The 111,154-nt window shown below is 69.7% G+C and carries 114 protein-coding genes and 1 tRNA gene; 67 read left to right on the top strand and 48 right to left on the bottom strand.

The annotated features are described in order from the left end of the window. Window positions 1–28: 28 nt before the first annotated feature. Window positions 29–538, top strand: coding sequence for a hypothetical protein (locus ABD331_RS43855; protein WP_344488894.1), 510 nt, complete (start codon window positions 29–31; stop codon window positions 536–538). Here ABD331_RS43855 and ABD331_RS43850 read toward each other — a convergent pair. From ABD331_RS43850 to ABD331_RS43840, 3 genes are all read right to left on the bottom strand, one after another. Beyond that, complete coding sequence (locus tag ABD331_RS43850; protein WP_344488891.1) at window positions 507–3,908, bottom strand: ATP-binding protein; 3,402 nt, start codon at window positions 3,906–3,908, stop codon at window positions 507–509. The genes ABD331_RS43855 and ABD331_RS43850 overlap by 32 nt on opposite strands. Window positions 3,909–3,986: 78 nt before the next feature. Then, window positions 3,987–5,111: a lysylphosphatidylglycerol synthase domain-containing protein gene (locus ABD331_RS43845; protein WP_344488888.1), complete on the bottom strand. Its 1,125-nt coding sequence runs from the start codon at window positions 5,109–5,111 to the stop codon at window positions 3,987–3,989. Next, window positions 5,099–5,917, bottom strand: coding sequence for a PIG-L deacetylase family protein (locus tag ABD331_RS43840; RefSeq protein ID WP_344488885.1), 819 nt, complete (start codon window positions 5,915–5,917; stop codon window positions 5,099–5,101). Before ABD331_RS43840 ends, ABD331_RS43845 begins: the two co-directional genes overlap by 13 nt. 38 nt (window positions 5,918–5,955) lie before the next feature. On the opposite strand from ABD331_RS43840, the gene ABD331_RS43835 reads away from it, so the two are divergent. Continuing rightward, window positions 5,956–7,065, top strand: a complete 1,110-nt coding sequence (locus ABD331_RS43835) for a glycosyltransferase (RefSeq protein WP_344488882.1) — start codon at window positions 5,956–5,958, stop codon at window positions 7,063–7,065. 187 nt (window positions 7,066–7,252) lie between these two features. Here the strand turns inward: ABD331_RS43835 and ABD331_RS43830 are convergent, their stop codons facing one another. Next, entirely contained in the window at window positions 7,253–7,627 is a 375-nt protein-coding gene (locus ABD331_RS43830) for a hypothetical protein (RefSeq protein WP_344488879.1), read from the bottom strand. Window positions 7,628–7,716: 89 nt separating this feature from the next. Then, the gene (locus ABD331_RS43825) at window positions 7,717–8,280 is read right to left on the bottom strand and encodes a TetR-like C-terminal domain-containing protein (RefSeq protein WP_344488876.1); all 564 of its coding nucleotides are present in this window, start codon (window positions 8,278–8,280) and stop codon (window positions 7,717–7,719) included. Window positions 8,281–8,330: 50 nt separating this feature from the next. Here ABD331_RS43825 and ABD331_RS43820 point away from each other — a divergent pair, with 50 nt between their 5' ends. Beyond that, the gene (locus ABD331_RS43820) at window positions 8,331–9,422 is read left to right on the top strand and encodes an FAD-dependent oxidoreductase (RefSeq protein WP_344488873.1); all 1,092 of its coding nucleotides are present in this window, start codon (window positions 8,331–8,333) and stop codon (window positions 9,420–9,422) included. Between the two features lie 62 nt (window positions 9,423–9,484). Beyond that, window positions 9,485–10,597 (top strand): aromatic ring-hydroxylating oxygenase subunit alpha, encoded by a 1,113-nt coding sequence (locus ABD331_RS43815; RefSeq protein WP_344488870.1) that lies wholly within the window; start codon window positions 9,485–9,487, stop codon window positions 10,595–10,597. Here the strand turns inward: ABD331_RS43815 and ABD331_RS43810 are convergent. Next, window positions 10,567–11,118, bottom strand: a complete 552-nt coding sequence (locus tag ABD331_RS43810) for a DUF1707 SHOCT-like domain-containing protein (RefSeq protein WP_344488867.1) — start codon at window positions 11,116–11,118, stop codon at window positions 10,567–10,569. The genes ABD331_RS43815 and ABD331_RS43810 overlap by 31 nt on opposite strands. A 180-nt stretch (window positions 11,119–11,298) precedes the next feature. Here ABD331_RS43810 and ABD331_RS43805 point away from each other — a divergent pair, with 180 nt between their 5' ends. The 8 genes from ABD331_RS43805 (at window position 11,299) to ABD331_RS43770 (ending at window position 17,915) form a co-directional block, all read left to right on the top strand. Continuing rightward, window positions 11,299–12,219 (top strand): anti-sigma factor RsbA family regulatory protein, encoded by a 921-nt coding sequence (locus tag ABD331_RS43805; RefSeq protein ID WP_344488864.1) that lies wholly within the window; start codon window positions 11,299–11,301, stop codon window positions 12,217–12,219. Between the two features lie 266 nt (window positions 12,220–12,485). After that, entirely contained in the window at window positions 12,486–13,106 is a 621-nt protein-coding gene (locus tag ABD331_RS43800) for a DUF998 domain-containing protein (protein WP_344488861.1), read from the top strand. Window positions 13,107–13,169: 63 nt separating this feature from the next. Then, the gene (locus ABD331_RS43795; protein ID WP_344488859.1) at window positions 13,170–13,631 is read left to right on the top strand and encodes a universal stress protein; all 462 of its coding nucleotides are present in this window, start codon (window positions 13,170–13,172) and stop codon (window positions 13,629–13,631) included. Between the two features lie 73 nt (window positions 13,632–13,704). Continuing rightward, window positions 13,705–15,012: an APC family permease gene (locus ABD331_RS43790; protein WP_344488857.1), complete on the top strand. Its 1,308-nt coding sequence runs from the start codon at window positions 13,705–13,707 to the stop codon at window positions 15,010–15,012. Between the two features lie 38 nt (window positions 15,013–15,050). Then, complete coding sequence (locus tag ABD331_RS43785; RefSeq protein ID WP_344488854.1) at window positions 15,051–16,028, top strand: phosphotriesterase family protein; 978 nt, start codon at window positions 15,051–15,053, stop codon at window positions 16,026–16,028. Between the two features lie 41 nt (window positions 16,029–16,069). Next, on the top strand, window positions 16,070–16,456 hold the full coding sequence (locus tag ABD331_RS43780; protein WP_344488851.1) for an STAS domain-containing protein: 387 nt from the start codon (window positions 16,070–16,072) through the stop codon (window positions 16,454–16,456). A 10-nt stretch (window positions 16,457–16,466) separates the two neighbouring features. After that, complete coding sequence (locus tag ABD331_RS43775) at window positions 16,467–17,360, top strand: sigma-70 family RNA polymerase sigma factor (protein ID WP_344488848.1); 894 nt, start codon at window positions 16,467–16,469, stop codon at window positions 17,358–17,360. 159 nt (window positions 17,361–17,519) lie between these two features. After that, window positions 17,520–17,915 carry a hypothetical protein gene (locus tag ABD331_RS43770; protein ID WP_344488845.1) on the top strand — a complete coding sequence of 132 codons (396 nt, stop codon included), beginning with the start codon at window positions 17,520–17,522 and terminating at the stop codon, window positions 17,913–17,915. A 204-nt stretch (window positions 17,916–18,119) separates the two neighbouring features. On the opposite strand, the gene ilvD is transcribed toward ABD331_RS43770, so the two are convergent. After that, window positions 18,120–19,769, bottom strand: a complete 1,650-nt coding sequence (ilvD, locus tag ABD331_RS43765) for a dihydroxy-acid dehydratase (protein ID WP_344488842.1) — start codon at window positions 19,767–19,769, stop codon at window positions 18,120–18,122. Window positions 19,770–19,844: 75 nt separating this feature from the next. Continuing rightward, entirely contained in the window at window positions 19,845–21,065 is a 1,221-nt protein-coding gene (locus ABD331_RS43760; protein ID WP_344488839.1) for a saccharopine dehydrogenase family protein, read from the bottom strand. Between the two features lie 102 nt (window positions 21,066–21,167). Between ABD331_RS43760 and ABD331_RS43755 the strand changes: the two genes are divergently transcribed. The 3 genes from ABD331_RS43755 (at window position 21,168) to ABD331_RS43745 (ending at window position 23,971) form a co-directional block, all read left to right on the top strand. Then, window positions 21,168–21,866: a TetR/AcrR family transcriptional regulator gene (locus ABD331_RS43755; protein WP_344488836.1), complete on the top strand. Its 699-nt coding sequence runs from the start codon at window positions 21,168–21,170 to the stop codon at window positions 21,864–21,866. Between the two features lie 10 nt (window positions 21,867–21,876). Next, a complete protein-coding gene (locus ABD331_RS43750; RefSeq protein ID WP_344488833.1) occupies window positions 21,877–22,623 on the top strand; it encodes a DNA-formamidopyrimidine glycosylase family protein in 747 nt (248 codons plus the stop codon). A 274-nt stretch (window positions 22,624–22,897) separates the two neighbouring features. Then, the gene (locus ABD331_RS43745) at window positions 22,898–23,971 is read left to right on the top strand and encodes a spore photoproduct lyase family protein (RefSeq protein WP_344488830.1); all 1,074 of its coding nucleotides are present in this window, start codon (window positions 22,898–22,900) and stop codon (window positions 23,969–23,971) included. Window positions 23,972–24,382: 411 nt separating this feature from the next. Here the strand turns inward: ABD331_RS43745 and ABD331_RS43740 are convergent, their stop codons facing one another. The 3 genes from ABD331_RS43740 to ABD331_RS43730 all read right to left on the bottom strand — a co-directional run bounded on the left by ABD331_RS43740 (window position 24,383) and on the right by ABD331_RS43730 (window position 26,279). Beyond that, window positions 24,383–24,493 (bottom strand): VOC family protein, encoded by a 111-nt coding sequence (locus tag ABD331_RS43740; RefSeq protein ID WP_344488827.1) that lies wholly within the window; start codon window positions 24,491–24,493, stop codon window positions 24,383–24,385. Window positions 24,494–24,503: 10 nt separating this feature from the next. Beyond that, window positions 24,504–25,703 (bottom strand): hypothetical protein, encoded by a 1,200-nt coding sequence (locus ABD331_RS43735; protein WP_344488824.1) that lies wholly within the window; start codon window positions 25,701–25,703, stop codon window positions 24,504–24,506. A 66-nt stretch (window positions 25,704–25,769) separates the two neighbouring features. Continuing rightward, the gene (locus ABD331_RS43730; RefSeq protein WP_344488821.1) at window positions 25,770–26,279 is read right to left on the bottom strand and encodes a winged helix-turn-helix transcriptional regulator; all 510 of its coding nucleotides are present in this window, start codon (window positions 26,277–26,279) and stop codon (window positions 25,770–25,772) included. Between the two features lie 79 nt (window positions 26,280–26,358). Here ABD331_RS43730 and ABD331_RS43725 point away from each other — a divergent pair, with 79 nt between their 5' ends. Next, window positions 26,359–26,793, top strand: coding sequence for a tautomerase family protein (locus tag ABD331_RS43725; protein ID WP_344488818.1), 435 nt, complete (start codon window positions 26,359–26,361; stop codon window positions 26,791–26,793). Between the two features lie 100 nt (window positions 26,794–26,893). On the opposite strand, the gene ABD331_RS43720 is transcribed toward ABD331_RS43725, so the two are convergent. The 6 genes from ABD331_RS43720 to ABD331_RS43695 all read right to left on the bottom strand — a co-directional run bounded on the left by ABD331_RS43720 (window position 26,894) and on the right by ABD331_RS43695 (window position 30,256). After that, the gene (locus ABD331_RS43720) at window positions 26,894–28,051 is read right to left on the bottom strand and encodes a protein-L-isoaspartate O-methyltransferase family protein (protein ID WP_344488815.1); all 1,158 of its coding nucleotides are present in this window, start codon (window positions 28,049–28,051) and stop codon (window positions 26,894–26,896) included. Then, complete coding sequence (locus tag ABD331_RS43715; RefSeq protein ID WP_344488812.1) at window positions 28,051–28,179, bottom strand: hypothetical protein; 129 nt, start codon at window positions 28,177–28,179, stop codon at window positions 28,051–28,053. Before ABD331_RS43715 ends, ABD331_RS43720 begins: the two co-directional genes overlap by 1 nt. A 130-nt stretch (window positions 28,180–28,309) precedes the next feature. Next, window positions 28,310–28,819: an NUDIX hydrolase gene (locus tag ABD331_RS43710; RefSeq protein ID WP_344488809.1), complete on the bottom strand. Its 510-nt coding sequence runs from the start codon at window positions 28,817–28,819 to the stop codon at window positions 28,310–28,312. Window positions 28,820–28,889: 70 nt separating this feature from the next. Continuing rightward, window positions 28,890–29,465 carry an NUDIX hydrolase gene (locus ABD331_RS43705; RefSeq protein WP_344488806.1) on the bottom strand — a complete coding sequence of 192 codons (576 nt, stop codon included), beginning with the start codon at window positions 29,463–29,465 and terminating at the stop codon, window positions 28,890–28,892. Window positions 29,466–29,737: 272 nt separating this feature from the next. Beyond that, window positions 29,738–30,031 (bottom strand): hypothetical protein, encoded by a 294-nt coding sequence (locus ABD331_RS43700; protein WP_344488803.1) that lies wholly within the window; start codon window positions 30,029–30,031, stop codon window positions 29,738–29,740. 3 nt (window positions 30,032–30,034) lie between these two features. Continuing rightward, window positions 30,035–30,256, bottom strand: coding sequence for a hypothetical protein (locus ABD331_RS43695; RefSeq protein WP_344488800.1), 222 nt, complete (start codon window positions 30,254–30,256; stop codon window positions 30,035–30,037). Window positions 30,257–30,437: 181 nt separating this feature from the next. On the opposite strand from ABD331_RS43695, the gene ABD331_RS43690 reads away from it, so the two are divergent. From ABD331_RS43690 to ABD331_RS43680, 3 genes are read left to right on the top strand one after another with little or no spacing between them, the layout of a single operon-like run. Beyond that, complete coding sequence (locus ABD331_RS43690; RefSeq protein WP_344488797.1) at window positions 30,438–30,596, top strand: hypothetical protein; 159 nt, start codon at window positions 30,438–30,440, stop codon at window positions 30,594–30,596. 11 nt (window positions 30,597–30,607) lie between these two features. Further along, complete coding sequence (locus ABD331_RS43685; RefSeq protein ID WP_344488794.1) at window positions 30,608–31,090, top strand: DUF6879 family protein; 483 nt, start codon at window positions 30,608–30,610, stop codon at window positions 31,088–31,090. Further along, complete coding sequence (locus ABD331_RS43680) at window positions 31,014–31,910, top strand: helix-turn-helix domain-containing protein (protein ID WP_344488791.1); 897 nt, start codon at window positions 31,014–31,016, stop codon at window positions 31,908–31,910. Before ABD331_RS43685 ends, ABD331_RS43680 begins: the two co-directional genes overlap by 77 nt. A 62-nt stretch (window positions 31,911–31,972) precedes the next feature. Here ABD331_RS43680 and ABD331_RS43675 read toward each other — a convergent pair whose 3' ends face one another. From ABD331_RS43675 to ABD331_RS43665, 3 genes are all read right to left on the bottom strand, one after another. After that, complete coding sequence (locus ABD331_RS43675; protein ID WP_344488788.1) at window positions 31,973–34,498, bottom strand: Tex family protein; 2,526 nt, start codon at window positions 34,496–34,498, stop codon at window positions 31,973–31,975. Between the two features lie 27 nt (window positions 34,499–34,525). Continuing rightward, window positions 34,526–35,692, bottom strand: a complete 1,167-nt coding sequence (locus ABD331_RS43670; RefSeq protein ID WP_344488785.1) for an amidohydrolase — start codon at window positions 35,690–35,692, stop codon at window positions 34,526–34,528. 88 nt (window positions 35,693–35,780) lie between these two features. Further along, window positions 35,781–36,191 (bottom strand): organic hydroperoxide resistance protein, encoded by a 411-nt coding sequence (locus ABD331_RS43665; protein ID WP_344488782.1) that lies wholly within the window; start codon window positions 36,189–36,191, stop codon window positions 35,781–35,783. 72 nt (window positions 36,192–36,263) lie between these two features. Here ABD331_RS43665 and ABD331_RS43660 point away from each other — a divergent pair, with 72 nt between their 5' ends. Further along, complete coding sequence (locus ABD331_RS43660) at window positions 36,264–36,821, top strand: TetR/AcrR family transcriptional regulator (protein ID WP_344488779.1); 558 nt, start codon at window positions 36,264–36,266, stop codon at window positions 36,819–36,821. Here ABD331_RS43660 and ABD331_RS43655 read toward each other — a convergent pair whose 3' ends face one another. Continuing rightward, window positions 36,822–37,256 (bottom strand): RpiB/LacA/LacB family sugar-phosphate isomerase, encoded by a 435-nt coding sequence (locus ABD331_RS43655; RefSeq protein WP_344488776.1) that lies wholly within the window; start codon window positions 37,254–37,256, stop codon window positions 36,822–36,824. A gap of 92 nt (window positions 37,257–37,348) precedes the next feature. On the opposite strand from ABD331_RS43655, the gene ABD331_RS43650 reads away from it, so the two are divergent. Genes ABD331_RS43650 through ABD331_RS43620 form a run of 7 tightly spaced genes read left to right on the top strand, consistent with a single transcriptional unit; the run spans window position 37,349 to window position 45,154 of the window. Further along, window positions 37,349–38,404, top strand: coding sequence for an S-methyl thiohydantoin desulfurase family protein (locus tag ABD331_RS43650; RefSeq protein ID WP_344488773.1), 1,056 nt, complete (start codon window positions 37,349–37,351; stop codon window positions 38,402–38,404). Beyond that, complete coding sequence (locus ABD331_RS43645; RefSeq protein WP_344488770.1) at window positions 38,397–39,980, top strand: hydantoinase/oxoprolinase N-terminal domain-containing protein; 1,584 nt, start codon at window positions 38,397–38,399, stop codon at window positions 39,978–39,980. The genes ABD331_RS43650 and ABD331_RS43645 overlap by 8 nt, the downstream gene beginning before the upstream one ends. 23 nt (window positions 39,981–40,003) lie before the next feature. Further along, window positions 40,004–41,620 (top strand): ABC transporter substrate-binding protein, encoded by a 1,617-nt coding sequence (locus tag ABD331_RS43640; RefSeq protein ID WP_344488767.1) that lies wholly within the window; start codon window positions 40,004–40,006, stop codon window positions 41,618–41,620. A 3-nt stretch (window positions 41,621–41,623) separates the two neighbouring features. Beyond that, complete coding sequence (locus ABD331_RS43635) at window positions 41,624–42,640, top strand: ABC transporter permease (protein ID WP_344488764.1); 1,017 nt, start codon at window positions 41,624–41,626, stop codon at window positions 42,638–42,640. Further along, on the top strand, window positions 42,637–43,536 hold the full coding sequence (locus tag ABD331_RS43630; protein ID WP_344488761.1) for an ABC transporter permease: 900 nt from the start codon (window positions 42,637–42,639) through the stop codon (window positions 43,534–43,536). The genes ABD331_RS43635 and ABD331_RS43630 overlap by 4 nt, the downstream gene beginning before the upstream one ends. A gap of 26 nt (window positions 43,537–43,562) precedes the next feature. Further along, window positions 43,563–44,285, top strand: coding sequence for an ATP-binding cassette domain-containing protein (locus ABD331_RS43625; RefSeq protein ID WP_344488758.1), 723 nt, complete (start codon window positions 43,563–43,565; stop codon window positions 44,283–44,285). Continuing rightward, complete coding sequence (locus ABD331_RS43620; RefSeq protein ID WP_344488756.1) at window positions 44,282–45,154, top strand: ABC transporter ATP-binding protein; 873 nt, start codon at window positions 44,282–44,284, stop codon at window positions 45,152–45,154. The genes ABD331_RS43625 and ABD331_RS43620 overlap by 4 nt, the downstream gene beginning before the upstream one ends. A gap of 8 nt (window positions 45,155–45,162) precedes the next feature. Here the strand turns inward: ABD331_RS43620 and ABD331_RS43615 are convergent, their stop codons facing one another. Then, on the bottom strand, window positions 45,163–45,642 hold the full coding sequence (locus ABD331_RS43615) for a MarR family winged helix-turn-helix transcriptional regulator (RefSeq protein ID WP_344488753.1): 480 nt from the start codon (window positions 45,640–45,642) through the stop codon (window positions 45,163–45,165). A 73-nt stretch (window positions 45,643–45,715) separates the two neighbouring features. Between ABD331_RS43615 and ABD331_RS43610 the strand changes: the two genes are divergently transcribed. After that, window positions 45,716–47,110, top strand: a complete 1,395-nt coding sequence (locus ABD331_RS43610; RefSeq protein WP_344488750.1) for an MFS transporter — start codon at window positions 45,716–45,718, stop codon at window positions 47,108–47,110. Here ABD331_RS43610 and ABD331_RS43605 read toward each other — a convergent pair. Then, the gene (locus ABD331_RS43605) at window positions 47,088–47,444 is read right to left on the bottom strand and encodes a DUF742 domain-containing protein (RefSeq protein ID WP_043630385.1); all 357 of its coding nucleotides are present in this window, start codon (window positions 47,442–47,444) and stop codon (window positions 47,088–47,090) included. The genes ABD331_RS43610 and ABD331_RS43605 overlap by 23 nt on opposite strands. After that, window positions 47,437–49,338: a sensor histidine kinase gene (locus tag ABD331_RS43600; protein WP_344488738.1), complete on the bottom strand. Its 1,902-nt coding sequence runs from the start codon at window positions 49,336–49,338 to the stop codon at window positions 47,437–47,439. The genes ABD331_RS43605 and ABD331_RS43600 overlap by 8 nt, the downstream gene beginning before the upstream one ends. A 174-nt stretch (window positions 49,339–49,512) precedes the next feature. On the opposite strand from ABD331_RS43600, the gene ABD331_RS43595 reads away from it, so the two are divergent. Continuing rightward, a complete protein-coding gene (locus ABD331_RS43595; RefSeq protein ID WP_344488735.1) occupies window positions 49,513–51,072 on the top strand; it encodes an ABC transporter substrate-binding protein in 1,560 nt (519 codons plus the stop codon). On the opposite strand, the gene ABD331_RS43590 is transcribed toward ABD331_RS43595, so the two are convergent. Further along, window positions 51,048–51,212: a hypothetical protein gene (locus tag ABD331_RS43590; RefSeq protein WP_344488732.1), complete on the bottom strand. Its 165-nt coding sequence runs from the start codon at window positions 51,210–51,212 to the stop codon at window positions 51,048–51,050. The genes ABD331_RS43595 and ABD331_RS43590 overlap by 25 nt on opposite strands. A 21-nt stretch (window positions 51,213–51,233) precedes the next feature. Here ABD331_RS43590 and ABD331_RS43585 point away from each other — a divergent pair, with 21 nt between their 5' ends. The 4 genes from ABD331_RS43585 (at window position 51,234) to ABD331_RS43570 (ending at window position 54,493) form a co-directional block, all read left to right on the top strand. After that, window positions 51,234–51,860: a hypothetical protein gene (locus tag ABD331_RS43585; protein WP_344489008.1), complete on the top strand. Its 627-nt coding sequence runs from the start codon at window positions 51,234–51,236 to the stop codon at window positions 51,858–51,860. Between the two features lie 29 nt (window positions 51,861–51,889). Next, complete coding sequence (locus ABD331_RS43580) at window positions 51,890–52,858, top strand: inositol-3-phosphate synthase (protein ID WP_344488729.1); 969 nt, start codon at window positions 51,890–51,892, stop codon at window positions 52,856–52,858. 512 nt (window positions 52,859–53,370) lie between these two features. Beyond that, a complete protein-coding gene (locus tag ABD331_RS43575; protein ID WP_344488726.1) occupies window positions 53,371–54,168 on the top strand; it encodes an exodeoxyribonuclease III in 798 nt (265 codons plus the stop codon). Between the two features lie 91 nt (window positions 54,169–54,259). Continuing rightward, window positions 54,260–54,493, top strand: coding sequence for a hypothetical protein (locus ABD331_RS43570; RefSeq protein WP_344488723.1), 234 nt, complete (start codon window positions 54,260–54,262; stop codon window positions 54,491–54,493). 319 nt (window positions 54,494–54,812) lie between these two features. Here the strand turns inward: ABD331_RS43570 and ABD331_RS43565 are convergent, their stop codons facing one another. Then, window positions 54,813–55,769 carry a cobalamin biosynthesis protein gene (locus tag ABD331_RS43565; RefSeq protein WP_344488720.1) on the bottom strand — a complete coding sequence of 319 codons (957 nt, stop codon included), beginning with the start codon at window positions 55,767–55,769 and terminating at the stop codon, window positions 54,813–54,815. Beyond that, window positions 55,753–56,682 (bottom strand): phosphotransferase, encoded by a 930-nt coding sequence (locus ABD331_RS43560; RefSeq protein ID WP_344488717.1) that lies wholly within the window; start codon window positions 56,680–56,682, stop codon window positions 55,753–55,755. Before ABD331_RS43560 ends, ABD331_RS43565 begins: the two co-directional genes overlap by 17 nt. 90 nt (window positions 56,683–56,772) lie before the next feature. On the opposite strand from ABD331_RS43560, the gene ABD331_RS43555 reads away from it, so the two are divergent. Together ABD331_RS43555 and ABD331_RS43550 are read left to right on the top strand one after the other, a co-directional pair. Then, on the top strand, window positions 56,773–57,507 hold the full coding sequence (locus ABD331_RS43555; protein WP_344488714.1) for a ZIP family metal transporter: 735 nt from the start codon (window positions 56,773–56,775) through the stop codon (window positions 57,505–57,507). Window positions 57,508–57,561: 54 nt separating this feature from the next. Beyond that, a tRNA-Arg gene (locus tag ABD331_RS43550) sits at window positions 57,562–57,635 on the top strand. Window positions 57,636–57,842: 207 nt separating this feature from the next. Here ABD331_RS43550 and ABD331_RS43545 read toward each other — a convergent pair. Further along, on the bottom strand, window positions 57,843–59,408 hold the full coding sequence (locus tag ABD331_RS43545; RefSeq protein ID WP_344488711.1) for a tyrosine-type recombinase/integrase: 1,566 nt from the start codon (window positions 59,406–59,408) through the stop codon (window positions 57,843–57,845). Between the two features lie 1,061 nt (window positions 59,409–60,469). Between ABD331_RS43545 and ABD331_RS43540 the strand changes: the two genes are divergently transcribed. Together ABD331_RS43540 and ABD331_RS43535 are read left to right on the top strand one after the other, a co-directional pair. Beyond that, window positions 60,470–61,147 (top strand): phospholipase D-like domain-containing protein, encoded by a 678-nt coding sequence (locus ABD331_RS43540; RefSeq protein WP_344488708.1) that lies wholly within the window; start codon window positions 60,470–60,472, stop codon window positions 61,145–61,147. Continuing rightward, window positions 61,045–61,659: a hypothetical protein gene (locus ABD331_RS43535; RefSeq protein WP_344488705.1), complete on the top strand. Its 615-nt coding sequence runs from the start codon at window positions 61,045–61,047 to the stop codon at window positions 61,657–61,659. Before ABD331_RS43540 ends, ABD331_RS43535 begins: the two co-directional genes overlap by 103 nt. Window positions 61,660–61,836: 177 nt before the next feature. Here ABD331_RS43535 and ABD331_RS43530 read toward each other — a convergent pair whose 3' ends face one another. Further along, window positions 61,837–62,316: a hypothetical protein gene (locus ABD331_RS43530; RefSeq protein ID WP_344488703.1), complete on the bottom strand. Its 480-nt coding sequence runs from the start codon at window positions 62,314–62,316 to the stop codon at window positions 61,837–61,839. 24 nt (window positions 62,317–62,340) lie between these two features. Further along, window positions 62,341–63,765 (bottom strand): NsdA family TPR-like regulatory protein, encoded by a 1,425-nt coding sequence (locus tag ABD331_RS43525; RefSeq protein WP_344488701.1) that lies wholly within the window; start codon window positions 63,763–63,765, stop codon window positions 62,341–62,343. Between the two features lie 360 nt (window positions 63,766–64,125). Between ABD331_RS43525 and ABD331_RS43520 the strand changes: the two genes are divergently transcribed. The 16 genes from ABD331_RS43520 to ABD331_RS43445 all read left to right on the top strand — a co-directional run bounded on the left by ABD331_RS43520 (window position 64,126) and on the right by ABD331_RS43445 (window position 75,757). After that, window positions 64,126–64,398 (top strand): hypothetical protein, encoded by a 273-nt coding sequence (locus ABD331_RS43520; RefSeq protein ID WP_344488699.1) that lies wholly within the window; start codon window positions 64,126–64,128, stop codon window positions 64,396–64,398. Between the two features lie 102 nt (window positions 64,399–64,500). After that, window positions 64,501–64,917 (top strand): hypothetical protein, encoded by a 417-nt coding sequence (locus ABD331_RS43515; protein WP_344488696.1) that lies wholly within the window; start codon window positions 64,501–64,503, stop codon window positions 64,915–64,917. Window positions 64,918–65,294: 377 nt separating this feature from the next. After that, window positions 65,295–65,642 carry a hypothetical protein gene (locus ABD331_RS43510; RefSeq protein WP_344488693.1) on the top strand — a complete coding sequence of 116 codons (348 nt, stop codon included), beginning with the start codon at window positions 65,295–65,297 and terminating at the stop codon, window positions 65,640–65,642. Window positions 65,643–65,765: 123 nt separating this feature from the next. Beyond that, window positions 65,766–66,218 carry a 6-pyruvoyl trahydropterin synthase family protein gene (locus ABD331_RS43505; RefSeq protein ID WP_344488690.1) on the top strand — a complete coding sequence of 151 codons (453 nt, stop codon included), beginning with the start codon at window positions 65,766–65,768 and terminating at the stop codon, window positions 66,216–66,218. After that, window positions 66,185–66,937, top strand: a complete 753-nt coding sequence (locus ABD331_RS43500; protein WP_344488687.1) for a 7-carboxy-7-deazaguanine synthase QueE — start codon at window positions 66,185–66,187, stop codon at window positions 66,935–66,937. The genes ABD331_RS43505 and ABD331_RS43500 overlap by 34 nt, the downstream gene beginning before the upstream one ends. 90 nt (window positions 66,938–67,027) lie before the next feature. Then, window positions 67,028–67,660: a GTP cyclohydrolase I gene (folE, locus tag ABD331_RS43495; protein WP_344488684.1), complete on the top strand. Its 633-nt coding sequence runs from the start codon at window positions 67,028–67,030 to the stop codon at window positions 67,658–67,660. Next, the gene (locus tag ABD331_RS43490) at window positions 67,660–68,178 is read left to right on the top strand and encodes a phosphoribosyltransferase (protein ID WP_344488681.1); all 519 of its coding nucleotides are present in this window, start codon (window positions 67,660–67,662) and stop codon (window positions 68,176–68,178) included. Before folE ends, ABD331_RS43490 begins: the two co-directional genes overlap by 1 nt. A 67-nt stretch (window positions 68,179–68,245) precedes the next feature. Continuing rightward, complete coding sequence (locus tag ABD331_RS43485; RefSeq protein ID WP_344488679.1) at window positions 68,246–68,989, top strand: class I SAM-dependent methyltransferase; 744 nt, start codon at window positions 68,246–68,248, stop codon at window positions 68,987–68,989. A 56-nt stretch (window positions 68,990–69,045) separates the two neighbouring features. Then, window positions 69,046–69,702: a dTMP kinase gene (locus tag ABD331_RS43480; protein ID WP_344488676.1), complete on the top strand. Its 657-nt coding sequence runs from the start codon at window positions 69,046–69,048 to the stop codon at window positions 69,700–69,702. After that, window positions 69,692–70,729, top strand: a complete 1,038-nt coding sequence (locus ABD331_RS43475) for a radical SAM protein (RefSeq protein WP_344488673.1) — start codon at window positions 69,692–69,694, stop codon at window positions 70,727–70,729. Before ABD331_RS43480 ends, ABD331_RS43475 begins: the two co-directional genes overlap by 11 nt. After that, window positions 70,726–71,835 carry a DegT/DnrJ/EryC1/StrS family aminotransferase gene (locus ABD331_RS43470; protein ID WP_344488670.1) on the top strand — a complete coding sequence of 370 codons (1,110 nt, stop codon included), beginning with the start codon at window positions 70,726–70,728 and terminating at the stop codon, window positions 71,833–71,835. Before ABD331_RS43475 ends, ABD331_RS43470 begins: the two co-directional genes overlap by 4 nt. 73 nt (window positions 71,836–71,908) lie before the next feature. Beyond that, the gene (locus ABD331_RS43465) at window positions 71,909–72,679 is read left to right on the top strand and encodes a dTMP kinase (RefSeq protein ID WP_344488667.1); all 771 of its coding nucleotides are present in this window, start codon (window positions 71,909–71,911) and stop codon (window positions 72,677–72,679) included. Further along, a complete protein-coding gene (locus tag ABD331_RS43460; protein WP_344488664.1) occupies window positions 72,676–73,344 on the top strand; it encodes an HAD family hydrolase in 669 nt (222 codons plus the stop codon). The genes ABD331_RS43465 and ABD331_RS43460 overlap by 4 nt, the downstream gene beginning before the upstream one ends. Next, window positions 73,341–74,309 (top strand): phosphoribosylaminoimidazolesuccinocarboxamide synthase, encoded by a 969-nt coding sequence (locus ABD331_RS43455; protein WP_344488660.1) that lies wholly within the window; start codon window positions 73,341–73,343, stop codon window positions 74,307–74,309. Before ABD331_RS43460 ends, ABD331_RS43455 begins: the two co-directional genes overlap by 4 nt. Window positions 74,310–74,346: 37 nt before the next feature. Next, on the top strand, window positions 74,347–75,060 hold the full coding sequence (locus ABD331_RS43450) for a 3'-5' exonuclease (RefSeq protein ID WP_344488657.1): 714 nt from the start codon (window positions 74,347–74,349) through the stop codon (window positions 75,058–75,060). A gap of 55 nt (window positions 75,061–75,115) precedes the next feature. Further along, the gene (locus ABD331_RS43445) at window positions 75,116–75,757 is read left to right on the top strand and encodes a mycothiol-dependent nitroreductase Rv2466c family protein (protein WP_344488654.1); all 642 of its coding nucleotides are present in this window, start codon (window positions 75,116–75,118) and stop codon (window positions 75,755–75,757) included. A 120-nt stretch (window positions 75,758–75,877) separates the two neighbouring features. Here the strand turns inward: ABD331_RS43445 and ABD331_RS43440 are convergent, their stop codons facing one another. The 3 genes from ABD331_RS43440 to ABD331_RS43430 form a co-directional block, all read right to left on the bottom strand. After that, a complete protein-coding gene (locus ABD331_RS43440) occupies window positions 75,878–76,438 on the bottom strand; it encodes an NUDIX hydrolase (RefSeq protein ID WP_344488651.1) in 561 nt (186 codons plus the stop codon). Window positions 76,439–77,614: 1,176 nt separating this feature from the next. Further along, on the bottom strand, window positions 77,615–79,447 hold the full coding sequence (locus tag ABD331_RS43435) for a S9 family peptidase (RefSeq protein ID WP_344488648.1): 1,833 nt from the start codon (window positions 79,445–79,447) through the stop codon (window positions 77,615–77,617). A gap of 17 nt (window positions 79,448–79,464) precedes the next feature. Beyond that, a complete protein-coding gene (locus ABD331_RS43430; RefSeq protein WP_344488645.1) occupies window positions 79,465–80,466 on the bottom strand; it encodes a helix-turn-helix transcriptional regulator in 1,002 nt (333 codons plus the stop codon). A 261-nt stretch (window positions 80,467–80,727) separates the two neighbouring features. On the opposite strand from ABD331_RS43430, the gene ABD331_RS43425 reads away from it, so the two are divergent. After that, entirely contained in the window at window positions 80,728–82,500 is a 1,773-nt protein-coding gene (locus ABD331_RS43425; RefSeq protein WP_344488642.1) for an AfsR/SARP family transcriptional regulator, read from the top strand. A gap of 56 nt (window positions 82,501–82,556) precedes the next feature. Here the strand turns inward: ABD331_RS43425 and ABD331_RS43420 are convergent, their stop codons facing one another. Continuing rightward, on the bottom strand, window positions 82,557–82,949 hold the full coding sequence (locus ABD331_RS43420; RefSeq protein WP_344488639.1) for a hypothetical protein: 393 nt from the start codon (window positions 82,947–82,949) through the stop codon (window positions 82,557–82,559). Window positions 82,950–83,234: 285 nt separating this feature from the next. On the opposite strand from ABD331_RS43420, the gene ABD331_RS43415 reads away from it, so the two are divergent. After that, entirely contained in the window at window positions 83,235–84,095 is an 861-nt protein-coding gene (locus ABD331_RS43415; protein ID WP_344488636.1) for an ATP-binding protein, read from the top strand. Window positions 84,096–85,440: 1,345 nt separating this feature from the next. On the opposite strand, the gene ABD331_RS43410 is transcribed toward ABD331_RS43415, so the two are convergent. Further along, a complete protein-coding gene (locus ABD331_RS43410; RefSeq protein ID WP_344488633.1) occupies window positions 85,441–86,151 on the bottom strand; it encodes a hypothetical protein in 711 nt (236 codons plus the stop codon). Between the two features lie 416 nt (window positions 86,152–86,567). Here ABD331_RS43410 and ABD331_RS43405 point away from each other — a divergent pair, with 416 nt between their 5' ends. The 6 genes from ABD331_RS43405 to ABD331_RS43380 all read left to right on the top strand — a co-directional run bounded on the left by ABD331_RS43405 (window position 86,568) and on the right by ABD331_RS43380 (window position 91,477). After that, window positions 86,568–87,821, top strand: coding sequence for a hypothetical protein (locus ABD331_RS43405; RefSeq protein WP_344488630.1), 1,254 nt, complete (start codon window positions 86,568–86,570; stop codon window positions 87,819–87,821). A 295-nt stretch (window positions 87,822–88,116) separates the two neighbouring features. After that, window positions 88,117–89,121, top strand: coding sequence for a DUF932 domain-containing protein (locus ABD331_RS43400; protein WP_344488627.1), 1,005 nt, complete (start codon window positions 88,117–88,119; stop codon window positions 89,119–89,121). 232 nt (window positions 89,122–89,353) lie between these two features. Beyond that, window positions 89,354–89,812 carry a hypothetical protein gene (locus ABD331_RS43395; protein ID WP_344488624.1) on the top strand — a complete coding sequence of 153 codons (459 nt, stop codon included), beginning with the start codon at window positions 89,354–89,356 and terminating at the stop codon, window positions 89,810–89,812. Window positions 89,813–89,988: 176 nt separating this feature from the next. Beyond that, complete coding sequence (locus ABD331_RS43390; protein ID WP_344488621.1) at window positions 89,989–90,546, top strand: hypothetical protein; 558 nt, start codon at window positions 89,989–89,991, stop codon at window positions 90,544–90,546. 65 nt (window positions 90,547–90,611) lie between these two features. Continuing rightward, window positions 90,612–91,058 carry a hypothetical protein gene (locus ABD331_RS43385; RefSeq protein ID WP_344488618.1) on the top strand — a complete coding sequence of 149 codons (447 nt, stop codon included), beginning with the start codon at window positions 90,612–90,614 and terminating at the stop codon, window positions 91,056–91,058. After that, window positions 91,055–91,477, top strand: a complete 423-nt coding sequence (locus tag ABD331_RS43380; protein WP_344488615.1) for a hypothetical protein — start codon at window positions 91,055–91,057, stop codon at window positions 91,475–91,477. The genes ABD331_RS43385 and ABD331_RS43380 overlap by 4 nt, the downstream gene beginning before the upstream one ends. A gap of 174 nt (window positions 91,478–91,651) precedes the next feature. Here ABD331_RS43380 and ABD331_RS43375 read toward each other — a convergent pair whose 3' ends face one another. The 7 genes from ABD331_RS43375 to ABD331_RS43345 all read right to left on the bottom strand — a co-directional run bounded on the left by ABD331_RS43375 (window position 91,652) and on the right by ABD331_RS43345 (window position 99,225). Continuing rightward, the gene (locus tag ABD331_RS43375; RefSeq protein WP_344488613.1) at window positions 91,652–92,488 is read right to left on the bottom strand and encodes a restriction system modified-DNA reader domain-containing protein; all 837 of its coding nucleotides are present in this window, start codon (window positions 92,486–92,488) and stop codon (window positions 91,652–91,654) included. A 613-nt stretch (window positions 92,489–93,101) separates the two neighbouring features. After that, window positions 93,102–93,236 (bottom strand): hypothetical protein, encoded by a 135-nt coding sequence (locus tag ABD331_RS43370; protein ID WP_344488609.1) that lies wholly within the window; start codon window positions 93,234–93,236, stop codon window positions 93,102–93,104. 44 nt (window positions 93,237–93,280) lie between these two features. Then, window positions 93,281–93,766: a hypothetical protein gene (locus ABD331_RS43365; RefSeq protein ID WP_344488606.1), complete on the bottom strand. Its 486-nt coding sequence runs from the start codon at window positions 93,764–93,766 to the stop codon at window positions 93,281–93,283. Between the two features lie 207 nt (window positions 93,767–93,973). Continuing rightward, on the bottom strand, window positions 93,974–94,219 hold the full coding sequence (locus tag ABD331_RS43360) for a hypothetical protein (RefSeq protein ID WP_344488603.1): 246 nt from the start codon (window positions 94,217–94,219) through the stop codon (window positions 93,974–93,976). Between the two features lie 189 nt (window positions 94,220–94,408). Further along, window positions 94,409–95,617 carry a C40 family peptidase gene (locus tag ABD331_RS43355; protein ID WP_344488600.1) on the bottom strand — a complete coding sequence of 403 codons (1,209 nt, stop codon included), beginning with the start codon at window positions 95,615–95,617 and terminating at the stop codon, window positions 94,409–94,411. After that, window positions 95,614–96,567: a replication-relaxation family protein gene (locus ABD331_RS43350; protein ID WP_344488597.1), complete on the bottom strand. Its 954-nt coding sequence runs from the start codon at window positions 96,565–96,567 to the stop codon at window positions 95,614–95,616. The genes ABD331_RS43355 and ABD331_RS43350 overlap by 4 nt, the downstream gene beginning before the upstream one ends. 81 nt (window positions 96,568–96,648) lie before the next feature. Beyond that, entirely contained in the window at window positions 96,649–99,225 is a 2,577-nt protein-coding gene (locus ABD331_RS43345) for a type IV secretory system conjugative DNA transfer family protein (protein WP_344488594.1), read from the bottom strand. 243 nt (window positions 99,226–99,468) lie between these two features. On the opposite strand from ABD331_RS43345, the gene ABD331_RS43340 reads away from it, so the two are divergent. Beyond that, the gene (locus ABD331_RS43340; protein ID WP_344489005.1) at window positions 99,469–100,680 is read left to right on the top strand and encodes an IS110 family RNA-guided transposase; all 1,212 of its coding nucleotides are present in this window, start codon (window positions 99,469–99,471) and stop codon (window positions 100,678–100,680) included. Window positions 100,681–100,685: 5 nt separating this feature from the next. On the opposite strand, the gene ABD331_RS43335 is transcribed toward ABD331_RS43340, so the two are convergent. The 5 genes from ABD331_RS43335 to ABD331_RS43315 form a co-directional block, all read right to left on the bottom strand. Next, window positions 100,686–102,548, bottom strand: coding sequence for a VirB4 family type IV secretion system protein (locus tag ABD331_RS43335; protein ID WP_344488591.1), 1,863 nt, complete (start codon window positions 102,546–102,548; stop codon window positions 100,686–100,688). Then, entirely contained in the window at window positions 102,545–103,501 is a 957-nt protein-coding gene (locus ABD331_RS43330) for a PrgI family protein (protein WP_344488588.1), read from the bottom strand. Before ABD331_RS43330 ends, ABD331_RS43335 begins: the two co-directional genes overlap by 4 nt. Then, window positions 103,498–104,868, bottom strand: a complete 1,371-nt coding sequence (locus ABD331_RS43325; protein ID WP_344488585.1) for a TrbL/VirB6 family protein — start codon at window positions 104,866–104,868, stop codon at window positions 103,498–103,500. Before ABD331_RS43325 ends, ABD331_RS43330 begins: the two co-directional genes overlap by 4 nt. 383 nt (window positions 104,869–105,251) lie before the next feature. Beyond that, window positions 105,252–105,665, bottom strand: coding sequence for a pilin (locus tag ABD331_RS43320; protein ID WP_344488582.1), 414 nt, complete (start codon window positions 105,663–105,665; stop codon window positions 105,252–105,254). Between the two features lie 302 nt (window positions 105,666–105,967). Beyond that, on the bottom strand, window positions 105,968–106,780 hold the full coding sequence (locus ABD331_RS43315; protein ID WP_344488579.1) for a hypothetical protein: 813 nt from the start codon (window positions 106,778–106,780) through the stop codon (window positions 105,968–105,970). Here ABD331_RS43315 and ABD331_RS43310 point away from each other — a divergent pair. Next, a complete protein-coding gene (locus tag ABD331_RS43310) occupies window positions 106,773–106,898 on the top strand; it encodes a hypothetical protein (RefSeq protein ID WP_344488577.1) in 126 nt (41 codons plus the stop codon). The genes ABD331_RS43315 and ABD331_RS43310 overlap by 8 nt on opposite strands. A gap of 357 nt (window positions 106,899–107,255) precedes the next feature. On the opposite strand, the gene ABD331_RS43305 is transcribed toward ABD331_RS43310, so the two are convergent. Next, the gene (locus ABD331_RS43305) at window positions 107,256–107,669 is read right to left on the bottom strand and encodes a hypothetical protein (protein WP_344488576.1); all 414 of its coding nucleotides are present in this window, start codon (window positions 107,667–107,669) and stop codon (window positions 107,256–107,258) included. Window positions 107,670–108,393: 724 nt separating this feature from the next. Between ABD331_RS43305 and ABD331_RS43300 the strand changes: the two genes are divergently transcribed. From ABD331_RS43300 to ABD331_RS43285, 4 genes are all read left to right on the top strand, one after another. Continuing rightward, a complete protein-coding gene (locus ABD331_RS43300) occupies window positions 108,394–109,077 on the top strand; it encodes a hypothetical protein (protein ID WP_344488574.1) in 684 nt (227 codons plus the stop codon). Beyond that, window positions 109,077–110,018 (top strand): TRM11 family SAM-dependent methyltransferase, encoded by a 942-nt coding sequence (locus ABD331_RS43295; RefSeq protein WP_344488572.1) that lies wholly within the window; start codon window positions 109,077–109,079, stop codon window positions 110,016–110,018. Before ABD331_RS43300 ends, ABD331_RS43295 begins: the two co-directional genes overlap by 1 nt. Then, window positions 110,015–110,341, top strand: coding sequence for a helix-turn-helix domain-containing protein (locus ABD331_RS43290; protein ID WP_344488570.1), 327 nt, complete (start codon window positions 110,015–110,017; stop codon window positions 110,339–110,341). Before ABD331_RS43295 ends, ABD331_RS43290 begins: the two co-directional genes overlap by 4 nt. A 408-nt stretch (window positions 110,342–110,749) precedes the next feature. Beyond that, window positions 110,750–111,043, top strand: coding sequence for a hypothetical protein (locus tag ABD331_RS43285; RefSeq protein WP_344488567.1), 294 nt, complete (start codon window positions 110,750–110,752; stop codon window positions 111,041–111,043). Window positions 111,044–111,154 lie beyond the last annotated feature (111 nt).

Raw genomic sequence — 111,154 nt, 5'->3', positions numbered from 1 at the left:
CTAGGGGTGAGCCAAAGGGGTGTTGAAGATGCCGACGAAGAGCGCAGCCGTCCTGACCAGCGGGACCGCGAACGCCGCCAGACTGTTCGTGGCGGCCCTGGCTTTCACCAGCGCGTACGTCGGCTTCTCCGCCTACAGTAACGCCAGCTCGGCCACGCAGCCCGCAGCCCAGGTCATCCTGTCGGCCCGCGAGCTGCCCGTCACCGCCCCCGCCGAGGAGATCGCCACGGCGGGCAAGGTGACGGTGGCCGTACTGACCGACGGCGGCCCCGGCTGCACCAAGTCCTACGTCGCCCGCAGCCGCGTGGTCAGCCCCGACCCGTCGGGAGCCGCCTTCTACCGCTGGAGACTGCTCCGCTGGAGCCCGTCGGCCAAGGTGTGGCGCACCTACCTGGCCGAGCACGACGGCTTCGCCGCCCCCGAGCGGACGGTCGAGTGGCGCCCCCAGGTCACCGGCAACCCGGGATGGTACCGGGTCGAGCTGGAGGTCGAGGGCGCCGAGACCGTCAGGAGCGACCGTTTCCAAGCGAGCTGCTGACCGACTGGCGCGCCGCCTCCACCCAGCGCGGCACGCCCACCCGCTCGGCCACCACCAGGGCCTTCTCGTAGTGCTCGCGCGCCGCCTCCGGCTGCCCGAGGCGGATGGCCAGGTCGCCGAGCGTCAGCGCCACCGGCCACAACGCCACCACGCCGGTGCCCGCGCCCGCCACCCGGTCGGAGAACGGCTTGAGCTTGTCGTAGCAGTCGACCATCCGCTCCCGGTCGTCGAGCAGCATCCCGGCCAGCGCCCGCCAGGTCATCGCCAGCTCGTACAGGAAGTCGGGCCGTACCGGCGGCCTGGTCGCGGCCACCGCCTTGGCGTCCTTCTGGTGCCCGGCCGAGGCCAGGGCCAGCGCGTACGCGTCGAGCGTCCACTTGGCGCCCCGTGAGTGCGCGTCGGCCAGCAGGTCGACCATCTCGGCGGCCCGCCCCGCCACCAGGTGCAGGCAGAACCTGGTGATCAGCGGCAGGTCCTGGCGGCCCTCCAGCATGCCCACCCGCGCGGTCATCCTGGCCGCGTCGGCGTAGGCCCGCTCGGCGCCCTCGTAGTCGCCGGCGATCATCAGCCGCTGGCCGGAGTACCAGACGACGACCGCGGCGGGCGCGGAAAGGTCGTACTGCTTGGCCAGGCGGTCGGCCGCCGCCGCGTGCTCGTCGGCCGCGCTGAACTCGCCGCGCGCCGCCGCGCACTCCATCAGCACCAGGTGCGCCAGCGCCTGCGTGGCCATCTGCCCGGAGAGCTGGGCGACCTCCAGCAGCTCCCTGCCGATGCTCTCGCGGGTGTCGACGGCCGGGATGTCGTACGACTGCCGCAGCCGCCCGCTCAGCGCCGCCGCGATCAGCGTGGGGTCACCGCTCTGCCTGGCCAGCTCCAGCGCCTCCAGCGACGCCTGCCTGCCCCGCTCGGGCGAGGAGGAGCCCTCCAGCTCCAGCGCCAGCGTGGTGAGCAGACTGGCCCGCAGCCGCTGCTCGCCCGCCGGCAGCTCCATGAGCGCCTTCTCGGTGACGTCCACGATCTCCCACGCGGTGCGGGTGAAGTCGCGCGCCATGCCCTTGTGCGGCACGGCCAGCGACGCCGCCACCTTCGCGGTGATCTCCAGGTCGCCCAGCGGCAGCGCGGCGTCCATGGCCTGGCGCCGCAGCAGCCGGGCCGCGTGCATGTCGCCGCACAGGGCCAGCGCCCTGATCTGGCGCAGCATGAGCCGCAGCCGCTCCTTGGCCCGCTCGGGCCGCTGCTCGCCGCTCTGGTCGTCGCCGCGCGAGCGGTCGAACGCGGCGATGGCCTGCTCCCACAGCGTGGCCGCCTCGCGGTGCGCGAAGCGCCGCTCGGCCTGCTCGGCCGCCAGGCCCGCGTAGTGCACCGCCTTCTCGGCGGCGTCGGCCAGGTAGTAGTGGTGGGCCAGCGCCGCCACGTCGGACGGCGCGCGCTGCTCGATGACCGAGGCGACGGCGGCGTGCAGCCGGGTGCGGCGCAGCCGGGAGGCGTCGGAGTAGATGGTGTCGCGCACCAGGTCGTGGTCGAAGCGCAGCATCCCGGGGCCGGGCTCGGTGACCAGGCCCGCCAGCAGCGCCGCCTCGACGGCCTCGATCACCGACTCCTCGTCGACGGCCACCGCGACCAGCACGTCGAGGTCGACGTCGCGGCCGATCACCGCGGCCTGCAACAGGATCTGCTGCGCGCCGGCGGGCAGCCGCGAGATGCGCCGCCGCAGCACGTCGCGCACCCCTGAAGGCACCTGGGAGAGCACCTCCGTGGCGCTGGCCCGGTCGGCCGCGCCCTCGGCGTCGAGCAGGCGCACGGTCTCGCGGACGAAGAACGGGTTGCCGCCGGTGCGCTCGACGATCGACTCGACCGCGTCGTCGTCGATGTCGCGTACGCAGGTGGCCTTGACCAGCTCGGCCACGGCCTTCGGGTCGAGCCCGGACAGCCCCACCCGCACAGGCCCCAGCCTGGCCAGGGAGGCCAGCACGTCGGACTGGCGGTCGTCCAGCTCGCTCTCCCTGCACGTGACCACGAGCAGCACCCGGCTGGTCGCCAGCAGGCTGGGCAGGGCGCGCAGCAGGGCGAGCGTCTGGTCGTCGGCCCAGTGGAGGTCTTCCAGGGTCAGCAGGACGGGGCCGCGCCTGGCCACGCCCGCCAGGTAGCCGCCGACGGCGCGGTGCAGCCGGAAGCCGCCGGACGCCTCGTCCTCGTCGGGGTCGGGGGCGGCGTCGTCCAGCAGCGGCGCGAGGAGCTGGGCGTACTCGCCGGCGCCCGTCATGCCGATGAGCGTGCGCAGGATCTCCACCCAGGCCCAGCCGGGCGGGGTGGCGCTGGAGTCGGGGCAGGCGCCTGAGGCGGTGGTCCAGCCGTCGGAGCCCAGCCTGCTCTCCAGTTGGCGCAGCAGCGTGGTCTTGCCCGCGCCGGCGACGCCGGTCACGATCGCGACCTGGAACCGGCCGGTGCGCGACGCGGACGTGGTGAGCCTGGTCAGCTCGGCGTCGCGGCCGACGAACGGCTCGGGCTCCAGCGGCGGCGGCTCGATGGGCGCGGCGGGACGCGGCGGCCAGGTGTCGCTGACCGGCGCGGGGGAGCGCTGCGCCCGCGCGGGCGGGGGCGCCAGCTCCAGCTCGGGCGCCTGGGCCAGGATGTCGGACTCCAGCTTGCGCAGCGCGGGGCCGGGGTCGATGCCGAGCTCGTCGGCCAGGATGTTCCTGGCGCGGCGCAGCGCGGCCAGCGCGTCGCCCTGCCGGCCGCAGCGGTAGAGGCCGAGCGCCAGCAGCCGCCAGCCCTCCTCGCGCAGCGGGTGCTCGGTGGTGAGCGCCTCCAGGTCGGGCACGGTCTCGGCGTGCAGGCCGAGCCGCAGCCCCGTGTCGGCGTGCCGCTCGCGGGACACCAGGCGCAGCTCGGTCAGCCGGTTGACCTCGGCCTCGGCCCACGCCTGGTCGGCGAAGTCGGAGTAGGGGGTGCCGCGCCACAGCCCGAGCGCCTTCTCCAGGCGGTCGCGGGCGGACTGCGGGTCGCCCTCCTCCAGGTGCTCGCCCGCCGCGCGGACGAGCTGCTCGAAGCGCAGCGCGTCGACCTGGTCGGGGGCCACGCGCAGGGCGTAGCCGGACGCGACCGTCACCAGCAGCCGGTTGGGCCCGCCGCGCGGGCGGCCCGGCTCCAGCACCCGGCGCAGCCGCGAGATGTAGACCTGGAGCCCCGACTGCGCGCCCTTGGCCGCGTCGTCGTCCCACAGATCGTAAAGAAGCGTGTCAACCGGAACGACCTGACCCCTGGCCACGAGAAGTCGGGCGAGGACGGCCCGCTGCCGCAACCCGCCGAGGTCGAGTTCGTCGTCGTGTTCGTACGCCTCGACTGGCCCCAGAACTCGGAACGCCACCATGTCAGCCGCCACGCTATGCGGGCCTGCGAATCACGCACAAGGCCCGTGGTCGATTAGCACGCGATGGGTTTGGGATTGTCACTGGGTGGCCTTCGAGATCGCGGACGGGGGCTCCGCGCCGGCGTTCCGGCCGTTGCGCCTGCGCAGCAGCGCCCATGCGCCCAGTGCCAGGCCGCCGAACGGGATCTCGATAGTGTAAGTCCAGAAGCCGAAGAGCAGTGCGGTCGCGGTGGCCGGAGCGACGGGCACGCCGAAGGCGGAGGTCAGCAGGAGCACCACGCCGCCCTCCATGATCCCCGCCCCGCTGGGCGTGATCAGGGCGCTGGTGAGCACCCGCGACAGGGCGAAGACGGCGATCGACTGGGCCAGGCCGGGCCACGCGCCGGTGACCTGCATGCAGACGGCCATGATCGCCCACTGGAAGCCGAGGAAGAAGATCATGCCGAGCGACAGCCCTGGCCAGCGGGTGCGCACCACGTCCGCGGTGTCGGCGCGCAGGCGGTGGAAGGCCTCGGAGGCGTGGAACTTCAGCCGCAGCAGCCGCGACACCCCGTCGATGCCCCTGCCGAGCCAGACGGCCGCGCGCTCCCAGTAGAGCGCGACCGCGACGACCACGCAGAGCACGATGATCGAGATCGCGCCCGTCCAGCCCGCCTTGGCGACGGTCGGGTTGGGCGCCTGCCCCGCCACCAGCAGCGCGATGATCCCGACGGCGGGCAGGACGAACCTGAACAAGGTGTTCCACACGCCGCTGACCAGCGTCATGACGACGAAGGCCCGGTTGGTGAAGCCCCACCCCTTGGTCATCGCCCACGACAGCGCCACGCCGACCGCGCCGCCGAACGGGAGCAGGTTGCTGACCGCGCTGCCCGCCGCGTTGAGCGTCAGGCCCTGGAGGTTGTTCAGGCCGGGCAGGGAGTTGGTCAGCACGAACGTGTAGGCCAGCAGGCTGAGCAGCCACAGCGCGGCCATCAGCGCGATCTCGCCCGCGTCGAGCGCGCCGAACACCCGGCCGATCTCGGCCCAGGAGACCGGCTTGCCGGTGAGCGCCTGCACGATCTGGGGGAGGTAGAGCACGAGCAGCACGGCCAGGCCGAGCGACAGCACGGACAGGGCGATCTGTAGCCACTTGTTCTTCATCGGGAACCAGTCTGCCGGTTCGCGGCGGGCGGCCTCGTCGTTCTGGAGTACTAGTTGGGCCACCGGTCGAAGGGATGAGCGAGCCGGGCGCCGGGGGGCAGGTCGCGGCGGACGTACCACTCGGTGCCGAAGACGAAGCGGTAGAGCGGGCGCGGGACCTTGAGCATCACGGCGAGCGTGCGGTCGCTGTCGCCGCCGCTGGCCTGCGAGGCGTGCGCGGCCATGGAGGCCCGCTTCTGCCTCGTGTATTTCCGTACGTTGACGCGGTGGGTGATGGCCTCGCCGGGGGAGTACGCGCTCTCGAACGTCCGCACGTCGAACTCCGGCGGGAACTTGTAGAACCGGCCCGCCACCCGCAGCAGCCACAGCAGCGGGTCACGGTTGACCGTCGCCTCCAGGACGATCTCCGTGCCCGCGATGCCGGCCGCCCGCTTGCCGACCCGGTGCACCTGCACGTGGTCGGGATGCCCGTAGCCGCCCGCCGGGTCGTAGATGGCCAGCAGGTCGGCCTGCTCCTCCTGGAGGATCGCGGCCAGCGCCTTGGCCGCCTCCTCGGTGTCGGCGTCGATGAAGGCGTTGTCGGGGCGCTCCTCGGCGCTGCCGCCCTTGGGGCTCAGCCCCGAGTCGCCGTAGCCCAGGCACTCGACGCGGGCGCAGCCAAGCAGCGCGGCCGACTCGTACAGCTCCTTGAGCCTGGTCTCGCCCAGCGCCTCGCCCGGCTCCATCTCGGCCAGCCCGCGCTCGCCCGCCGTGGCCACCACGAGCACCACCCGGTGGCCCTCGGCCGCGAGCATCGCCATGGTGCCGGCCGTCAGCAGGGCCTCGTCGTCGGGGTGGGCGTGGAAGAACACAGCGGTACGTGGAGGCACACGCCCAGATTAGTCTGGGAGGGGTGCGGATCTTTCACGTGAGTGACTGTTACCTGCCGCGACTCGGAGGGATCGAGGTTCAGGTCGCCGATCTCGTGCGGACCCAGCGGGAGGCGGGACACGAGGTGTCGGTGGCCACCGCGACCAGGGGCGAGCCGCTGCCCGGGGTGCACAGGATCGTCGCGAAGATGCCGTTCGACCTGCCCGTGCACCCGTTCGGGGTGGGGCATCTCACACGCCGCATCACCTCGGCGCGTCCCGACGTGGTGCACGTGCACACGGGCGCGGTCTCGCCGTTCGCGTGGATGGGGGTGCGGGCCGCGGTCCGCACCGGGGTGCCGTGCGTGGTGACCGTCCACAGCATGTGGGATCCGGTGACGCGGGGGATCTACCGGCTGCTGCGCCTGGCGTACGGGTGGGAGCGCTGGCGGCTGGTGGCCACCACGGTCAGCAACGCCGCGGCGGCTCCGATCAGGGCGGTGGCGGGGCCGCGGGTGCCGGTGCGGGTGGTCTCCAACGGGCTCGACCTGTCGGGCTGGGCGCCGCCTCCCGGGCACGTGCCCGCCCCGCGCGAGGAGGTGCACATCGTGGCGGTGGGCCGGCTGGCGCCGCGCAAGCAGCCCGTGCGCCTGCTGAAGCTGCTTCAGGCGGCCCGTGCGCGGGTGCCCGCCTCGATCCCCATGCGGGCCACGATCGTCGGCGACGGGCCCGCTCGGGGCCAGATGGCGCGCTTCCTGGCCAGGCACGGCATGAGCGGCTGGGTCTCACTGCCGGGCCGGCACACCCGTGAGCAGATCGCCAAGGTGCTGGAGTCGGCCGACGTGTTCGTGGCGCCGGCGCCGCGCGAGTCGTTCGGCATCGCGGCGCTGGAGGCGCGGGCCGCGGGGCTGCCAGTGGTGGCCAGGGCGCAGAGCGGGGTGGCCGACTTCGTCAAGGACGGCGTCGAGGGGCTGCTCGGCCGCACCCTCGGCGACCTGGCGGCGGCGGTGGCGCGGCTGTGCGCCGACGCGTCGCTGCGGGAGTCGATCGCCGCGCACAACCGGGCGACGCTGCCCGCCGCCGGGTCGTGGCCCACGGTGCTGGAAGGGTTCGAGCGGGCGTACGAGCAGGCGTGTGGCATGAAAGCGGAAGGCCACCGCGACGATTGAACTGAATCGCACGCGGTGGCCGTGGGCCCCTGGGGCCCGAGGCGGGTGAGTGACGCTCCCCCGAGCGCGACCCGCCCCCGTGGCGGATGAGTGGCGCGCCCCCCAAGCGCGGCCGTCTCACCCGTCACGTCGCGACCGCCGCTCCGCGCTGCCCCCCACAGGCGGTGGCGCGACGGCCGCGAGCCGATCAGCCGCAGGCCGCGACGGCCTTGGCCTGGATCTCGGGCAGCTTGCCCATCGCCTCGGTGGCGCCGGCCATGTCGTCGACCTTGATGCTGGCGAAGACGTCCGCCATGTCGTTCACCGCGCCCGCGAGGTCGCCGTCGTACTTGCTGGCGAGGGTCTTGAGCTTCTCGGAGGCGTCCTGGCTCGCCTTCTCGATGGCCTTGGGGTCGGTGGCGGCGCTGCTCAGGGAGCTGCTGTACTCGTTGGTGATCTTGGTGATCTCCTGGCTGACCTGAGTGCAGTCAACAGCCTGGCCGATCGCACCACAGGCGGTGGTGAAAGCGGCGATCGACAGCGTCGCGACCGCAACGGCGAGGCGACGACGAGGGGGAGTCATGTTCCGTGCCCTTCGTAGGTTTAGCGAACGAAGGGAACATTATGGGCCCGAACTTGACCGCCGCTTGCACCCCACTAACACCACGAGCATCAAGCGGACGTAAAGCCGTGCAGCAGGACCTGCACGATCTCCTCGGGGTCGGGCAGCGGAAGATCCAGGAGCCCCCGGTAGGAGACGAAGCCGGTGAACAGGTCGGTGAGCATCCACAGGTCGGCGTTCGGCGGCAGCTCGCCGCGCTCGATCGCGCGTTCGTAGACCACCCACGACCGCTCCATCCTGTTGCGCATGGAGGTGCGGATGAGCTCGGCCACCGCCGGGTCGCGGCCCGCCTCGCCGTACACCTGCTTGGCCATGCGGGCGACGCCCGGCTGGTGCCACAGGCCGAGCGTGTCGGTGATCACCACGCGCAGGTCGCCCTCGAGTGAGCCGGTGTCGGGGATGGAGACGTGCGCGTTCATCAGGCCGGTGAGCGTTTCGAGCAGCATGTCGCGCTTGGAGGCGTAGCGGCGGAACACGCTCGCCCTGCCCACGCCTGCCGCCGCGGCCACGTCGTCCATGGTGAAGTCGAGACCGTGGGAGAGCACCAGCCCGGCCGCGGCCTGCCTGATGCGGTGATCGACCGTGGGGTCGGGCTTGCGGCCGCGCACAGACATTGTGATACTCCTAGTATCTGATATCCAGGGTCTCAGTAATGGGAGACGTAATGAGGGTAATCGTCATCGGCGCGGGCGTCGCGGGGCTCGCCCTGGCGCGCGGCCTGCTGAACGCCGGGCACGACGCCGAGGTGTACGAGGAGGCCCCCGAGCTGCGCACGGCCGGCGGCTCCGTCTCTCTGTGGCCCGGCAGCACCGCCATCCTGGAGGAGCTGAAGGCCGACCTCACGGGCGTCGGCCGGCGGCTGGAGACCCTGGAGTCGTGGGCCGCCGACGGGCGGCGGCTGCTCACCGTCGATCTCACCGTGCCCGAGCGCCGCTACGGCCACCCCGTCGTGCACGTGGCCCGCAGCGAGCTGGTCGAGCTGCTCGCCGACGGCGTGCCGGTGACGTACGGGGCGCGCGCCGAGCACGTGGCGCCCGAACGGGCCGAGGTGCGGCTGTCGGACGGCCGCACCGTGCGCGGCGACGTGCTGGTGGGCGCCGACGGCCGCCGCTCGGTGGTGCGCGAGGCCCTGATCGGGGACGACCGGGCGAAGCTGAGCGGCTGGGTGACCTGGCAGGGGTTCACCACCGTGCCGACCGCGCTGACCGAGGGCCACCGGGCGGTGATGATGGCGGGCAGGCAGGGCCTGTGCGGGCTGATCCCCGCCGGACGGGGGCGGCTGCTGTGGTGGTTCGACGTGCGCTCCGCCCCCGGGCGCCCCTTCTGGGCCGGCGACCCGCACGTGGTGGAGCGGCTGCGGGAGCGGTTCAGGGGCTGGGCTGACCCGGTGCCCGGCATCCTCGGCACGATGACGGATCCCGACTTCTTCCCGCACCACAAGCAGCCGATCCCCGGCGTGTGGGGCAGGGGCCCCGTCACGCTGGCCGGCGACGCCGCGCACACCATGCCGCCCACCATGGCCCAGGGCGCCAACCAGGCGCTGGAGGACGCCTGGCTGCTGGCCCGCTCGCTGGGGGACCTGCGCGCGTACGAGCGGGCCAGGTCGAAGGTGGTGCGCAGGCCCGCCAGGATGGCGGGCACCGAGCTGACCGACAGGCAGGGGCCGATCGTGCGGCTGATCCCCGACCGGCTCGCGACGAGGGTCTACACCGCGATGCTGCGCCACTACAGCAACTACCTCTTGACAGCCTTCTGAGGCCGTCTGACGATGTCGCATATAGAGCAACTCGCTGCGTAATACGCAACAAGGGGTGTCGGTTGACCACCACGTCGAGCTTGATCTCCACGCTTCCCGGCCGCGCCTACACCGACCCCGAGATCTTCGCCGACGAGCAGGCCAAGATCTTCGAGAACCTCTGGTTCTGCGCCGTGCGATCGGGCGACCTGCCGGCGCCGGGCGCGTTCAGGACCGTCCAGGTCGGCCGCGAGAGCGTGATCGTGGTGCGCGGGCGCGACGGCCTGCTGCGCGCCTTCCTCAACGTCTGCCGGCACCGCGGCGCGCGCCTGTGCCTGGAGGAGGCGGGCGAGGTCAGGCGGACGATCAGGTGCGCCTACCACGCCTGGTCCTACGACCTCGACGGCCGGCTGGCCGCCGCGCCGAACCTGGCCAAGATGCCCGACATCGACCGCGTCGAGTACGGCCTGGTGCCCGTCCACCTGCGCGAATGGCTCGGGTACGCCTGGGTCTGCCTGGCCGCGGAGCCGCCCTCGTTCGAGCGGAGTGTGACGTCCGCGGCCACCGAGCGGCTCGGCGACCCCGCCGCCATCGAGCACTACCAGGTGGACCGGCTCGCGCTCGGCCGCCGCATCGTCTACGACGTCAAGGCCAACTGGAAGCTCCTGGTCGAGAACTTCATGGAGTGCTACCACTGCGCCACCATCCACCCGGAGCTGACCGCCGTGCTGCCCGAGTTCGTCGGCGGCTACGCGGCGCAGTACTACGTGGGCCACGGCGCGGAGTTCGCCGAGCGGGCCGAGGGGTTCACCGTGGACGGCAGCGCCGGGTTCGGCAGGCTGCCCGAGGTGTCCGAGGAGCAGGACCGCCGCTACTACGCGATCACCGTCAAGCCCCAGGTGTTCGTGAACCTGGTGCCCGACCACGTGATCCTGCACCGGATGTTCCCCATGGCCGCCGACCGCACCGTGGTCGAGTGCGACTGGCTCTACCACCCCGACGTCGTCGCCTCCGGGGCCGACCTGACGCTGTCGGTCGAGCTGTTCCACCGGGTCAACGAGCAGGACTTCGACGCCTGCGAGCGCACGCAGCCCGGCATGTCGTCACGGGCGTACCGGGAGGGCGGGGTGCTCGTGCCGAGCGAGCACCACATCGCCCTGTTCCATCAGTGGGTGAACCAGCGCTTGCGCGGATAGCGCACGGTCAGGCCGCCGTACTTGGCCCTGCCGGTGATCACCACGCAGAGCACGCCGGGGCGGGGCCTGCTCGGCACCTTGGTCGACGGATGGCCCCAGTCGGCCTGGAAGCCGTCCACGTTCGCCACGGCGCCCTCGGGCAGGATGATCTTGGCGGAGCCGTACGTGAGGTCCAGCTCGACGTCCACGACCTGGTGGGGGATGACGGCCTCGGTGAAGTCCAGCTCCACGCTGCCGTACTTGGAGGCCACGCGTAACCGGCGCGGGACCGCCCAGTCGCCCGAGCGCTTGACGTTGCCGTTCTTGGACCCCAGCTCGACCACGCCGTCGGCCTGCGGCTGGACTGCCGGCAGATCGGTGATCAGTTCGAGCAGGTCACCGTAGGTCTTCGCGGACAGTGCCGCCCCGAGCCGCTCCTCAAGCTCGGACCGGTTCAGCCGGCCCTCCGAGAACGCCTGCTGGAGCTGCTGGGTGGTACGCTCCCGGTCCTCGTCGGAGACCCGCATCTGCATTTCCGACATGTCCCGAGCATAGGCGCGCGGGGGTCAGAACGGGAGGCGTCGCCCGGATGGGGTGCGGAGGTCGAGGGGGGACGGACGGCGCTCGGGACGGGGGCGGCGGATGAGCTGGACTCTCTTCACAACCCAATAGGTACCCAACGGATTGCCGTGAACTCATCAACGTTAGGTAGCGTAGTGCTGATGTGGGCGGAACCGTTCGTACATCCGGCGCTCTTCTACCGGGGCGGCGGCGAGTACGTGTCTGCGACGACGGCCTTCATCCGCGAGGGGCTCGCGGCCGGAGAGCCCGTCGCGGTGGCCGTGCCTCCTTGGAATCTGGCCCTGATCGAGGCGGAGCTCGGCGCGCAGTCGGGCGACGTGCTCCTGCTCGACATGACCGAGGCGGGGCGCAACCCGGGGCGGATCATCCCCGGCGTGCTGCGCGCCTTCGCCGACCGGCATCCCGACCGGCACGTCCGGATCATCGGCGAGCCCATCTGGGCCGGTCGCACCGCCACCGAGTACCCGGCCTGCGCCCAGCACGAGGCGCTGATCAACCTGGCGTTCACCGGGCGCAGGGTGACGATCCTGTGCCCGTACGACCTGGCGGGGCTGCCCGGCGAGGTCATCCGCGAGGCCGCCCGCACCCACCCCGTGCTGCGTGACGCGACGAGCGAGTGGGCCAGCGACGACTACGCGCCCGAGCTGGTCGTCGAGGGGCACAACCGGCCGCTCGGCGAGCCGTCGAAGTTCGCCTCGCTGAGCTTCGACCACACGAACCTGTCGGCCGTGCGGACGCTGGCCGCCCGGGAGGCCGCCGCACTGGGCTTCCACGGCGACCGGCTGGACGACATCAGGCTCGCGGTGGCCGAGCTGGGCGCCAACAGCCTCGACCACGGCGGCGGCTCCGGCGTGCTACGGGTGTGGGCCGAGGACGACCGGCTGGTGTGCGAGGTCAGCGACGCGGGGCACATCACCGACCCGCTGGTGGGCCGCAGGCCGGTCGATCCGCGTGAGGCGGGCTCTCGCGGCCTGCTCATCGTCAACCTCCTCAGCGACCTGGTGCGCGTGCACACCCGCGCGGGCGCCACCGCGATCCGCGCCTACTTCGTGCTTCCCTGACGCCCGACCTCGGTCATGTCGGCGTAGGCCAGGGCCCGGTTGTGCTCGGCGTTCGCATTGCGCAGCGTGTCGGCGCGCCCCACGTCGAATCCCCCTCAGGGCAACCCTCATCACCCTGAGGGGGTTGTCCCTACTGAGGGTCGAGGAAGGGCAGGTCAACGGCCTCGCCTAGGGGCCGCTCAGACCAAGGTCTTAAGGGGGACTTCAGGGCCGCTTCGGGTCCATCTCCGATGTTCGCAAAGCCCGCGTTCCACGAGCTTAAGGGCATGAAGGGATTGCTTGTCACTGGTTTCGCGGCCATCGGCACGGGGAGCGGCGCGATGCTCACCCTGCACGCCGGATCCGACCTGGATCCGTTCCACAGCGTGATCAGCGAGTACGTGTGGCAGTCGGCCGGATGGCTGCTGCCCGCCTCGCTGATCCTCTTCGCCGCGGGCGCCGCGCTGATCGCCGAGGCGACCCGGCGCGCCGGCCTGAGCCGCTGGATCGTCGCGCTGCTGGTGGTGTGGGGGGCGAGCATGTTCCTGATCGGGGCCTTCCCGACCGACAGGCCCGGCGTGGCGCTGTCGCTGTCGGGCGGTATCCACCGCTACGCCGCCTTCGCCGCGTTCCTGGTGATGCCGGCCGCCGGGTTGCTGCTGGTCAGGGCGAAGATCCGATACGCCGGGGCGACGCGGCTGCTCAGCATGCTGGCCATCGGCGCGCTGGTGCTGGTCGTGATCCCGTACGTGGTGCGCATGTTCGGCATCCCGCTGAGCAACGACGACATCCCGGCCGGGCTGGTCCAGCGGATCGTGGTCGTGACCGAGCTGGGCGTGCTGACTCTGGCGGGGCTGTCGCTGCTCAGGCCGTCCGCCCGGCGCGCGGTGTCGGCGGTCATGGCGTGAGGCTTGAATCGCGTCACCTTGGAAAGAGGAGGATCCCGATCCTCGTTTTCAGGAGTGGCTGAGATGACGATTTTGATCGCTTACGACGGGTCCGACGACTCCAAGGCCGCCATCGCCTTCGCGGGCCAGCTTTTCCGCGGGCAGCACGCGGTGGTGCTGACGGTGTGGGAGCGGCTGGCGATGACCTCCGCCAGGGCGTCCGCCGGGCTCATGGTGGCCGTGGACCAGTCGGGCGTGGAGGACGAGGCCATCGGCGAGGCGATGAGCGAGCTGGCCCGGCACGGCGCCGAGCTGGCCAGGGAGGCGGGCCTGGACGCGACGCCGCGGTGCGACGTGGACTCCGTGGCCGTGTGGTCGACCATCGTGGACGTGGCCGACGAGCTGGACGCCCAGCTCATCGTGACCGGCACCAGGGGGCTGGGCGGGGTGCGCTCCCTGCTGCTGGGCAGCACGTCGGACCGGGTATTGCACCACGCGCACCGGCCCGTGCTGGTGGTGCCAGGCCCGAACGGCAAGGGCGGCTGACCCACGTCTTGAGCTGTCGGTGCGGCCGGCCGGTCCGTTGCGGCAGAGTGGGAGCCTCCTGAGGAGGCGGACATTGCCGGACGAACTTGCCAGACGGCTGGGCACCACCGACGCGGTCGTGGTGGGCCTGAGCGCGATGATCGGCGCGGGCGTGTTCGCCGCCTTCGCGCCCGCCGCCGAGGCCGCCGGGCACTGGCTGCTCGCCTCGCTGGCGCTGGCCGCCGTCGTCGCGTACTGCAACGCCACCTCCTCGGCCCGCCTGGCCGCCCTGTATCCCGAGTCCGGCGGCACCTACGTCTACGGCAGGCGCCGCCTCGGCCCCCTGTGGGGGTACCTGGCGGGCTGGGGCTTCACCATCGGCAAGACCGCCTCCTGCGCGGCCATGGCGCTCACGTTCGGCGCCTACGTCCTGCCCGGCCTGGAACGGCCGCTCGCGATCGTCGCCGTGGCCGTGCTGACCGTGCTCAACCTGTTCGGGGTGCGGCGGTCGGCGGGCGTGGCGCGGGTCATCGTGGCGTTCGTGCTGGCCGTGCTGGTCATGGTGATCGCGGTGGGGCTGCTGGGCGAGGACTCGGCCGCCTTCGGCTGGTTCGCCTACGCGCCCGCGTCCGAAGCCTTTCTGCGCAACGCGGCCGGGGCCTACCCAGCCGACGTGTGGGGGATCATGCAGGGGGCCGGGCTGCTGTTCTTCGCCTTCGCCGGGTACGCCAGGATCGCCACCCTCGGCGAGGAGGTGCGCGATCCCGCCCGCACCATCCCCAGGGCCGTCGGCATCGCGCTGGGCATCACGCTGGCCGTCTACGCGCTGGTCGCCGTGGCCGCGCTGCGCACGCTCCAGCCCGAGCTGCTGGCCACGTCCGCCGCGCCGCTGGCCGACCTGGTGCGGGAGGCCGGATACGGCGGGCTCGCGCCGCTGGTGAGGGCCGGGGCGGCGGTGGCGGCGCTGGGCGCGCTGCTGGCGCTGCTGCTGGGGGTCTCGCGGACGGTGCTGGCCATGGCGCGCGAGCGCGACCTGCCCGGCGCGCTGAGCGCCGTGGACCCGGTGCGGCAGGTGCCGCGGCGGGCCGAGCTGGCCGTCGGTGCCGCGGTGATCGTGCTGCTGCTGGTGGCCGACCTGCGGGGGGCGATCGGGTTCTCCTCGTTCGGCGTGCTGGTCTACTACGCGGTCGCCAACGCCTGCGCGCTCACGCTCGGCCGGGACGAGGGCGCGCCGCCGCGGCTCGTGCCTGTGGCAGGGCTGGTGCTGTGCCTGGCGCTGGCGGCCACGCTGCCGGTCGCCTCCGTGGTGGCGGGTGTGGCGGTGTTCGCGGCAGGGCTGGTGATCTACCTGGTACGGCGGACACGCGGTGGGCCTGTTGACGGAGGTCGTCCGAAAGCCTAGGTTGGCGCCCACACCGACCAGCCGGTATGGAGGCGTGCATGCCCACCGTCGAAACCCTGCGCGGCCCCGTGGACGCCGACGAGCTTGGGCAGACCCTGATGCACGAACACGTCTTCGTGGTCGCCACCGAGCACCTGGACAACTACGGCAAGGGCGCCTGGTGGGACGAGGAGTTCCGGGTGGCCGACGCGGTCACCAAGCTCAACGCGGCGGCGGCCAAGGGCGTGCGCACCATCGTCGACCCGACGGTCTGGGGCCTCGGCCGCTACATCCCGCGCGTCCAGCGGATCGCCGAGCAGGTCCCCGGCCTGCACATCGTCGCCGCCACCGGCATCTACTCCTTCGAGGAGCTGCCCCACCAGTACGAGCACCGCGGCCCCGGCCTGTTCATCGACTGCCCCGACCCGATGATCGACGACTTCGTCCGCGACCTTACCGTGGGCATCGCCGACACCGGCGTCAAGGCGGCCTTCCTCAAGTGCGTGGTCGAGGCCAAGGGCCTCACGCCCGGCGTCGAGCGCATCTGCCGGGCCGTCGCGCAGGCGCACGTGCGAACGGGCGCGCCGATCACCGTCCACACGAACGCGTTCACCCAGAGCGGCCTGCTCGCGCTCGACCTGTTCGCCAAGGAGGGCGTGAACCTGGAGAAGGTCGTCGTCGGGCACGCCGGCGACAGCAACGACCTCGACTACCTCATGCGGCTCGCCGACACGGGCGCAATACTCGGGATGGACCGATTCGGTCTGGACGCCTTCAACCCGACGTCCCAGCGTGTGGCCACGATCGCGGCCCTCTGCCAGCGCGGATACGCCGATCGCATGGTCCTCAGCCACGACACGGCCTGCTTCATGGACTACTTCGGCGGGTCCTGGGACGAGGCCCGTCGTACGCTGGCGCCCAACTGGCGCTACGATCACATTCACGACGACGTCTTGGCCGCACTGCTGGACTCGGGTGTGACCGATGACCAGATTGAGCAGATGCTGGTGTTCAACCCGAAGCGCTACTTCTCGTAAAGTAAGTGGATCGGGAGAGCGACGCGGGTAGGTGGAGCTGGGTGACTTCGGAGCAGGCCTTGTCGATCAGCCTCGGGCTCCAGGGACCTTGCGTCATCGCGCGGTTGACGGGGGATTTCGATTTCGGGTCCGCGGCTGAGGTGCGCGACCGCGTCACCAAGGCGCTCGATCTCACGCAGCCCCCGCTGCTGGTCATCGACATGCAGGCGGTCAGCGTCTGTGACTCCTCGGGGCTGTCGGTGCTGGTCTACCTGCACAAGGCGGTCACGGCCTCCGGCGGGCGGCTGCTGCTGTCGGGGCTGAACGGCCGGTGCAAGCATCTGTTCGCGATCACCGCGCTGGACAAGTTCTTCGATATCCGCAGTACGGCGGAGCTGGCCATCGCCGAACTGAACGAAGAGGGGAATTCGCCGCCGTTTACCGGGTAGTCCCCCGGACATGTCGGCCGAAGAGCCCGATCTGCTCGGTACGTACCTCGAGCAGATCGGAAAGACCCCCTTGCTCTCCGCCGCGGACGAAGTGGAGCTCGCCCGGCGGATCGAGGCAGGCCTGTACGCGGGCCATCTGATCGAGCGTGGCAAGGGCACGCCAGAACTCGAACTCGTCGCGCTCGATGGCAAGCGCGCCAAGGACCTTCTCATCAGGTCCAACCTCCGGCTCGTGGTGTCCGCCGCCAGGCGGTACTCCTTCCGGGGGCTCCCGTTGCTGGACATCATCCAGGAGGGCAACCTTGGGCTGATCAGGGCGGTGGAGAAGTTCGACTACACGCGGGGATACAAGTTCTCCACGTATGGGATGTGGTGGATCCGCCAGGCCATCGAGCGCGGGATCCACGACAAGAGCCGTACCGTGCGGCTGCCGATCCACGTCGCGGAGGAGCTGTCGCGGCTGATCAGGGTGGAGCGCCAGCTCGCCGCCGAGCTGGGCAGGGAGCCCACGGACGCGGAGCTGGCGCGGGTGGCCGAGCGGTCGTCCGCCCAGGTCGCGGCGTTACGCAGGCTCGGCCAGGACATGGTCAGCCTGGACGTCCCGGTGGGCGAGCACGGCGAGGGCCGGATCGGCGACATGATCGCCGACGAGGACGGGCTGCAGGTGCAGGAGCTGACCGAGCGCCGCGCGCTCAGCGCCGAGCTGCGCCAGGTGGTCACGACCCTGCCGCCGCGGGAGGCTTTCGTGATCAGGCTCCGGTACGGGCTGACCGGGGAGGAGGTTCGCACCTACACGGAGATCGCTCAGCATCTGGGGCTCACCAGGGAACGCATCAGGCAACTGGAGAAGCAGGCGTTGAGACGGCTCAGGCAAGGGGGGCCGTTGCTGGCGTGGGCGTCCTGACCGCGTCAGGTTGCGGGCGGATAAGCCCGATATAAAGGGATAACCGTTTCGTATCGGATCATCCCCGACAAAGCCGAGAGAGTGGGCTGCCTGGTAGTAGTCGGACATGTACGTGTCGCTGCCACAGGGGGGAGCGACTGTCTCGACTATGGGGGCGAAATGTTCAAACGCCTTGCCGCCACGGCGTTAGTGGCCGCTGCCGCGACCACGCTGATGGCCGTGCCCGCCGAAGCCACCACCACGAGCGCCCAGCTCATCCGCACGAAGTCCTCCTGGGGCAAGTGCGAGGACACCTGCCGCATCAAGGTGCGGATCACGAACATCTCGCGCAAGAACCTCTTCAACGTCAAGCTCAACGTGACCCTCAAGGTCAACGGGCGCAAGGTCGGCTCCTGCTACAGCAACGTGGGCCGCATCGCCGCGCGCAAGGTGCGCAACACGGGTTGCACCGTGCGTACCGCGCGGCTGTCGGAGGCGTGGAACGACTACGTCGACGGCTACGGGAACTTCCGCACCTACGCCAAGACGTCCGTGGCGTACCGGTACTACCGCTGATGTAACTGAAAAGGGGCCGGAACGACCGGCCCCTCGGGGCTCACGCGGTGACGAGGAGCGCGACTCCGATCAGCACCACGACCGGCACGAGCCACATCACGACCTCGCCCGCGAACTCCTTGTACATCGCGTAAGTCTCCTTAGGTCAGGGGTGGGGGCAAACGCCAGAACGCAGCATAGCCGCCCCCACCCGCTGCTCGATCCTCAGGTGGTGACCGCCCCGTCCGACGCCGACCCGACCGTCGCGACGTACTTGGTCAGCACCCCCCGCTCCACCTCCCGCTCAGGCAGCACCCACCCGGCCCGCCGCTCGGCCAGCTCCGCCTCGGGCACCAGCAGGTCGAGCGTCCCCGCGGCGCTGTCGATCACCACGGTGTCGCCGTCGCGCACCAGCGCGATCGGCCCGCCGCGGTAGGCCTCGGGGGCCACGTGCCCGATGACCAGCCCGTGCGAGACCCCGCTGAACCGGCCGTCGGTCACCAGCGCCACCGACGAGCCCAGGCCCCGGCCGACCAGCGGGCCGGTGATGGAGAGCATCTCGCGCATGCCGGGCCCGCCCGCAGGCCCCTCGTAGCGGACCACGATGACGTCCCCGGCCACGATCCGCCCCTCCTGGATGGCGGTGTAGCAGTCGCTCTCGGAGTCGAACACCCTGGCCGGGCCCTCGTGGCGGAAGTCGTCCTTGCCGCCCAGCTTGAGCACGCACCCGTCGGGAGCCAGCGTGCCGCGCAGGATGGCCAGCGCGCCGCGCCGCTTGAACGGCTGCTCCGCGCTCGCCACCACCTCCTGCCCCGGCGTCTCGCGTGCCTGCGCGGCCACGTCGGCGAGTGTGCGGCCGTCCACCAGCGTGACGTTCTCGCGCAGCAGGCCCGCCTCCAGCAGGCGGCGCACCACCAGCGAGGTGCCGCCGGCCCGCCACAGGTCCAGCGCGGTGGCGTCGCCGCCGCTCGGCTTGAGCCCGGTGATGATCGGGACCTGGCGGCAGACCTCGCCGATCCGGTCGATCTCCAGCGGCAGCCCGGCCTCGCGGGCGATGGCCAGCAGGTGCAGCACGGCGTTGGTAGAGCCGCCCATGGCCGCCACCGACACGATCGCGTTGTGCAGGGCGTCCTCGGTGAGGACGCGCGAGGGGCGGGCGTCGGCGGCCAGCGCCCGCATGGCCAGCTCGCCGATCCGGCGGGCCGCCGCGCTCTTCTCCTCGGCCACCGCAGGGATGTCGCCGATGCCGAACGGTGCCAGGCCCAGGAACTCGGCGACCGTGCCCATGGTGTTGGCGGTGTACTGGGCGGCGCAGGTGCCCGCCCCCGGGCAGGCGTGCCGGGCCAGGTCGTCGAGGTCGTCCTGGTCCATCCGGCCGACCTCGCGCTCGCCGAGCGCCTCCCACATGTCCTGGATGGTGACGTCGCGCCCGCGCCAGCGGCCGGGCATCATGCTGCCGCTGTAGAGGATCACCGACGGCACGTCCAGCCTGGCCAGCGCCATGATGCCCGCCGGGACGGTCTTGTCGCAGCCGACGATCGCCACCAGCGCGTCGAACTGGTGGGCCAGGCCCATCAGCTCGATCGAGTCGGCGATCACCTCCCGGCTGACGAGCGACGTGCGCATGCCGGGGGTGTGCATGGTGAGGTTGTCGGAGACCGCGATGGTGTTGAACTCCATCGGCAGCCCGCCCGCCGCCCGCACGCCCTCGGCCACCTCGGCGGCCAGCTCGCGGTGGTTCAGGTTGCACGGCATGGTGCCGGTCCAGGTGGAGGCGATGCCCACCACGGGGCGGCGCATCTCCTCCTCCGACAGGCCCATGGCGTACAGATGGGAGCGGGCCGGTGCGCGGTCGGGATCGTCGGCGATGCTCACGAGGGTTCCTCCGATGTACGGGTTGCGGCACCACAATGATCCAATGTCCGGATCCGGCGGCGGCCCCCGGCCCCCTCACTGCTCGCGCATGCCCCAGGGGGAGCCGTACTCGACCAGCAGGTCCAGGAACGGCCGCGGCTCGAACGCCTCCGGCCCCAGCACGCCCTTTCCCTGCCAGACGCCGGTGGCCAGCAGCTCCAGGGCGATCACCGGGTTGACCGCGGTCTGCCAGACGACGGCCTGCGAGCCGTACTCACGCATCGACCACTGGTTGTCCACCACGTGGTAGAGATACACCTCGCGGGCCCGTCCGTCCTTGACGCCCTTCACCCACGTGCCGGCGCACGTCTTGCCGTGCATGCGCGCGCCCAGCTCGGCCGGGTCGGGCAGCACCGCGGCGACGACGTCGCGCGGCGACACCCTGGCGGTGCCCTGGTCGGTCCTGACCGCGACCGGCTCGGTGCGGTCCACGCCCAGCGCGTGCAGGGTCTTCAGGGTGCCGATGAACTCCTCGCCCAGGCCGTACTTGAACGTCACCCGCTGCGCCGGGATCCACCTGGGCACCAGCACGACCTCCTCGTGCTCGACGTTCACGCACTCCACGGGGCCGATGCCGTCGGGGAAGTCGAAGATCTCGGGCTCGCTGAACGGCTCGGTGGTGTACCAGCCGCGGCTCTTCTCGTAGATCAGCGGCGGGTTGAGGCACTCCTCGATGGTGGTCCAGATGGAGAAGGAGGGGGCGAAATCGTAGCCGTCCACGGTGAGGTTCGCGCCGTCCCTGATGCCGATCTCCTCGATCTCGTCGAAGAGCTCGTCGGCGGCGTGGCGGGCGAAGACGTCGGCCAGGCCGGGCTCGACGCCCATGCCGACCAGCGCCAATCTGCCCCGCTCCGCCCACTCGGGCGCGCGGGCGAACTGCTCGTCGCCCAGCTTGACGCCCACCTCCTGGTACGGGCGGACGGGGTGCGGCTTGGACATCGACATGGCCATGTCCAGGTAGTCGACGCCCGCGGCGAGAGCGACGTCGAACAGCGACAGCACGAAACGGGGGTCGGTGGCGTTGAGCAGGACGTCGCAGCGGTGCTCGGCCAGCAGCGCGGCGACCGCGCCCGCGTCGGCGGCGTCGATCCTGGCGGGGGTGAACCTGGCGGCCTCGTCGCCGAGCGCGGCGACGGCCGCCTTGGCGCGGGGCAGATCGTAGTCGGCGACCACCATGTGGTCGAAGAACGGGCGGCGGGCGGCGATCCGGGTGATGGCGGTTCCCACGCCGCCGGCTCCCACAAGAAGGATACGCATGACGATAGATCCCCTTTTATGGCTTTTTTGGGGGGTGTGTCCTACATCAAACGCTCGTAGGGTTATCAACGTCAATGGCGTTGGCATAAGGAGGCGTTGTGCATGGCCAAACGGGTGGTGCCGGAAGCGGCACGCAGGCGTCGGCGTCCCACCAAACAGGGGCAGGTGCTCAGCCACGCGCACATCGTCGAGACCGCGCTGCGCATGCTGCGCGAGCACGGGCCCGCCGGACTCACCGCCCGCCGCCTCGGCCACGCCCTCGGCGCCGACGCCAGCACCGTCTACCGCTACTTCCGCGGCATGGACGACCTCATCCTGGCCATCGCCGACGAACTGTTCGGCCGCGCCATGACGTCCTTCACGCCCAGCGGCGACTGGCGGGCCGACCTGCGCGAGCTCGGCACCCGCATCCACAACGCCTACCTCGCCCACCCGCAGGCCGCCGTCCTGACCGCCAGCCGCGTCACCGGACGGCCCAACGAGGTGGCCGGCGACGAGACCATCCTCGGGATCCTGCGGGGGGCCGGGTTCGCGGACGCGGACGCCGTACGGATCTATCACGCCTTCATCGACCAGAGCCTGGCCTTCGCCATCCTCGACGCCGCCACCCTCGCCCTGCCCAAGGCGGCGCGGGAGGCCGATGAGGAGGTGTGGCGCGACACGTACGCGCGGCTGCCCGCCGCCACCCACCCCAACATCGCGGCCACCGCGCCGCTGCTGGTCGCCAGGATGAACGACAGCGCCTACCCGACAGCCCTCGACCTCCTGCTCACCAGCGCGGCGGCCCAGCTCGCGGGGTAAGCCCCCTGACATGCCCGAAGGACACCTCATCCACCGTCACGCCCGCGAACAGCACGCGGACCTGGCCGGCCACGTCGTGCACGCCTCCAGCCCCCAGGGCCGCTTCGAGGCACAGCCCTACGACGGACGGCTGCTGCGTTCGGTGGAGGCAGTGGGCAAGCACCTCCTCTACCACTTCGACGACGCCCCCGCCGTCCACGTACACCTCGGCATGCGCGGACTCTTCCTCCGCTACGACGACCCGTCGGCCGAGCCTCGCGGCGGCACCCGGTTGCGACTGTCCAGCGGCGAGGTCGCCTACGACCTCATCGCCCCCTCCCGCTGCGAACCCCTCGACGCGGCAGGCGTCAGCGCGCTGTTCACCTCACTCGGCCCCGACCCGCTGCGCGACGACGCCTGTGCACAGGAGGCGGTGCGGCGGCTGACCGCGTTCCGGGGGCCGGTGGGGGCCGCCGTGCTCGACCAGAAGGTGTGGGCGGGCGTCGGCAACGCCTGGCGGGCGGAACTGCTCTTCCTGACCGGCCTCCACCCGGACACCCGCCACCTCGCCGAACCCGCCGCCGCCCGGCTGTGGGAGGCGGCGTCCTCGTACATGGCGCTGGGGCGCGACGCGGGGCAGGTGGTCAGCGATCCGGCGGCGCCCGACGAGCGGTGGGTCTACAAACGCGAGCACTGCCGCCGCTGCGGCACACCCGTCACCACCTGGCAACTCGCCTCCCGCACCGCCTACGCCTGCCCCCTCGACCAGCCGCCGTAACCGCACACGTCCACCCACCCACCGACCCCGCCCACCGACCCCGCCCACCGACCCCGCCCACCTGCCTTGGCGTGCCAGCCCGCCCACCTGCCTTCGCGCGTCCACCCGCCCGCCTGCCCCGCTCCGCGTCCGTCCACCTGCCTGCCCCGCCCTGCCTCGCGCGCCCGCCTGCGTCCGCCCGGCTGCCGCCGCTCGCCCCACCGGCGCGGGCAGCCCCGCACCTCGCACCCCGTACACCACCCCACTTGACCTGCACGGGTAGCCTAGAAGTGACATGACCACCACGATCCGTAACCCGCTGTTGGACATCCGGCGCATCTACCTCGAACCAGCCGCCGCCGAGCTGCCACGAGGCCAGGAAATCCTCGCCCGCTTCCCGGACGCCGAACGCGTAGAGGTCGAAAGCCACAACCGCATCCCGGAGCTCTACGGCGACGAGGCGAACGTGGCCCGCTGGGTCCGCATCAAAACCGAGGCCCTCGTGCTGGGCGTCAAGAAGTCGCTCACCGCCCGCCCGAACGGCCGCTCGGCCGACTTCATCGCCCCGTCCACGGCCAACGGCTGCGCGATGGCGTGCGCCTACTGCTACGTTCCCCGCCGCAAGGGCTACAGCAACCCGATCACGGTCTTCGCCAACATCGAAAAGATCCTCGGCTACATCGAACGCCACGCGGGCCGCCAGGGCACCAAGCCGGAGCCCAACCAGGTGGACCCGCAAGCCTGGGTCTACGACATCGGCGAGAACTCCGACTGCTCCCTCGACGCCACCGTGTCCGACAACGTACGCGACCTGGTCGACCTGTTCGCCCGCCTCCCCAACGCCAAGGCCAGCTTCGCCACCAAGTACGTCAACCGCGACCTGCTCGACTGGAACCCACGCGGCGGCACCCGGGTCCGCTTCAGCCTCATGCCGGTAGCCGACTCCAAGCTCCTCGACATCCGCACCTCACCCATCGCGGCCCGCATAGAAGCGATCAACGACTTCGTGGCGGCCGGCTACGAGGTGCACGTCAACTTCAGCCCGGTCGTGGTACGTGACGGCTGGCTGGAGGACTGGGCCGAACTCCTCGCCCACCTCGACTCCGCCCTGAACGAGGAGTCCCGCCGCCAACTCGCCGCCGAAGTCATCTTCCTGACCCACAACGACCGGCTGCACCAGGTCAACCTCGGCTGGCACCCCAAGGCGGAGGAGGTGCTGTGGCGCCCTGAACTCCAGCAGGCCAAACGCTCAGAGACGGGCGGCTGGAACGTCCGCTACCGCAACGGCCACAAGGGCCGCTACGTCACGGCCCTGACCGACCTCATCGAAACCCGCCTCCCGTACTGCCGCATCCGGTACGCCTTCTAGGGGCCTACCCACCCGTGACCCGATGGGGTGGTTGCCCGTCCGACGCCCACCCCGAAAAAAGGGCTTCGCAAGGGGGCGCTACGCGCCGTGGGGCTCAGGCGCTTTTGATCAGGCGCCTGACGGCGCACCCCTGCGCCTGGCGGCGCTTTCGCCCACCCGTTGCCCGATGGGGTGGTTGCCCATCTGATGCCTGCCCCGAAAAAGGGCTTCGCGGGGGGCGCTTCGCGGGGGGCGCTTCGCGCCTCTACGCTCAGGCGCCTTCAATTAGGCGCCTCACGGCGCACCCCTGCGCCTGCGGCGCTCTCGCACCCCTGCGCCTGCGGCGCTCTCGCACCCCCGCGTCTACGGCGCATTCACCCAGCCATGGCCTGGTACTAACGGCACAAGACCAGCCCAGCACATCCCCGATCCTCAACGCCCATTACTACTGAGCTCAACCCCCAGCACCCGGGTGTAGAAGGCAACCGTCGCATCGAGATCGGCAACGGTCAGTACAAGATGATCCAATCGGTCGATCTTCATACAAGAATCCTCAGTCGTCCTGCGGAGGCATCGCAGCAGCCTGGGCCAGGCGCTTGTTCAGAGAAGCCAGCGAGTCGTCAGCCATAAGGGCAGCCAGCCAGGGCGCTTCCTCGTCGATCCGGCGCAGCACCGCAGCCTGACCACCGTGGTGCCGGGTCCAGGCCCGCACCACCTCGGGCATCGCCGCGATCGCCTCGTCGCTGAGGATCGCCTCCCGGGGCAGCCACTGCGTCAAGAACTGCGACACCCTCGCCGGGCTCCACCACAACGGCCGGTCACCCACGAACTCGGCCAGCTTCCCGAACGCCTCCCGCGCACCGGGCAGATCGGGCAGATCATCGAACCCCATCACCGGGGTGTCGGCGCGGTCAACGGCATCGTCCTGGCGGGACACGGAGCGAGCGCGCGCGATCGCGAACGACCTCACCCCAGGCAGCGTGTCGGCCACCTGCGCGCCCATCACCTGGTCGGTCAGCGCGAAGGCGTCCAGGATCATGCCCGCGACCACCTGCGGCTCCGCTTCCCGCAGCTCCAACTCGTCGAGGAACTTCGCCTCCTCGACCAGCGCGTCCACGGCCAGCCCGCCGCTGGGCTGATCGATGCCGACAACGAGGACGTGCGGCTCCTTCCCGTTCTCGTAACGGAAGCTCAGCACCGCCAGCACCTGCTCCCCATAGGGATCGGCCTTGCCGTACCAGGCGTTCTCGCAGCTCACCTGCCCCATCCGCTGCACCCACCCGGGCAGGCTCTCCGCCACACCGGACCCGGCCGCGGTGTACGGCTGACTCGGCGCATCTATCTCGGCCGGGTCGCTCATCGCGCCGCGAAGCGGGCCTGTCTCGGCCGGGTCGCTCACCGCGCCCAGAGGTGCGCCTGTCTCGGCCGGGTCGCTCACCGCGCCCAGAGGTGCGCCTGTTTCGGCCGGGTCGTTCAGCGCGCCCAGAGGTGCGCCGGTCTCGGCCGGATCGTTGATTGCGATCAAGGGCGTGCTCGCCTCGGCGGGGCCGTTGACAGCGGCCAGGGCGGCGAGGCCAAGGCGCGCCTCCTGACCGCCGTCCTTAGCTGACCGCCGCAGGAACTCCTCCACCTGCCCGGACGCCTCCAGCTCGGCCGTGAGCCGTGCCGCCCACAGCTCCGTGCGCAGCGGGGAACGCCATCGGAGCAGGTCGCGGGCCTGCCTGATCGCCGTGTCGAACGTCGTCGTGCTCACCTCTGCACCGTATCGCCGCACCGGCGGCCCCGGGCTCCGCTACGCGCTCAGCCGAAGACCGTCTCTTCAGTCGTCCTCGGGAGCGAGCCCGCTGCGCCTGGCCAGCACCTTCGTCCCCGGCCCGTAGGCGGCGCCGGGGCCGGGCAGGGCCGTCACGCCGGAGGCGGTCACCGGGTTCCCGCACGCGGAGCAGCAGACCTGCGGCGTGAAGTGCGTGCCGCATTCGTCGTGCACAAGGCGCACCGGCGGGCCGCCCGCCGGTGTCGCCCACTTGTCACCCCAGGCCATCAGCGCCATCAGTACCGGTACGAGCTCGCGGCCGGCCTCGGTGAGGTGGTACTCGTGCCGCAGTGGCCGCTCCTGGTACGCCCGGCGCTCCACGATGCCGTCGGTCACCAGGGTCTCGAGCCGGCGGGTGAGCAGGTTGCGGGCGATGCCGAGGTTCTCGGCGAGGTCGTCGAAACGGTGCAGGCCGAGGTAGAGGTCCCGCACGATCAGCGGCGTCCACCATTCGCCGACGCGTTCCAGGGACTGTCCGATCGAGCAGTGCATCTCAGCGAAGCTGGTCCGTTGCATGGCCTCAGTTTAGAGGGTTGCTTGATTAAACCCGCAGCCGTACAGTGTGGCCAAGAGGGTTTAATGAAAGGACTGACTGATGCCGTTCGTGGAACTGTTCGTCCCCAAGGGCTCGCTCGACCAGGAGCACCGCGAGAAGATCGGCGGGCGACTGGTGTCGGAGGTGATGATCGCCGAAGGCGCCCCCGACAACGAGGCGGCCAGATCCATCTCGTGGCTGCTGGTCAACGAGATCGACGCCTGGTTCGTCGGCGGCCGGCAACTGCCCGCCGGAGAGAAGCCCAAGTACGTGGTGCGAGTGGGGGTTCCCGCCGGTTCGATGACCGACGACAAACGTCATGACATCGTGCGGCGCGTCACCAGGGTTCTGGCGGACGCCGACAGCGACCCCGGGCGGTTCGCTCAGCCCACCGCCGCATGGGTGCACATCAACGAGATACCGGAAGGCAACTGGGGAGCGGGCGGGGAGATCGTACGCATAGAAGACATCGCTGCCTTCGTGCTCAGCGGTTGAGCGGTGCGCCCGGAAGCCGCCTGACCGGCCCCGGCCCAGGAATGCGAGGGAAGGCCCTGCCCGAACGGCTGACGGCATTCCCTCGCAGAGGCCGCGGGGATCAGAGCACGTTCTCGGGCGAACCCAGCCAGATACGGGTTCCGTCCTGAGTGACGGTGACGCCGAAGTCGCTCCAGTGCGGTTCCCCCAACTCCACCCAACGGGCGTACGCATGCAGCACCTCGTCCCACACCGGCCGATCACCGACCTGATGGACAGCGTGCCTGGTCTGGCCCGGACGCCACACGGCAATGGCCCACCGACGCGCGTCGCCGGGATCCGACACCCACATGCGCAGCCGTTCGCCGTCGCCCTCCGGGTACGACTGGACGTGCGAGTGCAGCCCGGTCAGCGCGGAGATGGCCAGGTCCGCGCCCGCGGACAGGGCGTCCAGCGCGCGAGGGTCGAGCGCGCTCCAGTAGTCGCGCCGGTCCTCCTCCTGCTCGGGCTCGCGATCCGGCCGCAGCCGCTGTGAACGCATCATCATGTACGCGGCACCGCCGACGACCCGCCCTTGCGCGGTGCCGTCCCCAAGCACCTCCAGACGAAGCGCGTGGCTGGCGCCGAATCCCGGATGCCACGGCAGAACGATGACCGCCTCCGGCCGGCACTGCTCGACCCACGCGTAGGGGATGTCACGGATGCCGCAGGTGACGTGAATCCGGTCGTACGGCCCGAGGGCGGGGTAGCCGGCGGCACCGTCGCCGACGACCAGGTGAGGGCGAAGGCCTGCGGCGGCGAGGTTCTTGGCCGCCTCGTCGGACACGGCCTGGTCCACCTCGATCGAGACGACGTTCTCCTGCCCTGCCAGGTGGGACAGCAGCCCGGCCGTCCACCCGGTGCCGGTGCCGACGTCCAGCACTCGCATGCCCGGCTCCGGAGCGAGGTGGTTGAGGAAGTCGGCAACGGTGGCGGGGGAGGATGACGACGACGAGCTGTTGTAGCTCGGCGGGGCGGCGGCCAGGGGGGTTCTGCCGTCATCGAGCTGGGTGACGATGGGCTCGACGGACCCGACGGCGTCCCACCAGGCGCTCGGGTCGGTGCGGCGGTCGATCAGGTACGGCTCGCGTCCGTACGGATCGACCAGGCCCACGTGCGGCACGAAGAGGTGGCGGGGCACCGTGCGGACGGCGTCCTTGACGAACTCGCTGATGTCCCCGGCCTTCTCCGGATCCAGGGCCGCCAGAAGCCGGTCCATGTAGTCAGGGGGAGCTTGCACTACTTCTTCTTGTCTTTGCCGTCGCCGTGCGCGCACGCGGAGCTCTGACCCTCGTGATCATGGGTGCTGCGCGACTTGCCGTTGTAGGGCCGATCGGTCGGGCCCTTGCCGCCGTGCTTACCGCCCACGAAATCCTCCCCACCCTGTGATTGCTCAGCGTAACCGTACGAGCACTGATCGGTCGCTGCAAGGGATGTAGAGGCCGACGACGGTGTCTCTTGGGCCGCCTCGCGCGATTGGGTTCTCGCGGTGAAGGAGTCAGGCAAGGCCGTTGCGGTCTCCGCGGTCCGGTGTCGCGAAACCTTGGGGAGGAGGGGACGATACCGCGCTGAGCAGGTGCGTACCGTCATGGTGGCGCACAGCGGGGAGGCCGGTGAACCTCATCGCATCGACGACGCGTACGGCGAAGGCTTCGGTCGCCAGCGATCGCACTTCATCGGCGGTGACCCATCGGACGGCCCGGGTCTCGTCGGTTTCCGTCAGGTGGCCGGCGACGATGCGGCAGCGGAAGACGAGCGCGACGATGGCCCGGGTCATGTTCTTGTACACGCCGGTCAGGGCAACGGGCTCGACTTCGAGGCCGGTCTCCTCGCGTATCTCGCGGGTCAAGCCGGTGAGAATGTCCTCGTCCCGTTCAAGGACGCCTCCGGGAGCCTCCCAGTGGTGGTTGTCTCGTCGCTGCGTGAGTAGCGCTCTGCCGTGATCGTCGAGAATCACGCCCGCGACACTGACCGAGTGGCGGTTGTTGTGATCCACGAACTTGCGCACCCTTCTCTCACTCCATCGCTGATGCGAGAGCGGCCCGCATCTGGTGGATCCGGGCAGCCCACGCTTCCCCCTACTGCGTGAGGTGCTCTTCCAAGTACTGATGGACTGGCTCGAATACGCCAGGCATCAGGGCATTCGCCTCAGCGAGGCTGGCCCATCTGACTTCCGCCAGTTCTTCGGGATCGCCAAGGAATACCTCCATGCTTCCCGTTGGAGAACAGGCAAGATAAATCATGGTGCGCCCCGTCTGCGGGTGCACCCGGCGCGCGATCTCGCGTTCGGCCGCGACTACGCGCAGGCCTGCCTCTTCTTTCACCTCCCGGGCTGCTGCGTCCGCGGGGGACTCGCCGGGTTCGATCTCGCCTGCGATGAACGTCCATGGCGGCTTGCCGTCACGGCGCTTCCCCACCAGGACGCCACGCTCGCAGGTGACGATGGCGGCGACGACGGGTGGCCTTTCGGGCTTGGTCGCCTCTCCCGGTTCGTGCCCGGGCTTCTCTGAAGTGCGGTCGCTGGCCATGCGTCGGCGTATCTCCCTGATGAGTTCGTCGTCGTCGAGTTCGGTCGGGTCGCCTATGACGATTACTTCGATAAGAGCCGACTCGGCGGCAGTGATGGCGCCGGATGCGACAAGGGCCTCGACCACTGGGACGCCCGAAGGCGCGGAAGAGGCGGATGGCTACGTCTGCGCTGGGGGTGGCCTTTTCGGCCTTCCACCGCCAGGCGGTGCTCTTGTCCACCTCGGTCGCGGCCGCGATGGCCTGTATTCCTGTCGAAACGTTGCACCAGAGCGTACATGGCCATGCGTTCACCGTCACCACGCCCGCGACCGCCGGAGTGTGAGCAGTGCCCTGCCATGGTCGTCGAGAATCACGCCCGCGACACTGACCGATGGTACGTGTGAATCCAGCGGGTCCACTATCGGGCGGCTCCGGAGAAGATGTCCGCCCACAGGCGATCGGCCTCGCTCAGCCGCATGAGAGCGGTTCGCTCGATGATGAGGCCATCGGCGGCCTTGATCGTGCGCTGGATGGCGTAGCAGCCTCCGGCTTGGCCGAACTCGTACGACACCCGCTGACATGAACACGTGAACCGCCGAACGCGAATATCGGCGGTCGCCCAGCAGGCAGGCCCGAACCAGTCGATGTGACGGTAGCCCGCGAACGGCGAGCCGAGGTGGGGTGCCAGGCAACCGGACTCTTCAGGGCGCATGGGTTATTCGGTGGAGCCGTTGCGGAGGAGTTGGAGGAGCAGGGTGGCCTCGTCGGCGGTCATGATCCAGACGATTCGGTTATCGACCTTGGGGTGGCGCATCGGCGTCGGACCTGGCACCCACTGAGGTCGCTTGGTCTCGACGAGGCCGCGCCAGGTCTCGCTCAGTTCGCGCGCCGTAGCGTCCGTCCACTCGCCCATCTCACGCTCGTAGTTCACCTTCATCGTCGGTGCCTCCCGCTGATCGACTGGATATGCCTAACACTATGCCTATCTATGCCTGTCAAGAAGAGGTGAATGCTCAACATGCTGTAGCGAGACCTGCTTGAACTGCTGTCTTGTAGGGGTATGCCTTCATGGGTTAATCTTTCGAGGCATACATTGGCGCCAGCAGCGGAGGACAAGCATGATTCAGGTACGGGGTTGCGAAGGGGACGACTGCCCCAAGGTGTTCAAGACCGAGCGGGGCACCTACGTTGTCCAGGGCGACGTGTTCAAGGCGATCACCACGCCGGACGGCGAGATGGCAGTGGAGGTCCCCGCCGAGCTGTTGCAGGGTCTGTGACCTCAGCGAACTTGGGCGAGCTGTTCGCTTCCTCAACTCGCGACGTGTTCCGGCTGGAGGTCCGCCAGTCCTACAAGGTCGCAGGCGAGGAGGCGCGGCTTGCCGCGTGGAGAGCAGGGGCGGAGTGGCCGGCGGACGTGACGTCCTGGCAGGAGCGCCTCAAGCTGCTGGTTCCAAGGGGCGTCCGAATGCGCCGTGCGCATGTGGTCGAGCTGCCGCTGAGCGAGTATGTCCGCTGGGAGATGGAGTCTTACAGGCGCAACGCCGAGTTCGGCGAGGAGATCAGGCTCATCGAGGCCGAGCGGGTGCCCGAGGGTGTGCCCGATGTCGACTTCTGGTTGTTCGACGAGTCCGTTGTCGTGCTCATGCGTTACAGCGAGGAGGGCGAGCTGGTCGAGCGCGAGCTGTACGAGGGGCATGCGCAGGCATATGTCCTCGCTCGTGACCTCGTCTGGCAGGCGGCTCGTCCGCTGGCATCATGGCGGGATGAATGACTACCGGTCTCGCCAACTCCGTCAGTTCGGCGAACGTATGCGCGAGCTTCGCGAGACCGCGGGCATAAGCGGCAAGCGACTGGCGACGGTGGCCGGAGTCACTCAGCCTACGATCAGCAAGATCGAGACGGGCAAGATGCTGCCCTCGGTCGAGATGGTGACCCGGCTCGCGGAGGCGATCGGGCTGAGCGACGAGGTTGAGGAAGACCTGCTCGAAGAGCTGGCGCGCGTCAGCACCGACATCGCCACCTGGCGCCGGTCGGGCGGCCGGGGAGAGGCCAAACAGGCCATGCTGGCCGAGCGGGAAAGGGCCACTCTCGTCCGCAGGTCCTTCCACCCAGCTGTAGTGCCCGGCCTGCTCCAGACCGCGGAGTACGCCCGGCAGATCTTCGCGCGGAGCATGTTCCTGACCGAGGAGGAGATGACCCGAGCGGTCGCCACGCGGATGGAACGTCAGACGCTGCTCTACGCGACCGGGCACCGATTCGAGTTCCTGATCACCGAGGCCGCTCTACGGGTCAGGCTCGGGCCTGCCGAGGTCATGCGCGCCCAGCTCGATCGGCTGGTCAACATCTCTACCCTGACGAACGTCCGGCTTGGCGTCGTGCCCTGGTCGGCGGAGCCGCCTCGCGTCGCCCTGCACGGGTTCGCCATCTTCGACGGCGAGCGGGTAACGGTCGAGACCTACACGTCCGAGCTGACGCTGACCGACCCGCGCGACATCGAGACCTACACGCGGTTGCTCGAAGACCTGTCGACGGTCGCCCTGTTCGACGAGGGAGCCCGGACGCTGCTCCGGTCGATGTCTCACGAGGCCTGACCGACGGCGTACTGCCCGACCTGGCAGGGCCGGGCAGTACGCCGTTGCGCTTCTGTCTGACGTCAGCGGTTGTTGTCGCCGGTCAGACCCGCCTTACGGAGGGCCTCCGCCATGGCCCCGCCAGGAGCCGGACGGTCCTGGCGGCGCTGGCCGCCCCGCCCGTCACCGCGCCCGTCACCGCGCCCGCGCTGACCACCGTCACCACCGCGCTGCCCATCGCCCTTGCCGCGCCCGCCATCACCACGACCATCACCACGACCATCGCCACGGCCGCCGTTACCGCGCCCGCCGTCACCACGGCCACCAGCACCGCGACCACCGTCACGAGCGCCGTCACGAGCGCCGTCACGAGCGCCGTCACGAGCACCGTCACGAGCGCCGTCGCCGCGCCCGCCGCCCTGGCGGCCGGCGCCCCGGCGAGGCCCTTCGCCGCCCTGCTCGGCAGCCGTCTCGTCCTCAAGGCGTAGCGTCAGCGAGATGCGCTTACGCGGAATGTCCACGTCGAGCACCTTCACCCGCACGATGTCACCGGGCTTGACCACGTCACGCGGATCCTTGACGTAGTTGCGCGACATGGCCGACACGTGCACCAGCCCATCCTGGTGCACCCCGACGTCCACGAACGCCCCGAACGCCGCCACGTTGGTGACGACGCCCTCCAGGATCATCCCGGACGAAAGGTCGGAGATCTTCTCCACGCCTTCCTTGAAGGTGGCGGTCTTGAAGGCGGGGCGCGGGTCGCGGCCCGGCTTCTCCAGCTCGCGCAGGATGTCGGTGACGGTCGGCAGGCCGAAGGTCTCGTCGGTGAAGTCGTCGGGCCGCAGCGTGCGCAGCGCGCCCGTGTTGCCGATGAGCGTCACAAGGTCGGTCTTGGCGGAGGTCAGGATGCGGCGGACCACCGGGTAGGACTCGGGGTGCACGCTCGACATGTCGAGCGGGTCGTCGCCGCCGCGGATGCGCAGGAAGCCCGCGCACTGCTCGAACGCCTTGGGGCCGAGGCGCGGGACGCTCTTGAGGGCGCCGCGCGTGCGGAAGGGGCCGTTGGCGTCGCGGTGGCGCACGATGCTCTCGGCGAGCGTGGAGCCGATGCCGGACACGCGGGTGAGCAGGGGCGCGGAGGCGGTGTTGACGTCCACGCCGACGGCGTTCACCGCGTCCTCGACGACCGCGTCGAGCGAGCGGGAGAGCTTGGACTCGGCCAGGTCGTGCTGGTACTGGCCGACGCCGATCGACTTCGGGTCGATCTTGACCAGCTCGGCCAGCGGGTCTTGCAGGCGGCGGGCGATGGAGACCGCGCCGCGCAGCGACACGTCGAGGTCGGGCAGCTCCTGCGAGGCGTAGGGGGAGGCCGAGTAGACCGAGGCGCCCGCCTCCGAAACGACGATCTTGGTGATGCCCGGCATGTGCTGGACCAGCTCGCCGGCCAGCTTGTCGGTCTCGCGGGAGGCGGTGCCGTTGCCGATGGCGATCAGCTCGACGCCGTGCCGCTGCGCGAGCGCGCCGAGCACCGCGAGAGACTGGTCCCACTGCCGCTTGGGCTCGTGCGGGTAGATGGTGGCGGTCTCGACGACCTTGCCGGTGGCGTCGACGACGGCGACCTTGACGCCCGTACGCAGGCCGGGGTCGAGCCCCATCGTCGGCCGCGCGCCGGCCGGGGCGGCGAGCAGCAGGTCGCGCAGGTTGGTCGCGAAGACCCGCACCGCTTCGTCCTCGGCCGCCTGCCACAGGCGCATCCGCAGGTCGATGCCCAGGTGCACGAGGATGCGGGTGCGCCAGGCCCAGCGCACGGTCTCGCTCAGCCACTTGTCGGCCGGGCGGCCCTGGTCGGAGACGCCGAACCGGGAGGCGATGCGCAGCTCGTAGTCGGGGCTGTCGTCGGGCTCCAGGGTGACGGAGAGGATCTCCTCCTTCTCACCCCTGAACATGGCCAGGATGCGGTGCGAGGGCAGCTTCGTGAACGGCTCGCCGAACTCGAAGTAGTCGGAGAACTTGGCCCCCGCCTCCTCCTTGCCCTCGCGGACCTTCGACACCAGCCGGCCACGGCTCCAGAACTGCTCGCGCAGCCCGCCGATGAGGTCGGCGTCTTCGGCGAAGCGCTCGATCAGGATGGCCCTGGCGCCTTCGAGCGCCGCGCCCGCGTCGGCGACGCCCTCGGTGACGAAGCCCTCCGCGGTGGCCGCCGGGTCGAGGGTGGGGTCGGCCAGGAGCTGCTCGGCCAGCGGCTCCAGCCCCAGCTCGCGGGCGATCTGCGCCTTGGTGCGCCGCTTGGGCTTGTACGGGAGGTAGATGTCCTCGAGCCGGGCCTTGGTCTCGGCGGCCATGATCTGCTCGCGCAGCTCGTCGTCGAGCTTGCCCTGAGACTCGATGGACTCCAGGATCGCCGCCCTGCGCTCCTCCAGCTCGCGCAGGTAACGCAGCCGCTCCTCCAGCGTGCGCAGTTGCGCGTCGTCGAGGGTGCCGGTGGCCTCTTTGCGGTATCGCGCGATGAACGGCACGGTCGCGCCGCCGTCGAGCAGGTCGACGGCCGCCTGCACCTGCCCGTCGCGTACGCCGAGCTCTGCGGCGATCCGCTGGTGAATAGAGAGCACTTGCCTGCCTTTCGATGGTCCCGCCGGTCAATTGTGCAGGACGACGCCGTCCTTCATGACCAGAGTGCGCGCAGGGTGAACGACCACGGCCTCCGCCGGGCTCCCCGCGGGCACCACCACGAGGTCGGCCCGGTCGCCCGGCGCGAGCCCGTAGTCGTCGAGCCCGAGCGCCCGCGCGCCGCCGACGGTGGCCGCCTCCAGCGCCAGCTCGATGTCGTCGTCTCTGCGGAACGTGCTGCGGTAGGCGACGTGCATCGCGCGCTCCAGCATGTCGCCGCTGCCGTACGGGCCCCACAGGTCGCGGATGCCGTCGTGCCCGCACGCGACCGTGACCCCGGCCGCCCTCAGCTTCTTGACGGGCGGCACGGGGAAGTCGTAGACGGCCGCCGTCACCACCGCGACCCCGGCCTCGGCCAGGCCTTCGACGAGGTGGTCCTGGGCGGCTTCGTCGAGCTGGCCCAGCGCGTACGCGTGGCTGACCGCCACCCTGCCGCGCAGCCCGAGCGCCTTCGTGCGCTCGATGATCAGCCTCAGCTCCCACCCGCCGAGCGTGCCCCCGTCGTGCAGGTGGATGTCGAGGTGGGTGCCGTAGCGCCCGGCGAGGCCGAAGATCAGGTCGAGGTGGCGCACCGGGTCGCGGTCGATGCCCGCCGGGTCGAGGCCGCCCACGGCCTCCACGCCGCTCTTGAGCGCCTCCTCCAGTAATTCGGCCGTGCCCGGGTTGGTGAGCACGCCGTGCTGGGGGAAGGCGACCTGGCGCACGTCGATGGGGGAGGCGGCGGCGGCTTCGCGCACGGCCTCGACCCCGCGCAGGCCCGCCGCGGGGTCGATGTCGGTGTGGGTGCGGACGTGCGTGGTGCCTGCCCGGCTCATCCGCTCCAGCAGCGCGGTGATCCGCGCGACGCTCGGCACGCCCAGCTCGGCGCGGCGGCCGAGGTCGTTGGAGATGCGGCCGGAGAGCGTGTCGCCGGCGGAGTGCGGCACCCACGGGCCGCCGTAGAGGGTCTTGTCGAGATGGCAGTGGGCCTCGACGAGGCCGGGCAGGACGAGCTGCCCCGACACGTCGTGGACCTGCGCGCCGGGCGCCTCGACCGGGCTCAGCGAGACCCGGGCGACGCGGCCGGCGCGGACCAGGATGTCGGCAGGCGCTCCGAGCCCCCAGGGGAGCCCGCCGCGGAGCAGCACGTCGGTCATGCCCAGCACCCTAGAGGGCGGGACCGACGATTTCCCTGCCTCTGGTGTGACGTTTCTGAAGACCTTCGGGTGTGATGTGCCGGGAGGGCTATTCGATGACGAGCTTGACCGGGATGTTGCCGCGGGTGGCGTTGGAGTAGGGGCACACCTGGTGGGTGGCCTCGACCAGCTCCTGCGCGACGTCCGGCGCGATGTCGTCGGGCAGCTCGATCCGGAGCGTGGCGTCGAGCTGGAAGCCGCCCTTGCCGTTGGGGGACAGGCCGATCTCGGCGGTGACGGCGGCGTCCGCCACGTCGATCTGCTTGCCGCCCGCCACGAGCCGCAGCGCGGAGGCGAAGCAGGCCGCGTAACCGGCGGCGAAGAGCTGCTCGGGGTTGGTGCCCTCGCCGTCGCCGCCCAGCTCCTTCTGCATGGCGAGCTTGACGTCGAGCCGCCCGTCGGAGGAGACGGCGCGGGCGTCGCGGCCGGATGAGGTGGCGATGGCGGTGTAGATGCTCATGAAACCCTCGCTTGGTAGACAGACCTGTCTGTTCGCCTAAGACTAGACAGGTCTGTCTGGTATCGTCAACAGGTGAGCGCGAGAACGGTGAGCCCGGCACGGACCCGGGTGCTGGAGACCGCCGCCCGGCTGTTCTACGGCGAGGGCGTCCACACGGTGGGCATCGACCGCATCATCGCGGAGGCGGGCGTCGCGAAGGCGACCTTCTACCACCACTTCCCGAGCAAGGACGAGCTGGTCAGGGCCTACATCGTCGAGCAGTCGACGATGCAGCGCGGCTTGGCCGAGAACGTGCGCGAGGGCTCACCGACGCAGCGGCTGCACGCCATCTTCGCGTTCATGTGCGAGTTCGGCGCCGGCCTCACGTTCCGGGGCTGCCCCTTCGTCAACACGGCGGCCGAGTATCCCGACCCCGGGCATCCGGTGCGGCAGGCCATCGCCGCGCACCGGCGCTGGAACCGCGACCTCTACCGCGACCTGCTCGCCGCCGGCGGCCACCAGGACCCGGAGCGCACCGCCGACGTGCTCATGCTGCTCAGGGACGGCCTCGTGGTCGGCTTCGACCTCGACGACCCCGCCACCGTCAAGGCCGCCGTGGACGAGGCGCTCGGCAAGGTGCTGGGGCCCTGATCAGATGGCGTCGAGGTGGGCGACGTTCGCCACGTCGGCAGGGTCGGTGCTCGGGCTTCCCGCCAGCCAGGCGTCCAGGATCTCGTCCAGGACGACCTCCGAGGTGAGCCGCAGGCTGAGCGCGAGCACGTTGGCGTCGTTCCACTTGCGGGCGCCGTCGGCGGTGTAGGCGTCCACGCACAGAGCGGCCCGGACGCCGGGCACCTTGTTGGCGGCGATCGAGGCGCCCGTGCCGGTCCAGCAGCAGACGACCGCCTGCTCGGCGCGGCCCTCGCTGACGTCTCTGGCGGCCAGCTCGCACGCCCACGCCCAGTCGTCGCGCTCGCCGTCGCCGAGCGCGCCGTGCGTCACGACCTCGTGCCCCCGCCTGCGCAGCTCGGACACGACCCGCTCGGCCACGCCGTCCTTGCTGTCGGCGGCCACCGAAATCCGCATGGGTTCTCCCCTCCGCGTTCCAGACTAGAGGGCTGTGAGACTGGCGTCGTGCGGCGGTTTGTGCTTGGTTGTGGCGACATATGCGACTTGAAATGAATGACATTCCGGCCCTCGCCCGTGGCTGCGCCGTACTGGGCACCGGCGGCGGGGGAGACGTGCGGACGGGATCGCTCGCCGCGATCAGAGCCATCCGCGAGTACGGCCCCGTCCCCCTGCTGCGACTGGACGACCTGCCCGGCGACGCGCTGATCCTGCCGCTGTCCGGCATCGGCGCGCCGACCGTCAGCCACGAGATGATCCACGGTGAGGACGAGCCGAAGCGCATCGCCGAGGAGGCCGAGCGCATCTTCGGCCGGCCGCCGAGCGCGATCATGTCCTCCGAGATCGGCGGCGCGAACGGCGTCGCGCCCGTCGCCTGGGCCGCCCAGCTCGGCGTGCCGCTGCTCGACGCCGACGGCATGGGCCGCGCCTTCCCCGAGGTGCAGATGGTCTCGATGTACGTGGCGGGCATCCCGGCCGACCTGGTGATCATGTCCGACGTCGCGGGCAACGTGGTGACCATCCGTCCCGTCGACGGGCTCTGGTCCGAGCGCCTCGCGCGGGCCGTCTGCGTGGCGGCAGGCTCGCACGCGCTGATGGCCGACTACGTGCTGACCGCCGACCGGGCCAGGGGCGCGGTCATCGAGGGTACGGTCACCCGCGCCCTGGAGGTGGGCCGGGCCACGGAGGGCGCCGCCGACCCGCTCGGCGCGCTGCGCGACCGCCTGGGCGCCACCAGGCTGATCACCGGCAAGCTGACGGACGTGGAGCGGCGCACCACGGGCGGGTTCGTCCGCGGCACCGCCACGATCGAGGGCACCGGCGACGACCGGGGCCGCCGGCTGACCGTGGAGCTGCAGAACGAGAACCTGGTCGCCGTCGAGGACGGCCGGACCCGCGCCATGGTGCCCGACCTCATCACGGTCGTGGACACCGAGACCGCCGCCGCCGTCCAGACCGAGGGCCTGCGGTACGGGCAGCGCGTCACGGTCCTCGCCTGGCCGTGCGACCCGCTCTGGCGCACGCCCAAGGGGCTGGAGACCGCCGGGCCGCGGGCCTTCGGCTACGACCTGGACTACGTGCCCGTCGAGGAGTTGACGCATGGCTGACCTGAAGATCGGGATCGACGTCGGCGGGACCAACACCGACGCGGTCGTGCTCGACCCCGACGGGCGGGTGATCGCCAAGGCCAAGCGCCCGACCAGCCCGGACGTGACCGACGGCCTGCGCGCCGCCCTGGACGCCGTGCTGGCCGAACTCGACGACGCGGGCCGTCAGAGTGTCACGCGTGTCATGCTCGGCACCACCCACGCCACCAACGCCATCCTGGAGCGGCGCGGCCTGGGCCGGGTGGCCGTGATCCGGCTGGGCGCCCCCGCCACCACCGCCGTCCCCCCGCTCTCCGACTGGCCGGACGACCTGCGCAAGACGGTCTCGGCGGGCGAGGCGATCGTGCGGGGCGGCCACTACGTGGACGGCCGCGAGATCAGCCCGCTCGACCTGGACGCCGTCCGCCGCTTCCTGGACGGCGTGCGCGCCGACGCCGTGGCCGTCACGAGCGTGTTCAGCCCCGCCGACGACGGCCACGAGCGCCGCGTCGAGGAGCTGGTCAGGGCCGAGTACGGCCTGCCGGTGTCGGTGAGCAGCGAGATCGGCTCCCTGGGCCTGCTGGAGCGCGAGAACGCCACCGTCCTGAACGCCGCACTCTACGGCGTGGCCGCCCACGTCACCGACGCCCTGGTCACGGCGCTGCAGGAGCGGGGCCTGGGGGCGCGCCCGTACCTGGCGCAGAACGACGGCACGCTCATGACGCTGGAGCACGCCGCCCGCCTGCCGGTCTCCACGATCGGCTCGGGCCCGGCGAACTCGCTGCGCGGCGCCGCGTACCTGTCGGGCGTGGCGGACGCGGTCGTGGTGGACGTGGGCGGCACGTCCACGGACCTCGGGGTGCTGGCCGGCGGGTTCCCCAGGGAGTCGGCGGCGGCGGTCGAGATCGGCGGGGTGCTGACGAACTTCCGCATGCCCGACATCCTGGCCATCGCGCTGGGCGGCGGCACCGTGGTGCGCCCGCACGGCATCGGCCCCGACTCGGTCGGCTACCGGATCGTGCGGGAGGCGCTGGTGTTCGGCGGGGCGACGGCGACGATGACGGACGCGGCGGTCGCGGCGGGCAGGGTTCCCCCGGGAGCCGAAGACTGGCACGAGCGGCTCCAGCGCGCCCTTGAAGAAGAAGGACGCGGCCAGGGTGACATGTCGGAAGAAAAGGCAGACATTCTGGAAAGCGCGGTTACCCGAGCCGACGAGATGGTGATCGACGCCGTGGACCGCATGACGCTCGGCAGATCCGACCGGCCCCTGGTGGCGGTGGGGGGCGGGGCGTTCCTGCTGCCCGATCACATCCCCGGCGTGAGCCGCGTGATCAGGCCCGAGCACGCGGAGGTGGCGAATGCCGTGGGGGCGGCCATAGCGCTCGCGAGCGGCAGAATCGATACGATCTTGCCAGCGGGAGACAGCCGGTCGGCAGCGATCGAGAGCGCCAAGGAGGAGGCGCGGGCGCGAGCCGTGGCAGCGGGGGCGGACCCCGCACACGTCGAGATCGTGGACCTCCTCGAGGTGCCGCTGAGCTATCTCTCCGAGCCCGCCGTGCGGGTGCACGTCAAAGCAGCCGGACCCCTCGCCCGGTGACCTCTCGAAAGGATCCCCCCACCATGCGCTGGCACAAGCGGCTGCTCGTCGCCGGGCTAGCCGGTGTCCTCGCCCTGACCGCGTCCGCGTGCGCGGGCGGCCAGGTGCGCGGCGCCGGCGGGACGCCACAGCCCCAGCCGAGCAGCGGAAGCCCGGCAGGTCAGGCCGGCGGGCCGGCCAACGACGCCACGTTCGTCTACGCGCCGAACCAGGACGTGGTCACCGACTGGGACCCGGCGACCTCCTACTCCAACGAGATCATCGCCCTGTCGAACATCTACGAGGGCCTGACCAGGTACAACTCCCAGACCAAGCAGGCCGAGCCGCGCCTGGCGACCGAGTGGACGTCGTCGGCCGAGGGCAAGGAGTGGACGTTCAAGCTGCGGCAGGGCGTGAAGTTCCACACCGGCGACCCGCTGGACGCCGAGGCCGCCAAGAAGGCGATCGAGCGGACGATCGAGAAGAAGGGCGGCGCCGCCTACATCTGGGACCCGGTGGACAAGATCGAGGCGGTGGACGCGAGCACGCTCAAGTTCACCCTCAAGTACGCCGCCCCGCTCGACCTGGTCACCTCCTCCGGCTACGCGGCCTGGATCTACGACGCGGACGCCGTGGACGCCGACGGCAAGACGACCGCCGGCACCGGCCCGTACACGATCGACTCGTGGAAGAAGGGCGAGGAGAACGAGCTGACGCTGAAGGCGTACGAGGACTACTGGGGCGGCTGGAAGCCGGAGCAGTACAAGAAGGTGACCTTCCGCGTCACGCCGGAGATCACCACCGCCTGGCAGCTCCTCCAGAACGGCGAGGTGAACTTCGTCAGGCGCCTGAACCCGCAGCTCTTCGCCCAGGCGGGCACCACGCGGGGGGTGCAGACCGCGCAGGCGCAGTCGTTCCAGAACCTGCTGGTGCTCTTCAACACCGCCGACGGGCCCACCAAGGACGTCAAGGTGCGGCAGGCGCTGCAGCTCGCGATCGACTACGACGGCCTGGCGGCGGCGCTGGAGGGCTCGGGCGTCAAGGCCAGCGGCCTGGTGCCTGAGGGCCTGATCGGCCACGTCAACGGCATGGAGCCCAAGCAGGACCTGCCGAAGGCGCAGCAGCTTCTCGCCGACGCCGGGTACGGCCCCGACCTGGAGGAGCTGAAGCTCAGCCTCACCTACGCCATCGGCGACGAGGACCAGAAGCTGCTGGTGACGCTGCTCAGCTCGACGCTGAAGCAGCTCAACGTGACGCTCCAGGCCAAGCCGATGAACTGGAACGCGCAGTGGGACCTGGGCAAGAAGGGCGGCCAGGACATCTTCGTCATGTACTGGTACCCGGACTATCCGGACGCCTACTCGTGGTTCCTCAACGTGTTCAAGAGCGCGGAGGATCCGCAGTTCAACCTGTCGTACCTGAAGAACGCGCAGATCGACGCGGCCATCGACAAGCTGCCCGAGCTGACGGCCACCGACAAGCTGGCGGCCGAGATGGAGTACGAGAAGCTGCAGCAGCAGATCATCCAGCAGGAGGCGGCGGTCGCGGTGCCGTACGTGCAGCGCTACCAGCGCGCGCTGACGGCCGACGTGCAGGGGTACCAGGACAACCCGGCCTACCCCAGCGTGGTCTTCTTCTACGACCTCAAGCGCGCCGGCTGAGCCGTGCTGCGCCATCTGGCCCGCCGGCTCGGCCAGGCCCTCCTGGTCGTGGCCGGCGTGGTCGTGCTCACGTTCGCGGTGATGCGGCTGGTGCCGGGCGACCCGGCGGTCGCGTTCGCCGGGCCGAAGGCCACGCCCGAGCAGCTCGCCGAGGCCCGCGCGCGGTTCGGCCTGGACGACCCGCTGCCCGTGCAGCTCCTGAACTACGCCCGCGACCTGGTCACCGGCGACTGGGGGACCAGCCTGCGCACCAGGCAGCCGGTGCGCGACGACCTCTACCTGGCCTTCCCCGCCTCGCTGGAGCTGGTCGGGGCGGCGCTGCTGGTGGCGATCGCGCTGGGCATCCCGCTCGGGGTGCTCGCCGCCCGCCACCGGCGGCGGCTGCCCGACCTCGGGGTGCGGTTCGGCAGCATGCTGGCCGTCTCCGTGCCGGTCTTCTTCCTGGCCCTGGCGCTGCAGACGGTGTTCGCCAGCCACCTCGGCTGGTTCCCGATCGCCGGCGAGTACGACACCGCGCTCGACACCACCAGCCCGCTCACCCTCTGGACGAACATCACCGTCGTCGACGCCCTCATCACCGGCAACTGGCCCATCTTCACCAGCACCCTCGAACACCTGGTGCTGCCCGCCCTCGTCGTGGCCGCGTACCCGATGGGCGTGATCGCCCAGATGACCAGGGCCGCGCTCATCGAGGAGTCGGGGCAGGACCACGCCAGGCTGGAGCGGGCGCTCGGGTTCGGCGAGACGTCGATCCTGACCAGGTTCGCGCTGCGGCCGGCGCTCAGCCCGGTGCTGTCGCTGATCGCGCTGGTCTTCGCGTACGCGATCGTCAACGGCTTCCTCGTCGAGGCGGTCTTCAACTGGCCGGGCCTGGGCCGCTACGCCGCCGAGTCGATCCGCTCGCTGGACACTCCCGGCATCGCGGGCGTCACCCTCCTGGTCGCCCTGGTGTACGTGCTGGCCAACCTGGTCGTGGACGTGCTGCAGGGCTTCGTCGATCCGCGGACGAGGTCGCGATGACGGACGTGCAACCGCTGCGGCGCAGCCTGCCCCGCATCCCTGACAAGTTCGCCGCGTTCGGGGCGGTGCTGCTGGTGCTCATCGTGCTGGCCGCGCTGCTGGCGCCGTGGCTGGCGCCGTACCCGCTGGACGAGCCGCGCCCGCTGGAGCGGCTGCTGCCGCCGAGCGGCGCCCACTGGTTCGGCACCGACCAGGTCGGCCGGGACGTGCTGACGAGGATCCTGTACGGCGGGCGCACCTCGCTGACCATCGCCGTGGCCGTGCTGGCCGTCTCGGCGGCGGCCGGGGTGACGCTGGGCGTGGTCGCCGGGTACACGGGCGGCTGGCTCAGGGACGTGATCATGCGGGTCACGGACGTGTTCCTGGCCTTCCCCGCGCTGCTGCTCTCCCTGGCGCTGGCCGTGGTGCTGCAGCCCAGCGTGAACACGGTGATCCTGGCCATCGCGGTGACCTGGTGGCCGTGGTACGCCCGGCTGGCCGCCTCCGTGGCCGCCTCGATCGCGACCCGCCCGTACGTGGACGCGGCCCGCTGCCTCGGCGTGCCCGCCCCGATGATCATCCTGCGGCACGTGCTGCCGAACTCGATCACCCCCGTCCTGGTGCAGCTCTCGCTGGACGCGGGCGGGGTGATCCTGACCTCGGCGGCGCTGTCGTACCTGGGGCTGGGCGCGCAGGAGCCGACGGCGGAGTGGGGGCTGATGGTGCAGCAGGGGCAGACGCTGTTCACCACGAACTGGTGGGTGGTGACCTTCCCCGGGCTGGCGATCCTGCTGACGGCGTTCGCGTTCAACGTGCTCGGTGAGGGGCTGCGCAACGCGCTGGACCCCCGAGCGGAGGAGCTCGGCAGGAGAGAGCGACGAAGGAGCCAACGGATGCCGAAGCGGCCGCGACCATGAGCACGCAGGGCGGTCAAGTGATCTCGGTGCGCGACTTGAAGGTGTGCTACGGCGGGCGGGTCGTCGCCGACGTACCCGAGCTGGACGTGGGCGCGGGGGAGTGCGTGGCGATCGTGGGGGAGAGCGGGTCGGGCAAGTCCACGACGCTGCTCTCGCTCCTCGGCCTCACCGAAAACGCCGAAATTTCCGGACATGTGCGCGTATGCGGCGTGGACGTGCTCACCGCCCCGCAGAAGGCGCTGCGCGCGATCCGCGGCGCCCGCGCGGCCCTGGTCATGCAGTCGCCGCAGGCCGCGCTCAGCCCCGCCACCCGCCTCGGCACGCTCCTGCGCCGCGCGCTCAAGCTGCACGGCAGGCAGGGCAACGACGTGGACGCGGCGCTGGAGGCGGTCATGCTCGACCGCGAGATCCTGCGCCGCTACCCCCACGAGGTCTCCGGCGGCCAGGCCCAGCGCTTCGCCATCGCGCTGGCCATCGCCCTGGGCGCCGAGGTCATCCTGGCCGACGAGCCCACCAGCGCGCTGGACGTCACCGTGCAGGCCGAGGTGGTCGGCGTGCTGCGCAGGCTCAGGACCGAACGGGACCTGGCGCTCCTGCTGGTCTCCCACGACCTGGCCCTGGTCTCGACGATCGCCGACCGGGTGCTGGTCATGAAGGACGGCGCGGTGGTGGAGTCGGGGCCGGCCGCCGAGGTGCTGGCCCGGCCGTCCCACCCCTACACCCGAGAGTTGCTGGAGGCGCTGCCGTGACCACGCTGAGGGCCGAGCGGGTGACGCTCGGGTACGGCCGACGCCCCGTCGTGCACGACGTGAGCCTGGACATCGTCGAGGGCGGCGTGGGGCTGATCGGGGAGAGCGGCTCGGGCAAGACGACGCTGGCGCGCGCGTTCCTGGGCCTCCTGAGCCCCATGTCCGGAAATATCTGGTACGGCGACCGGACGCTCGCCAAGACGGACCTGAAGGCGTTCAGGAAGGACGTGCAGCCCGTCTTCCAGGCCGAGGCCCTCGACCCCAGGATGCGCGTCGGCCGCTCCATCGCCGAGGCGCTGCCGCGCGCCGCCCGCGCCCGCGTCGGCGAGCTGCTCGAACAGGTCGGCCTGGACCCCGAGCTGGCCGGCCGCCGCCCCCACCAGCTCTCGGGCGGCCAGCGCCAGCGCGTGGTGATCGCCAGGGCCCTGGCCGTCGGGCCGCGCCTGCTCATCCTGGACGAGCCCACCAGCGCGCTCGACGTCACCGTCCAGGCCAGGATCCTCGACCTGCTGGCCTCGCTGGACACCGGGCGGCTGCTCATCACCCACAACCTGGCCGTGGTGGAACGCCTCTGCCGCACCTCCCACGTGCTCTTCGCCGGTCGCGTGGTCGAGTCGGGCCCCACCGCGCAGCTCCTGGCGAACCCGGCGCACCCGTACACGAAGGCGCTGCGCGACGCGGTGCCCACGCTCGGCGGCGAGCCACCGCAGGCCAGGGGCAGGACCGAGGCCGTGCCCGCCGCGACCGGCTGCCCGTACCGGCTGCGCTGCCCGCTGGCGGTGGCCGCCTGCGAGCAGGCCCCCGCCCTGCGGGAGGTGAAGGACCGCCAGGTGGCCTGCCACCGTGCGGAGGACGTCCTGTCAGGCTGAGGTGCTTGTCACTTCGCGGAGGATGTCCTGTCGAGCTGAGGCTTCAGGTGCTCGAACATGTCCTCGGCGAGCTTGTCGAGCAGCCGCGCCAGCTCCGCCTGGTCCGCCGGTGACCAGCCGGTCAGCGCGCCCTCGAACCACTCGGTGGTGACCCGGCGGCACGAGACCGCAGCCTCGGCCCCCTCCTCGGTGAGCGCGATGCGCCAGGCCCGCCCGTCGTCGGGGTCGCGGACGCGCTGGACCAGCCCGCGCCGCTCCAGCGACGCCACGTGCCGCGTCACGTGCGGGCTCTCCACCTGAAGGCTCTCGGCGATCATCCCGATCCTGCGCGGCTCGCCCGCGTCCAGCAGCGTGACCAGGATCTGGACGTCCGGCCGGTCGAGCCTGACCCCCGCAGCCTCGGTCAGCCGCTCGTGGGTCTTGGCGCGGTTGAACATGGTCGCGAGGCGGCGATAGGCGTTCACCGTGCGCTGCAGATCTTGGTCCATCCGCTTGATTACCTAACTTACGTATGTATTATCGGTTCTCGACTACTTACCCAAGTTATCCAAAGGAGCCGACATGGCGACAGTCGTCATGCCCGCGTCACGCGAGGCATCACGCCTGAACCCCTGGCCCGCGGTGGTCTCACTGGCCTTCGCCGCCTCCATCGCCGCCCTGCAGAACACCGCGGTGGTGCCCCTGCTTCCCGTGCTGCAACGCGAGCTGAACACGTCCTTGAGCGCCGTGAGCTGGACACTCACCTTGAGCCTGCTGGTCGGCGCGGTGTCCACCCCGCTGTTGTCGCGCTTCGGCGACATGTACGGCAGGCGCCGCATGATCCTCGGCGCCCTGGCGCTCCTGGTGGCGGGCTCGGTGCTGGCCGCGCTGGCGACCTCGCTGACCTGGCTGATCGTGGCCAGGGTGCTGCAGGGCTTCGTGGCCGCGCTGGTGCCGTTGTCGATCGGGGTGGTTCGCGACTCCCTGCCCCGGCAGCAGCTCGCGACCGGCATCGGGGTGCTGAGCGCGACCATGGGGTTCGGCAGCGGCGGCGGCATGATCCTGGCCGGGCTCGCCTCCGGCGACTACCACCTGGTCTTCTGGATCACCGGCGGGATCTCGCTGGTGGCCGCCGTCATCGTGGCCGTCCTCGTGCGTGACTCGGCCCCGCCCGTGAAGGGCCGCCCCGACCTGGCGGGGGCGGCGCTGCTGACCGGATGGCTGGTCGCGCTGCTGCTGGCCGTCAGCGAGGGCGGCTCGTGGGGCTGGGCCTCGCCGGGCGTGCTCGGGCTGTTCGCCGTGGCGGCCGTGCTGGCCGTCGTCTGGGTGCTGGTCGAGCGCAGGGTGGCCGAGCCGCTGGTGGAGATGGCGATGCTGGTGCACAGGGGCACGGTGGGGGCGACGGTGTCGTCGCTGCTGCTCGGGTTCTCGTTCTTCACCCTGCTGACCGGCATGTCCGGCTTCGCCCAGGCGCCCGCGGCGGCGGGCGGGCTCGCGGCCACCACCCTCCAGGTCGGCGTCTACCTGCTGCCGAGCACGCTGTTCATGCTGGTGATCTCGCTGTTCGCGGGCCGGATCATGCGCAGGCTGCCGGCGTCCGTCATGGTGGCGATCGGCTCGGGAGTCACCGGGCTGGCCGGGCTCTGGCTGGTGCTCCAGCACTCCGCTCCCGCGCACCTGTACGTGGCGTCCTCGCTGATGGGGATCGGCCTCGGCGTCGGCTACGCGGCGCTGGGCACCATGGCCGTCGAGCACGTCGCGGCCGACAGGACGGCCGTGGCGGCCGGGGTGAACGCGCTGGTCAGGATCGTGGGCGGCAGCGTGGCGGGGGCCGCGATCGCCGCCGTGCTGGCCGCGGGCGGCGGCTACCCCTGGGTCTTCGGGGCAGCCGCCGGAGCGGGCGTCGTGGCCGCGCTGTTCGCGGCCGGGTACGGCTACCTGAACCGCGGGCCGGTCACAGCGCCTTCAGGCCACTGATCACTTCCAGCAGCACCTTGGCGTCCGGGGCGGGCGGCGGCAGCTCGACCTGCACGAGTTGCTGGGCGTGCAGGTCGCCGACCAGCACCCGGACCACGCCGATGGGCAGGTTCAGCTCGGCCGCCACGTCCACCAGCCGCGTGGGCTGGGTGCACTTCTGCAGGATGATCAGATGTTCGGGGTCGAGGCCGCGCGGCGGCGTCAGGCCGCCCGCCGTGATGATCACCGCGATGAGGTCGATGGCCTCGCTCGCGGGGACCGTCCGGCCTCTGGTCAGCAGGTAGGCGGGGACGATCGGACCGGCGTCCTCGTCCAGCCAGCGCTCTTCAGTCACTTCGCACCACCCGCATGGGACGAGCGGCGGGCTCCTTCTGCACGGCCTTGGCCGGGGCTTCTGGCTCCGGCTCGGCCACGTGCTCTTCCGGGATCAACACGATCGCGGTGGTCCCTCCATATGGTGAACCGCGCAACGTCACGCGGATGTCGTGCCTGGCGGCCAGGCGGGAGACGACGAAGAGGCCGAGCCGGTCACTGTCGGCCAGGTCGAACTCCGGCGGGCTGGCCAGCCGCTCGTTGTACTCGGCCAGCTCTTCTGCTTCCATCCCGAATCCCCGGTCCTCGACCTCGAAGGCGAAGCCCCGGGCCGCCGCCTCGCCGCGCACGATGACCGGCGTGTGCGCGGGCGAGTAGACGGTGGCGTTCTCGATCAGCTCGGCGATGAGGTGGATCACGTCGCCGACCACGGTGCCGGCCAGGCGCTGGCCGGACATCGGCTCGACGACGACCCGCTGGTAGTCCTCCACCTCGGCGGCGGCGCCGCGGGCCACGTCCAGCAGCGGCACGGGACGGCTCCAGCCGCGCCCCGGCGTCGCGCCCGACAGGATGATCAGGCCTTCCGCGTGGCGGCGCATGCGCGTCGTCAGGTGGTCCAGCTTGAACAGGTCGTCGAGCTGCTCGGGGTCGGTGGCCCGGTTCTGCATGTCCGCGAGCTGGATGCGCTGGCGGTGCAGCAGCGTCTGGCTGCGCCTGGCCAGGTTGCGGAAGACGTGCCCGACGCCCTCGCTGAGCTGCGCCTGGCCGACCGCGGCCTCCACCGCCGTCTGCTGCACGGTGGAGAACGCCTTCCCCACGTCGTCGATCTCGACCGTGGAGCTGGCCACCGACAGCTCGGGCATCTCCACCTTCTCGCCCTTGCGCAGCTTGGCGACCACGTGCGGCAGCCGTTCCTGCGAGACCTCCAGCGCGGCCAGCCGCAGCGCGCCCAGCTCCCTGGACAGGCGGTTGCCCATGCGCAGCGAGAACGCGATCGACACGATCACCAGCGCGAGCGCCGTGCCCGCCAGCAGGAACGCCCGCGACAGCACCTGGTCGGCCACCGGCTCGGCCCGCTCGTTCAGCAGCGTGCTGGCCTTCATCTGGGCCTCGTGGAACGACTTGGACAGCCCCTCGGTGGTGCTCAGCCAGCCCAGCGGCGTGCCGCCGGCGATGATCTGGTCCTCCATCATCCGCATCCGCTGGTAGGCGGGGGAGCTGACGAGGGCGACCTGGGGGTCGCGCAGAGCCGGGTCGAGCTCGCCGAGGCCCTGGTCGATCAGGAAACGCCGGTTGCCCGCGATCTGGGTGAACAGCCTGCGCTCCGCGGCGTTCACCGTGCCGAGGCCGATGGCCTGCTCCCTGCTCAGCAGCTCCCTGGCGTAACCCATCTCGATCACCACGCGCGACTGCTCGTAGATCGGGATGTCGTCGATCAGCGCGACCTTGCGGTGCAGGCCGTACAGGGTGTCGATGACCGAGTTGTACGCCTCCACGCTGTGCAGACGGTCCGACAGACCCGCGTCGATCTCCCCACGGACCGAGTCGAGCCTGTCGAGTTGCGTGTACACCGCGTCCACTTGCGTGCGGATCTCTTCCGATCTGTCCTTGGAGGTGCTGGAGAGCTTGCTGAACGAGTCGCGGGCGGCGTCGGTCTTGGTGCGCTGCGTGGCGACGGCGGACTCGTCCGTGACGTTACGCAGGAGCTGGGCGGAGACGAGACGTTCGCGCTGGATCTCGCCGATCAGTTTGTACGCGGGAAGGCGGAGGTTCGTCCAGACTGTCTTGTATTGACGCAGCTCCAAGCTCTCGCTGGCAGTGACGGCGGTGATGACCCCCCACAACACCACCATGGAGGTCAGCGGCACCAGTAGTAGTCCGATGATCTTCATGCGGATCGTTCGGCTACGACCCATGGCACCTCACTCCGGTCGGTCCCAAGCTGGCAACCCCGGACGGGACAAGCCCCGAGAATAGCAATTCGATCACCGGAATGCCCAATTTTTCGGGACTTTTGGACACGTGTCACGCCTCGGCTGGATCTTGGAGTAGGTTTCCCGGGAATCACATCGGCCACAGAGGGAGATGCGTTGCGCCGTCGACTCGTAGCGGCCGCCGCGCTGCTCCTCCTGACGGCGTGCTCGACGCCCCCGGAGCCGCAGCGGGCGCCGGCGGGGGAGTCGCCCTTCGTCTACGTCAAGAACACCGACATCGTCACCGAGTGGGACCCCAGCCGCTCCTACTCCAACGAGATCATCGCCTTCCAGAACGTCTACGAGACCCTCACGCTCTGGAACCCCGTCACCAAGAAGTCCGCCCCCCGCCTGGCCACCTCCTGGCGCTCCTCCGCCGACGGCCGCACCTGGACCTTCACCCTGCGCTCCGGCGTCACCTTCCACACCGGCAGGACCCTGGACGCCGAGGCGGTCAAGGCGTCCATCGAACGCACGATGAAGGCCAAGACCGGCGCCTCCTACATCTGGGACGCCGTCTCCTCCATCAGGGTCGAGGGGCCGCTCACGGTGACGTTCGCGCTGAAGTACCCCGTGCCGCTGGACCTGGTCGCCTCCGCCGGGTACGCCGCCTACATCTACGACACCAAGGCCTCCCCCGACCTGACCAGGTTCTTCCAGGAGGGCAGGGACGCGGGCTCGGGGCCGTACACGGTGGTGAAGTGGAACAAGGGCAAGGAGGACGAGCTCACCCTCTCGGCCTTCGACGGGTACTGGGGCGGCTGGGGACGGCCGCACTACAACACGATCAAGTACAAGGCGGTGCCCGACACCGAGCGGGCGTACCGGATGCTGCAGAACGGCGAGGCCAGCTTCGTCGACCGGCTCGACCCGCGGCTGTTCGCCCGCGCCAGCGCGGCCCCCGGGCTGCGCACCTCCGACCGGCCCTCGTTCACGTCCGCGATGATGCTGTTCAACACGGCCACCGGGCCGATGAAGGACATCCGCATCCGCAAGGCCGTGCAGAAGGCCATCGACTACCGCGGCCTGATCAAGGCGCTCAAGGGCTCCGTGATGCCCGCCAGCGGCGTCGTCCCGGAAGGGCTGCTCGGCCACGTGCCCGGCCGCGTGCCCAAGCAGGACCTCGCCGGCGCCACCCGGCTGCTCCAGCAGGCCGGCTACGGCCCCGGCGGCCGGCCGCTGCGGCTGCGCCTGACCCACGCCGAGGGCGAGGCCGACGAGCAGGTGCTCGCCCGGCGGCTACGCGCCACACTGCGCGAGCTGAACGTGACCCTGGAGGTCAGGGCCATGCACTGGAACGCCCAATGGGAGCTGGGCAAGAAACGCGGCCAGGACATCTTCGTCATGTACTGGTGGCCCGACTACGCCGACGGCTACTCCTACTTCGGCCAGGTCTTCCACAGCGCGAACCCGCCCGAGTTCAACCTCACCTACCTCAACGACCGCACCCTCGACGCGCTGCTCGGCACCGTGCCGGAACTGACCGTCACCGACAAGCCCGCGGCGCAGCGGGCCTACGAGCAGGCCACGACCCGCGTGCTGGACCAGCGCGCGGCCGGCGCGCTGCCCTGGGTGGTCAAGTCGCGGCGGGCCTACCTGGGCGGCATCCAGGGGTACGACGACAACCCCGCCTACCCGGACGTGGTCTTCGTCTACGACCTGCGGCCCTCCGGCTGATCGCTGACCCTTTCCCGAAGTCGCGTCCTGATCTCCTCCGGAGTGTAGGCGCGGCGACGCCGCTCGGCGCGCGCGATCACCACCCCCGTGGCCGCCACACCCATGATTCCGGCCAGTCCCAGCATCTTCCACCAGCGCATGTTGCCTAGGCTAACCCTGTGCTGACTCTCGACGAGGCCGTAAAGGTGACCAGAACCGGCGACCTGTGGATCTTCCGCGGGCGATCGGTGCCCGACCGCGCCATCCAGACGATGACCAACAGCCCCGTCAACCACGTGGGCATGGCCATCGTGATCGAGGACCTGCCGCCGATGATGTGGCACGCCGAACTCGGCAAATCCCTGCTCGACCTGTGGTCGGGCGTCCACCAGCGCGGCGTCCAACTGCACGACCTGCGCGCCGCCGTCACCGTCTGGGCCGACCGCTACGACCAGCGGGCCTGGCTGCGCCAGCTCGACCCCGAGGCCACCCCCGAGATGGAGGACGCCGCCCTGCGCACCGTGGCCAGGCTCGACGGCACCCCGTTCCCCTCCACCGCCCGGCTGGCCGCCCGCTGGATGAAGGGGCGGGTGCCGCGCAGGAAGCGCACGGCGGAGCAGAGCCTGGAGAGCGCCTACTGCGCTGAGGTCGTCGCCGTCACCTATGAGGAGATGGGGTTGCTGCCGGCGGGGAAGCGTCCGAACTGGTACGACCCGGGCAGGTTCTGGAGCGGTGATGATCTGGAGCTGCTGCTGGAACGGCGGCTCGGCAACGAGATCACGGTCGGGGTGGAGCGGACGCGCCGGTGAACACTGTTCAAAATGAGGCGCGCCGGGCGATGAACACCGTCAACATTGCCTTGGTGGGTGTGGGCAACTGCGCGTCCTCGCTGGTCCAAGGCGTCGAGCACTACCGCGACGACGCCCCCGGCCTGCAGAATCCCGTCTGCGCCGGCTACGCGATCTCCCAGATCCGCTTCACCGCCGCCTTCGACGTCGGCCGCGCCAAGCTCGGCCAGGACCTCTCGGAGGCCATCTGGACCACGCCGAACAACTCCCGCCGCTTCGCCGACGTACCCCACCTCGGCGTCCCCGTCACCGAGGGCATCCTGGCCGACGGCATCGGCCCGGGCTCGGCCGCCCACGTCGACCCCCTCGGCGGCGCCACCCCCGCCCAGGTCGCCGCCCGCCTGCGGGAGACGGGCAGCCACGTCGTACTCAACTTCCTGCCCACAGGCGCACAACAAGCCGCCGAGCTGTACGCCCAGGCGGCCATCGAGGCCGGATGCGCGTTCGTCAACTGCATGCCCGCCGTGCTCGCCCGCTCACCCGAATGGTCCGCCCGCTTCACCGCCGCAGGGCTGCCCCTGATCGGCGACGACCTGAAGAGCTCCTTCGGCGCCACCCTCGTGCACCGCGCCCTCGTCGACGCCCTCACCGCCAGCGGCGTCCACCTCACCGAGGGCCACCAGCTTCTCGGCGGAGGGAACATGGACTTCGTCAACCTGTCGGACGGCGGCCGGATGCGCAGCAAACAGGCCACCAAGACGGCCGGCGCGGGGACCGCCGTCCACGTCGGCGCCCAGTACGTGCCGTTCATGGACGACCGGAAGGTCGCCTACATCCGGTTGAACGGCGAAGGCTTCGGGGGGTCGCCGTTGGAGCTGGAGGTGCGGATGGTCGTGGAGGACTCGCCCAGTGCGGCGGGGAACGCCTTGGACGCGGCGCGGCACGCCAAGCAGGCCCTGGACCGCGGGGTGGGTGGGGTGCTGGGGGAGGTGTCAGTCGCCCTGATGAAGGCCGTGTGACGACTCGCCCCCAGGCCGCCCACCGACCGGAGGAGGAGCCGGCGGACGGGGCGGAGGCGAGGCGGCGGCTGTGGTGCGCGGCGGCGCGGTGGAGGGGCGAGGGCACGGCGGCAGTGCGGTGGGACGGCGACGAGGGGCGACCGGTCGGAGGCGAGGCGGAAGCGGAAGCAGGGGCGGGGCAGGGCGCGGGCTGGGCGGGGACGGGACGGCGGCCGATGGACGCCCAACCTCCGCCCCAGCCGCGCCTTCGGATTTGCCCCGCCTCCGCCCTCGCCTTCCGCCCTCGCCTTTCGCGTTCGCCTCCTCCGCCTCGCCCCAGCCTCCGCCGCCCCCGCCCCCGCCGCCTCCTCTGCCTTCGCCCGCGGCCTCCCCTGCCCCCGCCGCCTCCGCAGCCTTCGCCGCCGCGCCGCCGTACCGTCAGCAGGACCTTCCTACGCGGCCGAGTCGCGAACTTCCGGACGCCCGGCCCGCCCGTGCGGGCCTGCGGCGGCCCGTGATGGCAGGCTAGAGAGATGCGTCTGGCAACCTGGAACGTGAACTCGGTCAAGGCACGCCTGCCCCGCCTGCTCGAATGGCTGGCCGACACCGCTCCTGACATCGTGTGCCTACAGGAGACCAAATGCCCGGCGGCGGCCTTCCCGACGGCTGAGGTGGCCGAGCTCGGCTACGAGGCCGCGGCCCACGGCGACGGCCGCTGGAACGGCGTCGCGCTGCTGTCCAGGGTCGGGCTGTCCGACGTGACGCTCAGCTTCCCGGGCGAGCCAGGCTTCGCCGAGCTGGACGGAGTCGGCGCCGCCCGCCCCGAGGCCCGCGCCATCGGCGCGACGTGCGCCGGAATGCGCGTCTGGTCCCTGTACGCGCCCAACGGCCGCACCCTCGACTCGCCCCACTACGTCTACAAGCTCGACTGGTTCGCCGCGCTGCGCGACGCCCTCGCCCCAGAGATCGCCGCGGGGCCGGTGGTGGCGTGCGGCGACTACAACGTCGCTCCCACCGACGCCGACGTCTGGGACCCGGCCCTGTTCGTCGGCGCCACCCACGTCACGCCCGCCGAACGCCAGGCGCTGGCCGAGCTACGCGACCTCGGGCTGCGCGACGTGGTGCCGACCCCGATGAAGGGGCCGCACCCGTACACGTACTGGGACTACCGGGCCGGGATGTTCCACCAGAACAAGGGCATGCGCATCGACCTCGTGTACGCGAGCGAGGACCTGGCCGGGCGGGTCCGGGCGGCGTACGTGGACCGGGAGGCGCGCAAGGGGAAGGGACCGTCCGACCACGCGCCGATCGTCGTTGACCTGGACGCATAAATGTAGTCACAAATCGCTGTCGGCCGAGTATCGTGTGTTCTCACAGTTTCGGGGGCGGTAAGCACTCCAGAGGACCACAGGGGGGATTCCCGTGGATTCTGCAGATGGCCGCGTTATCTTATTCATCCTGATCGCGCTCGCGGTGTTCGCCCTGGGACGCCGGTTCCAGGCAATGATCATCATGCGTCAGGTGTACAAGCAGAGTGCCAGGCAGGTGATGGCGCGGAGGGCGACCGCGCACAACGCCACCAAGTCGATGGTCGGGGTCACGCTGGTCGCGATCTTCGTGGCTTGGCTGGTACTCAACCTCAACCGGATCATGTAGGTGACGCCGCGCTGCGCGCCCCGTTCGTACGCGGCGCGCAGCGCATCACCTGCCCGTCATCCCTCACAACCTCCGCCACCCGCACCTCCACCGGCACCTCCCACCCGCACCGACCTAGGCCACCCACCTCCGCCATCACCTCGAGCCTCGCCGGCTACCGTCGCCACGAGCTTCTCCTGCCACGCGCCTCCACCATCACCTTGAGGCCCACCTGCCACGCGCCTCCGCCCTGAGGTCCGCCCGCCGGGCGCTACGCCCCACGCGCCTTGACCACCTACGCCTCGGCTGCTCGCGCCTCGACCACTCCTGCCTTAACCACCTACGCCTTGGCCGCTCGTACCCTGGCCGCCTTCGCCATGCCGGCCGCGACCACCACCGCCACCCCAGCAGCGGCCGCACTCACCGCCCGCGTCAGCCGCACCGCCCGCGAAATGTCATGAACCCCCGGCCGAGGCCCATCCCCCATCGTCGGCCGCTCCTCGACCTTCCCCCCGTACACGTTCTTGCCTCCGAGCGTCACCCCGAGCCCACCGGCGAACGCCGCCTCACACTGCCCCGCATTAGGGCTGGGATGCCGCCGCCCGTCCCTGCGCAACATGGCCCGCGCACCCCCGGGATCAGGCGCGGTCAGCACGGTCAGCACCCCGGTCACCCGCGCGGGCACGTAGTTCGCCACGTCGTCGAGCCGTGCAGCAGCCCACCCGAACTTCTCATACCGGGGAGAACGGTGCCCGACCATGGCGTCCAGGGTGTTGATCGCCCGATAAGCCAGCATCCCCGGCACCCCGGCCACCGCCCCCCAGAACAGAGGAGCGACGACGGCGTCGGAGGTGTTCTCGGCCAGCGACTCGACCGTGGCCCGCGCCAACTCGGGCGCCTCCAGCCCTCTCGGATCCCGCCCGCACAGGTGGGGGAGCCGGTCCCTGGCGCGTTTCAGATCATCGTTCTCCAGCGCGTCGGCCATGTACGCACCCTCCCTTGCCAGTGTGGTGCCACCGAGCACGGCCCAGGTGGTCACGGCCGTGAGCGCCGTACGGAGGATTCTGCTGCGCCCGGTCGCCTTCACGGCCAGTACGCCGAGCGTGGCCGCGCCACCGACGCACACGGCGACGTGCAGCACGCCCCGCCGCCGGTCATCCGCGTACAGAGCCTGCTCCAGCCGCGCCGCGCCACGCCCGAACACCGCGACGGGATGAGCGGGACTCTGCGGATCGGCGACGAGCTTGTCGAGGGCCACGCCGAGCGCGAGCCCCAAAGGGTCATACCAAGTGGGCATGAAGCTCATCTTCGTGCACATCCAGCCACGCCGCGGCCCGCCGGATGCGCTCCCCAGCGCCCCCCGCCCACATCTTGGCCCAGTTCCCGCCCGCGGAGGCGCGGGTGCGCATCACCGTGTACGAGCGGTGGAACCGCAGCCTGGCCAGCTCGAGGAGCCTTCGACGGTCGCGGGGCGGCACGCCGTACGCGTCACAGAACAACCGCAGCCGTGCGCCGACGTCCACCGTGCGCAGGAGAGGTGCGCGGTCGACGGGGTCGGAGATGGGCGCCCAGTGGCGCAGGGTGGTCACGATGTCGAAGAGCCGGGTGGTCGGCCGGGCCAAATCAAAGTCGATCAGCGCGTACGGCTCCAACTCGCCACCGGAGAACCCGCCACCACCGGCGAACGCCCCACCACCGACGAACCCCCGGCCACCAGAGGCCAGCCCACCACCAGAGGCCGGCCCGCCACCTGGAGACGACGCCCGGCCACCAGAAGACGGCACCCCGCCTCCCCCCATACGCCGAAAAACCACATTCTCCGGCGTCAAATCACAATGCCCGATCACTTCCGGCGCCCGGTCATCATTCGACCCCCCTTCCCACCCCACCTCCGTCAACGGAAACCCGGCAGTCGCATCATGAAAACGCCGCAACAACCCAGCAAGCCGGACCAACGCCTCATCGGTCACGCTCTCCAGCCGCAGCCCAGTCGTACCAGGAAGAAAGGTAAGAATCTCGCGCCCGAACTCATCCACCCCCACCACCCTCGGCGCCCCGTCGAACCCGACGGCCTCAAGGTGTCTCAGCAGGGCATGCACGGCAGGTGTGGACATACTGGCCGGTCTGCGCACGGTGTCACCGACGCGCACCACCCCGTCTGTCACGTCCCCGCCCTGCAGCGGAATCTCATGCAGGAGCGTCGCGACCATGCCCAGACAGCTTAGACCTATTTGCCCCACCCCCGCCTGGCCTTTTCCAACTCAGGAGATCGCCGCCCCGGCCCGCTAGCCTGCAACTTCATGCCGATCCTGCTGTCGCTGGCCGCGTTCGTCATGACGCTGCTCGGCGGCCTCGTCGCCGACCGCATCGGCGCCCGCCGCCACCTCGTCCTGGGCTTCGCGGCCGGCGTCATGCTCGGCGTAGTGGCCTTCGACCTCCTCCCGGAGGCCCTCGCCCTCGAACCCCTCCACCTGCACGGCGTCCCCCTGCCCATGCTCACGTTCGCACTGGCGTTCCTCGGCATCCACATCGTGGAGCGCTCGATGGGCATGCACGACACCCACGAAACCGACTACGCCACCCACCGACACGCCCGGGCGGGCGTCGGCCTCACAGCCGGTTCCGCCCTCGTCATCCACAGCTTCCTGGACGGCGCCGCCATCGGCGCCGCATACCAAACGGGCACCTCCCTGGCCGTGGCCGTGGCGATAGGCGTCATCGCTCACGACTTCACGGACGGCTTCAACACGTACACAGTGACCTCCCTCTACGGCAACGCCCGCCGCCGCGCCCTCACCCTCCTCACCCTCGACGCCCTCGCCCCCATAGCCGGCGCCACCCTCACCCTCCTCCTCCCCATCCCCGACACGATCCTCGGCGCATACCTCGGCCTTTTCGCCGGATTCCTCCTCTACCTCGCCACGTCCGATATCCTCCCTGAGGCCCATACGCCCAGACGGGCCACCGGATGGACGTTGACGGCTACCGTGCTGGGAACGCTGTTCATGTGGGGTGTGATCGGGTTGACAGACTGACACGGGGAAAACGTGTGCGTGACATGTCGCCGGATCATGCACAATAAGGCGGGAGCGCCCTTAGCTCAGCTGGATAGAGCATCGGACTTCTAATCCGACGGTCGCAGGTTCGAATCCTGCAGGGCGCGCTTTGATCATGTTCTGACCTGCGATTATGCGGGATCGGACTCGTTCTAGAATTTTCGTCTAGCAGTTGCGTGCTCCGTACGTGCTCGGTTGCACCAACCCTGCACATTCCATGATCCATTCGCTGTCGCTGGCCTTGCCGGGAAAGCAGCGGCCCTGCCTCGCCGCGAGCAGGCGGCGAATGCGGGGCCGGATGCTTAATCCGACTGTCAGCTCCTCAATGAGATGACTTGTCCGGGCTGGGCCTGGTCGTCTGTGCCGAACAGCAAGGCCGCGGTCTTCTCGGCCGCGGCCGTGGCGACCTGCGGGTAGACGGAGGTGTAGGTGTCGGCGGTGAACGCGCTGGAGGTGTGGCCCAGCGTTTCCTGGACCACCTTCATTTCCACCCCGGCGGCCAGCATCAGTGACGCCGCGCCGTGGCGGAGGTCGTGGAGCCGGATGGGCGGCAGGCCGGCGAGGTAGGCGAGCCAGAGGAACTGGTCGGAGACGTGCTGCGGGTGCAGGCGGCTGCCGTCGGGCTGGGTGAACACGAACTCGGTGTCGGTCCACGCCTCGCCCATGGCCAGCCGTTCCTGGAGTTGCTGCTGCCGGTGAGCGCGCAGCACCTTCGCGGTGTCGGTGTCCAGGGCGATCGTCCGCACGGAGGCGTCGGTCTTCGGGGTGCCCTCGTGAACTTCCCAGGCCAGCTGTACGAGTTGCCAGTTCACGGTCAGGGTGTTGCTGTTGAGGTCGACCTCGTTCCAGCGCAGCCCGCACGCTTCGCCCCGGCGCAGGCCGCGCAGCGCGATCAGCTGGTACAGCGCGAACAGGCGGTGACGCTGGGCTTCTTCGAGGAACAGACGGGTGTGCTCGGGCGTCCACACCATCACCGAGGACGGTCGCGGCACGCTGGTGTAGGCGTCGATCGGATCGACTCGCCGCCCGCCCCGGCGCTGCTTCTCCCTCTCCCGGTAGCTGCGGTAGTCAGCCTGCCAGGCGCGGACCCGGTCCTCGGTCCACACCAGCGGCTTGGGCCGGGCGCAAGCGGCCATCTCCAGGACAGCGGCGGGGTTGAAGTCGATAAGCCTGTCCTGGCGCATGGCCACGTTGAGCGCGTGGCGGAGAGTGGCGCGGATGCGGTGCATGGTGGCGATGCTGATCGGCCGCCGGTACTTGACGCTCTCGCGCACCGCTGGGTCGGGGTCGGCTCGGCGTTCGGCGATGGTGTCGTTGAACTCCTCGATCTGCTCGAACATCAACGCGATGTCGCTGACCTTGAGCTGATCCAGCCGCAGCCGCCCCAGGTACGGGGTGAGGTAGAGACGGATGTGGCCCTCATAAGAGCGACGGGTGGTCTCCTCAATCTTCCGCTTGCGGTTGAGGAACTCCGCCAGCCACTGCCCGACAGTGACCTCCTGGGTCAGCTGCTGCCCGGTCTTGACCTTACGGCGGACCGTCTCCACATCCGGAAGGCTGTCGGTCTCGGCCAGTGTCCGCTTGATCAGGTCGGCGATCTGGACACGGGTGGCAGGCTCGCGCGGGTCGGCCAGCGCGAGCAGGTCACGCACGCGGCTGAGTTCGTCCTTGGCGGCCTCCTGGGTGGCGAAGCCGCCGCGGCGCAGCGGCCCGCGCCGCTTACCATCGGTGCCTGTCGGGAGTTCGATCTGGTAGTTCCAGGAGCCGTGCCGGTAGCTCCATCCGCCGTCGGCGCGGCGCAGCTTGGGGCATCGCTGCCCGAGTGCCTTGCCGTCGTCGTCGCGGCAGGAGCAGCGTTTGAAGGTGCTTCCCTCAGCCATCGTGGTGCCTGTCCTCTTCTCTTGGTGCTGTTGTATGGGTGGGCTGGTGCGGCGTTGAGCAGGGGCGGCGCGGGGTGGCACTTGGCGCAGGGGTGCTGCGCCAAGCTCCGGAGGTGGCTGGTGAAGGGACCTCGTTTGAGAAGTCCCGTGCCGGATATGCATCACGCGCTATCTCGCTCAGCGGTGGCCCCGGTGTTCGCGGGCTACGGGCGTACGGCGGCTCTGTCGTCCGTGCCGCCGTCTGTGCGGTGTGGAGTGCCGGGGTCGCCGTGTGCCCGTCCTGGCGCGGTCGATGCGGTGGCGTGATCGGGCGAGCACGCCCGTGGTCGTCACCCCGCCGCATCGATGGCCGTGCCGGACAGGGGGTATCGACGCCCACCTGGATGGCGTTGGTCAAGGCCGAATCCGACGGTCAACGCCGGGACAGGGGAGGCGGCGCTCTCTGTACGCCTTCGCCGCCCACGCAGCGCTTTCGCTTCGAGGTCCCTACAGCGCAAGGACGACTCTCGCTGCGCGAGCGCACCAATATGTGAGAGTGAGATGAGCAGCCGTTTCCCGGGCGCCGGCCTTGGAATGACCGGGCATTCGCTGCCGGGCCGATGGGTCGCTTGGGTCGGCAGATGGGCACCAGCGGTCGTGCTCATCTGCACGAACTGCTGTGTGCCTGGTACGGCGGACGATGTGGTTGGTGGTGTCGCGTTGTCCTGCGGTGAAGTCATGTGGGTGCAGCCCGATCACCTGGGCCACCTGATCCCTGTCACCTTGATAAATACCGGCGATCAGACCCGGATTCGGACAACATGCAAAGCAAAGGTTCGACCATGATTACCGGAAAAAGCATCCGTATCCGCTGCATACTCCCCCTCCTTCGACCAGCGGTAGACGGCCTCAATCCGGAGAGAAACGGCCACGGTGGCCTGCAGACTGCGAGCGACGAGGCCTATAGGTAGTGCACCTGCGGATTAAAGTCAGCCCGCTCTACACTTTTCGCAGATGATTGCATCGCGGACGCATGGCCACTTCAGAGGAGTGTTCTTTCCTTGTCTTTTCCTCCCGGTGACATGGTCGCCGCCGTCGGCACGCACCTGCACTTCCAGAGACTGGAGCGGTTGCTGCATGAACGCCACCTCGAGCTGGGCGACCGAGTCCACCTCAACTCCACCGGATCCCAGCTGTACCTGATGGTCAAACTGCCAGGAGACCGGGGGGTCGTGCTGAGCCAGTCAAGGCTCGGTCACGCATTGGTATGGCTGATCGTCGATCCGGTGCTGGGGAGTGAGCCCTCCATCTGGCCGCTGGACACATCCAGCGAGGTACTCGTTGACGCCATTCACGCCCACGCTACTGCCCGCCTTGCCGGAGCGCCGGTAGCGTCGCCTTGGCGCTGGCACGAGAGCGAACGGTCGGACATGACCGAGCTCGCCGACCTCCTGTCCGAACGAGGAGTACACGTCCAACGGGTGGCGGCCGGGAACCGATACTTCGCCTATGGACCGCGCTACGAGCCCAAGCTCCACATCGCAGACGGGCGCGAAGGAGCCTACGTCGAGGCCAGGCTCTCCGACATCTTCGTCCGGGTCTCCATCAAGGCCAGCGTCGGCTGGCTGGTCGACATGTACGACCCGGAGCGTGAAGCTTGGACGCGCGTCGATCTCGGCGGTTCTCTAGGGCGCAGGAGACTCCCGACGCCGGGCATGCCGCGCGCCGACGTCCCTGTGAGCCGGATCGCCGACCTATAATCTGCGACGGGCCGAAGGCGTGGGTCGAGAGCGGCGCTCCCTGGGAGACGTCCAAGCCGTCGCGAGCATCCGTCGCGACGTGGTCCGACGTAGAGGAATCTCTATTCCTCACCGAGTCGGCCCTACGGCCAGCAGGCGCAAGGGAACACCTGGACGCCGTTCTGGAGCAGCTCACGACCTTCGGCTTCGGAGACATCCGCGAAGGCGGACCGGACAGCCTGATTCACTCCGACACCTATCACGTCGATTGGAGCGGCCGGACCAAGGACCTGTCGACGTCCGAGATCCAGCGGCTGAACGGTCTGGCCGCAGCGGCTGGCGAAGACCTGCCGAAAAGGCTGATCGTGATCACCAATGGCAGGATCAGCGGACCAGCAGCGGAGTTCGCGGACAAGGCCAAAGCATTCGTGTACGGCCTTAACCCCGAGACGGGCAGGCTCAATCCCCTGAACTCACGCGCCCGTGACCTGCTGCCGCCCCTCACGGAGCCGAGCAGATACATCCTGGAATAGCTTGTGCCCTTCGGATGACGACGTCGCGAGGGGCTATGACCTTTGTCAGCTCCGCGGTCGGCGGCATCCTCCACGCGTACTCACATGCCGCTTGATCAGCATGGATGGAATCATCGGCAGGCGCACCCTCGCCGAGGCCATCGGCGTACAGGTCGTGTCCTGGCGAGGTGCGGCGGACTATTCTCTCGCAGCACCCTCGGGCCAGATGATCGTCACGGGAAGGCTGCGTTTCCGAGCCTCCGCCACGACCTCGGCCGTCCCGCCCGAGCCGGTACCGGGCTGCCCGTCCCAGACAGCCACCAGCTCATCGACCGACGAAAGGACTGCCTCGTTCGCAGCCTCGTACGCCTGCCGGTTGGCGTGGTCGAAGTCCATAAGGCGGACGGTCTTCGCCGCCGCCATGAGCCGGTCGAACTGTTCAGCATGATCCGGCTTCACCTTGGCCTGCCGGTAGTCCCGCGACGGCAGCACCACCTCCAGCGATCCACCGGCCGCGAGTACCGCGTCAGCGAACAGGCTGTCCGCGCCACGAGCGATGCACGACACGCCCACCAGTTCGCCAGTGAACGAGGCAAGGTGCGCGCGGAGCGTGTCGGCGACGAGGAGCTCCGCCGCCGGGGCCAGGTTCATGTGGCCGGTCACGCCGATACGCATCATCAAGTCCTTCCTGAGCGCGGGTCCCTAACGCGCCAGCGTCTCGCGGATGTGCTGCTGAAGGGGAGCCATGACGGGATCTTTCCGGGTCTCGATCTGAAGATAGAACTCGCGAAGCTGCACTCTGACTCTGTCGGACTGGACTTGCCCGGCGGTGTCGGCTGCGGCGTTGCCCACGGTCACGGCTTCGTCCAGGTCGCCGCTGATGAGGTGGGCGTAGGCGAGCCCGACCTGATCGAGCGCGAGGCTGCGCATACTGGAACGTTGCCGGAGCGCCACCGCTTGTCCGATGTGATCGAGGGCGTCCCCGGCGAATCGGCTGTCGTGGTGGGATAGCTCCAGGTATCGGCCGCCGGTCACCCCGGTCAGCTCGGCGGCATCGAAGTACCCGATCCAGTCCGGATCGTGATCGCTGGGACTGATCTCGCTGAATGCCGCCTCGGCGTTGCCCGTGGCGCGCTTGAAGGACTCGGGCCGGCCCATCTTGGCGTACGACCACGCCTCTCGGGTGTGCAGCATCGCGCGGAGCCGGGGTGTGGCCGTGGACCTGACTCCGTCCAGAGCGAGCCGGATCAGCTCGAGCGCGTCCTGCGGTTGGTCGAGGTACAGCAGCTGCCGCGCCATGGACGCCAAGACACTCGCGCCGAACGGCTTGTCCTGGCCCGGCGTGGACGCCTGGAGCGACATGACGTAGTACTTCTGCGCCGCGGTCTGCATGCCGCAGTCCCACGACATGGTGGCAGCGATCTTCGCAAGCTGCGCCATCACGTGGAACAGACGCATGCTCACCTCGTGGGGATGGCTGTCGCGCAGCAGGTCGGCCACCTCATTGAGCTGTCCGACTACGGCCTTACGGGCGAGCCCGCCGCCGTGCTGGTCGTCCCATGTGCGGAAGACGTTCGCCGCCTCCTCCAGTTGGGTGACCTCGTCCAATCCGATCCGTCCGCTGTATTCGGACGGGGAGGGCACGGGGGAGGGGTGCGCGAGCCAGCGCTGTACCGGATCGACGAGCGGGAGCCCTGCCGTGATGGCCAGCGCCTTGACCGCTTCCCGGCGGTTCAGCATGAGGTCGCTCTTGGTGATGTCGTAGATGGCATCGGCTGTCGGTCCTGCTTCCCAGAGCCAGGGGAGGGAGGGTGAGGAGACCGAGTTCGCGTCGTCGTCGGCGCTTTCATCGGTCAGGTCCTCCGGCAACGCCGGACGCTCAAAAAGCTTAGCCTCTGACATCTCGAAAGCGCGGCAGTACAGAAGGGGATACGGATCACGAGGACGACCGTTGCCCGCTTCGTGCTGTTTAACCCTCCGCAGGACCGACTCGAACTCCGCCAAAGCGATCTCATCGCCGGCGGCTTTGAACAGGTGGACAGCCACTTGCTTCTGAGACCAGCCGCGTTGCCGGCGCTCGTGTCGGATGCGTTCGGCCCAGGCTGGCAGGCCAGTCTCGTCGGTCATGCCGTCGCACCTCATCAGGGATGGTGACGCGCTCGCGTCCCCCAGTGTCCCCCAACGCCACCTGTTCGCGCTCCGTTACTCAGCGTTGTTATGGATGTGTGCACCCGGATACAGAAAGCTTCTACTCGTGGACGGCTCGGGGCGGCCGAAGCCGCTCTCGACATGGCCTGGATTGCCATGGTCTGTGCGTCATGGTGAATACCTCCGCCACGATGATCCCCCGCTTGCCCGCTGCGACGGAGGACGTCGGGCCGGTGCGGTTCGGCCCCGCGAGATCTAGTGACCATCGGGGCTCGCGGCTGATCACGCGTGTCCAGCGCAAGCTGGACGGTTCGGTGTTGTATCCCGGTGGTTCGTGAGATGGCCTCGACCGTGATTGCGGCATGGCTTGCGCTGGGCATGCGTGACCGTCAGCTCGCCGTACTCCGCCTCACCTACCCGCAGTGGACGATCTCCTACGAATCCGACTCAAACGGTTGGATCTGGCGGGCGGCGCCGTCTTGGCGGCTCTCGGCGGAGATGCTGGCCGCTGGAGCGCAGCCGCGGTTGGTACGAGGTAACCCGGTCGCCCTCATGGCGGAGTTGAGCCATCAGACGGTGATCATCCGCAACACGACCCATCGTCGCACGTGAAGCCTCCGCGGGCCGTCGTCGCGCGTGGCGTTGACGGGTCGGGGAGATCAGGCCGGGCCGGGCGCTCGGTGATAACGAAGACCAGTCCGAGGGAGAACCCCCATGGTGAGCAAGGCAAGGCAGGTCGAGCCCGACCTGTATGCGATGGACGTGGAAGAGTTCAGGTTCGCGCAGCTCGAAGGCACAGGCCTGGAGTACGCGCCGATCCCGGACGGCGACGACTACGCCGTCCGGGACAAGGACCGCCCGGCCGTAGAGATCCGCAGGGCCGGGGACGACTTCCGCAAGCTGGGTGCACTCATCAGCCAGAGAAGGTCCGGTGGGGGAGAGCAGCCGTCGGACAAAGTGCACCTCCACGACATTGACGTTGACGAGGACAGGTTCGAGCCGGTCGAGGGCACGAGCCTGGCGTACGTCGCGATCGGGGACGGAGACGGCTACGTAGTGCGCGATGCGGAGCGCCTGGCCGAGATCCGGCGGCCCGGTGACGACTGGCGCAAGCTCAGCACGATCCTCTGACGCTACCCCGTAGAACGCCGCGGAGTGCGGCTCGACCCATCGCCCATGGGCCCGTAAGCAGGCGCGACGGTTGGCCGAACCACACCCGGTCTCCGTGTCCGGCCGTCGCGCCACCCGGAAGTGATCGACGTGCAGGTCAAGTGGAAACCGTACATGCCCAGCCCGGACGTTTCCGTGTGGGTTCAGGAGTCCTCATGCTGCGGCGCATACACGCTGCTCCACGAAGGCCGCGAGGGCGTGGTGACTCGATGGAGCAGAGACGGGAACCGCATGGAGACCGGCAGAGGCCCGCACCTCAAAGCCCTCCTCGTGTGGAACCACCTGGTGGGCTGTCACCGCCACTACCGCCACGAGAAGCGGAAGCGCCGGGTGGCGTCATGACGATCATCCAGTGGATCGGCCTGGTATGGGGACCTCTCACCTTGCTGGGCATCCGCCCAGTTCTGGTTTCCAAGGCCCTGCTCACCGAGCGCGACCCTGGAGAAATGTGCCCGAGCTGTCGGGCACGACACCGGGCGTACCGGCGCAGGGAACAGGAGTATGTCGACGTTTACGGCCTGGCCGGGCCGCCGCTGATGGTCCTCGCCACCGCCGCGCTGTGGTGGACCGCTCCACTGCTGCCCGCCCTGCGCCGGCTCACCCGCTTGCATTCCCTCCCGCAATGCGCGGGCCCTTCCTGCGCCGCACACCAACAGCACAATCCCAACCCTGCGAAAAGAAGGTAGAACCCGACCGCCACCGCATCGCGTTACAGCACCCCCTCACCCCAAGACCACAAGCCGCCCCGCAGCACGAGCCGCTTCACGCCGCCATCCGCCGTGACATGGCCAGCAGCAGAAACGGAGAGCATGATGACAACACCTCGTCCTTCCCCAGCCCACGTTGGGCCGCACCATGATCTGCGAGGCCCGGGCGGAGTCGGCCTGACCATCGGCAAGACCTTCACCTTCGAGGCGTCTCACCGCTTGAACGGGCTACATGACGGGCACAAGTGTGGCCGCCTGCACGGCCACAGTTACCAGGTGACCGTCGAGCTCACCGCCGACGAACTCGTCGGCCCGGGCTTCGTCACCGACTTCGGTGACCTGTCACCTTTCGGCGCCTACCTCGCTGAACACTTCGACCATCGTGACCTGAACGAGGTGCTCGACGTCGAGCCGACTTCGGAACTGCTGGCCGTCCACCTGGTCAGGTGGTTCCTCGACCAGGTGCAGCCGGTCATCGCAGGGCGGCTGGTCGCGGTCACCGTGAGCGAGACCCCGAAAACGTGGGCACGCTGCACAGTCAGAGCCACAACTTGATCGCGACAAAGATGTCCGCACCGTCCCGCGCTGCGACGCTCCTGATCGCCGAGCGCTTCGGCCCGACGCTCCAAGGCGAAGGACCCAGCATTGGCCAGCCCGCGCTGTTCATCCGCCTGTCCCGCTGCAACCTGTCATGCACCTGGTGCGACACGCCATACACGTGGGACACCAAGCGCTTCGACCTACGGCAGCAGAGCGACCGCGTTCTGGTCACCGACCTGGTCACGTGGGCACTGGACCACCCGGTGACGCTGATCGTCATCACCGGTGGAGAACCCTTGCTGCAGCAGCGCCACCTGTCCGCGCTCACCGAGCCGCTGCTGCAGGCAGGCCGCCGCGTGGAGATCGAGACCAACGGCACCGTTGCCCCCGATCCGGCTCTGCTGGTGGACGGACTGCGCTTCAACGTTTCCCCCAAGCTGGCCAACGCCGGCCTTTCGTCCGACATGCGCCTCAAGGCCGCCGCCCTGGAGACCCTGGCGGCCAGCGGGCGGGCCGTGTTCAAGTTCGTCGCCTGCGATGTCGCTGACCTGGACGAGATCGCGGAGATCGCTGAGCGCTTCTCCATGAAGCAGGTGTGGGTGATGCCCGAAGGCGTGACCCCCGACGATGTGCTGGGCGGCGCCCTTGCGCTCGCCGAGGCCGTCATCGCCCGTGGCTGGTCGCTGTCGCCGCGCCTGCACGTCCTGCTGTGGGGTGACGAACGTGGCCGGTAACCGCTGTGCCACCACTCGCGCACGCCCGCTGCCTGTGACAAGCCGCCCCTCCATGACTACCGGCTCGACCTCTGAAAGCGAGGACGGAACATGAGCACGAACGGCGTGCGGCCCTCCGCTACGGCGCACCCTGGCCGGGCCGCACCACAGCCGACGGTAGATACACCCCGCGTGACCGGGCTCGTCCGCGAACTGCTCATCGCTCTCGGAGAGGATCCCCATCGCGAGGGCTTGCTCGACACGCCGGCCCGCGTCGCGGCCTGGTGGTGCAGCTTCCTGTCGCCGGACCCCTCGGCGATGGCGACCTGCTTCACCGAAACCCACGCCAGTGACCAACTGGTCGTGGTCGGAGGGCTGAACGTGTGGTCCCTCTGCGAACACCACATGCTGCCGATGAAGCTGGACGCGCACGTCGGCTACCTCGCCGACGGCACCGTCCTGGGACTGTCGAAGTTCGGCCGGATCGCACAACGTTACGCCGGACGCCTCCAGATGCAGGAACGCTTCACCCGCCAGCTCGCCGACGAGGTAACCACAGCCATCGGCAGCGAGGACGTGGCCGTCACGGTGCACGGCGTGCATCTGTGCATGAGCATGCGCGGCGTCCGGATGGAGATGGCCCGTACTTCCACTGTGCAGGCCGGAGGCCGATTTAAGACCGATCCGCTGCTCTCCCAGCAGTTCCTCACCCTCTCCACCGCCGAGCTACGAGGGGCGGCGTGATGACGACCAGTCCGGGATCGCTGGCGCCTTCCGGCATCACCCACCTGATGTGGCCCCGCATGGAAGAGCTGGTCAGCCGGATCGCCGAAGCGATCCAGGAGGACGGAGCCCCTCAAACCCTCGTTGCAGTCCTGCGCGGTGGTGCCGTTCCTGCCGTCTGGCTCTCCCACAGGCTCCGGCTGCGGGACGTCCGCGCGGTGGAGGTCACCCACACCGTGGACGACAGCCCCAACGCCGCGAAGACCGCGCAACCAATGGCCGTCAACCCGGCCTCGCTGGGCGACCTCATCGGCCGCGACGTCCTGATCGTGGACGACGTCGCCGGCACCGGGCACACCCTCTCCGCCACAGTGCGACTGGCCGCCGACGCAGGAGCCAGCCGAGTCCGGACCGCGGTGTGCGTAGTAAACGAGGACAACTGGACCGGCCGTTCTCTGGCTGCGATCACCTACATCGGCACGATCACCCGCGGATGGGTGATCTTCCCCTGGGAGAGCCACGATGAGCACGAGCACTGATCCACTTCCCGAGCAGTTCCGCACCCGACCCGGGACTCCCATGATGGGGCCCTACAGCACCAACCAGATGGACGACTTCTACACGGCACTGCACCGCGGAGAGGCCAAGGCTTCGGGGCTGATGAACCTGATGCAGCACCTCATCGTCGCCGAGCGGTGCACGCCGGGCGCGAAGGTGCTGGACGTGTGCTGCGGTCGTGGACTGGCGCTGCCGCTGCTGTGCCGGTACACACCGCAGATCGAACGGTACGTCGGGCTGGACATCAGCCCCGGCAACCTCAACGAAACCCGAGAACGGATCACCTTCCTGAGCGAGACCTACGGAGGACTCTTCCCGGTCGAACTCCTCGAGTGCGATGTGGCCCAATCCTGGCCGGGGCTTCCCGCCTTCGATGTGGCGCTGTACACCTCGGCGCTGGAGCACCTGCCCTTCGAACTCGGCGCGCGCAGCCTGCGCAGCACGGCCCAGGCGCTCGCACCCGGCGGGACGCTGTTCCTGTCCACACCCCAGGCGTTCGGCCCGCCGCCGCGTCCTCTTCAGTACCGCGTCCACGTCTACGAGTGGTCGCGACAGGAGGTGGAGCAGGTCGTCGACGACGCCGGCCTGATCGTCGAGGACGTGATCGGCCTGCTGCCGCCCAAGCCTGACGCGGTGGCCGACGAGCTCACCGAACGGTACGGGCAGGGCGCGGCAGACTGGTACCGCGACCTCGCCGCGCGCGTCCCTGGGGCACTACTGAACACGGTCTCGGCGGTGTCGGTGCCAAAGAAGGCGACCGAGCTGCTGTACGTCTGCCGGAGGCCCGCGTGAACGCCGCCGCTGTCCCCGCGCCACGCTGTGAACCCGCCCCTCACCGGCCGCTGTGGGTGACCATCGAGGGCATCAACGGCGTCGGAAAGACGACCGCAGCCCGGGCGCTCGCCGCTCATCTCGGCGAGCGGTGTCTGCTGCTGGACGAACTCACCGACCAGGCCGGCGACACCCTGGCCGGACGCGTGATCTCCGCTCTGGCCGCGGAAGACGACGTATGCCTGCGCACCGGACACCCAGTCGCGGAAACGCTGGCCCTGCTCGCGCTGAAGATCCGCGAAGTCGAACGCCTCGCCGGCCACCCGACGACGGCCGAGGTGGTCATCGAGGACCGCGGCGTCGACACCGTCGCCGTCTACCAGGCCGCCATCCTCTGCGAACAAGCGCCGGAGACCAATCCCGCGTACGTCGCACGACACGTCCTCTCGACCATGTCGTGGTGGCGGCCCCCGCCCCACGCCACCGTCCTGCTGACCGGCGACCTGGAGGTGTGCACGCGGCGCTTCGCCGACCGGATCGGACGGATGCTGTCGCCACGGGATCGGCGCGTGATCGAGCAGGCCAACACCCTCTACACGTGGTTGGCTGCCGCCGAGCCTGCCCGCTACGTCGTGATCGACACCGCTGGGCGATCCGCCCAGGCCGTCGCCGACGCGATGGGCATGGTCGTACAGAACCTCTTGAAGCAGCGGGAGGCTTACCGTGCCGCGTGATGCGACTCTGCTCTGGGGCTTGCGCTCGCCCTGCGCGTTCGCCTGCCCTCACTGCTACTTCGGCACGATCGAGGAGCACCAACAGGCCCCACCCACCGAGCTTGGTGTCCTATCCCACCTGTCCCGCACCGACCTGCCATTCCAGGTGCTCAAAGCGTTCGCCCGAACCCTGGTCGGCTCGCCGATTGAGCGGGTGGTCATCGCCGGTGGCGAACCGCTGGACTGGCCTCCCACGCTGGAGGTGATCGAACTCAGTAAAGAGGCAGGCTGTCAGGTCGTGATCGCCACCAACGGGATCCCGCTCACCCGCCCGCAGGTGACCCAACGACTCATCGCCCTCGGCGTTGACGGTGTTTCGATCTCCCTGGACAGCGCGGACGCGCAGACCAACGATCGGTTGCGCCCCTCGCGATCGGGCCGCTTCGGCTACGACGATGTCCTGTCCGGTATCCGCGCCCTACTGAACGCCCGGGGCGACCAGAACAGGCCGAGAGTGGGCATCTACACCGTGGTGATGCGGGAACGCCCACAGGAGATCACCGACATGGCCCGCCTGGCCGACCAGTTCGGCGTGGACTACTACGTCCCCCAGCCGATCTCCCTGACGCCCGACCACAAGCTCTTCACGGAGCTGACCCACCGCCGCGAAGACGTACCGGCCGTGGCCGAACAGCTCCACCGTCTCTACGGCGAACCAACGAGCCTGGCACTTCCGGACCCCTCATACGCACGGCGCTTCGTCGCCGCGATCTCCACCCAGGAGAGCGGGAACGTGCCCGACTGCTTCGGCGGCGCCCGCCTGTTCTTCATCCAGCCCGACGGCTCGGTCTGGGACTGCCCGTCCGACCGTCGGATCGCCGCCACCCCGTCCGAACAGCGACGCAGCATCCGTGGTGCGGACGCGCGCACGCTCTTCGCCGACCGGCCCGCATGCACAAACTGCTCGTTGTTCAGCCGAGACTGCGTGAACATGTGGCCGCTCGTGCTCGACATGCCGCAACTGCTGAACACCAGGACTCCGAGATGACGCTCCCTTCGGTTCACAGCGGCGGACAACTGCTTGTAGATCCGCTCGCCGTTGTGCTCGAACAGATGCCCGACCCGAGCGGCGGCTCAGTCGCCGGACTGCTTGAGCGCGAGCTGGCCGAGGTGTTCGGCATCCCTTACGCCGTCGCGGTCGCCTCCGGCACTGCGGCCCTGCACGCCGCGCTTTTCGCCTGCGGCATCGGCGTCGGCGACGAAGTTCTCGTGCCATCCCTGACCGTCGTTATGACCGTGGCGCCCCTCAACGCCCTCGGGGCTACGCCGGTGTTCGTCGATAGTGACCCGGCCACTCTGGACCTGGACTATGACGACGCAGCCCGTAAGGTCACCTTGCGGACCCGGGCGATCATCCCAGTGCACCTCTGGGGTCGGATGGGAGACCCGGCGGCCCTGTCAGCGTTCGCATCCGAGCACGAACTCGTCATCATCGAGGACGCGGCACAGGCCGCCGGGACCGTACGCGACGGGCAGCGAGCCGGCACGGTCGGCACCGTCGGCTGCTTCAGCATGAAAGATGGCAAGATCCTCTGGAGCGGCGAGGGCGGCTTCCTGCTCACCGCCCGTCGCGACGTGGCGGAGCACGCGACTGCGTTCCGCAGCCACTGGCAGCCGGCTCCTCGGGGCGAGGCCCCACTGAGCCGTCTGGCAACCAACTGCCGCCTCGCCGCCCCCCTCGCCGCGATCGCTCTGGCCAACCTTCGCCGCCTCACCAAGCTGATCGAACTACGCCGCGCACAGACCCGCCACCTACTGCTTGCCCTGGAGCAGACACCCGGCCTGGTCGCTGATGCACCAGGGACACAGGAGGAGTGGAACGGCTTCACCCCGCTGCTCCACATTGGCCTGCCGAACCCACGGGCGTTCGCCGAACACCTCGCGCAGCGGGGAGTGCCGAACTCCACTGGCAGTTTCCGGCTCGTCCCCTGCGATGCCCGGCCCATGTTCACCGGCCGCAATAGGCCGTGCCGCGGCGCCGCCCAGATCCTCGACCACACGCTCGCCATCCTCCTCACCGAGCGCGACACACAGACCACACTTGACCGCTACGCCGCCGTCATCGCTCAAGAGGCCAGCGCGTGGACGACATGACCAGTCCCTCGAAACCCGGTCCGACGGGGACGGCCCCGCTGGCCTGTCCACGCTCTCGAACGGATCTTGCCGCATGACGATCACACCCGTAGTTCTTTCCTGCACCCGCGGCCCGCTGATCTCCATCGAGGGCATCACGGGAGTCGGCAAGACGTATCTGACCAGTCGCGCCGTAGAAGCCCTCGATAATCAGCCGCTCATGCTCGAGGCGTTCTCCCAGCGGACGAATGAGCGCCCGGGACTGGGCAAGGCCCTGCTCCGTGCTCTACGCGAGGCCAGCGCAGGGGACCCGTTCCTGCGCGGGGGCACTCCCATGGCCGAGGCCCTGCTCCTGCTGGCCATCAAGCGACACGACCTGGACAGCCTCATGGCCGAACTGTCCAGCGGGCATGCTGTCATCGAGGGCCGCAGCGTCGACACCACGGCGGTGTGCCAGGCTCTGCAACTGCATCCCGACGACCCGGACGCTGCCCTTGAGATGGCAGCCGCCCTGCGGGAGTTCGCGTCCTCCTATCGGCCGCTCCCCGACCTGACCATCCTCGTTACCGACAACGCTCACGAAGCTGTCGTGCGCGCGCAACGGCGCGACCAGTGTGTCTTCACGCCAGAGCAGGCCACGTTCATGCGCGAGGCATGTGCCCTCTACGAGCGGCTCGCCGCCACTGATCCGACACGCTACCGGGTCGTCGATCGGCGCAGCGTCGACGAACACGAGGCTGCCGAGTTGATCCGATCGTGGATCCATGACACGGGAACCGGCTTGGGCTGCATGCGCGAGCCGTGGCAGGGCCCAAGAGCCCGCTGCATGTGCTGTGGCCACCGCGCCGGATCCGGGCCGGCATGAACGAGACGACCCGCCCCGTGACATGCCCGGGCCCGGCTGCGGAGAGGAACTGCGCGCCCGCGATCCCCGACGGCATCGCGGCCCTGATCCTCGACTTCGACGGAACCCTCGCCGACACGACGCCCCGCCACGAGCACGCGCTGCGAGCGGCGCTGCAGCCACACGGCCTCGACCTGGATCACGACTGGTACGCCCGACACATCGGCCTGTCCATCCACGACCTCTTGGCCGCGCTGCCAGGCGGCCGAGAGGTGCCTTACGACGAGGTCATCCGACACAGCCGCACCCACCTGCTGGCCACCGTGAACGACATCGCTCCCATCGGGTGCGTCGTCTCGCTCCTACAGGTCGCACGTCGCATGGCGCTGCCCTGCGCTGTCGCTTCGGGCGCCAGCCGAGTCCTCGTCCACCCCGGGATCGACGCTCTGGGCCTGAGGCGGGAGTTCGCGGCCGTCGTCACGCAAGAAGACGTCACCCTCGGCAAGCCTGCCCCCGACCTGTACCTCGCGGCTGCCCGATGCCTTAGCGTTCCGCCGGACCGCTGCCTTGCCGTCGACGACGCTCCCGACGGCGTCACCTCCGCGCGCGCCGCCGGCATGCACGTGATCACGCTCATGAACGGCCACCTGGCCCCCACAGAAGACGCCGCACCAGGAGAGCAATGATGCCCGTCCTCCACTCCACGAAGAACCTTGAGGTCATCGAACCTCCCACGACAACGAAGAAAGGAGTCGGGCGCTTCGAGTACACGGACAATTACACGGTGTTCCACTTCGGTCCGATGCCCGACCAGATCCCCGGGAAGGGCGAGGCGATCTGCCACATGGCCGCCTTCAACTTCATGATGTTGGAGGCGGCAGGTGTGGCAACTCATTTCCGCCGAGTGATCCCGCCGAATCGGATCGAGTTCGACCTCGCGCGAGTCCCGTACCCAGACGCCGTGCCGCTCACTCCGGGCGAGGGGAACTACCTCATTCCCGTACAGGTCCTCTTCCGCAACGAACTCCCGCAGGGGAGCTCCGTTCACCGCCGCCTCGCAGCCGGCGCACTGACGCCGGCCGAGATCGGGCTCAGCGGTATCCCCTCGGTTGGCGAGACGCTGAAGCATCCACTCATCGAGTACGCGACGATGCTCGAAGACGTCAACCGGTTCATCGGCGGGCCCGAGGCCCAGCGCCTCGCCGGCCTGAGCGACGAACAGTTCCGAATCATGCGCGACACCACCGTCGAGGTCAACAAGGTGCTGACCGAACACGCACACAAGCTCGGACTGAGTCACGCCGACGGCAAGGTCGAATACCTGCTGTCGAGCGATGCGCGCATCGTGCTGGCCGACAGCCCCGGGACACCGGACGAAAGCCGCCTGATGGCTTATGGAATGCACTGCGGCAAGCAGATCCTGCGGAACTGGTACGTGAACAACGGGCTCGAAATACCGGTGAACAGGTTGATCGCCGACGACGTGCCCAGGAGCCGGTGGCCGCATCCGACTCCACTCCCACCCGAGTTCCTGCCAGTGATGTCAGACCTCTACCGGTCCCTGAGTGAGGCTTGGACGGGCGAGCGCCGTTGGAACGCGCCGAACCTAGAGGCCGCCACGCAGGCCGTCGCTCGCGTCATCGGTCAATGACAGCACACGACGGCTGGCACCCGGCCATGCTCTTCACGTGGCGGGGACGGGCCGGCGACGCCACGGCATCCGCGAGAACGGTGGACATATGGGCGGTTTGACGGAAGACCCCGCCTTCCTGGCGACGACATTCGTAGTGATCGACTTCGAGGCGACGACCCCCAAGGGCCACCCAGCCCAACCCATCGAGGTCGCCGTCCTCGCCCTCCGCTACGAGAAGGGGGCGTGGACGACGGTCGGCCAGAGTGCCTCCCTCATGCGGCCTCCCGCGTTCGCCCCCGTGACACCGGCTGTCACGGCCCAGACCGGCTTGACCCCCGAGCAGGTCGGGCAGGCTCCTGGTCCGGCCGAGGTGCTGAGCGCACTGGATCGTCGTTTCGCTGCGGGCAAGCAGTACCTGCTGGTGGCTCAGCACGCCGCCACCGAGGCCAACCTCATCTACAACCAGCGCGCACACTGCCCAGCGCTGGCCCACCTCGACTTTCTGGACACGATCCCGTTCGCCAAGCACCTCATCCCAGGCCTGCCGAACCACAAACTCGACACGCTGCTGGCGCACTTCTCCATCAAGCACCCAGCGGATCGCCACAGGGCCGCCGCCGACGTCGATGTCACCGCACAGGTGTTCCTCCAGCTCGTCAGCGCCGCGGACGAGGATGGTCAACTCAGCGACCTCGCCGCTCTGGTGAAGATCGCGGGACGCACGGCAAAGTGCAACATGCCTGCCCAAGGCGGATTGTTCGACATCTAACTTCCGATGGAAGACGGAGCATGCGAAACCGGTCGGAGACAGGACGGTGCTCATCATGATGACCACAGGACAGCCGGATCGCGAGGCGGTTCCGTTCTGGTTCGATCCGCTGTGCCCGTGGGCATGGATCACCTCCCGCTGGCTCCTGGAGGTTGAGCAGATCCGGCCGGTGCGTGCCGATTGGCGGATCATGTCGCTGGCCTACCTGAACCTCGTTCAGCGCGAAGGCAAGGGACTCAGCAAGGACTATCGGGACCTGATGACAAAGGCATGGGGTCCGGTGCGGGTCTGCGCGGCAGCCGCTGAGTACGGAGGCCGCGGTGTCCTCGGGCCGCTGTACACCGCTATCGGTACCCGGCTGCACAACCAGAGACGCCGCGACGATCCTTCGGTGATCACCGAAGCCCTTTCAGAGGCGGGCCTGCCCGAGTCGCTGGCTGAAGCCGCTGCCAGCACGCAGTTCGATCAGCTCATCAGGGACTCACACCATGAGGCGTTCAACGAGGTCGGCCTCGATGTCGGGACACCCGTTCTCCAGATCGCCGGCACGTACCTGTTCGGCCCCGTGATCACACCGGCCCCTCGTGGGGAGGCTGCGGGTCGACTCTGGGACGGCCTCGTCATGGTCGCCAGCACTGACGGCTTCTTCGAGCTGAAACGAAGTCGGGACCGGACGGTCAAACCGTCCTTCGAGTGAGTGACCCCCACAGCTAGGCTGTGCCCGTCGAAGCCCTCGTGTTCGGCTCGACAAGGTGCCGAACACTGACGGCGAAGCTCGACCGGCGTGGCTACCGCCCGGAGACGTTCGACAGGCTGCTCAGCTGGTTCGGGCCGATACGCTGACCGCTCGCGCGATACGGTGACCGACGAGGCGCTCAGCCGTGGCAAGCGGGTACCAGGCGGCACCCGTCACCTCGGACTCTTGGATGCGCCCTGCGTCCGCATCCGTCACGAAGGAATAGCCGATGTCGAGGTGGTAGTGATCCGGTTCGTCCTTCTCCGGTCGGGCGGGGACCCTGCCGTACTCGACGTAGACAGGGGTCTGCGACTCAGACGCCGGAAAGATCTGGTCGGGATCGACACCGGTCTCTTCCGTCAACTCGCGCACTGCTGCGTTGATCAACGTGGTATCGGTCGGTTCGAGGTGACCACCGGGCTGCAACACGATCCCGTACGAGAGGTGCTCAACCAGCAGAATCTTGTCGCCACGGACCAGCAGCGCGCCGACAGTCACGTGCATCCGGAAATTCCGCCGGGAGGAGAAGTCCCCACCTTGAGACAGCAGCTGCACCGGCTCAGATAGCAGCGCGGCCTCGTCCGGGTAGCGCCCAAGGTAGGCAGACAGCGCCCTTGAAATGTCCGCGTCACTGATCGCCACAGGGCACCCCCAAGCCCGTACGAGAGCAGAGTTCGGAGTCGCCGATTGCTCGGATATGAGCGACGAGCATTGGCACAGTCGGCTCCTTGGGTACGTCGTGTACGAAGGCGTTCGCATTGCCGAGCGGCGGAGATTCGTCCAGGCGATCGCCGCACCAGTGCTGGCTGCAGCTCGGTGTGGCGCAGAAGGAGCGCCGTCACCTCGATCAGGACGTCTTCCCTCCTGCGCTGGTCGCTGTGTGACCACCCCTCCGTGGCGTGGCTACGCTCGACCGCCCGGACCTGCAGCGTGACACAACCGTCACAGGCTCCGCTCAGCAATACCGAAAACTCACCAGCCACCCGGGACAACCTGCAGCACTGTTCGGTACTCGGGCGCGGCAGCGTTCAGGAACCTAGGAGGCTATGGCACGCCATGTTGCGCACCCGAAACTCGCGCTTGTGAGCGGGGAACATCTCGTCGCACTGCATCTCCAACAGCGATGGCATCGTGCCGCGTCCGGGCGGCGTCGGGTGCTCGTGGCGGGGACGGCCCGGAGCACGCTTCGGCCGAGGCTCCGGTCGGGAAGGGCGATGGTCGGCAGCAGGGACGGCCAGCGCAGGTCGCTGCGGGAGCTCGTGGAGCGCATGCGGCTCATCGACGCGCTTTCGGTTCCTGTCCGCGTTGACGCCTGCGGCGCCGCTGACCTCGTCTGCTTCTGCGATCTTGCGGTGCGAGGAACTGGTGTCGTTGGCTAGGACATTCGAGGCGCGCTGCACGGGGCCAGAGGCAGGGACATGATCGCCAGGCACGCCTGCCAGAGCGTCCACGGTATGAGGTGAAGAGTCCGGCCGGCTACCGAGCACTCCAGCACTGCCCAGAGCTATCGCGGCAGCCATGACGGCGGCGGCTCCGCCCACCGTCAGCAGAGTTCGGGTGCGGGCTCGGCCACGCGGTCGTTCAACCTGTACGGGCATCCTCGGCTCCCCGATATTTCTGATCGTCACGGTGCGTAGCGTAACTGCGACCTTTCGGATGCGTTGCTTGTTGGATCATGCGTGGACGAGTTATGGGAGTGACATTCCACGCGGTCTACCGGATGACCCCGACGTCGCGTAGGGGCCGCATCCCGGGAAGACAGAGGGTACGCGTCAGGCGGTCCCGTCTTGCGGATGAGGCCCTGTTTCGGTGGGACTTTCAGCCCACCTGGAGCGCTTCGGGGCGGTCGGCGGTGGTGGCGATCAGATGGGTGTGGAGGAAGGCGCTGATGGCTTCGTAGGCGTTCAGCTCGTTGGCGCGGTTGGTGAAGCCGTGGCCCTCGTCGGGATAGATGTCGTAGCGGACCTGCACGCCGCGTTCGCGCAGCCGGGCGACGATCTGGTCGGATTCGGCCTGGGGAACGCGTGGGTCATGGGCTCCCTGCAGAACGAACAGGGGAGCGGTGATGTTGTCGGCGTAGGTGACGGGGCTGCGCTGCAGGAGCTGTTCGGCGCGGGTGTCGGGGTCGCCAAGGACGGTGGCGACGAAGGTCTTCCAGGTGGGAGGGGATGCCTGCGCCAGGGTGAGCAGGTTGCTCGGACCGCACATGGAGACGCCTGCGGCCCAGGGGTAGGGGAGGCGGGCCAGGCAGGACAGAGCGGCGAAACCGCCGTAGGAGGATCCCATGACGGCCAGGCGGGTGGGGTCGGTCCAGTCGAGGGTGTGCAGGTATTGGACGCCGTGGTCCAGGTCGTCGAGGTCGATACCGCCCCAGTCGCAGTAGATGAGCTTCTGGTGGGCGGTGCCGTAGCCGGTAGAGCCCGCGAAGTTGGGGGCCAGGATGGCGATGCCCTGGTGGAGGAGGTGCTGGTAGAGGCCGGAGCGGGCGTAGATGGGGCGTTCCTGGGATTCTGGGCCGCCGTGGATGAACAGCAGGACAGGGTGCGGGCCGGGGCCGTCCGGGCGGTAGAGCAGGGCGTGGACGTCGCGTCCGTCGCGGGCCGGATAGGTGATCAGCTCGGGGGCGACGGGGTCGATGACGTGCAGGGCCGGGGGACGGGTGTCGGTGAGGTAGCGGAACTCGTGGCGGGCCAGGTCCACGACCGCTATTTCCGCCGGCCTGGCCGCGGAGTTGATCAGGATGATCGCGAAGGAGGCGTCGGGTGCCAGGGACAGTGCGGAGATGACGCCGGGCGGGATGTCGGGCAGCGGGATGGGGCTGCCGTCGCGGTCGGCGTGCAGCCGGGAGCTGCCGCCCTCGTTGACGGACCAGATGCGGACTCCCACGGCGGCGTCGAGAACCTCGACGTCCCAGTTCGGGCGGGCGATGGCCTGCAGAGAACGGGCTGCGAGGTCGTAGAAGGCGGCGGCGGTGAACTCGCTCCAGTGGTCGGTGAGCAGGTGGAAGCCGCTGGCGTCCGGCGCCCAGACTCCGGGCTCGAAGACGCCCTCGCCCAGGGCGGAGGTCAGGCAGACCGGCGTGGCATCCGGCGCGCTCAGATCGGTGAGGTAGATGGCGATGTCGGTGTTGGAACGGAACCCGGTCGCCAGAAGCCAGCGGCCGTCGGGGGAGAGGCTGACGGCCTCGAACGCGACCCCGTCAGGGGGCGTGAACCGGCGCAGCTCACCGGTCTGCAGATCGTGGACGATGAGGTCCTGGGCGGCGGGGTCGCGGTCGTTGGCGGTGTAGGCCAGCAAGCGGCCGGTCGGGTCGAACGGCGAGGTGGCCAGGACCCGCTGGCAGTCCGGACCGGAGCCGACCTCAGTCAGGCCGCCGCCATCCGAGGCGACGAGGTAGAGGCGGAATTGCTCGTCTCCGTTCTCGTCGGCGGTGAAGACCAGCCGCTCGCCGCAGGGTGTCCAGGCGATCTGGCGGACGGTCCGGTCGTCGAAACCCGCCACGCGACGCGGCTCGCCACCGGCGACGGGCACCACCCACAGGTCGTAGTGCCCGGAGACGTGGCTGGAATAGGCGACCAGCCGGCCGTTCGGGGACAATACGAGGGTGGGCTGGAAGCGTTGCTGGGGAACAAAGTCCACGTAATTGGGCATGGCAAGACCTTTCGGGTTCAGTCGATCCAACTGCGGCGTACTGCTGCGGCTCCGGCGGCGAAGCGGGTCTCCACGCCCAGCTCGTCGCGGATGGCGGTCCAGTGCCGGCGCATGGTATTGACGCTGATGTCCATCCGCCGGGCGATCGCCTCGTCAGACAGTCCCTGGTTGAGCAGCTGAAGCACCTGCACCTGCGCGGGCGTGAGCGGCCCGGCGGCCTTGGTGCTACCGAACGGGATCGCCTTGTCCCACAGCAGCTCGAAGTACTCCCGTAGCGCTCCGACGATGACGGGGGAGCGCACCAGCAGCGCCCCTCCCATGCCGGTCGGGGTCAAGGGGACCAGCGCGACTGTCTCGTCGGCGAGCTTCATCTTCATCCCGATGCGGGGCAGCAGCCGCGCCTGTTCCCCGGCTTCCACCGCAGCCTCGATCGTCTTGGCGCCGATCGGATGTTCTGCGCAGCGGGTCTCGTAGATCGCCCGGCATTGCACCTGACCTTCGAAGACCGGTAGCGGTACGTACCCGGTGGAGTCCTCGACGGGCGCCTCCAGAACGTAGTTGTCCAGCGTGAGCCAGTCGTGCCGGGCGGCGTTGATGAGGGCGTAGGACAGGGAACTAATCTCGTCTCGGTCGGTGACGATGTGCACGAGCCGGTCCATCGCCGAGTTCGAGGATGCCTCGGTCGGCGTCTGATGGAACTCGCTCAGTCGCTTGTGCCCTGCCAGCAGCCGTTCCTGATCGCTGACGAGACGGCGTGAGAGATCCGTCAGGACGCCCTGCAACGCGAGTTCCGGGGGAGCGGGCACGAGACGTGGCGGCATCGCGGGACCGTCCGGCCGGCGATGCGCCATCCCGCGAGCCGTCAGCTCCGCGACGTGCTCCTTGCCTCCCAGCAGGGACGCGGCGTCGTCCTCCGGGCAGCCGCCCTCCGTGAGCAGTATGGAGTACGACACGAAAATCTCATCCGGGACGACGCCTTCCAAAAGGCGCTGCGCTTTGACCTGATCCTGTCCGTCCACCGCCACCTCCGATCAGAGAGTAATGGTGACGACGCTCTCTGTGATGGTCCTTCTCGTCGTGTCGGGCGATGGGTGATTCCGCGCGATGGTGACTTCTCACCATCGCGTGTTCTGCGCAGGAGGCCCGCTGTTATAGGGGTTCTCGCCGCTCTGGACGCCGCCCCCTCGGTCAGTAGCTGCCGTGGAGGGTTTCACCACCCCTGTTGCACGGCCGCGCACGGTCTGATCAGTGCGAAGGCTCAAGAGCGGCAGGGAGGCACTATGCGGCGGCAGCGCGTCGGAGACGTGGTGAAGAAGCTGGGCGCGGTGGTTGCGGCGTCCATGGTGTGGGCCGCGAGTTCGCCGGCCAGTGCGGTTGACGCAGTGCCTTACTGTCCGCCCGTGGGCCGAATACCGCATCAGGTGTACGACATCAAGAAAGTTTGTGCGTCGGTGTATGGCGACCTGGTGGAAGGCCGAATGCCGGTCGTCTCGGATCTCCTGGAGTATCTGGCGCGGTCGCAGCGCAATCCGGCGGCGTATACCACGCTTACTTCGAAGCCGCGGAAGATGTCGAAGTCCCGCGAGGTGATTTCGACGATCAAGCGGCCGGAAGCCAAGCCAGCCCAATTTCGCAGGAGGGATCCCGAACCGCGCCTGCCTGCTCCAAGCAGAGGAGAAACTGGCCGGGCTCGGGCTTCGGACCGAGATCGTCCGACAAGGGCCCACCGCCAGCAGCACCCGCACAAGGACGGCAGGGAGCCATCGTCCAAGACGGTTCCCCCATCACCGGCTCCATCGGAAACGCCCATGGCATCGGCCTCGACACCTTCTCCTGCGCCCGCAGCAGGTTCCTCCGCGCCCGCACTGGTCGATGCGGTGAGGCCGCGGTCGCGGTATCTGCCTGAGGCGATGGGTCCGCTGAGTGGCGCGCTGGCGTTCGGGCTCATGCTCATGGTCCTGACCACTGCGCTGATCGGTCGGCTACGGCCCTGGCCGGCGCAGGCAGGCGCGCGCTCATCTGCTGTGGATCTGTCTGGCGGTGCTGCTTGTCCACGCGGTATCGATGGTCGCAACGGTGAGGAAGCCGAAGCATCCACGGCGGTTGTTCTATCCCCCGCTGGGGCGCAGGCGCCTGCGGCCACCTGCGGGACGGCGGAGCCGGTTGCCAAGCCAGACCGTAACGAGCACATGGCGGCGACTCCGTCCCAGCCTGACCAGCCCGGCTTTCGCCCGGCGGTAGCAGAGGCAGGCGCGGAAACCGAGGCCGAGGCGCCCTTCGTATCCAGCGCTTCAGCCAGGCTGGGGTCGGGTTTCGTAGCGGCGGTAGGGAAGGCGAAAGCCGAGGTGCTGGGAGTGCCGCGGCTGTCGTATGGCGGGGTCGAGATCTGTTTCGGTCGTGCCGAGGCCCGGGAGTTGCTGGCGTTGCTTGCGGTATCGCGGGACGGAGTCTCGGCGGAGGGAATTGCCGAGACGCTGTGGCCGGGGGAGGTCGGCGGGCGCCGGTTGGATTCGGCGGTGCGGGAGATCAACCGGGCGCTGCGGCAGGCGGTGGGGTGTCCGGCCGGCGTACGGTTCGTGCTGAAGTCCGGGGAGCGGCGACTGCTGCCGTCGGCGTCGTTCGATACGGACTTCTGGCGGTTCGAAGACGCGTGCAAGCTGGCCTCGATCGCGGCCGAGGACGCTGTGCGGGTGGCGGCGTTGCATGAGGTGCTGGCCTTGTACCGGGGGCCGCTGCTGGCCGGCTGCGATGATCTGTGGGTGCTTTCGTTGCGGCAGGCCGCTCAGCGCCAGGCCGCGGATGCCGCCGAGCGGATGGCCGAGCTGATGCGGGCCGATGATCCAGGGCGGGCGGTGGACGTACTGCGGCTGGCGGTCGAGTGCATCGATCCGTGCAGCGAGACGCTGTGGTGCCTGCTGATGTCAGTCCAAGGCGAACTTGGACGCCTGCCCGCGGTCCGGCGCTCGTTCGCGCTGCTGCGGGAGCGACTGGCGGAGATCGACGCGGTGCCGAGTCCGCAGGCCCGGCAGGTGTATGAGCGATTCGTGCGTTAGCCAGCCGGTCCTATCGGGTGAGAAGCGGGCGACGGTGGAGCCCTGGTCCAGCGGGCCTATCCATCTGTTCGGTGAAGCGCGTGCTGGTCGCGAGGGGTATAGGTGGCCAGCATGGCGGGGGTGAGCAGGCGTACGGGTTGGGTGTCGTAGATGCGGGCCAGGAGGCGCAGGGTGAAGAGGGAAGGGCGCCGGCCGGTCTCGGGCCAGGTTTCGTGCGCATAGAGGCGGGATTCGCGCAGGCTGGCGCCGGTGGTGTCGGCGAGGTGGTGGTAGGCGGTGACGGCTTGGGTGGCGGTGAGGCCGGCGGCGTGGCGGTAGAGGCGTAGTGGGGTGGCGGGGTGGTCGAGGGCGAGGATGGTGGCGATCTGGTCGGTGGTGAAGCCGTGCTGGCGGAGGTAGCGGCTGCGGCGGCGGCAGTCGAGGAGTGTCTGGTAGCCGGTGCTGAGCATGCGGTCAGGGTCCTGTTCGTTGAGGTTGGGCTTCGGGTTGGTGCCCGCTTTCGCGCGGGGTTGAGGGACGGTAGACGGGCTGCGGCGAGGGGCTCAAGCCTCTGCGTGGGGTGATGGCCGGGAATGGGCGCGGGCCGTTGGCGGCGGTTCGGTCGGCGTTGGTGCTGGTCGGGCCGGGCTGGGGGCGGGGTTGCGGGTTGGGGATGTGATTCGGGCGGCGAGGTGCGCGATGGTGCTGGCCGCTTCCCGGGCGGGCCGGGGGCGTGACCGGAAAGGGACGCGATCATGGACCACCGCACGCAGTACCTCTCGGACGAGCCGCGCCACCTCGATGCACGGTGGGTGGATCGGCAGCTGTTGGGGGAGGAGTTTCCGGATCTGGCGCCGGGGCTGGTGATGTCGACGTTCGGGTCGCGGCCGGTGTGGGGTGGGATGGCCTGGCGGCAGGCGTTTGCGGGGCGGGCTGATCAGGTGGCTCCGGCGCAGCGCATGGTGGGCCGGTTGCTGGCCGACACCGGCCGGGGGCAGGACGCGGAGCGGGTGACGGCCGAGCTGGCCACGAATGCTCTGCGGCACTCGTGTTCTGGGCATTCGTGTGCGGGGCAGGCGCGGGGGTTCTTCGTGGTGGAGCTGCTGCGCGGCGCGGGTGTGGCGCGGATCGTGGTGTATGACCTGGGCGGGGGTTCGGTGCCGGACTTCTCGCCAGCCCCGGGGTCGGGGCCGGGGCTGGCCGGGCATGGGCGGGGTTTGGCCGGGGTGGCTGAGCTGGCGGTCCGGTGCGGGGTGGCGGGTGATGCGAGTACCGGTCATGCGATCTGGGCCGAGCTGGCACTCCCGGGGGAGGAGATGTCGGCGCCCGCACCGGCAGCGACCGCAGCGGGCGATTCAGGCGCGGCTGGGGCAGGCGCGCGAGGACCGGGCGGTTCGCGCGCGCCGCTGCCGGTGGACCGTGGTGGGGTCGCAGAGGAGGCGGGGCGCGTCGCCGCCGGGTGTGGCTTGTCATGGGCGGGCGGCGAAGGAGCCGCTGGTGAAGAGCCGGGCGGCCTTGCGGATGGTCTTCCCGTGTCAGCGGAAGGACCGGGTTCCGGCCGGGGGGAGGCGGTTGGTGGCCTGGACCCTTTCGCGGGCGTGGGGGAGGGGTGGTGAGGCAGGGGACGGATCGGGTGTCGGCGTTCGGTCAGGAGGGGTGGGCGAGGCAGGCGCTGGCCGGGTTGCGCGAGGATTGGCCGGATTGGGCCTTTCTGGTGGTGGGGGGTCGGTGGCTGGCGCTGCGTGGCAAGCAGGTGGTGATCGGCGCGGTGGGTCCGGAGGAGCTGCGTCGGGCCCTGCCGCCGATGGCGTTGCGGTGTCTCCCGGCCGGGTCCGGGTCGGCCGGGTCCGGCCTGGGCGAGCGCAGCGCGGTGGAGCCTGGCCCGCCGGTGTCGGCCGTACCGGGGCTGCTGGAGGTGGAGTCGTGTGAGAGTTGGGCAAGGCCGGGCACGTCACCGTTGCCGTCAGCTGCAGCGGTGTCAAGGGTGAGGACGGTGGGTGGGGGTGCCGGGGCAGGGCTGAGCGGCCCGCTGGTGGCGGTTCCGTCGCTGGCGGGGGTGGTGGCCGCGGAACGGTCGGGGACGGGAACGTGGGCCGTTGCCGCCACCGCCGTCGCTGATCCGGTGCGGGTGGCGTGGTGGCCGTGGGGCAGAGGCGGGGGTCGGTCGCGGACCGGCGCGCGGGCCCGGGCGGATGGTCGCCGGGCTGGCGCGGGCGGAACACTTGGGGGTAGGCCTCGTCATCGCCGGGTTCGGTCGAAGCCCGCTGCCATGGCCGCTGTCGGCGCGGCCTGAGGCCGGGGGGATCCCCTGGCGTGACAGCGGGGGCTTGACGTCTGGGGCGCAGGTGGGGGTCGATACCGGTCCGGCCGTCCGGTGCGGGGGCACTGGGCGGCCGGACCGGACGGACCGGGCCGAGGCGGAGGCCGCCGCTGGTGGCGGGGAGGCGTGGCGGACCCGCCGCCTGCGGCGGGAGGCGGCTGTGGGATCTGCTGAGGGTGTCGCGTTCGCTGTTGCGGGTTCACGCGCGGGGCGTTGTCCGGTGTTGTGTTCGGTGTCGCGTTTTGGTGTTGCGCCCGGTGTCGCCGCTGAGGGCGCGACACCTGCTGGTGTGCCGTCTGCTCAGGTCATGCGGGTTTCGGCTGTTGCGATGGCCGCCCCGCATCGTCTAAGGACGACTCCCTTGAATATGTGGGCGGGGTGGCTGGTACGGTGCCGGCCGCCTTTTCACCGTGTCCCCCTGGTTGCGTTGCTTCCTGCTCGTCGTGTCCGACGTTCAAGCCTTTTGCCTTGTTGCCGGCGCTTCAGCCGGCCCCGGTGAGGATCTGCCCGGAAGCGCCTTGGCGAGCAGGATCTCACCGTCCGCCGTCCGCCGTCCGGCGGGGGTGTTGTGCGTGGGCATGGCTGCGGCCCCGAGTACCGCTGTGGGGCGGTGCCCGGGGCCGTCGGTTGCCGAAGGCGGGTTAGGCGGTGGGGGGCATGTCGGCGCTGTCAGGCGCGTTCATGCCGTCCGGCGTGGTGGGTGTGGGCGGGTGCATCGCCAGGTGGGTGGCGATCATCGCGGCGATGTCGGCGGGTGGGGTGTTGGCGGGGGCGACAGGATCCGGGCCGGGATGGCCGGGGCCGGTGGGGTGGGTGCACAGGTAGGCCCACTCGATCATGAGCGGGGGTGTGGGGGCGCGGTCGGGTGTGGCGGGCACCGGGATGGTCAGTTCGATGAGGTGGCCGTCGGGTGAGCGGTACAGCTGATCGAATAGCTGGGTGCGCCGTACGCCCTGAAACCGGCGATGGAGCCCGTGTTGGGCGAGGGCGCGGGTGTAGGGCAGGGTCAGGGGCATGCACGCGGCGATGTCGGCCCGGTCGTGGTAGATGTCGCCGAGGATGTCGGTCATGTGAGCGGCGATCAGGTAAAAGTCAGGCGGTGCATCCGGTGCGCATGCCGGGCAGGTGCTGGTGTCGTCGCCCGGGTCGCATTCGGCTCCGAGGGTGAACATCTCCTCGTAGGTGCAGATTTCGATAAGGGTGCCGTCGTCGCCGTGTTCGTGGCGGACGATGACGGGTTGCACGTGGCGGTCGTCCCACATGATCGCCCATCCGGGGCCGTAGTTGGCTAGCGCCTGGGCGTTGCGGGGGCTGACCATGCGGCGGGCGGTGGTGGCGTTAGCGCGCGTCATGCGGTGTGCCTTTCGATTTCCCCGGCGTGTTATTCCCGGGTGCCGTGTCGGCGGTGTTGACCGCCTAATTCAATGGACGCTCGATCCCCGCATGCTTGTCAACCGGGATGCGTATTAACGTCGCGCATTCTTTCGCGCCGTATTCGGGCATTCGGGTATCGTCCGCCGTCGTTCGGTGAAATAGGTGAAGAGCTGGATGCGCGTCTAATGTCAAGCCTGCTCCGTGATTTTCTCGTGAGATGTTTCTGCAGATCAGCGATTGTTTTTGTTAGGTTAGCCTCTCCAGCCGTTGGGGTGACATAGAAAATCGCCCGGTCGACTTGCCGTCCGCGTTATGGGCGAGGGATGGTCGTGACGCAAACGAAAAAGCACCGGCCCGGACGGGGCCGGTAGGGCAACCGGAAAGGCGTCACGAAATGGCTATTCAAACCCCGGAAATGGCCGCTACCGAAAACGGCCCCGCTGACACCGAAAGCGCGGCCGCCATTCCCGCCGCCGTGCCTGTGGCGGCCCCTGACGGCCCCGACGCCGCTGCCCCGGACGCCGACGGCACCCCGGACGCGGACGCCCGGGTAGCGGCGGTGTGGGCGGCGCTGTCCGCCGGGCCGGGCGGGTCGGCCACGGTGATCGGGGCGGCGGCCGGGCTGAGCCGGATGGTCGCGGGCAAGATCCTCAATCAGTTCGAGGCCGAGGGGCGGGCCCGCCGTGAGCCGGGGGTGAACGACGGTCAGACGCGGGGCCGCGCGGCTGACCGGTGGTTCCCGATCGCTGCTGACGCCTCCGTGCCGACCGGCACCGCCGACGCATCGGCCCCGGTCCCGGCTCTGGACCCGCCGGATGTCGCGCCCGCCGTGATCACCGCGCCGGACACAGAAACGCCGGACACGGAAACCCTGGATGCGGACACGGCACTCGCGTCGGACGATGAGGCGCTCCCGTCGCCCATCGTCTCGGCCAACCCTGCCCCGGCGCAGGAGCCGACGGACGAGGCGCACCTGGCCGAGGAGCCGGGCGGCCAGACGGACGGCCTGAGCGGTAACAACACGGCCGGTCACGGTCCGGACCAGCCGGACGGCGAACACGACTTGGCCCCCGACGCCGACATGTCAGAGCCGGTGTCTGAGCCGGTGGCCGATGATCCGGCATGGGTGCGGGCACAGGCCGACCTGACGGAACTGATCGAGCTGTTCGACGGGGTGATCTCGGCCAAGGGCGAGGGGAACGCCGTGATGGCGTTGGGGTTCCTCGAAATGGCGATGACGAAGGTCGCCTCGGCGCACCGGAACGTGCGGGCGGTGCTCACCGGCACCACCGCCGCCCCGGCCCGACCGGCGGCGGCCCGCCGCCCGGGTACCGCTGGCGGCGCGGGGGCGGGGGACGGGGTCCGGCCGGGGGCGTTGCGGGACATGGTGCACGCGCACCTGCTCGAGTTCCCGGACAAGGACTTCACCCCGTATGAGATCGGGAAGGTCATCAACCGTTCGTCCGGCGCGGTGGCCAATGCCCTGGACCGGCTGGTCAGCCTCGGGGATGCGGTGCTGTCCTGTGAGCGGCCCCGCCGGTTCGCCCTTGCCCCCACCGCCAGCCCGACCGCCAGCCCCGCCGCCGACGGCGCGTCAGCCGACGCTGCCGCCGAGGGCGGCGTGGGGGCTGACAGCTACGACGGTTGAGCCGGGGGCGCGGGTGGGCCGCCCTGACCGGCCCGCCCGCCCCGGGGCCGGTAGCGGGCGGGACACCCCTACAGAGCGCCCGTGGCCCGGCCGCACCGCACCGCACGCACTCCGACCCGCCGCCTGCACGGCCTCACCGCCATCGGTGGTCCCGGGCCTGCCGCGCGGGCGGCAACACCGGCCCTCTGAGCACCGGCACACGGCCCGCACAGGGCCGGGGCCGGACCCTGCAACACCAAATCCGTCATCGCGTCTGTTTCGCATGTCCGCACCACACGTCAGAAAGGGACCTGTCATGGCTCACGAAATCGAGATGTTCGCCAACGGTTCGGCCGGGTTCGCCGCCGCCGGGAAGCCGGGCTGGCACGGGCTCGGCTACACCGCGCCCGGCCCGATGACCGCCGAGGACCTGCTGTCCCACGCCCAGCTCGCCGGGTGGAACGTGCGGAAGGTGCCGGTCGGTCAGGTCACCGACCCCGTTACCGGCCTGCCGGTCGTCACGGACGAAGACTTCCTCGTGGTGCGCACCAACCCGGTCACCGGACAGCCGGAACGGCTCGGCCGGGTCGGCCGGGACTATCAGGTCCTGCAGAACGAGGACGTCACTGGATTCCTGCAGACCCTGGTGGATGAGTCGGGGGCGATCTTCGACACCGGCGGGTCGCTGAACGGCGGGCGCCGGGTGTTCGTCACCATGCGGCTGCCCGAGCCGCTCATGGTCGGCGGGTTCGATCAGCTCGATCTGTACCTGGCGGCGTTCTCCCGGCATGACGGGTGGGGGTCGTTCGTCACCGTGGCGACCCCGGTCCGGGTGGTGTGCGCGAACACCGAACGGGCCGCGCTCGCTAACCATGCCTCGAAGTTCACCGTGCGGCATACCGGCAACGTGGCCGGGCGGATCGCCGAGGCCCGCGATGCGCTGAAGCTGACCTGGAAGCACGGGGAAGCGTTCGCCGCCGAGGCCGAGAAGCTGCTCGCGGTGCCGATGGAGGTCAAGGAGTTCCGGCAGTTCGCCAACCGGCTCCACCCCCTCCCGGCCGACGCGAAAGAGCTGGCCAAGCGCAATCACGACCTGACCATGCGGGAACTGGAATACCTGTTCGCGCAGGCCCCGACCCAGGAGCCGATCCGCAACACCCGATGGGCCGCCTACAACGCGGTGACCGAGCGGCTGGACCACAAGAGCCCGGTGTTCGGCAGCCGCGACGTGGCCACCGTCCGCGCCGAGCGGGCCCTGCTCGATGACCATGACAACGCCAAACTCAAGGCCCGCGGGTTCCGGCTCCTGGCCACCGCCTGACCCACCATCCCTGGCATCCGGTACGGCCCGGCGCGGGCCGTACCGGGCACCCACGCCGCCACCCGGCGGCGCGCCGGAACCCGCCCTCAGGAAGCCGGACCGGCGGTGCCCCTACAGGCCCCGGCCCTGCACCCCGGACGTACCCGGGGACCGGGCGGACGTACGTGCCGGGGCCTGACCCCCCGATACCCCGCCCCACACTTATCACCAACCGTCACCGAAGGAGATCATCATGGGACGACTCGAAGATCTGGCCCTCCACTACACCTGCACCGCCCGGGGGGAACTCGGCGAGGCGCTCAACCGCATCGCCTGCCTCGATGACGAGGGCACCTTGTACGACAAGGATCTGGGCCGGATCGCCTATGCCTACCAGCGGATGTCGTGGTGGCAGCAGGTCACCGACCTGACCCACGGCCGCGAGGAGCCGGTGGACGGCGCGACCGCGCTGCTGACCGTGCGGCAACGCGCGCAGGACCTGTTGGTCAACGCCCGCCCGGTAAGCAACGGCGGATTGTTCGTCCTGGCGATGGCCGAGGCCCGCCGAGGCGGCGCGCGGGCCTTCTTGGACGCGACCGAGAAGCTCGCCCAGGCTCTGGCTCTCCCCGCCGATCACGACACCCGCCCGGCCGACACCACCCTGCCGACCACCACGACCGAGCAGGCCCCGCCCACAGAACGCCGCCCGTGACGGCGTGTACGGGGACGCGTCCCACCGCCCGCGTATCGGCCGCCCCTCATCCGCCTGTGCCCGCCTGCGCCCTGCCCGGCTCGGGCCGCGTGACATCCCGGGCCGTCAGCCGTGCGGCCACCCCATGACCCTCACCCCCCACCGAACCCTGTCACCCGACGAAAGGACACCACCCGATGGATCACCGTCACCAGCCTGCACCCGGCGAACCGAGCAGGACCCCTCCCGCCCGGGACGGCACCACACCCCCGGACGGGACGGCGCGGCTGTCGTGTGAGCAGCTGACCGCCGAGAAGATCACCGACACGCGGTACACCTACTACACGGCGGTAGCAAAGGCGATCTTCGCCCTGCAGAACGGGCAACGGCTCACCGGCGAGCAGTCGTTCGCCGCCGCCCACGCGCAGGCATCACGCACCTGGTGGGACCTGGTGGACGAGGAAGCCACCGGCAAGAGGCTGACTTGCGATCACGCGCTGCGGCGGGTGCGCTCCTGGGCCCGCCACTACCTCACCGGCGAGCCTCCGGCCTCCCGGCCGGGCACGCTGTTCGATCACGCTCTGGCTCACGCCGCCCGGATTGCCGCGCGTGACTTCCTGCACGACAGCGGCCATCTCCTCACCCGGCACCTGATCGAACAGGCCGCCACCCCGGCCACGGCCGCACCGGTGGACCACGACCACCCCCGGCTGGACAGCCCTACCCCGCCCGCCTCCACGGTGGCAGGCCCATGACGGACCAGTCGACCGCGCGAGCGCATCCCGGCGCTGGAGACACCCCCGATGAAAGGACACCACTCGTGACGAACACAACACCCCGTCCCGCTCTGGACGAAACATCCCTGAACGCCCTGGCGCGGCAACAGCAACAGGCCAACAGGAGCGCGGCCAGCGCCGTGGCCGCCCGGCTCACCGGGGGTTACCGGGTCAGCGCCGAGCAACTGTACGACGGCCTACGGGCGAGTGTCCTGCTGCACTGGTGGGAACTGCTCACCCGCTACGGCCATCAGCACAGGCTCGGCATCGTCCGCGCGATGGCCCGCTTCAGCTTCTGGGTCAGCTGCTACCGCACCCAAGACCTCCACGACGACACCCCGCCCGATGGCGGCCGGGATGGCGTGGGCGACAAGGACCTCGCGCTCGCGCACCTCGACTGCGCCTTGGAGCTGATCAAACGGGCCGCCGCCCGTGACTTCCTCGACACGGCCGCCTCCAACCCCACGGCCGGAAGGGAGCAGCAGCAGTGAACGCTCCCCAGAGCTCACACCCGGCCGCTCCAGCATCTCTGGCCGTCTCGTCAGCGGGTCCAGCCGACGACTCCCGCATCGAGACGTTCCAACTGCTGGCCTGGAAATGGAACATCACCGCCGCCAAGAAGGCCACCCAGGGCCGGACGCCCGTGGCCCGGATCGAACCCAGGGACTGGGCGGGCATGCTCCGGGTGATCGTCATCAACACCGAGCATGCTGCCCGTGTCGATATGTCCGAGCCGCTGATCGTGGCCCCGGTCCCGAACGGCGGCATGCTGATCATCGATGGCTGGCATCGCCTCTACAAGGCATTGGCGACCGACGTTGAGGAGCTGCGCGCCGTGGTGCTCACGGCCGAAGAGGAACACGCCTGCCGGATGCACGGCGGGGCGAAAGGAGACGGCTACATCCGGTAGCGCCTGATCCGGTGGCGCAGGAAGCGTGCCCCGCCCAGCACAAGCCCAATGTGCTGGCCGGGGCACGCCTCCTGCATCACCGGCCCGGCTGGACCACCTTCACAGAAAGCTCCCATCTCGGCTGCATGCCCTCTGTCGGCGTTATGGAAGGTCACCTCTCCATGCGTTCGACCTCTACGGGCGTTGGGAGTCAGAGGCGCGCTGTTGCTCGAGTTGATGGCGAAGATGGCCGATCTTGACCCACCCGTTGAGGGTTTCGACTTTCCAGAAGTCCCAGCCATTCTGGGATGTGCCGGTGAGGTCGTTGGCAGAGGTGGAGAGAGACCTGCTTCTTTGGCCTTCATAGAGGATCCAGCCGTCGGCGGCGATGATGGCGGAACCGGGGTGCTTGGAGGAGTTGGCCACGAGTTTCGCGCCCGGGGCAACAAGACCTGCCTGGATGAGGTCGAGAACCGTGATGCTGCTGCGGTAGCGCTTGGCGGGCTGGCGCTCGTTGCCGGTCCGTTTGGGTGCCGCTTGCGCCAAGGGGCGCTCGGAGGGCGGGTCATGGTGCGGTTGGATCTGGTCGACGTGGGGGCTGTGCGAGAGGATCGCCAGGTCTGGGTCGATGTGGTGGCTGACGGCGTGAAGGAGGGTGATGATCGGAGGGACACAGGTCTGCATCCCCGCTTGGTCCTTGGCGGAGAGGGTGAGATCTTGGGGCCGCTTGCCATTGTGAAGGCGAATGTGAGGCTTGCCGGCGAGCAGGTCGTAGAGGTGTCCTTCGAGCCATCCAGCTTGGCTGGTGTGAAAAGGTTCGTCGGTGTTGCGGCGGATCAAGACAGCTCGATACCAGTGGTCGCGGGCCCGCAGATGCTCACGGAGCCGGTTGCTCAGCGTGCCTGGAGCAGCCATGCCGACATACGCGCCCCAGCGGCCCAGCGCGTCTGGCCGGTCGAGGAGTATGTAGGCGCCCGTGACGCTCCAGGTCCTTGGCAGCTTGGTGGCATGCGCGCGTTCCACCACTGCCATGTGAATCACGGAATAGTCTGATCTGACCTCGATTGGACCGCCCATCCCCTGGGGCATCCATATCGTGAAGGGAGCATATGCGGCGTTAGGCAGGTCCATAGCGGGGGTCTCCTGGATCGTGAGGCCACTAGAGATCTTCCCGCAGAGTAGCGAATCCATGCCGCAGCGTGACCGGAAGTCGAGGGAAAGGCCGCCGTTTCACGCGCCCTTCGCACACCACCGAGGAGAACAGCGATCCGCCCCGGCATTCGTCCAATCAGGAGCAATAAGCGTCGGTCTCGCAACGCGCCAGCCTTGGCAGCAGCACGGATGAAATCGATCAAGCCAGCACGACGGTAAGGGGCAGTTCTGACGACGTCGTGTCGGTTGGGCGCGTCAATCATCTGGCGGATGACGAGGCTGACCTGTCTGGGACCGTCGGCTTCCATGTTGAAGAAGGCCAGATCCCCGGGCTGTTCCTGCCCGATCGGCCGGTCCTGGTGAGGACTTGCCGGGAAGCGGCTCGGCGAGCAGCCGCCCACCGAAGTGCGGCAGTGCGGTGGTTTGTGCGGGCATGGATGGGCCCCGGTGCCGTTGTGGGACGGTGTCCGGGGCCGTTTGGTGTGTGGCCGGGTTAGGCGTGGGTGGGGATGTCAGCGCCGTCCGCGTTGTCCGGGGCGGGGGCGGGCGGGTGGATGACGAGGTGGGCGGCGATCAGCTCGGCGATGCCGGTGGGTGCGGTGTCGGCGGGTAGCTCGGTGGTGGGCACGGGTGCGGTGGGGATGGCGGCGGTGAGGTAGGGCCAGGCGATGGTCAGTGGGGTGGCGGGGGTGAGGGGAACATGATCTCGATGAGGTGACCGCCGGGAGCGCGGTAGAGCTGGTCGAAGGTGGTCTCGCGGAGGGTGCCCTGGAAGAGGCGGCGGATGCCGTGGTGGGACAGGGCACGGGTGTAGGGCAGGGTCGCGGGCATGTGGGTGGCGATGGTGTGCCGTTCGGGGTAGTAGTCGCGCAGGATCTCGGTCATGGCGGCGGCGATGGCGTTGTAGTCGGGGGTGTCGTTGAGGCCGCAGGTGGTGCAGTCGTCGCAGGCGTCGTGTTCGCCGCTGAGCTTGAACATGTGCTCGTAGGCGCAGATCTCGAGCAGGGAGCCGTCGTCGCCGCGCCGGTGGCGGACGATGAGGGGCTCGTGGTGGCGGTCGTTCCACATCAGGGCCCAGCCGGGGCCGTGGGCGTTCAGGCCGCGTGCGTGGGAGGCGTTCACGGTGATGTCGTCGGTGCCGGTGCTGTCTAGCGTCATCGGCATGTCCTTTCCGTTTTCCCGGCGTCTGATTCCGGGGGTGTTTCGGTGGCGACTGATTGCCTAATTCCATGGACGCTCTATACCGCATTGATGTCAACCGGAACGCGCATTCGCCTCGAAGAATAGTGCCGTGCTATTCGGGCAATCGGGCATCGTTCACCGTCACTCGGTGAAATGCGTGAAGAGCCGCGCCAGCCACTGATGTCAAGCTTGTCCGGCGATCTTCTCCCAAGATGTTTCCCAGATATACGGTTGTTTCGTTAGGGCATCCTCTCCAGCCGTTGCGGTGGCGGAAATTGTTTCCAGATCGACTTGCCAGCGGTTTTTTATGCAAGCATTGGTTGTGGCGCAAACAAAAAGCCAGCCCGGGAACGGGATCGGGAAATGCGATCGGATAGGGCATCGCATCATGGCCATCGCCACGCCGGAAAACGCCACCACCGACAACATTCCCGCCGACCTGGACGCCGCCATTCATAACGTGAACGCCGCTGCCCCGAACGCGACCGCCGCCCTCCCCGGCCGTCGACGCCGTGCCCGTGGGGCCCCTGATCGCCCCGGCACCGCCGCCCCGGGCTCCGACCCCACGGCGGATGGGGATGCCCGGGTGAGGGCGGTGTGGGCGGCCTGACCGCCGGGTCAGGCGGGGTTGGCCACGGTGATCGGAGCGGCGGCTAGGTTGAGCCGGATGGTCGCGGGCAGGGTCCTCACCAGATGAAGGCCGACGGACGGGCTCGTCGTGAGCCGGGCACGCACAACGGCCAGACGCGCGGCCGCGCCGCTGACCGGTGGTACCCGATCATCACCGACACCGTCACGGACATCGCGGCCCCGAGCATCTCCGCCATCGGCCCTCGAGTTCCCGCGGGAACCACCTTCAGAACTCGCGAACCTGAGCAGAGGGCGGGTGAAGCTGATCAGATCCCCGCGCTGGTAGCTGTCGATTCTGACGACGATGCGCCGGTTGGGTGCGTGGATCATCTGGCCGCCGCCGATGACGAGGCCGACATGTCCGGGCCCGTCAGCTTGCTGGTGGAAGAAGGCGAGGTCGCCGGGTTGTTCCTGGCCTGCGGGGATGGGTGGGCCGTGGCGCCATTGGTCGGCGGCGACGCGGGGGATGGTGATGCCTGCGGCTTGGTAGGCGCGCATGGTGAGACCGGAGCAGTCGAAGGCGGTCGGTCCTTCGGCGCCCCACAGGTACGGTTTGCCGAGCTGGGCGTGGGCGTAGGCGAGGACAGCGGTGACCTGCTCGCCCGGGATGAGCGGGACGCAGGCCCCGGCGAGCGCGTCGACCAGGCGTTGGGCGAGTGGCTCCCAGCGCGCGTAGGCGTCGGGGCGACCGGAGCGCTGCACCGCCTGCGCGGCCCGGGTGAGCGAAAGCCGCTCCCACCGCCGCACCGTGACCAGGCGCTCATAGAAGGCGCCGGTGGCATGGCGAGGATCGAGGACCTGCTCGGGCGTACCCCAGCCTTGCGAGGGGCGCTGCTGGAACAGGCCCAGGCTGTCGAGATGCCCGTAACGGACATTCCGGAGCTGGGATTCCTGCAGGGCGGTGGCGACCGCGATCACTGCTGCCCGGGCGGGCAGGCCGCGCTCCATCGCGAGTTGAACGATGAGCGCGGCGTGTGTCTGCTGCTCGCTGTCCAACGTCAAGGCGGCGGAGGCGGCGCCGGTGGAGGCCGGGGCCGCGACCGGCTCGCTCTCCGTGCTGCTCGTGGCGCTGGGCGCGATCGCGCAGCCGCCGCTGCCGGGTGTTCCGGAGCCGGTGAGGATACTAGTGGCGGCCGCGACGAACGCCGGGATGAGGATGAGCAAGAGGAGAGCGGCGCCGGCCGCAGCGATCTTCACCTGCTCTCGTCTTCGTTCGGGAACAGGCTGTCGAGGTAGTCGTCGTATGAGCCGGCGGCGGTGGCAGTGGTGGCGGGAACTTGTGGGCTGCGGCCGAGGGCGAGGCGGGGCCAGGCGGTGAGGAGTTCGGCCAACCGCATGCGCGCCTGGCCTGACCGGTGGGGGAGGGGGAGCCAGCAGGGTCCGGCGGGGCCGTCGTCGAGGCTGGTCTGGACGGCGGTGGCGATGGGCAGGTCGGCGGTGGTGATCATGTCGCGGAGGTGGGTTTCGCGGGTCCGGCTGGGCAGCCAGAACAGCACCGGGGTGGTGATCTGAGTAGTCTCGGCGAGGTCGGTATAGGTGGCGAGTTTGCCGGTGACCTTGGCCAGGGTCATGCTGCCGGTGTCGTGTTCGAGGAAGAAGTCGATCTGGCGGCCGTTCTCGGACCAGCAGCCGAAGGCGTCGGGCCGGGCCAGATCACCCCAGATTTTGGCGCACTGGCGTTCCGAGAGCCACGCGCGCAGCAGGGCGCCGGGGGTGTGGCGGGCCAGGTGGTGCAGGTGGACGAAGAAGTCGTTGACGCCGATCTGGTGGCCGCTCTTGTTGGAGACGGAGATCGACATGGCCAGGTCGGGGTGGTAGCCGAGCTCTTTGACGGTGCTGTGGCCGCGTAGGGCGAGGAGTTCGGCTCCGGCGCGGCCGAGGACCCAGTGGTTGGGTTCGGAGCCGCCGTAGGGGGTCCAGGGCCGGTAGCGGGTGATGGTGTGCAACTGGCGCAGGATGCCCAGGCGGCGGCGGGTGGGCTGCGGCTTGGTGAAGAACATCCGCTGCAGCTGATGGGTGGTCAGCACGCGGTGGTGCAGGAGGTGTTCCAGGACCTGGTAGTCGCGGGGAGTGAGCCGGGCGGCGGCGGTGGCCATCGCCTCGGCGTCGAAACGCGGCAGACCGAGCGGGATACGAGTGACGGGCATAACGGAACTCCTCAAGGCGACGGGTGCTGGACGGGTGCGTGGCTGGTGGACCGGTCGAGTGCCGGGCTGCGCTGCCCGGGGTCAGGCGGGCTCTTCGCCGTGGCCGGGCAGCCCGTTGCGCAGGCCGGTACGCAGATCGTGGTCGAGGGTGTGCTGGCCGCGCGGCTTGCGGGCGGGACGCTGGGCCACGTCGTCCGGCTGGGTGAACTGCTCGCGTGATGCCTGCCGGATCTCTTCGGCGCGGCCCTCCACCCGGGCGGGCAGGGGCCGGGTGCGCAGGGTGAACGCGGACGTCTGCTGCCCGTCGACGACCAGGCGGGCGGCGGCCTGGTAAGCGCCGAGGTGAGTGAGGTCATGCGGGCCGAGCAGCGGCGCGGTGTGGTGCTTCAGCTCGTTCGCGTCTTTGGGCGAGGCGTTGAAGTAGATCTTGTTGCGGGCATCCGCGGACAGCGCCTCGCGCAGATCACTCGGGAGCTGGTCGAGGTGCTGGTGAGCCAGCACCAGGGAGAGCCGGTAGCCGCGCGCCTCGGCCAGCACATCGTTGACGTGACCAGGCAAATTCAAGAAATTGTGACACTCATCGATCACCAGGGACGCGTCCGGCCGGTCGGCTTCGGACAGGTGGGAGCGGCGGGTGGTGGCTTGCCAGGTGTGGGCGAGCAGGATGGAGCCGAACAGCCGGGCCGCGTCGTCACCCAGGATGCCTTTCGGCAGCCGGGCCAGGATGAGGCCGCCCCGGTCGAGGAGGCGGCCGATGGGGACGGTGGTGTCCGGGCTGGCCAGCGCCTGTCGCACGAACGGGCGCAGCAGAACCGCGCGGAGCTTGTTCATGACCGGTCCGATGACGGTGGCCTGCCCGGCGGGGGTGAGAGCTTCGTAAGAGTCCCAGAATCCGCTCAGCAGGCCGTCGTCCAGCCGGGCGACGATCTGGGCGCGGAAAGCCGCGTCGGTGAGCAGCCGGGGCACCTCGGCGAGGGTGGCTTTGTGGCCGTGGACCCTGGTCAGGGTGAGGCAGGTGGAGCGGAGCAGGTCATCCACGCGTGGCCCCCAGGCGGTGGAGAAGCAGCGGTGGAAGATGGTGACGACGGAGTCGACGGCGAAGGCGGGGTCGGGCCCGGCGAGGATATTGATCGACGGCGGTGGCGCGGGGTCTTGCGGGTCGAACACGACGGTCCGGCCGATCGCCCGCTTGGGCAGGCGGTTGAGGATGTCGGTGATCAGGTCACCCTTGGGGTCGATGACCAGGGCGCCTCGACCTGCTGCGGCGTCGGTGAGGACGAGGTTGGCGAGCAGGGTGGATTTGCCGACGCCGGTGCCGCCGAGCACGTGGGTGTGGTGCCGCCCGTCCCGTACGGGTAGCGCTACGGGGCGCGGTGCGCCGCTGTCGGCGTCACCCAGGATGCGGGCGGTCCCGCCCCCGGTGGCGCGGGGGACGGCCGGGGACGGCGCTACCGGGCGGGCTCCGGCGCGGGTGATGCCGGGCGCGTCGGTGTCCCAGGGCAGGTGGGCGAGCGCGGCCAGCTCGGCCACCGACAGGAGGTAGCCGGCGTCGAGGCGGCGCGAGCCGATGATCCGGCGGGGGCGCCAGAGGCGGGTGCGGCGCAGGTATTGGTGGCCGCCGGTGTACAGGGCGAAGACACCTGCCAGGGTGTGCGCGTGGCCGCGCAGCCAGCGGCGGACCAGATCGGCGGAGCCTGCGCTGTCGTGGTTGACGGTCGCTTGGGCGCCCGAAGTGATCGGTTCGCGACCGGTGGTGGCGACGGCGTAGCGGATGGCGACGGTGTAGCGCGGCTGACCGGCCTTGGCCAGGATGGTGCGGACCTGTTCGGCGCGTTCGGGGAAGTCGCGGGCCAGGTCGCTGGTGCGGTGGTGCTCGCAGGCGTGCGTGGGCAGGGGGAGGATCTCGTCGAAGACGCGGCCGAGACGGTGGCGGCTGCCGCCTCCACGCAGGTGAGCGGCCGCCCGATAGGCGTGCCGCAGCCGCTTGCCGGTGGTCGGGCGGGCCAGCACTTGCACTACGGCGTGGTCGCCGTCGCGGAGTCCGCCTATGGCTTCCAGCAGGGAGCGGACGGGGTCGTGGTCGTGGCCGGTGGCGAGCGGGAAATGCTCGGGCGCGCCCAGGACAAGCCGCCCGCCCGCGACCTCGGCCTCTGCGGGGAGGGGGGAGGTGGCGGGGCTTGTGGTGGTGGTCGCTCCCGGCCAGGCGGCCTGGACGGCCTTCTCCACGATCCCTGCCGGGATGGCGCCGGGCACCCACAGCCGGATGCGCACTCCCGCGTTACTGCCGCAGTACTCCCACACCAGGTGCGGCTGGCCGGCGAAGGCACGTTTCCAAGCGGGTCGCAGGAGCCCGACGAGCTGCCGCCACAACACCAGCGCACCCTCCGGGTCACTGTGGGGCGGGCTGGAAATCTCGATCAGCCGGGCCTCGGGCGTCATGCGGGCGTGCTGCAGCCAGCCGAGCAGATAGCGCACAGCGGCGGTCACGGCCCACACCACCGTCACAGCCGCACCGAGGCGGGGGCCGTAGGTGAGGGCGAGTTCGGGCAGGCGGGCGGGCAGCTCGGAGAGGAAGTCCAGGGTTTCTTGGACATCACGGTCGTTGATGCCGCACAGCAGGCACGGCCCGTTCGGGCTGGGCGTCGGGTTGGGTGTCATAGCGGGTCCCTAAGATCAAGGTGTCTGGAGTGAGTCGCTCTGGATGCCCAGGACGACGGGGTGTGGCTGATAGCGGGTCGCCGCAGTTGAGGCTTAGAGCGAATGGCCGCCCCGTCGTTCTGGACGCCCTGGCCGCTAATTGAGATCTGATGCGAATCGTCGCTGTTTAGGGACCTGCTGGCGGGGTTGTCCACGGGCTTGACCTGCGAGAACAGGAAGGCGGGCCGGGTGACGGCGACGAGCATGTGGATTGGCATCGATGCTGGCAAGACCAGCCACCATGCTGCGGCGATCGATGCCGCGGGCAAGAAGGTGTGGTCGGTCAAGGTCGGCAACGGCGAGCGGCAGATCGCGCAGTTGATCGAGCGCGCCACGCAGACGGCTTCCGCTACCGGCGCTCAGGTGCGGTGGGCGGTGGACCTGGTCAGCCCGGCCGCCGCGCTGTTGCTGACTGTCTTGCTGTCCAGCGGCCAGCAGGTGGTCTATGTGCCGGGCCGGGTGGTCCACGGCATGGCTGGGGTGTTCCGCGGCGAAGGGAAGACGGATGCCAAGGACGCGCGGATCATCGCCGATGTCGCTCGGATGCGTGGCGACCTGGCCGAGGTGTCGGCCACCGACGAGCTGGTGGTCGAGCTGACCCGGTTGACTTCGTACCGGGCTGATGTGATGGCTGACTGGGTGCGTGGCGTGAACCGGCTGCGTGACCTGCTCACTGGCATCTTCCCTGCGCTGGAGGCCAGTTTCGACTTCTCCACGCGATCGGCGCTGATTCTGGTGTCGGGCTACTGCACGCCCGAGGAGGTCCGGCAGGCCGGTCCCGAGGGCCTGACGGCGTTTCTGCGCGAGCATGGCGCCTGGCGCAAGGGCATCGATGCCATGACCACCGCCGCCCTGTGTGCTGCCGACCAGCAGAGCGTCACGCTGCCAGGCCAGGCCACCAGTGCGATCTTGATCAAGAAGCTGGCCCGCCAGCTGCTGGACCTCGACCGCGAGATCAAGGACACCGACAAGCTCATCACCGACCGGTTCCGCAGCCACCCGCAGGCGCACATCATCGAGAGCTTGCCCGGTATGGGCCCCATGCTCGGCGCCCAGTTCGTCGTGGCCACGGGCGGTGATGTGCGGGCGGCGTTCACTCACGCGGGCCGCCTGGCCTCCTACGCCGGGCTGGCGCCCGTGCCGCGCGACTCGGGCCGCGTCACCGGCAACAACCGCCGGCCCAAGCGGTTCAACCGTCCGCTGCGCCAGGTGTTCTACATGGCCGCGCTGTCCAGTATTCGGGCCGATGGCCTGTCGCGAGCCTTCTACCAGCGCAAGCGGGATGAGAACAAGCTTCATACTCAGGCCCTGCTCGCGCTGGCACGCCGACTGGTCGACGTGTTGTGGGCGCTGCTGCGCGACAACCGGGTCTTCTCCCCAACCCCGCCACAGCAGATCACAGCCGCCGCTGCTTGACATGGTCATTGAGATTCGCTCTCTTCGTTGTCGGTCTGGCTGGTGGTGGTGATCTCGGTGAAGTCGGGCGGGCTGGGTGGTTGCGCGTCGTGCGGTTGGAACGGGTGGGGTTGATCGTGCTGGTCGAGTTCGGCGAGGACCTTCGGGTCGGTCGTGGCCAAGATCGTCTCGGTCGGTGAGGCGACGATGGTCAGGGCGGCTCGGTTGGCGGGGCCGGCGACCAGGAGTGCTTCGCCGCGTTCGGCGGTGAGCAGGAACTGGCGTTCGCCGTCGGTCAGGTCGAAGGCGTCGCCGACCGCGGCGATGGCTTGTGGGGCTTGGCGAAGCAGGATCTGGCTGGCGGCGTTGGCCACGATCGCCTGGCCCAGCTCGGAGCTGAGCAGGTCGGCGGCGTCCTGGGTGATGACGGCGAGTCCGGCCCAGTGCTTGCGGGCTGCTTTGGCCATCCGGAACAGGAAGCGGGCGCCCTCGGGCTGCTTCATCAGCAGCCAGGCCTCGTCCACCACGACCAGGCGTTTCTTGCGATTGCGGGGGTTGGCCACGCGCCGCCAGATCGCGTCCAGCGCGAGCAGGGTGCCGACGGCTTTCATTTCCTCGGGCAGGTCCCGCAGGGAGAACACGGTCAGGTGCCCGGCTGGGTGGGTGGTGGTGGGGCCGTCGAACAGCTCGCGGTAGGAGCCGGTCACGTACGGGGCGAGCTGCGCGGCCAGCTCGGTCCCCGCCTGCCCGGCACCCTTCTTTCCGGTAAGTGTGGTGACTAGATCGGTGAGGAGCGGTGCGGGCCTGGTCCAGGTGGCCGGGTCGCGGGTGATCCCGGCTGCCGCGTACGTGGCGATGATCGCGGAATCCAGCGTTGCTCGCGCCTGCGCGGAGAGCGGCGTGCCGCCGAGCATGGTGGCGATCAGAGTTTGCAGGAACATCGCCCGCCGGGACAGCACGTCATCGCGCGGGCTGTGGCTGGCGGGCAGGTCGAAGGGGTTCCACCGCACCTCGGAGGCGCCAAGCCGCAGGCAGGTGCCGCCGACCGCGCGGGCCAGGCGGGCGTATTCGTCTTCGGGGTCGACGACGGCGACCTCGACGCCCTGATACAGCAGGCGCAGGGCCTCTAGCTTGGTGAAGAAGCTCTTGCCCGCGCCGGAACGCGCCAGGACGACGGAGTTGTGGTTGTCCTGGGCGTAGCGGTCCCACACCACGACGCCGGAGCTGGTGGCGTTCAACCCGTACAGCACGCCGGTCTCGCCGGCGGTGGTGGGGAGGTCGGGGGAGGTGAAGGGGAAGGCCGCTGCCAGCGCGGTGGTGTCGAACGTGCGCGTCGCGCCGAGATTGTCGACGCCGAGCGGCAGGCTGGTTGTCCAGCCTTGCAGGGCGCGGAAGGTGGTTGGTTGGGCATTCAGCAGCAGGGACGAGGCCAGCGCTCGGACCCGTTCCACCTCGGCGGCCAGCTCCGGCTCCGTTGCGGCGTTGATGGTCAGGTAGAGGCCGACCTTGAACAGGCGGCCGTGGCCCCGGGCGAGGCTGTCGGCCAGCTCAGTGGCGTCGTCGGCGGCGGCTTCGGCGGCGAAGTCGGCGAGGCGGCCGTGCTGGGCGTCGGCGCGGCTGGCCGATTCCAGGCGGGCCAGTTGACGGCGCAGCCGCATCGCGGCGACCTGCTGGGGGATGGGTTCGATGTGCAGGGAGACGTCGAGGTGGCCGGGATAGGTGAGCAAGGGTTCGAGCCAGCCCGCGCCGACCTCGCGTGGGTAGCCGGTCACCGCGAACGACGCGCACACGGCGTCGGGCAGGGTCAGGGTCCGGGCGCCGACGCGTACCGACGCGGGGTGGGTGAGCGTGCTGGGCTGGTGGTCGCGGTGGCGGCGGCGTAGCTTCACGGCATACTCCTGGTGGTTGAGGTGATCAGTTCGTCCGGCAGGGCCTGGCCGTATGGGCGGCGGCCGCCGGGGTCGAGGCACTCAGCCAGCGCCTGGCTGGCTTGGCCGGCGTCGAGCACGCGGGTGGCGATCCCGAGCGCGGCCAAGCTGCGCTCGGCCTCGGCGGCGCGTCGCAGGACGACGGCAGCGCAGGCGTCCCGGCGTACTGTGCGGCGTCCGCGGCTGGTGGCGGGGTGGTCGCGGAGTACGACAAGTACTTGCCGGGTCAGCAGCTCGCGTGAGCTGTTCAGCTCGGCCAGATAGCCGGCGTGCCCGCGAGCGGCGTCGGCCAGCGCGGCGTGCGGCAGCATGTCCGCCTGCTGCTCGACGGTTTCGATCAGCTCGGATAGGTCGGCGGGCCGGGCGCGGGCGAGGATCTGCACGGGCGCTTCGAGCGAGTTCAGCCACCGGCCGAACGCCCCGACCAGCGCGGCTTGTTCGCCGGTGGTGCGTAGATGGAAGGACAGGGTGCTGGTCTCGACCAGGACGGCGACGCCGCCGTCGGCGAGTTCGAGGGCGCCGTCGGTGCGGATCGCCCGGACCGGCAGTCGCAGCGGCGCGGGCAGCTTGCCTCGCAGCCGGCACCACCGGGGCGGTCCGGTAACCCCTTCGGGTGCGGATACCAGGTGCTTGCGGGCGCGAGTGTGGAGCAGGGCGGCCAGGGCGAAGCGGTCCAGGCTGAGCCCGTCGCGCCGGCTGAGCGCAATGGTCAGGCCGAGCGCCACGAGCGGCAGCACGATCGCGGCCAGGATGACGATGGGCAGCAGGTGATGGAACAGGTAGTAGACGGCAGCGGCGATGCCGCCGGTCAAGGTGACGATGAGGATCTGGCGAAAGGTCAGCCCGTAGGCGATCTTGTCCGGGGTGTTGATGTCGGCGGGAATGCGTGCCGTAAACGGCTCCGGCTCGTTCATTGCCTGCCTCCTCGGCGCGCGCGGCTCGGCGGCGGGTCAAGGTGGAGCTGGAGTTGCCGGGGCCGGGGCGTCCGGGTGGGCATGCCGGGCAGCATCGGCTGTGTCCAGGGCGGTCGCGCGCGGATCCACGGGCCGGACGGCGGTGCCGGTGCGGGTGAGGCGGGTGGGCGGGGCACGCGGGTGACCGGGAACGGCAGCGCGAGTTGGCGTCCCCGCGCGGCACCCGGGCCGGTCTTGGTGAGCGGCAGGTTGAGCGGCAGTTGAAGCTGCTGAGGGCCGCGCTGGCCAGATGCGTTGGGTGTGTTCACCGGTGCTGTTCCTGTCGTTGAGGCGGGCTGCCCGGTCGGCTGTGCTCCGGGTGGTCGGCCGGGCGGCCGGGGAGGGCGGCGGCGTCCTTGCTGGCCTGCGGGGCCGGGCGGCCGATGCCGCCTGGCTGAGGTGCGGGTGCCGGCGCGGGCGGCTCGGCCGCTCTTGGTCAGCGCGGTTCTGGCCAGGCCGAGGGTCTTGTAGACGATCAGTGCCTTGACCAGGCGGGTGAGCAGCTGAGGCTGGGCGGGCTGCCAGACGGAGCGGGCCACCCAGCCGGGAATCTTGATCAGGATGAACAGCAGGCCGATCAGGACCAGGGTGTCGATGGCGCGCATCACGATCGGTTTCACCGCGGCTAGGACCGGCTGGTCGGGGCCGGTGGTGAAGGCGTCGGTGGCGTCGGTGAAGTACACCTTGAACGCCAGAATCAAAACGAGCGCCTGGAGTACCTGCATGATGAGCAGGCCGGTGAAGGCGCGCCACCATAGCCGGGCGATGTGCTCGGTCTGCGGCAGCGCGTGACACAGCAGCGCCAGCGGCGCGGCGATCATCAGGAACAGCAGCAGCGCGATCCGTACGACCGCGAGGAAGGCCAGGATCAGGCCCATCACCACGGCGATGGCGATCATCCAGATGAAGAACATCTGCGGGGCCGCCAGTTGGCCGACCGGGTTGGCGAGCTTGTTGGCGATCAGGTCGCCGGCCCGCCGCCCGTCGACGCCGTCTTCGAGCAGCGCGGCGACCAGGCCGTTGGCCATCTCGATGGCGTGCTGGCAGACGGTGAGCGAGAAGTTGACCGCGATCGCGGCGATGACCGCCCGGGGTGCGATCTCGGCGGCGGTGGTGGAGCTCTGCACGCTGCCGTGGGCCATCACGATCACGCCGCCGGCCAGCACGAACAGGCCGAGTAGCGCGTTGGCCACCATCCGCACGTGCGCGGACAGCTCCCGCACCCGGGCGATCATGTCCGGCGGTGGTGCGGACAGCAGCAGCGTGCCGACGGTCTGGAAGGCGGGCTGGATCGCCTCGGTGACGATCGTGTTGAACCAGCCGTTCAACGCTTGGTTGATCTTGCAGCCGAAGTCCAGCCAGCCGCACTCCTCCGCCCCACCCTCCGGCTTCGGTGCCGGCTCTGGCGGCGGCTCCGTCTCCGAGGCTGGCGCGGTGGGCCTCGTGCTCGGAAGCGGGTGCGGCGGAGGTGTGAGCATCGGCCCCGTCGGTGCTGTTGGGGTCGCTGCCGGAGCAGGTGCGGCGGGCGGCTCGGGCCGCTGATTCGCCGTTGGCGAAGGCCCTGGCAGCGGCGGGTCGGGTTCGGCAGCAGCCGAGGTGCCCGTCACCGCGAGCACAAGAGCGACGACGGCGAGGATCTGTGCCAGGCCGCAGATCACGGCCGGGAGCGTGCTCGCCGCGGGTGGGCGAGGTGGCGGGTGGCGGGTCACGGTCAGGCCCCGACGATGCCCTTGAGCACGGTGACCAGCAGTGGCGCGAGCACCGCGATGCCGTAGCCGAGGGCGGCGTAGCGCAGGGTCTTCTTGGCCGACTCGACCTCGCCCGGGTCGCCGCCGGCCAGGATGTAGCGCACCCCGCCGACGGTCAGGAACAAGGTGGCCAGGGCGACCAGCAGGCCGACGATGACGTTGCGCAGGTTGTCGATCACCGCGTTCAGCGAGGCTGGCGCGGCCAGAACTTGGTCCGTGCCAGACACGGAGGCCGGGCTGGAGCTGGAGGCGTGGGCGATGGCGTATTCGAGCAAGGTGCCCAGAACGATGCCGCCGAGGATGGCCGAGGCGATGAGCACGATCTTGAGGCTGCGGGCTTGGGACGATGCGGGGATGCGGCGCGGACGGGATGTCATGTGCTGCCTTCCAGAAAGTGGCGAATGCGGGTCAGGTGACGGCCGGTGGTGAGAGGCGGCGCGGAGGTGCCTGGCCGGCGCGGGGCCGGGTGGGCGTCCTCCTTCAGTGCGTGAGGCTTGGTGGGCTGGGCCGGGTGACAGGGACCGGTGACCAGGTACGGGTCCCGCTGGCGGGCCGGAGCCCTCCGCGCTGCCTCCTCACCTGCTAAAAGACCTGGGTGAAAGGCCGAGTTAGGACATGAGGGCCAGCGGATTTGGCGAACCCTTTGCTGGCTGCTCCCGGCTGGCGCCGGTGGCGAGCGCTACAGGTCGCCGCGCTGGAGTGCCTGGTACACAGCGGTTTCGGCGCGCTGGCGGCGCTTGATCGCGGTGCAGTAGAGCAGGCCATCGCGACGGCAGTAGGCGCTCAGCGGCATGCCCTCCAGCCGGGTGCAGACGATCAGCTGCACCTCCGCCGCAGAGATGATCCCCTGCGCGACGGCTTGATCGAGAAGCTGATCGGGGTGACCGGCCGGATAGGCCAGGCTCTGCTGGCCGCCGTCGGCTCGATCGGTGAGGTCGGGGTCGGCCAGCAGGCTCGGTTGGCTGGTGGCGTGAGCCCGGAAGACGGCGAGGCGGGTCAGGCGCGAGAGCCGGAGCAGTGGGTGTGACCAGGCCAGATTCACCTCGTAGAGGGCTTCCAGGTAGGCCGTGAGGACCTCGGCTTCCAGGTCCTCGCGGTCGATCCGCTCGGCCGGGATCGCGCCGGCGAGCGTGGAGATGAGGCGGCGCAGCATCGGGATCGCCAGGGTGACGGCGGCGACCATCCACGCTCCTCGGCGGTTGCGTGCCTCATCAATCAGATGCCGCCACACGTGGTCGCGGGTGGCGCGTGAGCAGGACGGGTGCAGCAGCATCTCGCGCAGTTCGCTGAGCGGGATCGGCCGCGCCGGAAGCCCGTGCCCGAGCCGCGCGCCGTCCACCGACAGCGGTTCGGGGCCGCGCATGAGCAGGTCGAAAGCGCGCTCGGCCACATCAAGCGGCAGCGACCCTCCCGATCCCGGGCAGCTGCCGAGCCGCTTGGCGGTGGGCACGTTGTCCGCGTCGGGGTCCGCGTCGAGGTTCGCGTTGGACAACGTCCCGGCGGAAGTCAGGCGGGTCGCGGACGTGCTGTCCGGGGCGGTGCCGTCGGCGGATGAGCTGGTGGTGATCGGGTTCGTGGTGGCGGCCGCGGAGAGCTGGACCGAAGAGTGAGACATGGCGACGCTCCGAAAGGCGTGGTCGGTTCGGACATCGCCATGTCGCCAGAGAGCCCGGCCAGGAACCGGACACAAAATGATCAGACCTCGGACATGGCAAAGATCACACCATTCGGAGACAACGCTCCGAAACCATGAATGACCTGCGGAAACGTCGAGAAGTACGGGATGTGTCCGGTAGGAGATGCGGCGGCGCGACCAGTGGCGTTCGTCGCAAAAACTGGCCTGACCTGCAGTAACGAGGCACAGCCGAAAATCTCGGGTCAAGCTTGCGTCACAGCGGTGGGCGCAGCCTGCCCCCATGGTGATTCTGAGCCGCTTCTGCAAGGCTGCGGCCCGCAGGCGCGGTCGTTCAGAGGTCCTCGCCAGTGCCACGCGGACCGCTGGGCAGTGTGCCTGATGCGCTGGTGCGGCGCATGCGGGCCTCGGCCCGGCCGCTGGCGATCACAACGGAGACCGCTTCGGCAGAACGGCGGCCCGCCAGCTCGCGGACCTCCGGAGGCGGGTCGCGGTCATCGATGATGAAGAGCGTCCCGTCGTCGGTGGCGTGCGTTCGGACCCGCCAGCCGAGGCGGCGCCCCGCCGCACGTGCGGCCCGACGAACGTCGGCAGGCTCGCCCAGCTCCGCGATCGTTTCCTGGGAGAGGATGAGCTGGCCGTAGAAGCCGCGGTACTCCGGCTTGAGGCTGGCGGACATCATGGCGCTGACCTGGTCGACGAGCTTGGCGAAGCGGCGTTCGGCCAGTTCATCCTTCTGACTCGGCATGCAGATCGCCTCCGCTCACACTCCCGGTGTGTTCTTACAGGGTAGGTCGCACCGGTCAACGGGGGTGGCCGCCCGTGCGGAAGTCGGTGACGGATCTTGTCCGGGACGTGTACGAAAACGCTGTGACCTGCAAAAACGCCCTTCGTGGAGGACGAGGGAGCGCAGGCTGGAGGGCATCATTCGCGTGCCGTTCGGAGCAGATGATGATCGACGGCGATGGCGCCGAAGGCGTCGAGCCAGCTGGGCTCGACCTCACCGGTCTCGTGAGCGGCCTGCCCACAGGCTGTGGACGAGAAGCCGGGAGCCGCCAAGCGTCACAGCCCGGTGGCGGCCGAGGGTCTTGCCGAAGCTTTGCTAGACGGCTTGTCCCAACTCGGGTCGTGCGGCAGGTATTTGGATCAGTGACAGGGACCGGCGGCCCGGCACTTTGGGCCACACCCACATGACCGAACCCACGACGCCTACCTCAACCGCTTCCGCACCCACATCCACCAGCCCCTGCGCCTCATCCACCGTCGCCGAGCCGGAAACCCGCTTCCGCGGCTCTTCCTTCCCGCCCGATCGCCAGGCCCAGGACAGGAATCGGGGACATCTGCCGCTGTCGGTCTGGCCGGCAGCGGCCGACACTGAGTCACCCGCTACCTGTCCGGCGGGGTGCTGCCAACCGGTCAGCGGCCCGCTGGCCCGCCACCTGGTCGCGGCGTGCACGCGGCTGGGCGAGACCGTGGTCCACCTCGGCGCCAGCGATCACCAGCTCGTCTCGGCCGCGCTGACGGTGGGCTGCCTGCCGGTCGCCGTCTTCACCGACGCCGCCCGGGCGGGCGTGTCCTGGACCTGCCTGGCCCGCACCCACGCCAACGACGACCTGGAGGTCACCGAACTGCGCATCACCGATCCTGACGAGGACTCCTCGCTGCTGGCCGATCTCGTAGGCAGTGCGGGGCTGGTCGTGGCCGAGCAGAGCTGCCAGCGCGACTTCACCGGACCTCCCGACGCCGAAGCTGAGGTGTTCGACCTTGCCAGTGCGGCAGGGCTGGTCAAGCCGGGCGGGCATCTGGTGGTGGTCACCGGCCTGCACCGGAAAGACGGTATGGCCGATCCGGTACCGGAGACCATCGCCCAAGCTCGCGACGCAGGGCTGGTGTATCTGCAGCACATCATCGCCCTGCGGCATCCCGTGCGCGGGAAGTGGGTCGACACGAACCTCTCTGGCCGAGTCGTGGCCGTGACCGGGGAACGGACGGAGTGCCCCGCGTTGCCGGTCAGTGCGCGCGTGCACAGCGACGTGCTCATCTTCGCTAGGCGCAGGAGGTCCACACCGCCTGGCGACACGGCCTTGCCCTCAGGCGGAGACCTCAGCACACCGACCGGCGCGGAGTCCGTCGAGCGGACTGAGGGCGAGGGTTGATGGCCGAGGTGACGACGTCGGTGTGGGCGACGGGACAGCAGCCGTCGCGGGTACAGCGCAAGGGCCGGTACGTGCGGGAGTCGATGCGGCATCCGGGCAAGATGCTGCCCTCGATCGCTGCCCGAGTGATCGAGACCTACACGGAGCCGGGCGAGCTGGTGGTCGATCCGATGTGCGGGATCGGCACCACCCTCGTCGAGGCAGCCCATCTCGGCAGGCACGCCGCGGGCGTGGAGTACGAGGAGAAGTGGGCGCGCCTGGCGGTCGCCAACCTCGGCCACGCCCGCCAGCAGGGAGCTACCGGCTTCGGGCGCGTGATGGCCGGGGACTCCCGGCACATCGCCCGGCTGCTGCCCGACCTGCTCGGACGGGCAGCGCTGGTGCTCACCTCGCCCCCGTACGGGGCGGCCACGCACGGGCACATCCGCTCCACTCGCGACACCGGCGAACCGGGCGTACGCAAGTGGAACCAGCGCTACTCGGCCGACCGCGAAAATCTTGCCCACCAGCAGCTCCCGCACCTGTTGGAGGGATTCGGGCGCATCCTGGACGGCTGCGCAGAGCTGCTACGGCCGGGCGGAGTCGCGGCGATCACGGTGCGTCCATACCGAGTGCGTGGCGAGCTGGTCGACCTGCCCGGCCACGTTCACCAGCTGGCCGAGAAGGCCGGCCTCGTATTCGCCGACCGGATCGTCTGCCTGCTGTGCGGGCTCGGCGACGGCCGCCTGCTGAACCGGGCGTCGTTCTTCCAGCTGCACGAGGCGCGCAAGGCGTGGGCACGAGGCACGCCGATTCACGCCATAGCTCATGAGGATCTTCTGGTGTTTCGCCGTCTTCCGTCGGCCAGCGCCACCGGACAAGCGGACGTCTGGCCGATGCACGCCCGCCGCCGATCCGGCCAGTACTCGCAGGCACCGCTTATTCCCGGAGATGGTCAATGACCGACCTGGCACGCACATCCGAGGCCGGCCTCGCGACCGCGCCACGACCAATACCGCGCGAAACAGCCGACATGCCTGAACGGCCGCTCGCCCTGGGACTGATGCAAGCCGCTCGGCTGCTCGGTATAGGCCGGACCACGGCCTACCGGCTGGCCAAGACCGGCACCTTCCCATGCACGGTGATCCGGATCGGCGGCCGGTACGTAGTCCCTCAACGCGGGCTGCGCGCCCTGCTGGGGTATGCCGACCAACACCACGGTGGCCCGAACGACCACTACCACGAAGGGGGAGCAGAGGAGGAAAGGACGCCTCCCGCCGGGTGACGTCGGTCCTGCCCGTCCCTGAAGGAGTGGGCCCTATCAAAGCCTCGTGGCCCACTCCTTCATGGCCTTGATCTGCTACCGCCAGATGTCTCTAATCGCCTTGCCCTGCGGGCGCTTGGCGGCATGCTGCAGGAGCCCGTGATCCCAGAGCGTGCGAGCCCGGCGATATCGGCTACGGACAGCTTCCTAAGCTCGCCGAGGCCGTTGTGCCGGAGGATTATGTCCGCGTACCGATCAGCCAATGACGCAGGAGTCCCGTCGGACATATCCTCGCCTAACGCGGAGATGACAATGTCCGTCTCACGTAGACCCAAGCCGCCACATGCCTCATCACGCCGCTTCTCATAGGCCCGCTTGGCGCTCATACTTCCAGGAGGCGTCCCGGCGGCGCTGTTGGAAGGGGTTCCGATGGAGCATGAGGGTCCTGCCGCTCGCCCTTCACGAACCGCGAAAGCCGCAGCTCGCAGCAAAGCCGACGATCCCCCTTCGGCGGGGGATTCGGATGACCTGCGCGCCCGGGTTAGCCATTTGGAGCAACTGCTGGAGGCACGAGGTCTGGATCTGCGCGTGGAGAACGTAGGGAACCTGACCATAAACACAACCGCCAAGGAAGGCACTTTCGCCGAGGCCCAAGAGCGTGAGGAGAACGACCACGCCACCCGTTTCCGGCTGGCGGCGGCGATCAGTGTCAATGGCCTTTGAGCTCTCCCCGCTGGCGGCCAGATAGTTCACACGCTGGTGGCCATGAGGGTGTCCCCAACGGCGGCCAGTTATCTCCCCGCCGTTGATGGATGTGTGGGTCAGGTGAAGGGC

The sequence above is a fragment of the Nonomuraea monospora genome (assembly GCF_039531895.1).
Taxonomy (GTDB): Bacteria; Actinomycetota; Actinomycetes; order Streptosporangiales; family Streptosporangiaceae; genus Nonomuraea; species Nonomuraea monospora.
This window is presented reverse-complemented; position numbering and strand designations above follow the sequence as displayed.

Bases quoted from the DNA above. Each gene is read 5' to 3' on its own strand.
- ABD331_RS43405 (WP_344488630.1), top strand. From the start codon at position 86,568: ATGGCTATTCAAACCCCGGAAATGGCCGCTACCGAAAACGGCCCCGCT.
- ABD331_RS43305 (WP_344488576.1), bottom strand. From the start codon at position 107,669: ATGCCGAGTCAGAAGGATGAACTGGCCGAACGCCGCTTCGCCAAGCTC.
- ABD331_RS43745 (WP_344488830.1), top strand. From the start codon at position 22,898: ATGACCACCACGATCCGTAACCCGCTGTTGGACATCCGGCGCATCTAC.
- ABD331_RS43360 (WP_344488603.1), bottom strand. From the start codon at position 94,219: ATGTTGTCGGTGGTGGCGTTTTCCGGCGTGGCGATGGCCATGATGCGA.
- ABD331_RS43470 (WP_344488670.1), top strand. From the start codon at position 70,726: ATGACGCTCCCTTCGGTTCACAGCGGCGGACAACTGCTTGTAGATCCG.
- ABD331_RS43350 (WP_344488597.1), bottom strand. From the start codon at position 96,567: ATGCCCGTCACTCGTATCCCGCTCGGTCTGCCGCGTTTCGACGCCGAG.
- ABD331_RS43420 (WP_344488639.1), bottom strand. From the start codon at position 82,949: ATGCTCAGCACCGGCTACCAGACACTCCTCGACTGCCGCCGCCGCAGC.
- ABD331_RS43775 (WP_344488848.1), top strand. From the start codon at position 16,467: ATGTCGGCCGAAGAGCCCGATCTGCTCGGTACGTACCTCGAGCAGATC.
- ABD331_RS43830 (WP_344488879.1), bottom strand. From the start codon at position 7,627: ATGACTCCCCCTCGTCGTCGCCTCGCCGTTGCGGTCGCGACGCTGTCG.
- ABD331_RS43630 (WP_344488761.1), top strand. From the start codon at position 42,637: ATGACGGACGTGCAACCGCTGCGGCGCAGCCTGCCCCGCATCCCTGAC.
- ABD331_RS43655 (WP_344488776.1), bottom strand. From the start codon at position 37,256: ATGCGGATTTCGGTGGCCGCCGACAGCAAGGACGGCGTGGCCGAGCGG.
- ABD331_RS43400 (WP_344488627.1), top strand. From the start codon at position 88,117: ATGGCTCACGAAATCGAGATGTTCGCCAACGGTTCGGCCGGGTTCGCC.
- ABD331_RS43590 (WP_344488732.1), bottom strand. From the start codon at position 51,212: ATGCGCTGGTGGAAGATGCTGGGACTGGCCGGAATCATGGGTGTGGCG.
- ABD331_RS43455 (WP_344488660.1), top strand. From the start codon at position 73,341: ATGATGCCCGTCCTCCACTCCACGAAGAACCTTGAGGTCATCGAACCT.
- ABD331_RS43805 (WP_344488864.1), top strand. From the start codon at position 11,299: ATGTGGGCGGAACCGTTCGTACATCCGGCGCTCTTCTACCGGGGCGGC.
- ABD331_RS43670 (WP_344488785.1), bottom strand. From the start codon at position 35,692: ATGACCGACGTGCTGCTCCGCGGCGGGCTCCCCTGGGGGCTCGGAGCG.
- ABD331_RS43810 (WP_344488867.1), bottom strand. From the start codon at position 11,118: ATGTCGGAAATGCAGATGCGGGTCTCCGACGAGGACCGGGAGCGTACC.
- ABD331_RS43740 (WP_344488827.1), bottom strand. From the start codon at position 24,493: ATGAAGATCGACCGATTGGATCATCTTGTACTGACCGTTGCCGATCTC.
- folE (WP_344488684.1), top strand. From the start codon at position 67,028: ATGAGCACGAACGGCGTGCGGCCCTCCGCTACGGCGCACCCTGGCCGG.
- ABD331_RS43755 (WP_344488836.1), top strand. From the start codon at position 21,168: ATGGCCAAACGGGTGGTGCCGGAAGCGGCACGCAGGCGTCGGCGTCCC.
- ABD331_RS43695 (WP_344488800.1), bottom strand. From the start codon at position 30,256: ATGAAGGTGAACTACGAGCGTGAGATGGGCGAGTGGACGGACGCTACG.
- ABD331_RS43825 (WP_344488876.1), bottom strand. From the start codon at position 8,280: ATGTCTGTGCGCGGCCGCAAGCCCGACCCCACGGTCGATCACCGCATC.
- ABD331_RS43365 (WP_344488606.1), bottom strand. From the start codon at position 93,766: ATGACGCTAGACAGCACCGGCACCGACGACATCACCGTGAACGCCTCC.
- ABD331_RS43340 (WP_344489005.1), top strand. From the start codon at position 99,469: ATGTGGATTGGCATCGATGCTGGCAAGACCAGCCACCATGCTGCGGCG.
- ABD331_RS43285 (WP_344488567.1), top strand. From the start codon at position 110,750: ATGGAGCATGAGGGTCCTGCCGCTCGCCCTTCACGAACCGCGAAAGCC.
- ABD331_RS43375 (WP_344488613.1), bottom strand. From the start codon at position 92,488: ATGGCAGTGGTGGAACGCGCGCATGCCACCAAGCTGCCAAGGACCTGG.
- ABD331_RS43770 (WP_344488845.1), top strand. From the start codon at position 17,520: ATGTTCAAACGCCTTGCCGCCACGGCGTTAGTGGCCGCTGCCGCGACC.
- ABD331_RS43545 (WP_344488711.1), bottom strand. From the start codon at position 59,408: ATGGCTGAGGGAAGCACCTTCAAACGCTGCTCCTGCCGCGACGACGAC.
- ABD331_RS43700 (WP_344488803.1), bottom strand. From the start codon at position 30,031: ATGCGCCCTGAAGAGTCCGGTTGCCTGGCACCCCACCTCGGCTCGCCG.
- ABD331_RS43750 (WP_344488833.1), top strand. From the start codon at position 21,877: ATGCCCGAAGGACACCTCATCCACCGTCACGCCCGCGAACAGCACGCG.
- ABD331_RS43410 (WP_344488633.1), bottom strand. From the start codon at position 86,151: ATGACGCGCGCTAACGCCACCACCGCCCGCCGCATGGTCAGCCCCCGC.
- ABD331_RS43485 (WP_344488679.1), top strand. From the start codon at position 68,246: ATGGACGACTTCTACACGGCACTGCACCGCGGAGAGGCCAAGGCTTCG.
- ABD331_RS43850 (WP_344488891.1), bottom strand. From the start codon at position 3,908: ATGGTGGCGTTCCGAGTTCTGGGGCCAGTCGAGGCGTACGAACACGAC.
- ABD331_RS43690 (WP_344488797.1), top strand. From the start codon at position 30,438: ATGATTCAGGTACGGGGTTGCGAAGGGGACGACTGCCCCAAGGTGTTC.
- ABD331_RS43760 (WP_344488839.1), bottom strand. From the start codon at position 21,065: ATGCGTATCCTTCTTGTGGGAGCCGGCGGCGTGGGAACCGCCATCACC.
- ABD331_RS43820 (WP_344488873.1), top strand. From the start codon at position 8,331: ATGAGGGTAATCGTCATCGGCGCGGGCGTCGCGGGGCTCGCCCTGGCG.
- ABD331_RS43540 (WP_344488708.1), top strand. From the start codon at position 60,470: ATGGTCGCCGCCGTCGGCACGCACCTGCACTTCCAGAGACTGGAGCGG.
- ABD331_RS43730 (WP_344488821.1), bottom strand. From the start codon at position 26,279: ATGCAACGGACCAGCTTCGCTGAGATGCACTGCTCGATCGGACAGTCC.
- ABD331_RS43610 (WP_344488750.1), top strand. From the start codon at position 45,716: ATGGCGACAGTCGTCATGCCCGCGTCACGCGAGGCATCACGCCTGAAC.
- ABD331_RS43615 (WP_344488753.1), bottom strand. From the start codon at position 45,642: ATGGACCAAGATCTGCAGCGCACGGTGAACGCCTATCGCCGCCTCGCG.
- ABD331_RS43490 (WP_344488681.1), top strand. From the start codon at position 67,660: ATGACGACCAGTCCGGGATCGCTGGCGCCTTCCGGCATCACCCACCTG.
- ABD331_RS43650 (WP_344488773.1), top strand. From the start codon at position 37,349: ATGAATGACATTCCGGCCCTCGCCCGTGGCTGCGCCGTACTGGGCACC.
- ABD331_RS43800 (WP_344488861.1), top strand. From the start codon at position 12,486: ATGAAGGGATTGCTTGTCACTGGTTTCGCGGCCATCGGCACGGGGAGC.
- ABD331_RS43505 (WP_344488690.1), top strand. From the start codon at position 65,766: ATGATGACAACACCTCGTCCTTCCCCAGCCCACGTTGGGCCGCACCAT.
- ABD331_RS43725 (WP_344488818.1), top strand. From the start codon at position 26,359: ATGCCGTTCGTGGAACTGTTCGTCCCCAAGGGCTCGCTCGACCAGGAG.
- ABD331_RS43665 (WP_344488782.1), bottom strand. From the start codon at position 36,191: ATGAGCATCTACACCGCCATCGCCACCTCATCCGGCCGCGACGCCCGC.
- ABD331_RS43525 (WP_344488701.1), bottom strand. From the start codon at position 63,765: ATGACCGACGAGACTGGCCTGCCAGCCTGGGCCGAACGCATCCGACAC.
- ABD331_RS43435 (WP_344488648.1), bottom strand. From the start codon at position 79,447: ATGCCCAATTACGTGGACTTTGTTCCCCAGCAACGCTTCCAGCCCACC.
- ABD331_RS43565 (WP_344488720.1), bottom strand. From the start codon at position 55,769: ATGCCCACTTGGTATGACCCTTTGGGGCTCGCGCTCGGCGTGGCCCTC.
- ABD331_RS43345 (WP_344488594.1), bottom strand. From the start codon at position 99,225: ATGACACCCAACCCGACGCCCAGCCCGAACGGGCCGTGCCTGCTGTGC.
- ABD331_RS43855 (WP_344488894.1), top strand. From the start codon at position 29: ATGCCGACGAAGAGCGCAGCCGTCCTGACCAGCGGGACCGCGAACGCC.
- ABD331_RS43600 (WP_344488738.1), bottom strand. From the start codon at position 49,338: ATGGGTCGTAGCCGAACGATCCGCATGAAGATCATCGGACTACTACTG.
- ABD331_RS43395 (WP_344488624.1), top strand. From the start codon at position 89,354: ATGGGACGACTCGAAGATCTGGCCCTCCACTACACCTGCACCGCCCGG.
- ABD331_RS43645 (WP_344488770.1), top strand. From the start codon at position 38,397: ATGGCTGACCTGAAGATCGGGATCGACGTCGGCGGGACCAACACCGAC.
- ABD331_RS43640 (WP_344488767.1), top strand. From the start codon at position 40,004: ATGCGCTGGCACAAGCGGCTGCTCGTCGCCGGGCTAGCCGGTGTCCTC.
- ABD331_RS43530 (WP_344488703.1), bottom strand. From the start codon at position 62,316: ATGATGCGTATCGGCGTGACCGGCCACATGAACCTGGCCCCGGCGGCG.
- ABD331_RS43320 (WP_344488582.1), bottom strand. From the start codon at position 105,665: ATGACATCCCGTCCGCGCCGCATCCCCGCATCGTCCCAAGCCCGCAGC.
- ABD331_RS43445 (WP_344488654.1), top strand. From the start codon at position 75,116: ATGATGACCACAGGACAGCCGGATCGCGAGGCGGTTCCGTTCTGGTTC.
- ABD331_RS43555 (WP_344488714.1), top strand. From the start codon at position 56,773: ATGCCGATCCTGCTGTCGCTGGCCGCGTTCGTCATGACGCTGCTCGGC.
- ABD331_RS43390 (WP_344488621.1), top strand. From the start codon at position 89,989: ATGGATCACCGTCACCAGCCTGCACCCGGCGAACCGAGCAGGACCCCT.
- ABD331_RS43795 (WP_344488859.1), top strand. From the start codon at position 13,170: ATGACGATTTTGATCGCTTACGACGGGTCCGACGACTCCAAGGCCGCC.
- ABD331_RS43290 (WP_344488570.1), top strand. From the start codon at position 110,015: ATGACCGACCTGGCACGCACATCCGAGGCCGGCCTCGCGACCGCGCCA.
- ABD331_RS43580 (WP_344488729.1), top strand. From the start codon at position 51,890: ATGAACACCGTCAACATTGCCTTGGTGGGTGTGGGCAACTGCGCGTCC.
- ABD331_RS43510 (WP_344488693.1), top strand. From the start codon at position 65,295: ATGACGATCATCCAGTGGATCGGCCTGGTATGGGGACCTCTCACCTTG.
- ABD331_RS43575 (WP_344488726.1), top strand. From the start codon at position 53,371: ATGCGTCTGGCAACCTGGAACGTGAACTCGGTCAAGGCACGCCTGCCC.
- ABD331_RS43785 (WP_344488854.1), top strand. From the start codon at position 15,051: ATGCCCACCGTCGAAACCCTGCGCGGCCCCGTGGACGCCGACGAGCTT.
- ABD331_RS43560 (WP_344488717.1), bottom strand. From the start codon at position 56,682: ATGGTCGCGACGCTCCTGCATGAGATTCCGCTGCAGGGCGGGGACGTG.
- ABD331_RS43515 (WP_344488696.1), top strand. From the start codon at position 64,501: ATGGTGAGCAAGGCAAGGCAGGTCGAGCCCGACCTGTATGCGATGGAC.
- ABD331_RS43425 (WP_344488642.1), top strand. From the start codon at position 80,728: ATGCGGCGGCAGCGCGTCGGAGACGTGGTGAAGAAGCTGGGCGCGGTG.
- ABD331_RS43415 (WP_344488636.1), top strand. From the start codon at position 83,235: ATGGACCACCGCACGCAGTACCTCTCGGACGAGCCGCGCCACCTCGAT.
- ABD331_RS43330 (WP_344488588.1), bottom strand. From the start codon at position 103,501: ATGAACGAGCCGGAGCCGTTTACGGCACGCATTCCCGCCGACATCAAC.
- ABD331_RS43520 (WP_344488699.1), top strand. From the start codon at position 64,126: ATGGCCTCGACCGTGATTGCGGCATGGCTTGCGCTGGGCATGCGTGAC.
- ABD331_RS43295 (WP_344488572.1), top strand. From the start codon at position 109,077: ATGGCCGAGGTGACGACGTCGGTGTGGGCGACGGGACAGCAGCCGTCG.
- ABD331_RS43680 (WP_344488791.1), top strand. From the start codon at position 31,014: ATGCGCAGGCATATGTCCTCGCTCGTGACCTCGTCTGGCAGGCGGCTC.
- ABD331_RS43465 (WP_344488667.1), top strand. From the start codon at position 71,909: ATGACGATCACACCCGTAGTTCTTTCCTGCACCCGCGGCCCGCTGATC.
- ABD331_RS43460 (WP_344488664.1), top strand. From the start codon at position 72,676: ATGAACGAGACGACCCGCCCCGTGACATGCCCGGGCCCGGCTGCGGAG.